At 65.6% G+C, this 110,978-nt stretch carries 116 protein-coding genes and 1 pseudogene (2 of these 117 only partly in view); 66 read left to right on the forward strand and 51 right to left on the reverse strand.

Annotation, left to right across the window (positions count from 1 at the left end; genetic code table 11):
* The 3 genes in view from ccmI to WA237_RS12155 are tightly spaced (each overlapping or abutting the next) and all read left to right on the forward strand, a layout consistent with a single transcriptional unit that may run on beyond the window.
* Window positions 1–307: the 3' end of a c-type cytochrome biogenesis protein CcmI gene (gene ccmI / locus WA237_RS12145; protein WP_336097948.1), read on the forward strand. The gene continues 932 nt to the left of window position 1, outside the view; 307 of the gene's 1,239 nt are visible here — the last part of the coding sequence; the start codon falls outside the window, past its left edge; its stop codon occupies window positions 305–307.
* The gene (gene ruvX / locus WA237_RS12150; protein ID WP_009813874.1) at window positions 304–780 is read left to right on the forward strand and encodes a Holliday junction resolvase RuvX; all 477 of its coding nucleotides are present in this window, start codon (window positions 304–306) and stop codon (window positions 778–780) included. The genes ccmI and ruvX overlap by 4 nt, the downstream gene beginning before the upstream one ends.
* Window positions 777–1,016 (forward strand): DUF1289 domain-containing protein, encoded by a 240-nt coding sequence (locus tag WA237_RS12155; RefSeq protein ID WP_009813873.1) that lies wholly within the window; start codon window positions 777–779, stop codon window positions 1,014–1,016. The genes ruvX and WA237_RS12155 overlap by 4 nt, the downstream gene beginning before the upstream one ends.
* A 33-nt stretch (window positions 1,017–1,049) precedes the next feature.
* On the opposite strand, the gene WA237_RS12160 is transcribed toward WA237_RS12155, so the two are convergent.
* The 3 genes from WA237_RS12160 to dusA form a co-directional block, all read right to left on the reverse strand.
* Window positions 1,050–1,844, reverse strand: a complete 795-nt coding sequence (locus WA237_RS12160) for a hypothetical protein (RefSeq protein WP_336097951.1) — start codon at window positions 1,842–1,844, stop codon at window positions 1,050–1,052.
* On the reverse strand, window positions 1,838–2,662 hold the full coding sequence (locus tag WA237_RS12165; protein WP_009813871.1) for a sulfite exporter TauE/SafE family protein: 825 nt from the start codon (window positions 2,660–2,662) through the stop codon (window positions 1,838–1,840). Before WA237_RS12165 ends, WA237_RS12160 begins: the two co-directional genes overlap by 7 nt.
* 102 nt (window positions 2,663–2,764) lie before the next feature.
* Window positions 2,765–3,835, reverse strand: coding sequence for a tRNA dihydrouridine(20/20a) synthase DusA (gene dusA / locus WA237_RS12170; protein WP_442970262.1), 1,071 nt, complete (start codon window positions 3,833–3,835; stop codon window positions 2,765–2,767).
* A 180-nt stretch (window positions 3,836–4,015) separates the two neighbouring features.
* Here dusA and WA237_RS12175 point away from each other — a divergent pair, with 180 nt between their 5' ends.
* The 4 genes from WA237_RS12175 (at window position 4,016) to WA237_RS12190 (ending at window position 10,842) form a co-directional block, all read left to right on the forward strand.
* Window positions 4,016–5,842, forward strand: a complete 1,827-nt coding sequence (locus tag WA237_RS12175) for a sensor histidine kinase (protein ID WP_336097954.1) — start codon at window positions 4,016–4,018, stop codon at window positions 5,840–5,842.
* A complete protein-coding gene (locus WA237_RS12180; RefSeq protein WP_009813868.1) occupies window positions 5,839–7,179 on the forward strand; it encodes a sigma-54-dependent transcriptional regulator in 1,341 nt (446 codons plus the stop codon). Before WA237_RS12175 ends, WA237_RS12180 begins: the two co-directional genes overlap by 4 nt.
* Before the next feature lie 287 nt (window positions 7,180–7,466).
* A complete protein-coding gene (locus WA237_RS12185; protein ID WP_009813867.1) occupies window positions 7,467–8,459 on the forward strand; it encodes a TAXI family TRAP transporter solute-binding subunit in 993 nt (330 codons plus the stop codon).
* Window positions 8,460–8,577: 118 nt separating this feature from the next.
* Window positions 8,578–10,842 (forward strand): TRAP transporter permease, encoded by a 2,265-nt coding sequence (locus tag WA237_RS12190; RefSeq protein WP_336097956.1) that lies wholly within the window; start codon window positions 8,578–8,580, stop codon window positions 10,840–10,842.
* Between the two features lie 61 nt (window positions 10,843–10,903).
* Here WA237_RS12190 and WA237_RS12195 read toward each other — a convergent pair whose 3' ends face one another.
* A complete protein-coding gene (locus tag WA237_RS12195) occupies window positions 10,904–11,554 on the reverse strand; it encodes a TetR family transcriptional regulator C-terminal domain-containing protein (RefSeq protein WP_336097958.1) in 651 nt (216 codons plus the stop codon).
* Between the two features lie 146 nt (window positions 11,555–11,700).
* Between WA237_RS12195 and WA237_RS12200 the strand changes: the two genes are divergently transcribed.
* Window positions 11,701–13,092: an aminotransferase gene (locus tag WA237_RS12200; protein ID WP_336097959.1), complete on the forward strand. Its 1,392-nt coding sequence runs from the start codon at window positions 11,701–11,703 to the stop codon at window positions 13,090–13,092.
* On the opposite strand, the gene WA237_RS12205 is transcribed toward WA237_RS12200, so the two are convergent.
* The 9 genes from WA237_RS12205 to WA237_RS12245 all read right to left on the reverse strand — a co-directional run bounded on the left by WA237_RS12205 (window position 13,093) and on the right by WA237_RS12245 (window position 21,053).
* Entirely contained in the window at window positions 13,093–13,602 is a 510-nt protein-coding gene (locus WA237_RS12205) for a DUF2478 domain-containing protein (RefSeq protein ID WP_336098107.1), read from the reverse strand.
* Window positions 13,603–13,624: 22 nt separating this feature from the next.
* Complete coding sequence (locus WA237_RS12210; RefSeq protein ID WP_336097960.1) at window positions 13,625–14,146, reverse strand: hypothetical protein; 522 nt, start codon at window positions 14,144–14,146, stop codon at window positions 13,625–13,627.
* A gap of 59 nt (window positions 14,147–14,205) precedes the next feature.
* Window positions 14,206–15,075 carry a sulfotransferase domain-containing protein gene (locus tag WA237_RS12215; protein WP_336097961.1) on the reverse strand — a complete coding sequence of 290 codons (870 nt, stop codon included), beginning with the start codon at window positions 15,073–15,075 and terminating at the stop codon, window positions 14,206–14,208.
* Window positions 15,075–15,908: a sulfotransferase domain-containing protein gene (locus tag WA237_RS12220; RefSeq protein WP_336097962.1), complete on the reverse strand. Its 834-nt coding sequence runs from the start codon at window positions 15,906–15,908 to the stop codon at window positions 15,075–15,077. Before WA237_RS12220 ends, WA237_RS12215 begins: the two co-directional genes overlap by 1 nt.
* An 89-nt stretch (window positions 15,909–15,997) precedes the next feature.
* Complete coding sequence (locus WA237_RS12225) at window positions 15,998–17,137, reverse strand: porin (RefSeq protein ID WP_009813866.1); 1,140 nt, start codon at window positions 17,135–17,137, stop codon at window positions 15,998–16,000.
* Window positions 17,138–17,434: 297 nt separating this feature from the next.
* Window positions 17,435–17,998, reverse strand: a complete 564-nt coding sequence (locus WA237_RS12230; RefSeq protein WP_336097964.1) for a hypothetical protein — start codon at window positions 17,996–17,998, stop codon at window positions 17,435–17,437.
* The gene (locus tag WA237_RS12235; RefSeq protein WP_336097966.1) at window positions 17,995–19,134 is read right to left on the reverse strand and encodes an exo-alpha-sialidase; all 1,140 of its coding nucleotides are present in this window, start codon (window positions 19,132–19,134) and stop codon (window positions 17,995–17,997) included. Before WA237_RS12235 ends, WA237_RS12230 begins: the two co-directional genes overlap by 4 nt.
* On the reverse strand, window positions 19,131–20,123 hold the full coding sequence (locus tag WA237_RS12240) for an NAD(P)H-quinone oxidoreductase (RefSeq protein WP_336097968.1): 993 nt from the start codon (window positions 20,121–20,123) through the stop codon (window positions 19,131–19,133). The genes WA237_RS12235 and WA237_RS12240 overlap by 4 nt, the downstream gene beginning before the upstream one ends.
* Before the next feature lie 63 nt (window positions 20,124–20,186).
* Entirely contained in the window at window positions 20,187–21,053 is an 867-nt protein-coding gene (locus tag WA237_RS12245; RefSeq protein WP_442970263.1) for a COQ9 family protein, read from the reverse strand.
* Window positions 21,054–21,128: 75 nt separating this feature from the next.
* Between WA237_RS12245 and rpsU the strand changes: the two genes are divergently transcribed.
* Both rpsU and WA237_RS12255 read left to right on the forward strand, forming a co-directional pair.
* A complete protein-coding gene (rpsU, locus tag WA237_RS12250) occupies window positions 21,129–21,335 on the forward strand; it encodes a 30S ribosomal protein S21 (RefSeq protein WP_005614280.1) in 207 nt (68 codons plus the stop codon).
* A 210-nt stretch (window positions 21,336–21,545) separates the two neighbouring features.
* Window positions 21,546–22,463 carry a DMT family transporter gene (locus tag WA237_RS12255; RefSeq protein WP_336097969.1) on the forward strand — a complete coding sequence of 306 codons (918 nt, stop codon included), beginning with the start codon at window positions 21,546–21,548 and terminating at the stop codon, window positions 22,461–22,463.
* Between the two features lie 133 nt (window positions 22,464–22,596).
* On the opposite strand, the gene WA237_RS12260 is transcribed toward WA237_RS12255, so the two are convergent.
* Entirely contained in the window at window positions 22,597–23,250 is a 654-nt protein-coding gene (locus WA237_RS12260) for a peroxiredoxin (protein WP_009813859.1), read from the reverse strand.
* 165 nt (window positions 23,251–23,415) lie between these two features.
* Here WA237_RS12260 and WA237_RS12265 point away from each other — a divergent pair, with 165 nt between their 5' ends.
* The 4 genes from WA237_RS12265 (at window position 23,416) to WA237_RS12280 (ending at window position 27,647) form a co-directional block, all read left to right on the forward strand.
* On the forward strand, window positions 23,416–24,858 hold the full coding sequence (locus tag WA237_RS12265; protein WP_336097971.1) for an aldehyde dehydrogenase family protein: 1,443 nt from the start codon (window positions 23,416–23,418) through the stop codon (window positions 24,856–24,858).
* A gap of 6 nt (window positions 24,859–24,864) precedes the next feature.
* On the forward strand, window positions 24,865–25,617 hold the full coding sequence (locus WA237_RS12270; protein WP_009813857.1) for a glycosyltransferase family 25 protein: 753 nt from the start codon (window positions 24,865–24,867) through the stop codon (window positions 25,615–25,617).
* Window positions 25,610–26,485 (forward strand): alpha-1,2-fucosyltransferase, encoded by an 876-nt coding sequence (locus WA237_RS12275; RefSeq protein WP_336097973.1) that lies wholly within the window; start codon window positions 25,610–25,612, stop codon window positions 26,483–26,485. Before WA237_RS12270 ends, WA237_RS12275 begins: the two co-directional genes overlap by 8 nt.
* A gap of 73 nt (window positions 26,486–26,558) precedes the next feature.
* Window positions 26,559–27,647, forward strand: a complete 1,089-nt coding sequence (locus WA237_RS12280; RefSeq protein ID WP_336098111.1) for a phosphotransferase — start codon at window positions 26,559–26,561, stop codon at window positions 27,645–27,647.
* Here WA237_RS12280 and WA237_RS12285 read toward each other — a convergent pair.
* Entirely contained in the window at window positions 27,644–28,312 is a 669-nt protein-coding gene (locus WA237_RS12285; RefSeq protein ID WP_336098113.1) for an RluA family pseudouridine synthase, read from the reverse strand. The two genes, WA237_RS12280 and WA237_RS12285, sit on opposite strands and share 4 nt — an antisense overlap.
* 106 nt (window positions 28,313–28,418) lie before the next feature.
* Between WA237_RS12285 and WA237_RS12290 the strand changes: the two genes are divergently transcribed.
* A complete protein-coding gene (locus tag WA237_RS12290) occupies window positions 28,419–28,772 on the forward strand; it encodes a zinc ribbon domain-containing protein YjdM (RefSeq protein ID WP_336097974.1) in 354 nt (117 codons plus the stop codon).
* A gap of 108 nt (window positions 28,773–28,880) precedes the next feature.
* Here WA237_RS12290 and WA237_RS12295 read toward each other — a convergent pair whose 3' ends face one another.
* Window positions 28,881–31,328, reverse strand: a complete 2,448-nt coding sequence (locus WA237_RS12295) for a GcvT family protein (RefSeq protein WP_336097975.1) — start codon at window positions 31,326–31,328, stop codon at window positions 28,881–28,883.
* A 132-nt stretch (window positions 31,329–31,460) separates the two neighbouring features.
* Complete coding sequence (locus WA237_RS12300; RefSeq protein ID WP_336097976.1) at window positions 31,461–32,345, reverse strand: DMT family transporter; 885 nt, start codon at window positions 32,343–32,345, stop codon at window positions 31,461–31,463.
* A gap of 215 nt (window positions 32,346–32,560) precedes the next feature.
* Here WA237_RS12300 and WA237_RS12305 point away from each other — a divergent pair, with 215 nt between their 5' ends.
* Window positions 32,561–33,043 (forward strand): transglycosylase SLT domain-containing protein, encoded by a 483-nt coding sequence (locus WA237_RS12305; RefSeq protein WP_040618419.1) that lies wholly within the window; start codon window positions 32,561–32,563, stop codon window positions 33,041–33,043.
* Between the two features lie 15 nt (window positions 33,044–33,058).
* Here WA237_RS12305 and WA237_RS12310 read toward each other — a convergent pair whose 3' ends face one another.
* The 3 genes from WA237_RS12310 to WA237_RS12320 form a co-directional block, all read right to left on the reverse strand.
* Window positions 33,059–34,036: a GlxA family transcriptional regulator gene (locus WA237_RS12310; protein WP_009813841.1), complete on the reverse strand. Its 978-nt coding sequence runs from the start codon at window positions 34,034–34,036 to the stop codon at window positions 33,059–33,061.
* Window positions 34,029–34,928, reverse strand: coding sequence for a homocysteine S-methyltransferase family protein (locus WA237_RS12315; RefSeq protein ID WP_336097978.1), 900 nt, complete (start codon window positions 34,926–34,928; stop codon window positions 34,029–34,031). The genes WA237_RS12310 and WA237_RS12315 overlap by 8 nt, the downstream gene beginning before the upstream one ends.
* 168 nt (window positions 34,929–35,096) lie before the next feature.
* A complete protein-coding gene (locus tag WA237_RS12320) occupies window positions 35,097–36,026 on the reverse strand; it encodes an ABC transporter ATP-binding protein (protein ID WP_336097979.1) in 930 nt (309 codons plus the stop codon).
* Window positions 36,027–36,098: 72 nt separating this feature from the next.
* Between WA237_RS12320 and WA237_RS12325 the strand changes: the two genes are divergently transcribed.
* Together WA237_RS12325 and polA are read left to right on the forward strand one after the other, a co-directional pair.
* On the forward strand, window positions 36,099–36,278 hold the full coding sequence (locus tag WA237_RS12325) for a zinc-finger domain-containing protein (protein WP_009813838.1): 180 nt from the start codon (window positions 36,099–36,101) through the stop codon (window positions 36,276–36,278).
* A 157-nt stretch (window positions 36,279–36,435) separates the two neighbouring features.
* Window positions 36,436–39,237 (forward strand): DNA polymerase I, encoded by a 2,802-nt coding sequence (polA, locus tag WA237_RS12330; RefSeq protein WP_336097980.1) that lies wholly within the window; start codon window positions 36,436–36,438, stop codon window positions 39,235–39,237.
* A 6-nt stretch (window positions 39,238–39,243) separates the two neighbouring features.
* Here polA and WA237_RS12335 read toward each other — a convergent pair whose 3' ends face one another.
* Window positions 39,244–40,020 (reverse strand): hydroxypyruvate isomerase family protein, encoded by a 777-nt coding sequence (locus WA237_RS12335; protein ID WP_336097981.1) that lies wholly within the window; start codon window positions 40,018–40,020, stop codon window positions 39,244–39,246.
* A 5-nt stretch (window positions 40,021–40,025) separates the two neighbouring features.
* Window positions 40,026–40,601, reverse strand: a complete 576-nt coding sequence (locus WA237_RS12340; protein WP_009813835.1) for a DUF1285 domain-containing protein — start codon at window positions 40,599–40,601, stop codon at window positions 40,026–40,028.
* A 68-nt stretch (window positions 40,602–40,669) separates the two neighbouring features.
* Between WA237_RS12340 and WA237_RS12345 the strand changes: the two genes are divergently transcribed.
* The 4 genes from WA237_RS12345 to WA237_RS12360 are packed head-to-tail and all read left to right on the forward strand — an operon-like array spanning window position 40,670 to window position 47,377.
* Entirely contained in the window at window positions 40,670–41,677 is a 1,008-nt protein-coding gene (locus tag WA237_RS12345) for an AAA family ATPase (RefSeq protein WP_009813834.1), read from the forward strand.
* The gene (locus tag WA237_RS12350; RefSeq protein ID WP_336097982.1) at window positions 41,674–42,579 is read left to right on the forward strand and encodes a DUF58 domain-containing protein; all 906 of its coding nucleotides are present in this window, start codon (window positions 41,674–41,676) and stop codon (window positions 42,577–42,579) included. The genes WA237_RS12345 and WA237_RS12350 overlap by 4 nt, the downstream gene beginning before the upstream one ends.
* A complete protein-coding gene (locus tag WA237_RS12355) occupies window positions 42,576–45,329 on the forward strand; it encodes a DUF4159 domain-containing protein (protein ID WP_336097983.1) in 2,754 nt (917 codons plus the stop codon). Before WA237_RS12350 ends, WA237_RS12355 begins: the two co-directional genes overlap by 4 nt.
* Window positions 45,326–47,377 (forward strand): hypothetical protein, encoded by a 2,052-nt coding sequence (locus tag WA237_RS12360; protein WP_336097984.1) that lies wholly within the window; start codon window positions 45,326–45,328, stop codon window positions 47,375–47,377. Before WA237_RS12355 ends, WA237_RS12360 begins: the two co-directional genes overlap by 4 nt.
* A gap of 16 nt (window positions 47,378–47,393) precedes the next feature.
* Here the strand turns inward: WA237_RS12360 and WA237_RS12365 are convergent, their stop codons facing one another.
* Both WA237_RS12365 and WA237_RS12370 read right to left on the reverse strand, forming a co-directional pair.
* Entirely contained in the window at window positions 47,394–47,756 is a 363-nt protein-coding gene (locus tag WA237_RS12365; protein WP_216016187.1) for a hypothetical protein, read from the reverse strand.
* Between the two features lie 35 nt (window positions 47,757–47,791).
* Window positions 47,792–48,523: a DUF599 domain-containing protein gene (locus tag WA237_RS12370; protein ID WP_009813829.1), complete on the reverse strand. Its 732-nt coding sequence runs from the start codon at window positions 48,521–48,523 to the stop codon at window positions 47,792–47,794.
* An 80-nt stretch (window positions 48,524–48,603) separates the two neighbouring features.
* Here WA237_RS12370 and WA237_RS12375 point away from each other — a divergent pair, with 80 nt between their 5' ends.
* The 3 genes from WA237_RS12375 to glcF are packed head-to-tail and all read left to right on the forward strand — an operon-like array spanning window position 48,604 to window position 52,464.
* The gene (locus tag WA237_RS12375; protein ID WP_009813828.1) at window positions 48,604–50,043 is read left to right on the forward strand and encodes an FAD-linked oxidase C-terminal domain-containing protein; all 1,440 of its coding nucleotides are present in this window, start codon (window positions 48,604–48,606) and stop codon (window positions 50,041–50,043) included.
* Complete coding sequence (gene glcE, locus WA237_RS12380; RefSeq protein ID WP_336097986.1) at window positions 50,040–51,161, forward strand: glycolate oxidase subunit GlcE; 1,122 nt, start codon at window positions 50,040–50,042, stop codon at window positions 51,159–51,161. The genes WA237_RS12375 and glcE overlap by 4 nt, the downstream gene beginning before the upstream one ends.
* 4 nt (window positions 51,162–51,165) lie before the next feature.
* Window positions 51,166–52,464, forward strand: a complete 1,299-nt coding sequence (gene glcF / locus WA237_RS12385) for a glycolate oxidase subunit GlcF (RefSeq protein ID WP_336097987.1) — start codon at window positions 51,166–51,168, stop codon at window positions 52,462–52,464.
* Here glcF and WA237_RS12390 read toward each other — a convergent pair whose 3' ends face one another.
* From WA237_RS12390 to WA237_RS12415, 6 genes are all read right to left on the reverse strand, one after another.
* Window positions 52,465–52,770 carry a 4a-hydroxytetrahydrobiopterin dehydratase gene (locus tag WA237_RS12390; protein ID WP_009813825.1) on the reverse strand — a complete coding sequence of 102 codons (306 nt, stop codon included), beginning with the start codon at window positions 52,768–52,770 and terminating at the stop codon, window positions 52,465–52,467.
* Window positions 52,767–53,960, reverse strand: a complete 1,194-nt coding sequence (locus tag WA237_RS12395) for a GNAT family N-acetyltransferase (RefSeq protein WP_336097988.1) — start codon at window positions 53,958–53,960, stop codon at window positions 52,767–52,769. Before WA237_RS12395 ends, WA237_RS12390 begins: the two co-directional genes overlap by 4 nt.
* Before the next feature lie 31 nt (window positions 53,961–53,991).
* The gene (locus WA237_RS12400; protein WP_336097989.1) at window positions 53,992–54,765 is read right to left on the reverse strand and encodes a glycerophosphodiester phosphodiesterase family protein; all 774 of its coding nucleotides are present in this window, start codon (window positions 54,763–54,765) and stop codon (window positions 53,992–53,994) included.
* Complete coding sequence (locus WA237_RS12405) at window positions 54,762–55,223, reverse strand: RidA family protein (RefSeq protein WP_009813822.1); 462 nt, start codon at window positions 55,221–55,223, stop codon at window positions 54,762–54,764. The genes WA237_RS12400 and WA237_RS12405 overlap by 4 nt, the downstream gene beginning before the upstream one ends.
* Before the next feature lie 702 nt (window positions 55,224–55,925).
* Window positions 55,926–57,272 (reverse strand): HlyD family type I secretion periplasmic adaptor subunit, encoded by a 1,347-nt coding sequence (locus WA237_RS12410; RefSeq protein WP_336097991.1) that lies wholly within the window; start codon window positions 57,270–57,272, stop codon window positions 55,926–55,928.
* Window positions 57,269–58,942 carry a type I secretion system permease/ATPase gene (locus WA237_RS12415; protein WP_336097993.1) on the reverse strand — a complete coding sequence of 558 codons (1,674 nt, stop codon included), beginning with the start codon at window positions 58,940–58,942 and terminating at the stop codon, window positions 57,269–57,271. Before WA237_RS12415 ends, WA237_RS12410 begins: the two co-directional genes overlap by 4 nt.
* A gap of 108 nt (window positions 58,943–59,050) precedes the next feature.
* On the opposite strand from WA237_RS12415, the gene WA237_RS12420 reads away from it, so the two are divergent.
* Both WA237_RS12420 and WA237_RS12425 read left to right on the forward strand, forming a co-directional pair.
* Window positions 59,051–59,923 carry an MlaA family lipoprotein gene (locus tag WA237_RS12420; RefSeq protein ID WP_009813819.1) on the forward strand — a complete coding sequence of 291 codons (873 nt, stop codon included), beginning with the start codon at window positions 59,051–59,053 and terminating at the stop codon, window positions 59,921–59,923.
* Window positions 59,916–60,521, forward strand: a complete 606-nt coding sequence (locus WA237_RS12425; protein ID WP_009813818.1) for an MlaC/ttg2D family ABC transporter substrate-binding protein — start codon at window positions 59,916–59,918, stop codon at window positions 60,519–60,521. Before WA237_RS12420 ends, WA237_RS12425 begins: the two co-directional genes overlap by 8 nt.
* 91 nt (window positions 60,522–60,612) lie before the next feature.
* On the opposite strand, the gene WA237_RS12430 is transcribed toward WA237_RS12425, so the two are convergent.
* Window positions 60,613–61,437 carry a zinc-dependent peptidase gene (locus tag WA237_RS12430; protein ID WP_336097995.1) on the reverse strand — a complete coding sequence of 275 codons (825 nt, stop codon included), beginning with the start codon at window positions 61,435–61,437 and terminating at the stop codon, window positions 60,613–60,615.
* On the reverse strand, window positions 61,434–63,596 hold the full coding sequence (locus WA237_RS12435; RefSeq protein WP_336097997.1) for a transglycosylase domain-containing protein: 2,163 nt from the start codon (window positions 63,594–63,596) through the stop codon (window positions 61,434–61,436). The genes WA237_RS12430 and WA237_RS12435 overlap by 4 nt, the downstream gene beginning before the upstream one ends.
* 269 nt (window positions 63,597–63,865) lie before the next feature.
* Between WA237_RS12435 and WA237_RS12440 the strand changes: the two genes are divergently transcribed.
* Complete coding sequence (locus tag WA237_RS12440) at window positions 63,866–64,204, forward strand: P-II family nitrogen regulator (protein WP_009813815.1); 339 nt, start codon at window positions 63,866–63,868, stop codon at window positions 64,202–64,204.
* Window positions 64,205–64,227: 23 nt separating this feature from the next.
* The gene (locus WA237_RS12445; protein ID WP_286907520.1) at window positions 64,228–65,553 is read left to right on the forward strand and encodes an ammonium transporter; all 1,326 of its coding nucleotides are present in this window, start codon (window positions 64,228–64,230) and stop codon (window positions 65,551–65,553) included.
* A gap of 1,084 nt (window positions 65,554–66,637) precedes the next feature.
* Here the strand turns inward: WA237_RS12445 and WA237_RS12450 are convergent.
* The gene (locus WA237_RS12450; protein WP_336097998.1) at window positions 66,638–67,018 is read right to left on the reverse strand and encodes a rhodanese-like domain-containing protein; all 381 of its coding nucleotides are present in this window, start codon (window positions 67,016–67,018) and stop codon (window positions 66,638–66,640) included.
* Window positions 67,019–67,129: 111 nt separating this feature from the next.
* Between WA237_RS12450 and mutL the strand changes: the two genes are divergently transcribed.
* Both mutL and WA237_RS12460 read left to right on the forward strand, forming a co-directional pair.
* A complete protein-coding gene (gene mutL / locus WA237_RS12455) occupies window positions 67,130–69,040 on the forward strand; it encodes a DNA mismatch repair endonuclease MutL (RefSeq protein ID WP_336097999.1) in 1,911 nt (636 codons plus the stop codon).
* Complete coding sequence (locus tag WA237_RS12460) at window positions 69,037–70,233, forward strand: DNA recombination protein RmuC (RefSeq protein WP_009813811.1); 1,197 nt, start codon at window positions 69,037–69,039, stop codon at window positions 70,231–70,233. The genes mutL and WA237_RS12460 overlap by 4 nt, the downstream gene beginning before the upstream one ends.
* 21 nt (window positions 70,234–70,254) lie before the next feature.
* Here WA237_RS12460 and WA237_RS12465 read toward each other — a convergent pair whose 3' ends face one another.
* The 9 genes from WA237_RS12465 to WA237_RS12505 all read right to left on the reverse strand — a co-directional run bounded on the left by WA237_RS12465 (window position 70,255) and on the right by WA237_RS12505 (window position 76,797).
* Window positions 70,255–70,635: a hypothetical protein gene (locus tag WA237_RS12465; RefSeq protein WP_009813810.1), complete on the reverse strand. Its 381-nt coding sequence runs from the start codon at window positions 70,633–70,635 to the stop codon at window positions 70,255–70,257.
* A gap of 10 nt (window positions 70,636–70,645) precedes the next feature.
* Entirely contained in the window at window positions 70,646–71,416 is a 771-nt protein-coding gene (locus WA237_RS12470; RefSeq protein ID WP_050754128.1) for a DUF6478 family protein, read from the reverse strand.
* A 63-nt stretch (window positions 71,417–71,479) separates the two neighbouring features.
* The gene (locus WA237_RS12475; RefSeq protein ID WP_198011659.1) at window positions 71,480–72,253 is read right to left on the reverse strand and encodes a hypothetical protein; all 774 of its coding nucleotides are present in this window, start codon (window positions 72,251–72,253) and stop codon (window positions 71,480–71,482) included.
* Window positions 72,234–73,961, reverse strand: a complete 1,728-nt coding sequence (ilvD, locus tag WA237_RS12480; protein ID WP_336098003.1) for a dihydroxy-acid dehydratase — start codon at window positions 73,959–73,961, stop codon at window positions 72,234–72,236. Before ilvD ends, WA237_RS12475 begins: the two co-directional genes overlap by 20 nt.
* A gap of 136 nt (window positions 73,962–74,097) precedes the next feature.
* Complete coding sequence (locus WA237_RS12485; protein WP_009813806.1) at window positions 74,098–74,655, reverse strand: F0F1 ATP synthase subunit B; 558 nt, start codon at window positions 74,653–74,655, stop codon at window positions 74,098–74,100.
* A 4-nt stretch (window positions 74,656–74,659) separates the two neighbouring features.
* Window positions 74,660–75,235 (reverse strand): F0F1 ATP synthase subunit B', encoded by a 576-nt coding sequence (locus tag WA237_RS12490; protein WP_216016171.1) that lies wholly within the window; start codon window positions 75,233–75,235, stop codon window positions 74,660–74,662.
* A 93-nt stretch (window positions 75,236–75,328) separates the two neighbouring features.
* A complete protein-coding gene (locus WA237_RS12495) occupies window positions 75,329–75,565 on the reverse strand; it encodes a F0F1 ATP synthase subunit C (protein ID WP_008227326.1) in 237 nt (78 codons plus the stop codon).
* 82 nt (window positions 75,566–75,647) lie between these two features.
* Window positions 75,648–76,445, reverse strand: coding sequence for a F0F1 ATP synthase subunit A (locus WA237_RS12500; protein ID WP_336098006.1), 798 nt, complete (start codon window positions 76,443–76,445; stop codon window positions 75,648–75,650).
* Between the two features lie 4 nt (window positions 76,446–76,449).
* Window positions 76,450–76,797 (reverse strand): AtpZ/AtpI family protein, encoded by a 348-nt coding sequence (locus WA237_RS12505; protein WP_009813803.1) that lies wholly within the window; start codon window positions 76,795–76,797, stop codon window positions 76,450–76,452.
* Between the two features lie 240 nt (window positions 76,798–77,037).
* Between WA237_RS12505 and WA237_RS12510 the strand changes: the two genes are divergently transcribed.
* Together WA237_RS12510 and WA237_RS12515 are read left to right on the forward strand one after the other, a co-directional pair.
* Window positions 77,038–77,367, forward strand: coding sequence for an ArsR/SmtB family transcription factor (locus WA237_RS12510; RefSeq protein ID WP_040618411.1), 330 nt, complete (start codon window positions 77,038–77,040; stop codon window positions 77,365–77,367).
* A complete protein-coding gene (locus WA237_RS12515; RefSeq protein WP_336098008.1) occupies window positions 77,357–78,358 on the forward strand; it encodes a glycosyltransferase family 61 protein in 1,002 nt (333 codons plus the stop codon). The genes WA237_RS12510 and WA237_RS12515 overlap by 11 nt, the downstream gene beginning before the upstream one ends.
* Window positions 78,359–78,390: 32 nt before the next feature.
* Here the strand turns inward: WA237_RS12515 and WA237_RS12520 are convergent, their stop codons facing one another.
* Window positions 78,391–79,272: a LysR family transcriptional regulator gene (locus tag WA237_RS12520; protein WP_009813800.1), complete on the reverse strand. Its 882-nt coding sequence runs from the start codon at window positions 79,270–79,272 to the stop codon at window positions 78,391–78,393.
* A gap of 577 nt (window positions 79,273–79,849) precedes the next feature.
* Between WA237_RS12520 and WA237_RS12525 the strand changes: the two genes are divergently transcribed.
* Window positions 79,850–80,593 (forward strand): hypothetical protein, encoded by a 744-nt coding sequence (locus WA237_RS12525; protein ID WP_336098010.1) that lies wholly within the window; start codon window positions 79,850–79,852, stop codon window positions 80,591–80,593.
* Between the two features lie 260 nt (window positions 80,594–80,853).
* Here the strand turns inward: WA237_RS12525 and WA237_RS12530 are convergent, their stop codons facing one another.
* On the reverse strand, window positions 80,854–81,396 hold the full coding sequence (locus tag WA237_RS12530; protein WP_336098011.1) for a prolyl-tRNA synthetase associated domain-containing protein: 543 nt from the start codon (window positions 81,394–81,396) through the stop codon (window positions 80,854–80,856).
* Between the two features lie 175 nt (window positions 81,397–81,571).
* Between WA237_RS12530 and WA237_RS12535 the strand changes: the two are divergent.
* The 12 genes and pseudogenes from WA237_RS12535 to trmD all read left to right on the forward strand — a co-directional run bounded on the left by WA237_RS12535 (window position 81,572) and on the right by trmD (window position 90,174).
* Window positions 81,572–82,366: pseudogene (locus WA237_RS12535) on the forward strand (carbon-nitrogen hydrolase family protein).
* A gap of 514 nt (window positions 82,367–82,880) precedes the next feature.
* A complete protein-coding gene (locus tag WA237_RS12540) occupies window positions 82,881–84,143 on the forward strand; it encodes an alpha/beta fold hydrolase (protein WP_336098013.1) in 1,263 nt (420 codons plus the stop codon).
* 161 nt (window positions 84,144–84,304) lie between these two features.
* Window positions 84,305–85,816, forward strand: coding sequence for a signal recognition particle protein (ffh, locus tag WA237_RS12545; RefSeq protein WP_216016166.1), 1,512 nt, complete (start codon window positions 84,305–84,307; stop codon window positions 85,814–85,816).
* Window positions 85,817–85,820: 4 nt separating this feature from the next.
* Window positions 85,821–86,351 (forward strand): GNAT family N-acetyltransferase, encoded by a 531-nt coding sequence (locus WA237_RS12550; RefSeq protein ID WP_009813792.1) that lies wholly within the window; start codon window positions 85,821–85,823, stop codon window positions 86,349–86,351.
* A 2-nt stretch (window positions 86,352–86,353) separates the two neighbouring features.
* Window positions 86,354–86,923 (forward strand): GNAT family N-acetyltransferase, encoded by a 570-nt coding sequence (locus WA237_RS12555; RefSeq protein ID WP_040618409.1) that lies wholly within the window; start codon window positions 86,354–86,356, stop codon window positions 86,921–86,923.
* Complete coding sequence (locus tag WA237_RS12560; protein ID WP_336098015.1) at window positions 86,916–87,212, forward strand: chorismate mutase; 297 nt, start codon at window positions 86,916–86,918, stop codon at window positions 87,210–87,212. The genes WA237_RS12555 and WA237_RS12560 overlap by 8 nt, the downstream gene beginning before the upstream one ends.
* A 48-nt stretch (window positions 87,213–87,260) precedes the next feature.
* The gene (rpsP, locus tag WA237_RS12565; RefSeq protein ID WP_009813789.1) at window positions 87,261–87,665 is read left to right on the forward strand and encodes a 30S ribosomal protein S16; all 405 of its coding nucleotides are present in this window, start codon (window positions 87,261–87,263) and stop codon (window positions 87,663–87,665) included.
* A 19-nt stretch (window positions 87,666–87,684) separates the two neighbouring features.
* Window positions 87,685–88,314: a 5,6-dimethylbenzimidazole synthase gene (gene bluB, locus WA237_RS12570; protein WP_040617975.1), complete on the forward strand. Its 630-nt coding sequence runs from the start codon at window positions 87,685–87,687 to the stop codon at window positions 88,312–88,314.
* A complete protein-coding gene (locus WA237_RS12575; protein ID WP_198011658.1) occupies window positions 88,314–88,451 on the forward strand; it encodes a hypothetical protein in 138 nt (45 codons plus the stop codon). The genes bluB and WA237_RS12575 overlap by 1 nt, the downstream gene beginning before the upstream one ends.
* A 3-nt stretch (window positions 88,452–88,454) precedes the next feature.
* Entirely contained in the window at window positions 88,455–88,958 is a 504-nt protein-coding gene (gene rimM, locus WA237_RS12580; RefSeq protein ID WP_336098016.1) for a ribosome maturation factor RimM, read from the forward strand.
* Window positions 88,959–89,115: 157 nt separating this feature from the next.
* Window positions 89,116–89,277: a DUF1328 family protein gene (locus WA237_RS12585; RefSeq protein ID WP_336098017.1), complete on the forward strand. Its 162-nt coding sequence runs from the start codon at window positions 89,116–89,118 to the stop codon at window positions 89,275–89,277.
* A gap of 42 nt (window positions 89,278–89,319) precedes the next feature.
* Window positions 89,320–90,174, forward strand: coding sequence for a tRNA (guanosine(37)-N1)-methyltransferase TrmD (gene trmD, locus WA237_RS12590; RefSeq protein WP_442970264.1), 855 nt, complete (start codon window positions 89,320–89,322; stop codon window positions 90,172–90,174).
* On the opposite strand, the gene WA237_RS12595 is transcribed toward trmD, so the two are convergent.
* On the reverse strand, window positions 90,171–90,752 hold the full coding sequence (locus WA237_RS12595) for an NAD(P)H-dependent oxidoreductase (RefSeq protein ID WP_336098018.1): 582 nt from the start codon (window positions 90,750–90,752) through the stop codon (window positions 90,171–90,173). The genes trmD and WA237_RS12595 overlap by 4 nt on opposite strands.
* A 102-nt stretch (window positions 90,753–90,854) precedes the next feature.
* Between WA237_RS12595 and WA237_RS12600 the strand changes: the two genes are divergently transcribed.
* Entirely contained in the window at window positions 90,855–91,445 is a 591-nt protein-coding gene (locus tag WA237_RS12600; RefSeq protein ID WP_336098020.1) for a TetR/AcrR family transcriptional regulator, read from the forward strand.
* Here the strand turns inward: WA237_RS12600 and WA237_RS12605 are convergent.
* Window positions 91,442–91,849, reverse strand: a complete 408-nt coding sequence (locus tag WA237_RS12605; protein ID WP_336098022.1) for a helix-turn-helix domain-containing protein — start codon at window positions 91,847–91,849, stop codon at window positions 91,442–91,444. The two genes, WA237_RS12600 and WA237_RS12605, sit on opposite strands and share 4 nt — an antisense overlap.
* A gap of 67 nt (window positions 91,850–91,916) precedes the next feature.
* On the opposite strand from WA237_RS12605, the gene WA237_RS12610 reads away from it, so the two are divergent.
* From WA237_RS12610 to WA237_RS12640, 7 genes are all read left to right on the forward strand, one after another.
* Window positions 91,917–93,119, forward strand: a complete 1,203-nt coding sequence (locus tag WA237_RS12610; protein ID WP_336098025.1) for an MFS transporter — start codon at window positions 91,917–91,919, stop codon at window positions 93,117–93,119.
* A 297-nt stretch (window positions 93,120–93,416) separates the two neighbouring features.
* Window positions 93,417–93,800 (forward strand): 50S ribosomal protein L19, encoded by a 384-nt coding sequence (rplS, locus tag WA237_RS12615; RefSeq protein WP_009813779.1) that lies wholly within the window; start codon window positions 93,417–93,419, stop codon window positions 93,798–93,800.
* Between the two features lie 11 nt (window positions 93,801–93,811).
* The gene (gene rpmE, locus WA237_RS12620) at window positions 93,812–94,033 is read left to right on the forward strand and encodes a 50S ribosomal protein L31 (protein WP_009813778.1); all 222 of its coding nucleotides are present in this window, start codon (window positions 93,812–93,814) and stop codon (window positions 94,031–94,033) included.
* A 142-nt stretch (window positions 94,034–94,175) separates the two neighbouring features.
* On the forward strand, window positions 94,176–94,652 hold the full coding sequence (smpB, locus tag WA237_RS12625) for an SsrA-binding protein SmpB (RefSeq protein WP_040618406.1): 477 nt from the start codon (window positions 94,176–94,178) through the stop codon (window positions 94,650–94,652).
* Between the two features lie 107 nt (window positions 94,653–94,759).
* On the forward strand, window positions 94,760–95,035 hold the full coding sequence (locus WA237_RS12630; protein ID WP_216016158.1) for a hypothetical protein: 276 nt from the start codon (window positions 94,760–94,762) through the stop codon (window positions 95,033–95,035).
* A gap of 100 nt (window positions 95,036–95,135) precedes the next feature.
* The gene (gene sseA / locus WA237_RS12635) at window positions 95,136–95,993 is read left to right on the forward strand and encodes a 3-mercaptopyruvate sulfurtransferase (RefSeq protein WP_009813775.1); all 858 of its coding nucleotides are present in this window, start codon (window positions 95,136–95,138) and stop codon (window positions 95,991–95,993) included.
* Window positions 95,994–97,172 (forward strand): amino acid aminotransferase, encoded by a 1,179-nt coding sequence (locus tag WA237_RS12640; RefSeq protein WP_336098027.1) that lies wholly within the window; start codon window positions 95,994–95,996, stop codon window positions 97,170–97,172.
* Window positions 97,173–97,184: 12 nt separating this feature from the next.
* On the opposite strand, the gene WA237_RS12645 is transcribed toward WA237_RS12640, so the two are convergent.
* Together WA237_RS12645 and WA237_RS12650 are read right to left on the reverse strand one after the other, a co-directional pair.
* Entirely contained in the window at window positions 97,185–97,808 is a 624-nt protein-coding gene (locus WA237_RS12645) for a TetR/AcrR family transcriptional regulator (RefSeq protein WP_336098029.1), read from the reverse strand.
* A 123-nt stretch (window positions 97,809–97,931) separates the two neighbouring features.
* Entirely contained in the window at window positions 97,932–98,096 is a 165-nt protein-coding gene (locus WA237_RS12650) for a hypothetical protein (RefSeq protein WP_198011697.1), read from the reverse strand.
* 199 nt (window positions 98,097–98,295) lie between these two features.
* Here WA237_RS12650 and mbfA point away from each other — a divergent pair, with 199 nt between their 5' ends.
* The 10 genes from mbfA to WA237_RS12700 all read left to right on the forward strand — a co-directional run bounded on the left by mbfA (window position 98,296) and on the right by WA237_RS12700 (window position 107,687).
* Window positions 98,296–99,273: an iron exporter MbfA gene (mbfA, locus tag WA237_RS12655; protein ID WP_336098030.1), complete on the forward strand. Its 978-nt coding sequence runs from the start codon at window positions 98,296–98,298 to the stop codon at window positions 99,271–99,273.
* Window positions 99,274–99,640: 367 nt separating this feature from the next.
* Window positions 99,641–100,573 carry an AEC family transporter gene (locus WA237_RS12660; protein ID WP_009813770.1) on the forward strand — a complete coding sequence of 311 codons (933 nt, stop codon included), beginning with the start codon at window positions 99,641–99,643 and terminating at the stop codon, window positions 100,571–100,573.
* Between the two features lie 12 nt (window positions 100,574–100,585).
* Entirely contained in the window at window positions 100,586–101,281 is a 696-nt protein-coding gene (locus tag WA237_RS12665) for a nitroreductase family protein (protein ID WP_336098031.1), read from the forward strand.
* A 4-nt stretch (window positions 101,282–101,285) separates the two neighbouring features.
* On the forward strand, window positions 101,286–102,116 hold the full coding sequence (fghA, locus tag WA237_RS12670) for an S-formylglutathione hydrolase (protein WP_336098032.1): 831 nt from the start codon (window positions 101,286–101,288) through the stop codon (window positions 102,114–102,116).
* A 130-nt stretch (window positions 102,117–102,246) separates the two neighbouring features.
* Window positions 102,247–103,680, forward strand: a complete 1,434-nt coding sequence (gene sthA / locus WA237_RS12675; RefSeq protein WP_216016154.1) for a Si-specific NAD(P)(+) transhydrogenase — start codon at window positions 102,247–102,249, stop codon at window positions 103,678–103,680.
* Between the two features lie 2 nt (window positions 103,681–103,682).
* A complete protein-coding gene (locus WA237_RS12680; protein ID WP_009813766.1) occupies window positions 103,683–104,135 on the forward strand; it encodes a YaiI/YqxD family protein in 453 nt (150 codons plus the stop codon).
* A 129-nt stretch (window positions 104,136–104,264) separates the two neighbouring features.
* Window positions 104,265–105,236: a DMT family transporter gene (locus tag WA237_RS12685; protein WP_336098033.1), complete on the forward strand. Its 972-nt coding sequence runs from the start codon at window positions 104,265–104,267 to the stop codon at window positions 105,234–105,236.
* Window positions 105,233–105,850, forward strand: coding sequence for an HAD family hydrolase (locus tag WA237_RS12690; RefSeq protein WP_336098034.1), 618 nt, complete (start codon window positions 105,233–105,235; stop codon window positions 105,848–105,850). Before WA237_RS12685 ends, WA237_RS12690 begins: the two co-directional genes overlap by 4 nt.
* A complete protein-coding gene (locus WA237_RS12695; RefSeq protein WP_336098035.1) occupies window positions 105,847–106,764 on the forward strand; it encodes an ornithine cyclodeaminase family protein in 918 nt (305 codons plus the stop codon). The genes WA237_RS12690 and WA237_RS12695 overlap by 4 nt, the downstream gene beginning before the upstream one ends.
* Window positions 106,761–107,687, forward strand: coding sequence for an alpha/beta fold hydrolase (locus WA237_RS12700; RefSeq protein WP_336098036.1), 927 nt, complete (start codon window positions 106,761–106,763; stop codon window positions 107,685–107,687). Before WA237_RS12695 ends, WA237_RS12700 begins: the two co-directional genes overlap by 4 nt.
* Window positions 107,688–107,697: 10 nt before the next feature.
* Here the strand turns inward: WA237_RS12700 and WA237_RS12705 are convergent, their stop codons facing one another.
* Window positions 107,698–109,014: an NAD(P)/FAD-dependent oxidoreductase gene (locus tag WA237_RS12705; RefSeq protein WP_336098039.1), complete on the reverse strand. Its 1,317-nt coding sequence runs from the start codon at window positions 109,012–109,014 to the stop codon at window positions 107,698–107,700.
* Window positions 109,011–109,364 carry a cupin domain-containing protein gene (locus WA237_RS12710; RefSeq protein WP_336098041.1) on the reverse strand — a complete coding sequence of 118 codons (354 nt, stop codon included), beginning with the start codon at window positions 109,362–109,364 and terminating at the stop codon, window positions 109,011–109,013. The genes WA237_RS12705 and WA237_RS12710 overlap by 4 nt, the downstream gene beginning before the upstream one ends.
* Window positions 109,365–109,714: 350 nt before the next feature.
* On the opposite strand from WA237_RS12710, the gene WA237_RS12715 reads away from it, so the two are divergent.
* Window positions 109,715–110,407: a fatty acid desaturase gene (locus WA237_RS12715; RefSeq protein WP_336098043.1), complete on the forward strand. Its 693-nt coding sequence runs from the start codon at window positions 109,715–109,717 to the stop codon at window positions 110,405–110,407.
* 3 nt (window positions 110,408–110,410) lie between these two features.
* Here WA237_RS12715 and WA237_RS12720 read toward each other — a convergent pair whose 3' ends face one another.
* The gene (locus WA237_RS12720; protein WP_009813758.1) at window positions 110,411–110,674 is read right to left on the reverse strand and encodes a hypothetical protein; all 264 of its coding nucleotides are present in this window, start codon (window positions 110,672–110,674) and stop codon (window positions 110,411–110,413) included.
* A 221-nt stretch (window positions 110,675–110,895) separates the two neighbouring features.
* Here WA237_RS12720 and pheS point away from each other — a divergent pair, with 221 nt between their 5' ends.
* Window positions 110,896–110,978 carry the 5' portion of a phenylalanine--tRNA ligase subunit alpha gene (gene pheS, locus WA237_RS12725; RefSeq protein ID WP_336098044.1) on the forward strand. Its footprint extends 988 nt past the window's final position, so only the first 83 of its 1,071 coding nucleotides appear in the window; it begins with the start codon at window positions 110,896–110,898; the stop codon falls past the right edge of the window.

Below are 110,978 nucleotides of genomic sequence, written 5' to 3' on the forward strand. Positions count from 1 at the left end.
CTATGACCTGCCCGAGAGCCCGGCGCTGCCGGGGCCAAATGCCGATGACATTGCCGCCGCAGAAGACATGAGCGCCGAGGATCGCGCCGCCTTTGTGCGCGGCATGGTCGGGCAATTGTCTGAACGGCTGGCCTCACGGGGCGGCACGCCGCAGGAATGGGCGCGGCTCATCACGGCGCTGGGCGTTCTGGGCGAGAGCGACCGCGCCCGCGCCATCGCGCAAGAGGCGCGCGAGGTCTTTGCCGGCAATGCGCAGGCGATTGACCTGATCGACGGGGCCGCGAGCCAAGCCGGGGTGGCAGAATGATCCATGATGCATTTGAGAGCTTTGCCGAGGGCCTGCCCGCGATGGGCGCGCTGATGGGGCTCGATCTCGGGACCAAGACCGTGGGGGTCGCCGTGTCCGACGGGATGCGCGGGGTGGCGACGCCTCTTGAGACCGTGAAGCGGCAGAAATTCACCCTCGATGCGGCGCGTCTGCAAGAGCTTATCGCGGCGCGCAGCGTGGTTGGCGTGGTGCTCGGTCTGCCGCGCAATATGGACGGCTCTGAAGGCCCACGCTGCCAGTCGACCCGCGCCTTTGCCCGGAATTTTGCGCAACTCACCGATCTGCCCATCGGGTTCTGGGATGAGCGTCTGTCGACCGTGGCGGCGGAAAGGGCGCTTTTGGAGGCGGATACGTCGCGAAAGCGTCGCGCAGAGGTGATCGACCATGTCGCCGCCTCCTATATCCTGCAAGGGGCGCTCGATCGGTTGCGCCATATCGGGAGGTCATTGTGAGTAAGGATCAGGTCTGGACCCGAGACGAGATCGAATCGCCCTGTGTGCGGGTCTGTGTCGTGCATCCCGAGGCGCGGATTTGCACCGGCTGTTTGCGGTCGATCGACGAGATCCGCGAATGGTCGCGGATGACGCCGGATCAGCGGCGCGAGATCATGGCGGAATTGCCCGACCGGGGCACGATGCTGCGCAAGCGGCGCGGCGGACGGGCGGCGCGGCTCAAGCGCGACGGCTGAGGCGGTTTTAGCGCAGAGGTTTAAGAGGTGGGCTCAGGGCGCGGTGAGCCAGCTGTCCTGGGTCACATCTTCGAATTCAGGACGGAAATAGGCGATCATGCGCCCGGTCTCTTCGGCCTCGGCGCACTCGGCCCAGGGCGCGACCCCGTGCAGCGCCAGCCGGTGCACCAAGGTCGCCATACCGGGGCTGGCGGGCAGTTCCACCCTTGTGCAGCGGTCGAACACCTCGCGGCGGGCGGCCTGATAGGCGTCGGTCAAATCGACGCTGGCCCAATCCTCAGGCGCGGTGCCCGAGAGCGCCTCGGTCAGGCTGCGGCGCAGGATGTGATGGCTGCCCTCCCAGACGACCAGCGGGCTTGCGCCGTGATCTGCGTGGCTCAGCGGCAGGCCAAGGATATAGGCGTGGCGTTCCAGCAGGTGGCGGCGGCGGTCAGGGCCTTGGGCGTGGAGCCCGTCGACATGGGCCGCGTCGCGGTCGCGGCGGTAGCGCAGGGCGGCGTCGCTCTCGCCCGCGCGGGGGCGGGGGTAGCCGGGATAGGTGATCGACACCTGCCCGGCATGGAGCGGCAGCGCGCCATAGGTCGCGCGAGCCGCCTCATAGGCTGCCCCAGCGAGCGGCGGGCCGTCGGGCAGCGCGCCATCCCTGTCATTCAGCAGCGTATCGACGCCCACGAACCAGGTGCCTTCGCAATCGAGCCAAGCCTCGCGATGGGCGGCGTCAGTGGCAATGCGGTCGAGGGCGGCGGCGCGGGCGTGTTCGGCCCAGCGGGCCACCGCGTCCTCGGCCGGGAAGAGCGCCCAGCCCGTCTCGGCCAGCGCCTCTACCATCCCATCGACTTGCGCAGCATGTTGAGCGCCACGAGGGTGAGAAAGACCGCAAAGACCCGTTTGAGCGGCTTCGGGTCCATGGCATGGGCGAGCTTGACCCCCCAGGGCGCGGTGATCAGCGTCATGGCGATGACCACGACAAAGGCCACGAGATTGACCGCGCCAAGGGTGAAGGGCGGGCGATGCGCCGGGTCGATCTCGAGCAGCAGAAAGCCCAGCACCGAGGGCACGGCGATCAGGATGCCAAAGCCTGCGGCGGTGGCCACGGCGCGGTGAATGGGGCGGCCATAGAGGCTCATCAGCGGGACGCCAAAGCTGCCACCGCCGATGCCCATGAGCACCGAGAGAAAGCCAAGGATGGGCGACAGGATCATGCGCGTCACGCCTTGCGGCATCTCCGGGGCGAGCCGCCAATGGGCGCGGCCCAGCCCCATGTAGAGGCCGACGGTGATGCCGAGAATGCCAAAGATGCCGGTGAGCGTGGCCGAGCGCAGCCCCGAGGCCACCCAGACCCCGATCAGTGCGCCGATGACGATGCCGGGCGCCCAGCCGCGCAGGATGTCCCAGTCGACCGCGCCCTTCTTGTTGTGGCTCAGGACTGAGCGCACCGAAGTCACGATGATCGTGGCGAGCGAGGTGGCGAGACACATCTGCATGAGCTGCGGGCCGTCATAGCCAAGGGTCTGAAACGCATAGTAGAAGGCCGGGACCAGAACGATGCCGCCGCCGACGCCCAAAAGCCCGGCCAGCACGCCGGCAAAGCCGCCGATGACCATCAGAAGAGCAAGCATCTGCAACAGGAGGGTGGTGTCGGGCATGGCGCGGTCTCCGGGGTTCGTGTCCCGTCCGGTGTACACGCGGCTCGGGCCGGGGAAAAGCGGTGATGCTCGGGTCAGCCCATCCTCTCAGGCGGCGAGATATCAGGCGGCGAGATCGGGGGCGATCTGGGTCAGCGCCTCTTCGACCAGCTCGGGGCCGGCCCCGGGGCGCGACGCGCCCTCGGAGAGCATCCGCCGCCAGGCCCGCGCGCCGGGGCGTCCGGCAAAGAGGCCGAGCATATGGCGGGTGATCTGGTTGAGCCGGCCGCCCGCGGCGAGATGCGCCTCGATATAGGGCAGCATGGACTGCACCGCGTCCTCGGCCGTGCTGTCAGGCCCGTCATGGCCGAAAATGCGACGGTCGGCGGCGCAGAGGATATCGGCGGGCTGATGATAGGCGGCCCGGCCGAGCATGACCCCGTCAAAGCCCTGATCGAGCAGTTCGACCGCGTGATCGAGCGTCGCGATCCCGCCGTTGATCGACAGATGCAGCGACGGAAAGAGCCCGATCATGCGCCGCGCCAGATCGTAATCGAGCGGCGGGATGTCGCGGTTTTCCTTGGGGCTCAGCCCCTTGAGCCAGGCCTTGCGGGCGTGGATGGTAAAGCGCCCTACCCCGGCGGCACCGACGCGCGCGAGAAACTCGGGCAGCACCTCTTCGGGGTCCTGATCGTCGACGCCGATGCGGCATTTCACCGTGACCTCGACATAGGTGGCCGCGATCATCGCAGCGCAGCAGTCGGCCACCCGGCCCGGATCGGTCATCAGCACCGCGCCAAAGGTGCCCGATTGCACCCGGTCCGAGGGGCAGCCGCAGTTGAGATTGATCTCGTCATAGCCCGCCTCGGCCCCGAGCCGCGCCGCCTCGGCCAGTTCCTCGGGGTCCGAGCCGCCAAGCTGCAGCGCCACGGGATGTTCCTCGGGCGCGTGATCGAGCAGATGCATCGCCCCGCCCCGCACCAGCGCCGGGGCCGTCACCATTTCGGTATAAAGCAGCGCCTCACGCGACAAGAGCCGGTGCAGGTAGCGGCAATGCCGGTCGGTCCAATCCATCATCGGGGCGACGGAGAAGCGGGCGTGCCGTTCTACTTTTTTCTGGCGCGGCTCGGTCACGGGGCTGCTTTCTTGGGTCGTCTTGGGGTCAGTGGGCGGGGGTATCGGGGTCCCTAGCATATAACAACCGGGAAAATGACCCTCAATAGGGGGGAGGCGCGGCAAAGCCCCGCCCCGGGCGGGGCCTGCGGCCCGTAAACGCTGGGGGCACGGAGGCTCTGGGCAATTGCCCCGCCGCGCCGCATAATCGGGGCTATGAAAGCCCCGTCGCCGCCCCGATCCGATCACATGCGCCGCGCCATGCGGAACCTGCTGTTGCTGGTTCTGGTGGCGATCGGGCTCAGCCTTGCGGCACTGCCCCGGATCGAGCGGTCGTTTCTGGCCAAGACCAGCGACCGCGAGAGCGCCACTTTGCGGATCGCCACGGAATCTCTGCGCGGGGCGCTGTCGCGGTCCGAAGCGCTGCCGGCGCTGCTGGCCGAACGGCCGATCCTGACGGACCTTTTGCATGATCCGACCAATGTCGGGCTCTTGCCTTTCGTGAATGAACAGCTGCGGCAGACGGCGCTGACGCTCGATCTGGCGGATATCTATGTGATGGACGCCAAGGGGCTTACCATCGCGGCGAGCAACTATCGGCGCGAGGATTCCTTTGTCGGGCGCAGCTTTGCCTTTCGGCCCTATTTCACCGATGCGATGCGCGAGGGGCGTGGGCGGTTTCACGCGCTTGGCCTGACCTCGGGGCAGCGGGGCTATTACTTTGCGGCGCCGATCATCGACGAGACCGAGATCCTCGGGGTGGTGGCGGTGAAGATCCTGTTGCACGGGTTCGAAGAGACCTGGCGCAATGGCGACAACACCATTCTCGTCACCGATCCGAACAATGTGATTTTCCTGTCGGACCGCGAGGATTGGCATTTCAACACGCTGGGGCCGGTGGCGGATGGGGTGCTCGCGGCGATCGATGCGACGCGGCAATATCCGCTCGAACGGATTCGCACGCTCGATGTGGCGCATGAGGCGGTGGCGCCTTCGGTTGATCTGTTGCGCATTCAGACCCGGGAGGGGCCGGAGGAATATCTGTCGAATGTCGGGCTGATTGCGGCGGCGGGCTGGCGGGTCTGGGTGCTTACCCCCACGGGGCCCGCGATTGCGCAGGCGCGGCAGGTTCTGGCGCTGCTCATCCTGCTGAGCCTCTTTGCCGGGCTGGTGGCGGCGCTGTTTCTGCAGCGGCGGGCGCGGGCGCTTGAACAGCAGGCGCAGCAGCGGATCTATCAGGAGACGCTCATCGACCGGGTGGCGGAGCGGACCGCCGATCTCAACGCCGCGAACCGGCAGCTCTTGCAGGAGGTGGACGAGCGGCGCGCCACCGAGGATCAGCTGCGCCGGACGCAGAGCGAGCTGGTGCAGGCCGGGAAGCTGGCAGCGCTCGGCCAGATGTCGGCGGGGCTCAGCCATGAGTTCAACCAGCCGCTGGCGGCGGTGAAGGCCTATGCCGAGAACGCGCTCACCCTGATGGAGAGGGGGCGGCAGGAAGAGGCGCGCAGCAATATGGGGCTGATCCTGCAGATGGCCGACCGGATGGCGGCGATCTCGCGGCATCTGCGCAATTTCGCCCGGCGGCCGCAGGAAAAGATCGGGCCGGTGCCGCTTATCCCGGTGCTCGAGGATGTGCTGTCGCTGATGGACAACCGGATCAAGGCGGCCGAGGCGCGGATCACCATCGACCGGCCCGAGGGCGATATTTTCGTGATGGGCGGGCAGGTGCGGCTGCAACAGGTGCTGGTCAATCTGCTGGCCAATGCGCTCGACGCGATGGAGACGCAGCCCGCCCCCGAGATCGGCATTCGGGTGGCCGGGCTGGACAGCGGGCGCTGGATCGTCGAGGTTCGCGACCATGGCGAGGGGCTTACCGACGACACGATGGCGCAATTGTTCGATCCGTTTTTCACCACCAAGAGCCCGGGCAAGGGGCTCGGGCTTGGGCTGTCGATTTCCTATAATATCGTGCGCGATTTCGGCGGCACGCTGAGCGCGCGCAACCATCCCGAGGGCGGCGCAATCTTTGCCGTCGAGCTCGATGATGCAGGGGATCGGGTGGCCGAGGACGAGGTGGCGGCGCAATGAGACCGGAAACCATCCTTTTCGTCGATGACGAGGATCATCTGCGGCTGGCGGCGGCGCAGAGCCTGCAGCTCGAAGATCTCGATGTGGCCTGTTTCGCGGATGCGAGCGAGGCGCTGTCGCATGTGGCGCGGGATTTTCCGGGCATTCTGGTGACGGATATCCGGATGCCGGGGATGGATGGGCTCGAGCTCATGGCGCGAGCGCTGGAGATCGATTCCGCCATTCCGGTGATCCTCGTCACCGGTCATGGCGATGTCGATCTGGCGGTGCAATCGATGCGCGACGGGGCCTATGATTTTCTCGAAAAGCCCTATTCGCCGACGCGGCTGGTGTCCTCGGTGCGGCGCGCGCTGGAACAGCGGCGGCTGACGCTGGAGAACCGGGCGCTGCGGCGGCAGGTGGGGCGGCGGGACGTGATCGAGGCGCGGCTTACGGGTCGGTCCGATGCGATGGTGCGGCTGCGCCAGCATATCCGCGCCATTGCCGGCACCGAGGCGGATGTTCTCATCGAAGGCGCGACCGGCACCGGCAAGGAGGTCGCGGCGCGGGCGCTGCACCGGGCCTCGGCGCGGTCGGAAAAGCCGTTCGTCCATATCAACTGTGCCGCCCTGCCCGCCGATCTCATCGAGCGCGAGCTGTTCGGCCACGAGGCGGGGGCCTTTCCCGGCGCGATGCGGGCGCGGGCGGGCCGGTTTGAGCATGCGCGCGGCGGGACCGTGTTTCTCGACGAGATCGAGAGCATGGCGCAGCCGATGCAGGCCAAGCTTTTGCATGCGATCCAGAACCGGACGATCACGCGGCTCGGCTCGAACGAGCCGGTGACGCTCGACGTGCGCTTTGTCGCGGCGAGCAAGCAGGACCTCAGGGCGGCGGCGGCGGAGGGGACGTTTCGGCCCGATCTTCTCTATCGGCTCAATGTGGTGACGCTGCGCATTCCCGATCTGACCGAGCGGCGCGAGGATGTGCCCAAGCTCTTTACCACGCTCGTGGCCGAGGCCGCCGCGCGGTATAAACTTGCGGTGCCGGATATTCCCGGCGCGGTGCTCAACGCGGTGGCGGCGCGGCCCTGGCCCGGCAATGTGCGCGAGCTGCGCAATGCGGCGGATCGGTTCGCGCTTGGGCTCGATCTCGACATCGGGCCGGCGGCGGATCAGCCGGAGGCGACGCTGGCCGAGCGGGTGGCGGCGCATGAAAAGGCGCTTATCGCGGCGAGCCTGACGGCGCATGGCGGCAGTCTCAAGGAGACCTATGAGGCGCTCGGCCTGTCGCGCAAGGCGCTCTATGAGAAGATGCAGAAATACGGGCTGTCGCGAGAGGCGTTTATCGCCGAAGGCTAGGCCCCGGCCTCCCGTTTGCGTCCCGTTTGCGGTCAGTTTTCGGGCAGTTTCAGGATCAATCCCGGGCCTACTCTGCGTGATTTCAGGCCCAAATCCAGCGCGATGTACCGTCAGGGGGACATGGCACAGAGGCGCATGTCCCCTTTCCCACCCATGCCGCCGATTAAATCAGCGCCCCGGCCAAAAAACGGGCGCGCCCACGTTGCATTGGCGCGGCGAGGCTTAACAATACGGCCCCACATGGGAGACCGGCACAATGCCGGTGAGACATTTGGAGGAGACCTATTATGAAACTCGGCAAAATTACTGCGTTTGCCCTGACCACGGCGCTGGGCACGACGAGCGTTTTCGCGGCAGGTGACGAGGATCGCACCGGCTGGCCCGAGAGCTTTACCGTTGGCACGGCAAGCCAGGGTGGCACCTATTTCGCCTATGGTTCGGGCTGGGCCAACCTTGTGGCGGATGAGCTCGGCATCACTGGCGGCGGCGAAGTCACCGGCGGCCCGATGCAGAACATGGCGCTGGTGCACACCGGCGAGGCACAGTTCGGCATGACCACCATGGGCCCGGCGGCGGAATCGCTGGCAGGGACCAACCCGATTGCCCCCGGTCTGCAGATGACCAATGCCTGTGCCATGTTCCCGATGTATCAGACGCCCTTTAGCGTGACCGCGCTAGCCTCGTCGGGCATCGAAAGCATCGCGGATATCCCGGATGGGGCGCGGATCGGCTTTGGTCCGGCGGGCTCGACCTCGGACACCTATTTCCCGCGCATGATGGAAGAGCTGGGCGTCAAGTTCGAGCGTCGCAATGGCGGCTGGTCCGACCTTGGCGGGCAGCTTCAGGACGGTCTTCTCGACGTGATCGCCTTTGCCGCCGGTGTGCCGGTGCCCGCGGTCAGCCAGCTCGAAGTGCAGACGGATGTGAACATCATCGAGTTCACCGAAGAGGAACAGGCCAAGATCATGGAGGCCTTCCCGGTGTCGGCCTTTGAAATCAAGGCGGATACCTACACCACGCTGGAAGCGCCGGCGCGGTCGGTGTCGATGTGGAACTTCACCATCGCCAATTGCGACCTGCCCGAGAGCTTTGTCTATGCGGTCGTGGACACGGTCATGTCGGACAACGAGCGGATGCAGGGCATCCACCGTGCCGCCGCATCGACCCTGCCCGAGAACTGGGACAAGAACAAAGTCATGATGTGGCACCCCGGTGCAGCAAAATGGTTCGTTGAGAATGCCGGTGCGGACATCCCCGCCGACAAGATCTTCAGCAAGTAAACCGTCACCGGCCTGAAGGCCTGACAGTAGTGCCGCGCCCCCTAAGACCCGGGCGCGGCATTTTTCCAAGTGGGCGCTGCACCCGTGCTATGATGCGGGACGCAGAGCGGAGGGGACAATGACACAAGCACAAGAAACCGCCGACCAGGTCGTCCTGGCAGAGGGCGTCGATGAGGAACCGGTCGAGCGCAATCGCCGCCTGTTCACCCGTAAATCCTATCTTTTCGTGGCCGCCATCGCCACGCTCTATGCGCTGACCCATATGATCGCGCTCAACGGCGTGTCGATCCGTGACTGGACCGGGATCAACATTCCCCTGCTGCCGACCTTTCCGATGGAGACGTGGAATTTCCGCATCGTCCACGTGTCGGGCGCGCTGGCGCTGGGCTTTCTTCTCTTTGCGGCGCGGCTCTTCCCCGATACCGAGCGGCCCGAGACGCGGATGTTGTCGCTGGCCGGGCTAGGCCTGATCCTGCCGGCGCTGGTGGCGGGCTATATGGCGCTCAGCTTTGCGGTCAAGATCAACTCGGGCACCTTGCCGCAGATGGGCGGGCTCAGCACCTGGGCCGCGTTTCCGGGCACCGAGATCTACAACCAGGAGGTCACCTGGTTCGGCATTCCGCTTTTGATCGCCACTTTCGGCGCGATTGTGCTCGGCTGGTTCGAGAACACCCATCGTCACCGGTTTGCGGCCTCGGATATCGTGCTGGCGATCTGTGCCGTGGTGGTCGCGCTCTACCTGCTGCCGGTCTATTCGACGGCGGCGCGCAATTCGGTCGGGACGAGCTTTGTGCCTATCGGCGTGGCCTTTGCCGCGACCGCAGGCTCGGCGATGATCCTCGAGCTGACCCGCCGGGTGGCGGGGCTGGCGCTGGTGATCATCACCGGCGTGTTCCTCGCCTATACGTTCACCGCGCATCTGCTGCCCGGTATTCTGGCGGTGCAGACGCCCTATGACTGGAAACGCTTTTTTGGCTTTGTCTATACCGATGCCGGTATTCTCGGGCCGACGACGGCGGTGTCCTCGACCTATATCATCCTCTTCATCATCTTCGCGGCCTTCCTGCAGGCGTCGAAAGTGGGCGATTACTTTGTGAACTTTGCCTTTGCCGCCGCAGGGCGGGCGCGCGGTGGTCCGGCCAAGGTGGCGATCTTTGCCTCCGGTCTCATGGGGATGATCAACGGCACCTCGGCGGGCAATGTGGTGGCGACCGGGTCGCTGACCATCCCGCTGATGAAGAAGGTGGGATATCACAAGAAAACCGCCGGCGCGATCGAGGCCGCGGCCTCGACCGGGGGCCAGATCATGCCGCCGATCATGGGGGCGGGTGCCTTCATCATGGCCGAGATCACCGGCATTCCCTATACCGACATCGCCCTTGCGGCGGTGATCCCGGCGATCCTCTACTTTGCGTCGATCTATTTCATGGTCGATCTCGAGGCGGCCAAGCTCGGGATGCGGGGGATGCGCGAGGACGAGCTGCCGAAGCTGCACAAGCTCATCCGGCAGGTCTATCTCTTTATCCCGATCATCATCCTGATCGTGGCGCTGTTCCTGGGCTATTCGGTGATCCGGGCCGGGACGCTGGCCACCGTGGCGGCCGCCGTGGTGTCCTGGCTCACCCCGAACCGGATGGGGATCAAGTCGATCCTCAAGGCGTTCGAGCTCGCCGGTGTGATGTCGATCCAGATCATCACGGTCTGTGCCTGTGCCGGTATCATCGTCGGTGTCATCAGCCTCACCGGGGTGGGCGCGCGGTTCTCGTCGCTGCTGCTCGGGTTGGCGGAGGCAAGCCAGCTTCTGGCGCTGTTCTTTGCCATGTGTATCGCCATCCTTCTCGGCATGGGGATGCCGACCACGGCGGCCTATGCGGTGGCGGCCTCGGTCGTGGCGCCGGGTCTGGTGCAGCTCGGCATTCCGCAGCTCACGGCGCATTTCTTTGTGTTCTACTTTGCCGTGGTCTCAGCGATCACACCGCCTGTGGCGCTCGCCAGTTATGCGGCGGCGGGGATATCCGGATCGAACCCGATGGAGACCTCGGTCGCCTCGTTCAAGATCGGGATTTCCGCCTTCGTGGTGCCGTTCATGTTCTTCTACAACTCGGCCATCTTGATGGATGGGTCGTGGATCGAGATCGGCCGCGCCGCGATCACCGCCACCTTTGGCGTGTTCCTGCTGTCCTCGGGCGTGCAGGGCTGGTTCATGGGAGGCCGCGTGGCGTGGTTCCTGCGGCTCGGGCTGATTGCTACGGCGCTCTTCATGATCGAGGGCGGGCTGATTTCCGACCTGATCGGCATTGCCGGGGCGGTGGGGATCTACCTGATCCAGAAGGTGCTGCGCCCTGCCCCCGATGCCGGGTTCGACGTGCGCGGCGCGGATTAACCGCCCCGCACCCTAAACCAAGCGAAGGCCGTCCCTCGGGGCGGCCTTTTGCATGGGCGGATCAGGCGTCAGTGATCTGTCCCGAGATGCGTTCGGGAAAGAACCGCGCCAAGAGGTCCCAGGCCAGTTGCGCCGAGGCGTCGCGGTCGAAATCCTGCGGGTAGAGGTGGAAATCGGCCCAGAACCCTTCGAGCGCGGCCATCAGCAGCGTCGCGGCGCGGCGGCCATCATCCGGCCCGCGCCCGGTGGCCTCGGCGAGGTCCACACAGAGCCCGGTGACGATGGAGGTGATCGGCTCTTCGCGGGTGGTGATGTAGGAGAGATATTCGTCGCGCGGCTTGGCCTCGGCCCGGAAGGCGAACCACAGCGTCACGTGACGCTCGTTGAGCACCTCGGGGCTGAAATCGGCCCGGATCAGCGCCCGCAGCCGCGACACCGGATCGTCGCCCGCCGCCGCGAGCGCGCGCTGCCAGCGGCCGGTATAGGCGGCGGACATATCGCGGATCGCGGCCTCGAGAAGGCGCTCCTTGCTGTCGAATCGGGCGTTGATCATGCCGCGCGACAGGCCGGAAAACTCTTGGATCCGGGCAATCGTCGCGCCGCGAACCCCATAGGCGCAGATCGCGTCCTGCGCCGCCTCGATCAGCTTGCGGGCGTGACGTTCGCGGGAAATTTCCCGTGCGGTCAACGTCTTGTCCGTCTCCTGATCCATGCGACCCGTGCCCCTTTGACTGATAAGCCTCTCAGATGTGCCACAGGGGGCGGAGCTGCTCAACTGTTGACTTTGAATGAACGTCCGTTCATTTTGTGATGAATATTACAACACCCAGCCTGAGACACACGCCAAAGGACGCCCCGATGACCCTGCATGACAACACCGCCGGCCCGGCCCGCGATTGGGACAATGCGCATTTCCTGCACCCTTGGGAGGGGATGGAGAGCATTGGCGACAACGCCCGCACCTTTGCCGAGACCGCGCGCGGCATCCATGTCACCAGCGAAAGCGGTGCCGAGCTTCTCGATGGGCCGGCGGGGATGTGGTGCATGCAGCTCGGCTATGGCAATCACGAGATCGCCGAGGCGATGGCCGATCAGGCGCGGCAGCTCGCCTATTTCTCGCCCTTCAACAACAGCAATTCCACCGCCGCGCGGCTGGCGCATGAGATTGCCCAGCGCACGCCCGGCGATCTCAACCGGGTGCTGTTTACCACCGGCGGATCGACGGCGGTGGACAGCGCGCTGCGCTTTGTCTGGTTTCGCAACAACATCCTCGGCCGGCCCGAGAAGAAGATCATTATCTCGCGGCAAAAGGCCTATCACGGCTCGACCCATCTCGCGGCCTCGGTGAGCGGCAAGGAGCGCGACAAGGGCTGGCTCGACCAAGCGCCGGGGGTGGCGCATTTCCTGCCCAATGTGAACCCGCTCCTGCGCGGCGCAGAGCAGAGCGTCGCGGCGTTTCTCGACGAAAAGATCGCCGATCTGGAGACCGCCATTCTGACCCTCGGGCCGGACAAGGTCGCGGCCTTCATCGCCGAGCCGATCCTCGCCTCGGGCGGGGTGATCGTGCCGCCGGAGGGCTATCACAAGCGCTGCATCGAGATCTGCCGCAAGCATGACGTGCTCTATATCTCGGATGAGGTGGTGACCGGGTTCGGGCGGCTTGGCCATTGGTTCGCCTCCGAAGAGGTGTTCGGCATCACGCCCGACATCATCACCTGCGCCAAGGGGATGACGGCGGGCTATGTGCCGATGGGGGCCTGCATCATTTCGGATGCGCTGATCGACAGCATTTCGGGCGAGGCCTCGAAGGGGGCCACCTTTTCCAACGGGTTCACCTATTCGGGCCATCCGGTCAGCGCCGCCGCCGCGCTCAAGACCATCGAGATCATCGAACGCGATGGTATCCTCGACCATGTCCGCCGGATGACGCCGCTCTTTCAAGAGAGGCTGCGGGCGCTGGGCGATCTCGATCTGGTGGTCGATGCGCGGGGCAAGGGCCTTGTCGGGGCGATCGAATGCAGCCTGCAAAAGGGCAGCGGGGCGGATCTTCTCGAACAGGATTACACCGTGGGGGCGCGGATCGACGCGCGCTGTCAGGAGCTCGGGCTCTTGGTGCGGCCGCTCATCAACATGTGCGTTTTCTCGCCGCCGCTGATCATTCGCGAGGACGAGATCAACGCGATGTTCGACATGCTCGAACAGGGTGTGCGCCGCGCCATGGATGATCTGGCGCGCGAGGGGCTGATGTGATCAGCCCCGCCCGCAGGCGGATTTGACCCAGGCCAGAAGCGTGTCGACATCGGGGGCGAGCTCGGTCGCTTCATGGCCGGAAAACTCGTGAAACGCCTCTGAATTCAGGCGGTTGAGCCCGACCAGAACCGGCACACCACGGGCCAGCGCCTCGGCGATCACCGGGCGAAAGCCGCGCCCGTCGGCCTCGTGCTTGCCAAATTTGTTGACGATGAGCAGGTCGGTGCCCGCTTCGAGATGCTGGCTCACCATGCCGACCGCGGTTTCGAGCGCGGCGGGGTCGAGACGGCAGCCGCGCGCATTGGGGCCAAGGCTCTGCGAGATGCGCACCACCGGTCCATCGGGCAAGAGCCGCACATCCATATCGCAGGGCTCTTCGCCGCCGCGTTCGGTGTTGATCTGCACGGTGCCGCAGGCGCGCAGCCCCTCCTCCGCCAGCCGCTCGGCCAGGCTGGCGAGGAGCAGATCGGTGTCGCCGCGTCCAGAGGCGGCGGTGCAGGCGATGTTCATGGCTGTTTCCCCGCGCATCGGATCAATCCCAGGGTTTCGGGTCATCGGCATGGGCCGAGGGACCGCCGGGGCGGAAGACCACCTGGAAGATCCCCTGTTCGTCGATGTCCTGATAGATGACCTGGCGGGGCATGTGGACGCGCACCGGCTTGGCCGCGTCGGCCGCGCTCCAAGCCCGGTCGGTGATCACGCAATCGGCCTCGATCCCGCCATAAGAGGCGGCGGGCCGTGCCGGCACCTTGCGCAGGAAGAAGAGGCCCGAGACCACCGCCTCTTGGCCGAGCATCACCGCCGAGGGGCCGAGCACATTGCGGCTGCGGCCCTTGACCAGCGCCGAGACGGTATCGCTCTCGGACCAGACGCCGCAGATGCCGGTGCGACCGTTGATCTCGCGCACATCGACCGCGACGCTCACCGCGCCGGGGGCGGAAAACGTGCCGCCTGCCATCGCCGGGCTCTCGCCCAGCCGCATCGAGGCCACGGGCGTGCGCGCGGTGCAGGCGGTGAGCAGCGCCAGCGCGGCAAGCAATGCAAAGCGTGTCATGTGAGGCTCCGTTCTGTCTGGGCCGACTCAGGGTTTGGGTCGCCGAATTTGATCACGGCTCAATGGGCTTTGGCAAATGCCGCCGTCTCGTCGAGCAGTTCGGGATAGTATTTTTCCAGCGTCGGCAGGAATTCCTTGCGGATCCGCCCCACCTGCGCCGGCGTCAGATCCTCGCGCCAGACACCGGATGTGCCCTTGGCGAAAAAGCTCTGCATGCCTTCGGGGCGCTCGGTAAAGCCCTTTTCCTCTTCCTGCTTTTTCATCTTGGAAAATTCGGTCGACTTGATCGCATGGGCGAGCTTGGGCGCATCCACATCCTGACCGAGATAATGGCCGATCAGCGCGCGCATCTCGGGGCCGGGCTTGGCGAGCATATCCTCATAGCGGATCACCCGTTTCTTGAGCCCCGGCGCATTTGTCCAGCGGTCGATATGATCGTCCCAACGGCCCAGCAGGTCGATGATGCCCGTCGGCGTGCCCATGATCGTATCGGGATTGGCCATGCGGTCGATGGCGGTGTCGATGTCACAGCTCTGATGCCGGGCGAAAGACGGCGCAAGGTCGAACGGGTTGCGCAGGATATAGATGGCCCCGGCGGTCACTTCGGGCGGGATCACCGGCAGATCGAAGAGCTTGACCGGCTGGCAATGGGTTTTGACGAAATGAAAGTTCGGCTTGGCCCCGGCGATGAGGCGCAGCGCCTTGGTGCGGACCTGCATCCATTCCTGCAGCCCCTGCCCCCGGAACGGGCCGCCGTTTGCCGCGTCAAAGAAATCCTGCCGCACATCGGCGGTGGTAAATTCGCGCAAATTGTTGATATCCGGCGCTTTTCCCTTGGGCATGAAGTAATGCGCCAGAAGGCTCCGCATCCAGGTGTTGCCGGATTTCGGATAGGAAGACAGCCAGATGATGCGGCGCAGATTGGACATTACCAATACCCGTATTGCTTCATGGTTTTCTTATGGGCCCGGCGCATTTTGGTCACCAGTTCGGGCGCGAGCTCGCTCTGCCACTGGCCCTTTTCACCGCGGGCAAAGAATTTCTCGGCATGGGCCGGTTTCTCGACAAAGCCGCCGGTTTCCTCCTGTTTGGCCAGTTCCTTGAAGCTGGCAAACTTGATGGCGCGGGCAAGGCGTTCGGCCTCTACCGGGATGCCGATATGGTTGAGAACCTTGGTGAATTCCGCCTCCGGATCGTCGAGAATATCCTCGTAGCGCAGCACCAATGTGGGGAATTTTGGCTTGTCGGCCCAGCTTTGGACATGGCCCGACCAAGAGCCGAGGAATTGTGCCACACCTTTGTCATCCGGCGCGTTGGCATTATCGGATCGGCAAACATGTTCTACCGTTTCTTCATGCGACATTCCGTAATGTCTGGCGTAGGAAAGCACCATATCCAACGGGTGTCTTAGAATATAGACGGCACTCCGGGTCAGTTCCGTTGGGATCAAATCTCCACCAGGCATATTCACGACACAGTTGATATTGTGTGTTTTAACGAAGTTGATATCGGCATTGTTTGCGACGATGCCGCGGAGCACCTTTGGTCGCAGGAGCATGCTCAGCTGTAAATTCTGAGTATCCACTTCCTGCCCAGCCACCCGATTATATAGGGTCGCGATCGAGTCCCCCATACAGAAGCGATGCGCCTCATTGATGGACAGCGGTGTGTCGCGATTGGCCAGGTAATTCGCCAGAAAGATGCGCGTCCAGGTGTTGCCGGATTTCGGATAGGAGGCGAGCCAAACGATGCTTTTTTTCATGGGGATATCAACCGCTTGCTTGGGTATGGCGCAAAAAGAAACGAGGGGAGCTTTCGCCCCCCTCGCCTATTAGCAAATCGAACCAGAGATTAGAAGCTCAGGTTGATCGCGGTGCCGATAACGGTACCTTTGAGATCGGTGCCAGCGGTGCCTTTGTCGTCAGCTTCCGCGTAGATGGCATAGATGTCCCAGTCAACGCCCGGGCCCATGTCGCGGCTCGCGCCGATTTTATAGGCCGTGTACTCTTCGTCTGCTGCGCCGGTACCGGTCATGTCGAACTCACCTTGGAAGGTGAGGGCTTCGAAGGCCCATGCGCCGGGGGCGTCATAGGTACCACCGAAGCTCCAGCCGGACTGGTCGCCAGCCGCGCCCGAAGCCGCGTTGTCGTTCTCAGCATAGTGTGCGCCAACGGTGAAGTCACCGAAGCCCACTTGTGCGCCGATACCCCAAGTTTCGGGATCGTAGCCAGCAGGAGCAATTGCTTCAGCCGAACCGTAGCGAGCGGCCAGCGAGACGCTGGTCGTGCCGAAGGTCTGGCTGTAGTTCACGCCGATGTCGAAGATGTCTTCGAGCGTGGCCGAACCAACAACGCTGTTGTTGTGCGAACCGACAGCGTTGCCGCCGTTGTTGCGGGCATAGGAGATACCAACGGTCAGGCCGTTGAAATCGGGGGTGTAGTAGCTGATACGGTCAACGTCGTTGTTGCCGCCAACTTCGGTCCAAGCCGAGATACCAGCCTGACGGAAGTTCCAGGGCAGAACGTTCGACAGCGGAATGAAGGCCGAGATCGAGGGCGAGTTGATCGCCATCGAAGTCACGGAAGGCGCGCCAACCATGGACTTGTAACCAGCCGAGTTTTCCGAACCGATTTCGATGCGGCCCAGGGTGTCACCCGAGATGATCATGTAGGTTTCGTCGATGTAGCTGTTGGTACCGGAAGTACCTGCAGCGTTAACCGAGGTGCTTTGGTTTTCAGCTTCGAGCTGAACGTTGATACCAAAGGTCAGGCCGTTGTCGAGCGTCACCGAGGGGGTGAAGAAGATTTCGGAGTTGCTGTGGAAGCCAACGCCGTCATAGTCGATGCCAGCTGCGGCAGTACCGGAAACGTCAGCGAATGCGACGTGCTGGTTCATGTAACCGCCCCAGTCCAGGTTCCACTCTTGAGCGGATGCCGGAGCTGCGACGAGACCGAGTGCGATGGCACTGGTGCTAAGCAGATGCTTTTTCAAAGGGTGTCCCTCCTCATAATAGCAGGAATGTGTTCAAGTTCCACCGACTCTGGAAGGAACCGGCTTGGGGGATTGATTGCTTGATTTGCCCATTCAGGTCAACGAAGCCCCGCCCGTTTGATTGCCAATGCCCTGCGTTGTGACGTTTTGATCACAGACTATCCATCCGGGCACTGTTTTTGGCGGGTTTCCGCTAGAGATCGCCCGTGGCTTTCGCGCCGTGCGCCGCCGGATTAAGGCGAAAATAAGGCGCAATCGCTTGGGTTTGGGAATCGGCGGCGGCCGATTCCCCTTGCCTCACCAGAGCCGCGCAAGCAGCGTGAAAAGCGCCACCGGCACCAGCAGAACATGCAGCATATGATCGAACCAATTGCTACTTCCGGCGCGCAGAACCCACTGCGCCTGGGCGGCCACGGCGAGCAGCGCGAGGAACGGGTTGGCCATGGCCAGCGCATAGAGGCAGAGCCCCAGGACCATGAGGGCGACAGGCACCGGATGATAGCCGAGCCGATAGGGCTCGGCCCGCCACACCCCCATCGAGGCCGCCAGAAAGACCGGATAGAGCAGCACCAGCGCCCCCAGCTCCCAAGCCTGCCACTGGCCGAGCCAGGGCGCGAGATCGGGACAGACGGCCAGCGCCATATGCCGCAAGGCCAGAAGCGGCAGCACCACGCCGATGGGCTCGAGCACCGCCATCACGCCACCAATGGCGATATTGCGCCGCAGCCCGAGGGTCAGGCCAAACCCGAGGATCAGCCCCGCAATCGCCGCCTGATCCGGCCGCGCCACGAGGCCAAAGCCGCAAAACAGCACCCAGCCCGACAGCACGCCCATATAAAGAGTAGACAAACGATCTGTCATGGCGCGCCCTCTTTCTTGCCCGCCCCGGCCTCAATCCAGTCGCGGCCCATGACCTGCACGCAGATCCCCGCCTTGGTCCCGTGCGAATAGCAAAGCGCAATCTCGCCCTCGGCGAGCAGGCGCAGCATCGGATAGCGCAGCCCGCCGCCCTTGCCCTCAAACCGCCTGCATCTTTGCCAAGTTCTGCCCTCATCGGCGCTGATCGACAGGCAGAGATCGGCGGGCGCGTCGGGATCGTCATTGCCGGCCATCAGGATACGCCCATCGCCCAAGGCCAGCGCCGCCACCGGCGCGCTCGGGTTGGCGATCTCGGTGGTCTCGACCGTGCTCCAGCTCTGGCCGCCATCTTCGGTCTCGCAGCGCAGAAGGCAGCCGCGTTTCACATCAAAGTCGCGCAGAAAAGCCACGGCCCGCCGTCCGTCCAAGGGCACGATCATCGGCTGAATGGGGTTGAGCCCCGCGCCATCCATCCGCCGCGTGTCGGCCACCCGGCCATCTGGATGAAACCTGACCAAGAGCCCATGCATCTGGCCCATCTCGAAATACGCGGGCAGCGCGTGACTGCCATCGGCATAGGCCAACATCGGCGATTTCACCAGGGCCGAGCGGTTGAGCATCGGCGACAGGCTGAGCTTTTCCGCGCGGTGCGGCCCGCCCGGCCCCAGGATCACCCGCGCCACCGAGGCCGCCGCCCAGCCGCCCACCGACACCACCGTCGAAAAGACCGCACCGCGCCGCGCCTCGTCCTCGATCGTATTGCCAAGCGTCACGACAAGTTGCCGGGGCCGCATCGCCCGGCCCAGGGCCTGCCGCCCGACGCGCAGCTCTGCGGCGCTCGCCTGCCAGCCCTGCGGCCCCTTGGCAAAGCTCACCTCATAGATGTCCACATCGGCCTGCGCCTCGGCCGAGCCTTCGAACCAGAGCACCGAAAACCCGTCCGGGCGGCACAGGATCGACGGCGAATGCGCCTGCCCCAGATGGCTGTGATAGGTCAAAAGCGTTTCGCACTGGGCGGGCCCCGCCGGAACGGGCGGGGGCGGCGCAAAGACCCAGCCGAGCCGTGGCGCCCGGCGCAGCGCCAGCGCCGAGAGGCCAAGGCTGACGCCCGCCAGCCCCAGAATCGCTGCCGTGATCACGCCTCGGGCCCGACCTTGAGGACGATCTTGCCGATATGGTCGCCCGCCTCCATATGCGCATGCGCCTGCGACGCCTCCGCCAGCGGATAATCCGAATCCATCACCGGCGCGATCCGCCCCGCCGCCAAGAGCGGCCAGACCTCACGGCGCAGCGCCTCGGCGATCCGCGCCTTGGCGAGATCGCTCTGCGGACGCAGGGTGCTGCCCGTGATGGTCAGCCGCCGCATCATCACCTGGGCAAAGTTCAGCTCGACCTTCGGCCCCTTGAGAAAGGCGATCTGCACAAGCCGCCCCTCATCGGCGAGCGCGCGCACATTGCGCGGCAGGTAATCGCCGCCCACCATGTCGAGGATGAGGTTCGCCCCGCCCTCGGCGCGCAAGACCTCCGAGAAATCCTCGTCGCGGTAATTGATCACCCGGTCCGCACCGAGATCGCGGCAGGCGGCGCATTTCGCCTCTGATCCGGCGGTGGCAAAGACCCGCGCGCCAAAGGCCTTGGCGAGCTGAATGGCCGTGGTGCCGATCCCGGACGAGCCGCCATGAACCAAGAACCGCTCGCCCGCCTGCAGGCCGCCGCGCATGAAGACATTGGACCATACGGTAAAGAATGTTTCCGGCAGGCAGGCCGCCTCGCGAAGCCCCATGCCCTCGGGCACCGGCAGGCAATGGGCGGCAGGCGTCGTCACATATTCGGCATAGCCGCCGCCGGGCAGAAGCGCGCAGACTTGGTCGCCCAGCGCCCAGTCGCCAACCCCTTCGCCCAGCGCCACGATCTCGCCCGAAGCCTCGAGCCCCGGCAGGTCGCTGGCCGAGGGCGGCGGCGCATAGAGCCCCGCCCGCTGCAAGGCATCCGGCCGGTTGACCCCGGCCCAGGCGACGCGGATCACCACCTCGCCCGGCCCCGCCTCGGGCATCGGCCGCTGGGTGATCTGCAACACCTCCGGCCCGCCCGGCTGGGTGATCTCAACCGCTGTCATTGCCTTGTCCATCTGCGCTCTGCCTTCTGTCTTGTCCGTTGTTTCGCGGGGGTCGCGATGCGTCTCGCCCGCGGCCTAATGCCCTTTCCAGCGCCCCGGCATGCCGGTGCGTGGCGTGGTCTCGGGCGCGCGCACCCGGTCGAGCAGCTTGAGCGGCCCGGCCATCATCCCGGACAAGAGCGCATTGTCGCGCAGCCCCGCCTTGAGCTTTTCGAACCGCATCACATCCTCGATCCGCCGGTCGAGAAAGGCGCGCGTGTCGGCATGATCCGCACTGTGATCGCCGAGCCAATAGAGCAACGTGCTGCTATAGACCCCCGAGAGCGTCGCGCGTTTCGTGTACCAATTCACATCGCGCGAGCTGTCGCCGAGCGTGGTCCAGATGCGATCCGCCGTGCCCCAGATGAGCGCCGCGCCCTCGGCCGCGTGATGCGGCAACGCGAAAAGCGTCATCCCCCGGCGCACCAGTTCGGGATCGTCCACCGCCTCGAGCCGCGCCATCACCGCCGCCGCGATCCGGTCGCGAAACCGCATCTCGTCCAGATCCATCGCGTCGAGCGCCGCGACCATCGCCGCATCGCCCGCCTCATGATAGGCCACGGCCAGATCGATGGCACCGCGCGGACAGGCGGCACGGGCCAGCTCGGGCGCGATTTCCGCCTCCTGCACCGCCGCCGCAAAGGCCTCGGGGCCCCAGCCATCAAAGGCCACATGCGGCTTGATCGCCGCCAAAAGCCGTGATTTCACATCTTGCGCCATCGCATCCTCCAACGCGCCGACCCTAGCGTGCAGCCCGGCCCGAGAAAACCCGTATTCCCACCGCGCCTCGGCAGGCCTAAGCTCTGACAAAACCCGCAACCGACAGATCGGCAAACCTGTCTCTAAACTTGTCCGAAAGCCGCCACGTTCAACCTGTGCGCCCGCCGCCAACAGGCTGGACAAGAACGATTCGCCTTGTTATACGGCTGTTTCCTGCAATCTCTTGCAACTCAAACTTAGAAAGGTGGTGAAAACCACATGCAGGTTAGTGTTCGTGACAACAATGTCGATCAGGCGCTCCGTGCCCTGAAAAAGAAGCTGCAGCGCGAAGGTGTGTTTCGGGAAATGAAGCTCAAGCAACATTTCGAGAAACCCTCCGAGAAAAAAGCGCGCGAGAAAGCTGAAGCGATCCGCCGTGCCCGGAAACTGGCGCGTAAGAAAGCCCAGCGCGAAGGTCTTCTCTAAGACCGGCTTCGAACACGTTTTTCGAAGAAACGACCCCCGCGGCCCGGCCTCGGGGGTTTGTTTTTGCCCGCTCCCTTCCTGCGCCACCTGCCTCACGCTGACAGGTTTGGTCAGTTGCCCGGCCCCGCGGGCGCTGAGACGCGGGAAATCTCTGGGCAGGATCGCCGCCCCGGCCTAGTCTCGGCGCATATCCCTGTGCCGAGTGATCCCATGCCCCCTGCCGCCCCCCGCTCTCCTGCTGCCCCTGCTGACCGCATCGGCCTTGCCGTGGCGGTAATCCTCGGCACGGTTCTGGCGCTGTCGCTGGGCGATGCGCTGGTCAAGGCGCTGGCGGGCGGCTTTGCGCTGGGCCAGATTTTCCTTCTGCGTTCCCTGCTCGCCCTGCCGCTTCTGCTGTGGCTGATGCGGGCGCGCCGGGTGCCGCTCTGGCCTGTCGCCCTGGGCTGGGTGGCGCTGCGCTCTGCCCTCTTGGTGAGCATGTGGATCGCCTATTACCTGGCGCTGCCGCATCTCGATCTCTCGGTGGCGGCGGCGGCCTATTACACGTTGCCGCTCTTCATCACGCTGTTTTCCGGGCTGCTGCCCGGCGGCCGCGTCGCGCCGCTCGGCTGGTTTGCGGTCGCTCTGGGCTTTGCCGGGGTTCTCTTGATCCTGCGCCCCGGCCCCGAGGCGTTCAATCTCTGGGCGCTCGCGCCTCTCTGCGCCGCGATGCTCTATGCCGCGGCGATGCTGCTCACCCGCGCCCGCTGCCGGGCCGAGCCGCCCCTGACCCTCGCGCTCTGGCTCAACCTCGGCTTCATCCTCGCCGGCATCGCCATCAGCGCGGCCTCTCTGGCGCTGCCCGGCCAGGGCGGATTTCTCTTCGCCCCCTGGGCCGCGCTCGACAGCCCCGCCTGGGCCGCCCTCGCGCTCATGGCCGTGGCGCTGGTGATCGGCGGCGTCGGTGCCGCCTTTGCCTATCAAAACGCACCCCCCGCCCTCATCGGCGCCTTCGACTTCGCCTATGTGGGCTTCGCGCTGCTCTGGGGGCTCCTGCTCTTTGCCGAAGCCCCCGATGCCATCGCCCTGTCAGGCATCGCCCTCATCGTGCTGTCGGGACTGCTGTCCCTCCGCGCAGGTCGCCCGTAGATCTGACGCCATCCCCCACCACCCCCCTCTAAACCACCAGCGCCCCCGCAGAAATCTGCGAGGGCGCTTGCGTCTTATTCTCTGTCAGCACCGCCCCTCAGACGGCGCGGAGCGGAACATCTGGCCCTCAGGCTCAGCCCGGCATCTTGGTCTTGCGCAGATAGGGCAGCACGGCGTCGAACGCGCCGAACTTGGCCTTGGCATCCGCATCGCTGACCGACGGAGGGATGATCACATCTTCGCCCATGGTCCAGTCCGCCGGTGTCGCCACGCCCTTGCCCGTCGAGGTCTGGAGCGCGTCGAGCGCCCGCACGATCTCGCCAAAGTTGCGGCCCACGGTCATCGGATAGGTCATCATCAGCTTGACCTGCTTGTCCGGCCCGATGATGAAGACGCTGCGCACGGTGGCGCTGTCGGCGGGCGTGCGGCCATCGGGCAGATAGGCCTCGGCGGGCAGCATGTCGAAGGCTTTCGACACTTCGAGCCCGTCATCGGCGATGATCGGGAACCCGGCCGCCGCGCCAGAGACTTTCTCGATATCGCCCTTCCATTTCTTGTGATCCTCAACGCCATCGACGCTCACGCCGATGACCTTGGTGCCGCGCTTCTCCCACTCATCCGCGAGTCGGGCGACCGCGCCGAACTCGGTGGTGCAGACCGGGGTAAAATCCTTGGGGTGCGAAAACAGGATGGCCCAGCTGTCGCCGACCCAATCATGCAGGTCAAAGCTGCCCTGGTCGGTGGTGACGTTCAGGTTGGGAATTTCATCGTTGATGCGAAGTGCCATGAATACTCTCCTTCGTTTGAAGATCGTGCAAGCCTTACGCCTCTAGATAGGTGAGGGCCACCCCGTTTGCACCCCCCAAGGGCGCTTGCAGCCCCGCGCCAGCGGTGACAAGGTGACGCGAATCCAGCGGGCCGGGCCCGCGTCTGACAGATGAGGAGCGAAGGCATGATCGAGAAGAAAGAATTCTATATCAACGGGGCCTGGACGGCACCGGCAGCAGCCCGCGATCATGAGGTGATCAACCCCTCCAACGAAGAGCCCTGCGCGGTGATCTCGCTCGGCGACCAGGCCGACACCGACGCCGCCGTCGCGGCGGCCAAACGCGCCTTTCCGGCCTGGGCCAGCACCCCGGTCGAAGACCGCATCGCCAAGGTCGAGAAACTGCGCGACATCTACAAGCGGCGCGGCGAGGAAATGGCCCAGGCGATCAGCCTCGAGATGGGCGCCCCCATCGACATGGCCAGCACCCAGCAGGTCGGCGCCGGCAGCTGGCACATGGATGCGCTGATCAAGGCGGGCCGCGAGTTTCACTGGGTCGCGCCACTCGGCGATCACGCCCCCAACGACCGTATCGTGCATGAACCGATCGGCGTCGCGGCGATGATCACGCCCTGGAACTGGCCGATGAACCAGATCTCGCTCAAGGTCGCCGCCGGTCTCATCGCGGGCTGCACCATGGTGCTCAAACCCTCCGAGGAATCGCCGCTCTCGGCCATGCTCTTTGCCGAAATGGTGGATGAGGCGGGCATTCCCGCCGGTGTCTTCAACCTCGTCAACGGCGATGGCGCGGGCGTCGGCAGCCAGCTCACCGCCCATCCGGATGTGGATATGGTGAGCTTCACCGGCTCGTCGCGCGCCGGCAAGCTGATCTCGAAATCCGCCGCCGACACGCTCAAACGCGTGAGCCTCGAGCTCGGCGGCAAGGGCGCCAACCTGATCTTTGCCGATGCCGATGACAAGGCCGTCAAACGCGGCGTGCTGCATTGCATGAACAACACCGGCCAATCCTGCAACGCGCCGACCCGGATGATGGTCGAACGTTCGATCTATGATCAGGCCGTCGAGACCGCCGCCGAGGTGGCCCAATCGGTCACCGTGGCCGCCGCCGATCAATCCGGCAACCATATGGGCCCGGTGGTCAACAAGACCCAGTTCGACAAGATCCAGGACCTGATCCAGACCGGCATCGACGAAGGCGCGCGGCTCGTGGCGGGTGGCACAGGCCGTCCCGAAGGCCTCAACCGTGGCTTCTTCATCAAGCCCACGGTCTTTGCCGATGTGACCCCGGACATGACCATCGCGCGCGAGGAAATCTTTGGCCCGGTGCTGTCGATCATGGCGTTCGACAATGAGGAACAGGCGCTCGAGATGGCCAATGACACGGTCTATGGCCTGACCAACTACGTCCAGACGCAAGATCCCGCGCGGCTCAAACGGGCGGCGCTGGCGCTGCGCTCGGGCATGGTCGAGATGAACGGCAAGGGCCGTGGTCTCGGCTCGCCCTTCGGCGGCATGAAACAGTCGGGCAACGGGCGCGAAGGCGGCAAATGGGGGCTCGAGGATTTCCTCGAGGTCAAGGCGGTTTCGGGCTGGCCCGACGAGGCCTGATCCCCCGTGACCGGCCACGCCTTCATCCTGCATCTCACCCGCGCCTCGGCGCGGCGTGAGAACGCCCACCGCCTCCGCGACAGCTGCGGCCTGCCGGCCGAGATCTGGCCGGCGGTGGATGGGGCCGCGATGGATGACCGAGAATTGAGGGCCCGCGTCGACGCGGGCCTTTTCGCCCCGCGCTACCCGTTCCCGCTGCGCATGGGCGAGATCGGCTGCTTTCTGTCGCACCGGCAGATCTGGGCCGAGATCCTGCGCCGCGATCTCGATCACGCGCTGATCCTCGAGGATGACGCCGGGCTCGACCCCGAACACTTCGCCCAGGCCCTGACGCTTGGCCGCGATCACCTCGACCGCTTTGGCTATATCCAGTTTCAGACCCGCCCGGCCCGGGGCCCGGCCCGGCTCATCGCGACGCAGGGCGCGTGCCAGCTTCTGCTGCCGCAAATGGCCGGCCTGCGCACCACGGCCCAGCTCGTCACCCGCGCCAGCGCCGAACAGCTGCTCGCCGCCTCCGACCGCTTTGACCGCCCTGTCGATACCTTTGTCCAGAGCCATTGGCAGACCGGGCTGCGCCCGGCGATGATCCTGCCTTCGGGCATTTCCGAGATCGCCGATCAGCTCGAAGGCTCGACCATCCAGAGCGCCCGCAAACCCGTCCTTGAAAAGCTGCGCCGCGAATGGCTTCGCGGGCGCTACCGCCGCGCCGTGCGCCACGCCTCGGCCAGCTCTGCCGCCCCGGATGCTTCACATGACTGACACACCGCCCCCCTCGCAGGTGATCACCTCCCGGCTCTTCGGCGGCGCGGGCAATCAGCTCTTTCAATATGCCGCAGGCCGGGCGCTCGCCGACCGGCTCGGCTGCGAACTGATGATCGACGCGCGCTATGTGGCCGGAAGCCGCGACCGGGGCGATTGTTTCACCCATTTCGCCAAGGCCCGGCTGCGCCGCGACGTGGCCCTGCCGCCGGCGAAATCCGACGGGCCCCTGCGCTATGCGCTCTGGCGCAAATTTGGCCGCAGCCCGCGCTTTCACCGCGAACGCGGGCTCGGGGTCGACCCGGAATTTTTCGACCTGCCGCGCGGCACCTATCTGCATGGCTATTGGCAATCCGAACAGTATTTCGGCCCCGACACCGACGCCCTGCGCCGTGATCTGACGCTGACGACGCCGCTCGACGCGCCCAATGCCGCCATGGCGGCGCAGATCGACGCCGCCCCCTGCCCGGTCTCCTTCCATGTCCGGCGCGGCGATTATATCGCGGCGGGCGCCTATGCCGCCTGCACCCCCGACTATTACCGCGCCGCCGCCGATCACCTCGCCACCACGCTCGGCAAGCCGCTCACCTGTTTCATCTTTTCCAATGATCCGGCCTGGGCGCGCGACAATCTCGATCTCGGTCAGGATCAGGTCATCGTCGATCTCAATGACGAGGCCACCGGCCATTTCGACATGGCGCTGATGGCGCGCTGCGCCCATCACGTCATCGCCAATTCGACCTTCTCCTGGTGGGGGGCCTGGCTCAACCCCGACCCCGACAAACAGGTGGTCGCGCCGCGCAACTGGTTCGCCACGCAGGCGCTGCACAATCCTGACCTGATCCCCGGACAGTGGCACAGGCTCTGAGCCCCCGGCCTCTTTCTGGGTTCAAATACCCAAATCCCCCCGAGGCCCCAAGCGATGCCGCCCGCCACGGCACATCTTCCCCAGCCCCCGCTTTGCGGCTAAGAGACGGGCCATGACCCGGATCACCCCCGACATGGCGCAGGCACCCTTCCTGCCCGACACCGTGCACAAGCGCGACATCTTTTCCGAAACCATCTCGGGAGAGCTCGAGGGCGTGCCCGATTTCCCGGTGGTGCTGCGCAAGCTCGACGGGGTGCCGGCCTATGCCCGCCCCATCGCCTGGGCGCTCGCCCGCAAGGAAATCCGCGCCCTCAAGGCGGTGCAGGGGATCGAAGGCTGCCCGGTGCTGGTGCGCGCCGATCGCACCGGGCTCTTGCGCAGCTGGACACGCGGCACGCCGCTGCAACTGGCCAAGCCCGCCGATGCCGCCTGGTATCGCGACGCCAAGCGCCTCCTGCGCGAAATGCGCCGCGCCGGTGTCACTCATAATGACATCGCCAAGCCGCAGAACTGGCTGCGCACCCCCGAGGGCCGCGCCGCCGTCATCGATTTTCAGCTCGCCTCGGTGCATCGCCGCCGCGGCCAGCTCTTCCGCGTCATGGCCCGCGAGGACCTGCGCCACCTGTTGAAACAAAAACGCGCCTATGCGCCCGATCTGCTGACCCCTTCGGAACACCGGATGCTGGCGCAAAAGGCGCTGCCCGCGCGGATCTGGATGGCCACCGGCAAGCGGGCCTATAATTTCATCACGCGGCGGCTGATGAATTGGTCCGATGGCGAAGGCACCGAAGACCGGATCGAGCGCGACGGCCCCACCCTGCGCCGCGCCCTTCTCGCCCATGACCAGATCCGCGATCTGGCGCTCGCCACCTATGCGCTGCCGGCCCATGGGGTCGGGCTCTATGCGTTCGTGGAAACCGATCTCGATGCCACAGCCCTCGCCGCGCTGACGCCCGAGCCGCGCCCCGAGCTGATCCAGCCCGTCGCCGCCCTGCCCCGCCACGGCGATGGCAGCCCGCGGATGGATGCGCTGTCGCTGATCGCCGCCAACCGGCTCGATGAGCTGGCCGAGCTGACCGCCGCCGATCCCGCCCTGGCCGAGACCATCGCGCCCATCGTCGCCCAGCGGCTCAACCTCACCGACCGGGTGCTGCGCCGCTAGAACGGCGCCTTGACGCGGAACTGCATGCCCTGCCCGCCATCGGGATGCCGGATGCGCAACTCCTCCGAATGCAGCATGAGCCGCGGATGCTCTGCCGCCGCCCCCGTGGCATAGAGAGGATCGCCAAGGATCACATGCCCCAGCGCCAGCATATGCACCCGTAGCTGATGCGACCGCCCGGTCTTGGGCGACAGCCGCACCCGGCTCTCGCCATCGCGCGCCTTGAGCACCCGGTATTCGGTCAGCGCCGCCCGCCCCGTTTCGTGACAGACCTTCTGCAGCGGCCGGTTCGGCCAATCCACGACAAGCGGCAGATCGACCACCCCGGTCTTGGGCTCGAGATGGCCCTCGACCCGCGCCACATAGGTCTTTTTCGGGATGCGTTTCTCGAACTGTTTCGACATATGCCGCTGGGCATGGGGCGTCAGCGCAAAGACCATGACCCCGGACGTATCCCGGTCGAGCCGATGCACCAGGAGCGCGGTAGGATAGGCCGCCTCGATCCGCGCCAAGAGACAATCGGCCAGATGCTCGCCCTTGCCCGGCACCGACAAGAGGCCAGAGGGCTTGTTCACCACCAGCATCTCGTGATCCTCATGGATCACCTCAAGCGGGTCTTGCGGGGGATCATATGCATCGAAAGTCTGGACCATGGCCCGCGCCATACAGGATTGCCCGCCGCGATGCCAGATGGATGGGACCGCCCCACCGCTCACCTGCCGCTCCCCCGCCCCTAGCCAGCCGCTACCGCGCCCGCTATAGGCTTGGGGCATGAGCGACACCTTGCCCCCCTGCCCCGAATGCGCCTCGGCCTATAGCTATCAGATGGATGCGCTGCTGATCTGTCCCGAATGCGGCCATGAATGGCCCGCCGAGACCCCCGGCACTGCCCCTGAGGACGTGGGCGACATCATCCGCGACAGCGTCGGCAATGCGCTCGCCGATGGCGACACGGTCACCGTGATCAAGGATCTCAAGCTCAAGGGAAGCTCCTCGGTGATCAAGGTCGGCACCAAGGTGCGCGGCATCCGGCTTGTCCCCGGCGATCATGACATCGACTGCAAGATCCCCGGCGTCGGCCAGATCGGGCTCAAGTCGCAATTCGTCAAGAAAACCGCCGACTGACGCACGGCCCGACCCGCGCCAAGTTGATCCAACGCCACAAGTTGCTCCAACACCAAAGGCCGCCCCGATCCGGGACGGCCTCCGCACACGTTCCAACCTGTCAGAGCCTCACGCCTTGGCGCGTTCGCCTTTTGGGTCATACATCGGCTTGAGCGAGGCTTCGGCGCGCACCCGCGTCCCTGCCACGTCGATCTCGTATGTCGAGGCGAGCACATCCGCCGCGCTCTCGCCCTTGCAGGGCACATAGCCCAGGCCCATCGCGCCGCCCAGCGCATGGCCATAGCTGCCCGAGCTGAGATAGCCCACGATCTCGCCATCGCGGATCACCGGCTCGTTGTGATAGAGCAGCGGCTCGGGATCGGTGAGCTTGAACTGCACCATCCGCGCGGCGAGCCCCTCGTCCTTCTTGCGCAGCACCGCGTCACGGCCGATGAACTCGGGCTTGGCGGTCTTCACCGCAAAGCCAAGCCCCGCCTCGAGCACATGATCCTCGGCCGTGATGTCATGGCCAAAGTGGCGGAAACCCTTCTCGATGCGGCAGCTGTCCATCATATGCATCCCGCAGAGCTTGAGCCCATGCGCCTGCCCCGCCTCATAGAGCGTTTCAAAGGCATGGCCCGCCATATCGGCGCTGACATAGATTTCCCAGCCAAGCTCGCCGACATAGGTCACCCGATGCACCCGGGCGAGACCCATGCCAAGCTCGATCTCCTGTGCCGTGCCGAACGGGTTCACCTCGTTGGAGAAATCATTCGGGCTCACCGCCTGCAGCACGTCGCGCGCCTTGGGGCCCATCACGGCCAGCACGCCTTCGCCCGGCGTCACATCGGTGATCACCACGTTGAAATTGCCCTTGTGGCGTTCCATCCAAGTCTGATCCGCCAGACGGGTCGCCGCCGGGGTCACCACGAGATACGCGGTCTCGCTCATCCGGGTCACGGTGACATCGGCCTCGATGCCGCCGCGCGAGTTGAGGAATTGGGTATAGACGATCTTGCCCACCGGCACCGAATAATCGCCGCCGCCGACATAGTTGAGGAAGGCTTCGGCATCCGGCCCCTCGACGCGGATCTTGCCAAAGCTCGACATGTCATACATGCCGACGCCCTCGCGGATCGCCATATGCTCGGCGCGGGCATTCTCGAACCAGTTCTGGCGCTTCCAGCTGTACTGGTATTCGCGCTCCTGGCCCTCATTGGCGAACCAGTTGGCCCGTTCCCAACCGGCAATCTCGCCCATCACCGCGCCCTTTTCGAGAAGGTGGTGATGGAAGGGCGTGCGGCGAATGCCTCGCGCCGTGCGCTTTTGCAGATAGGGGAAGTGATCGGCATAGAGCAGGCCGAGCGTTTCCTTGGACCGCTCAAAGAGGTAATGCTTGTTGCCCTGGAAGGGCTGCATCCGGCTGATGTCCACATCGCCGAGGTCAAAGGGCTTTTCGCCGCTGTCCATCCATTGCGACAGCGCATGACCCGCACCGCCCGCCGACTGGATCCCGATCGAGTTGAACCCGGCCGCGACCCAGACGTTGTCCATCTCGGGCGCGAGGCCGAGATGATAGGCGTCATCGGGGGTAAAGCTCTCGGGCCCGTTAAAGAAGGTGTGAATCCCCGCCTCGGCCAGAAGCGGCATCCGGTTGCAGGCGGCCTCAAGGATCGGCTCGAAATGGTCGAAATCCTCGGGCAGCTGGTCGAACTCGAAATTCTCGGGGATGCCGTTCATGCCCCAGGGCTTCGAATGCGGTTCGAACGCGCCGAGCAGGATCTTGCCCGCGTCTTCCTTGTAATAGGCGCATTCATCCGGCACCCGCAGCACCGGCATCTGGCTCAGCCCGCTGATGCCTTCGGTGACGATGTAGAAATGCTCGCAAGCATGCAGCGGCACGTTGACGCCCGCCATCCGGCCCACCTCATGCCCCCACATCCCGGCACAATTGACGATCATGTCACAGGCGATATGGCCCTGCTCGCTGCCATCATCGGCGGCCCAGTCCACACCGGTGACGCGGCGGTCCTTGCGCTTGATCCCGGTGACCTTGACCCGCTCCTTGACCAGCGCACCGTTCTGCCGCGCGCCCTTGGCCAGTGCCAGCGCGATATTGGCCGGATCGGCCTGCCCGTCGGTCGGCAGCCAGACGCCGCCGGTGACGCCATCGAGGTTGATATGCTCGTATTTCTCTTTGACTTCCTTGGGGCTTAGCTCTTCGACCGGCACGCCAAAGGCCCGCGCCATCGCCGCCTGACGATAGAGCTCTTCGAGACGCTCATCGGTCAGCGCCGCCGACACCGACCCGCCCTGACGCAGCCCGGTGGCCACGCCGGTTTCGGCCTCGAGCCCCTTGTAGAGCTCGGCGGAATAGCGGGCGAGCTTGGTCATGTTCTGGCTGGCGCGCAGCTGGCCGATCAGGCCCGCGGCATGCCATGTGGTGCCCGAGGTGAGCTGCTTGCGCTCCAAGAGCACCACATCTTTCCAGCCGAGCTTGGCCAGGTGATAGGCCACGGAACAGCCGACGACACCGCCGCCAATGATGACAACTCGCGCTTGGGTCGGAAGGGACATTTGCATCTCCTGCAACAGAAATCCGGGGGGCGGGCCTGACGCCCGTTCCCGATCACTCTGCCACGGTTCTCGCCCCGCAATCCGCATGCAATCGACAGCTAGGCCGCGAAAATCAGCAGCCCGCCCCGGCGCTCAGCCCCGTTTGCCGCTGCGCGACAGGATGAAAAGCCCCGATCCGACGATCACCGCACAGCCCAAGATCATCGCCCCGTCGAGCTGTTCACCAAAGACCAGCACCCCCAGCGCCACGCCAAAGAGAAGCCGCGTATAGCGAAAGGGCGTCACCGCCGACACATCTCCCGTCCGCATGGCCCGCATCAAGGCGCCATAGGCGAAAACCCCGACCCCCACCGCCGCCGCCATCGCCGCCAGCGCACCGGGGGCCCAGGCAAACGCCCGCCCCTCCCAGAGGCCAAACACCGCCCCCGCCAGCGCCACGATGGCAAAGCCGTAAACCCCGAGCACCGGCGTCGAGAGCGACAGGGGCGCCACCCGGCTCGCCAGATCGCGCCCGGCAAAGCCCAGCATGCCCGCCACCGCCAACAGCGACAAGAGGCTGAAACTCCCCGGCAAGGGCCGCAGCACGATGAGCACCCCCACCATGCCGATCCCGATGGCGAGCCAGCGCCGCCAGCCGACCTTCTCGCCCAGAAAAAGCGCCGCCGCCCCGACCACCACGATGGGCGTCGCCTGCAAGATCGCGGTGGTGGCCGACAGCGTGGTGAGCGCCAGCGCCAACGTATAGAACAGCCGCCCGGCGAACTCGAACACCGCCCGCAACCGCATCACCGGCCCCAGTGCCTCGCGCGTCAACACAAGCGCCCCGGTGAGCCGCGCCCAGAGCGCAAAGACCACGACACCGCCGAGGCCAAAGAGGATCATCACCTGCCCCACCGGCATGCTCTGCGCCGCCGCCTTGAGAAAGGTATCCTCGACGGCAAACCCGGCCATCGCCGTGACCATCCACGCCGCCCCGACCCGATTGTCGCGCGGCCCGTCCCGCTCTGCTGCTGCCATGCTCCCGGCCCCCCTCACGCGTGGCGACCTTGACGGGTTCCCGCGGCAAAAGGCAAGCCGCGGATTGTGCCCCACACAAATCCCGACCCGGTGCCCGCGACAGAGACCATCGGCAATTCCCCGCCCCTTGGACCGCCCACGCGCGCAACCCCCTTGCCAAGACGCCGCGCCCCGGCATCTTTGGCGCCAGTTGTCCCGGCCGCGAAGGAGACCCGATGCGCCGCCTTGCCCTGCTTGCCTGCCTTGCCCTCGGGGCCTGTGCCTCGGCTTCTGAGACCCCGCCCAGCCGGGCCGCCACGCCGGAACTCTTCCCGGGCGAAACCCCGGAAATCCGCCAGTTGGTGAACAAATACGCCGATCACTACGAGGTGCCCCGCCCGCTCGTCCATCGCGTCATCCAGCGCGAGAGCGATTACCGCCCCAAGGCGCGCAACGGGCCATACTATGGCATGATGCAGATCCTGCCCGCCACCGCCGGTCAGATGGGGTTTCAGGGCCAGCCCTCGGATCTTCTCGATGCGGAAACCAATCTCAAATACGCGGTCAAATACCTGCGCGGCGCCTGGATGGTGTCGGATGGCAGCATGGATCGCGCGGTGATGTGGTATGCGCGCGGCTATTACTATGAGGCGCGCGACCGCTGTCTGCTGGTGGAAACCGGGCTGCTCAATCGCGAAATCGCCCGCCACTGCCGCTGAGCTACCCCTGCTGAGCTACCCCTGCTGACGCCGCCGCCGCGCCGCCTGCGGGGTGACGCCGAAATGCGCCCGGTAATGCGGGGTAAAGCCGCTCGGAAAGCCACAGGCGAGGGCGATCTCGTTGATCGGCATCGAGGTGTTGAGCAACAGGTTGTTGGCCCGGTTGAGCCGCAGCGCCCGGTAATATTCCGCCGGCCGCGCATTGAGCGCCCGGCGAAACCGCCGCTCGAGCGACCGCGACGACACGCCCACCAGCCGCACGATATCGGCAATCGGCAGCGGCTCTTCGATATTGGCCTGCATGAGCTCGATCGACAGGTCGAGCTCGCGGTCGCCGGTGAGCGCGATGGTCTTGCCGCCAAAGGGCTGTAACGTGCCGAGATCGCGAATGCGGTCATGCAGCAGAATATCCGCCACGGTCGACACGGTCGCCGTCGGGATATGCCGCGCCATAAGGGTGAGCACCACATCGACGGTGCTGCCCATCCCGGCGCTGGTGGTGATCTGGCCGCGTTCTGTCGCCAACGCCTGACTGCCATCGCCAAGGCCGATCTGTTCTTGCAACAGGGCGCGGTTCTCCCAATGGGTCGTCATCCCGGTGTCGCCACGCTCTTCGATATAGCGGGCGGCGGCCTCGGCCAGCAGGATCACCTTGGTCTGCCGCGCCACATAGGCGTCGATCACCCGCCCCATCGACAGATCGGGATGCGCCGGGTTGGAATTGCCCAGAACAAAGACGTAATCCGCCTCGGGCCGCATATCAAAGGGCTCGGTCGCCACCGTGGCATCCGACAGGCAGGACACCGGCCCGCCCGATTTCGACAAGAGCCGCCAGGCAAAGGCCGGGCGCAACAGCACCCGATTGGCCAGCCGCAGCTGATCCACCACCCCGGCATATTCCGTCAGAACGAACCCCTCGGTGAGCAGCACGTCAAACCGGATGAGCGGCGCGGCGGCCTCGGCGGCCTCGGTCGGATCGGCAGGCTTAGACAATCTCATGCCCCTCCGCGCGAAGCCGTTTCGCCAGATGGGCGATATGTTCCGGCCCCACTTCGCAACAGCCGCCAAGGATCGTCGCGCCTTGGCCGACCCAACCCATGGCAAAGCCCGCATAGGCCGCCGGATCGAGATCGCGCCGCGCGGTGAGCACATCCACCGTCGGTTTGGCCTTGAGGAAATCCTCGCTGATCCGGGTGAACCCGTTGGCATAGGCCCCGAACGGCCTGCCAAACTCGCGGATCACCCGAAGCCCATCGGCCACCGCCTCGGGGCGCGAACAGTTGATCAAGATGGCCTCGGGCGCAAATCTCTCGATGAGCGGCGCGAGATCGGCCACCGCCTCGCCCGAGCCCAGCCGCGTGCCGTCCTCATCATCCACCGTGACCGCCAGCCACACCGGCTTGCCCGCGCTCGCCACCCCGCGCAGCGCGCCCTCGGCATGTTCGAGCGACGCCACCGTTTCAATGAGAAAGAGATCGACGCGATCCCGCATCAGCGCCACCAGCTCGGCGAATTTGCGGGCGGCGGTCTCGGGTGCGATGCGAATATCGGGGCGATAGCTCGCCTCGAGCGGGCCGAGCGACCCGGCAATGCGCCCGCCGCCATGGGCCGCGCGCGCCTCTTCCGCCTCGGCAAGCGCCGATTTGACCAGATCGGGCATCAGCTCGGGGTCGAGATCGACCTTCTCGAGCCGGTCACGATGGACGCAATAGGTGTTGGTGCTGGCAATGGTGGCCCCGGCGCGGAAATAGGCCTCATGCACCTCGCGCACCATGCCGGGATGATCCCGCATCACCTGGATCGACCAGATGGTCGTCGGCGCATCGCCCGAGCGTTTCATCAATTCCTGCCCGATCGAGCCGTCCAAAAGGGTGATCTCGGCCATCTGCGCCACTCCTCACGCTACCATCCTGAAGAGCTAGCATTTTCACTCCGGCCACGCCATCGCGTTTCACCGCCCGCGCCGGGCCTCTGTGGGCTGCTCTGACCCGGAAACTCCGCACTGTCGCTTTGCCGTCGTAATACCGACGTGTTACCGACGTCGCGTTTTTGCCTATCGGCTGCGGGTCAGGTTGAGGAAGACATCCTCGAGATCGGCCTCCACCGTGCGCACGTCCCGGATGCGAATTCCGGCGTTGCGCACCGCCTCGAGCACCGCCTCGGCGGGGGTTTCATTGAGATGATAGCTGATCGCCAGCGCCCCGTCGGGCCGCGATTCGACCACCAGCCCCGGCGCGTCTGGCAAGGTCTCGGCAGGGCTTTCCGGCGTCACGATCATCGTCTTTTTATCGAGCTGCCCCAACAGGTTGGCCGTGCTGTCGCGAGCCACCAGTGTGCCGTGATTGATGATGGCGATCTCGTCGCACATCTCTTCGGCCTCTTCGAGGTAATGCGTGGTGAGGATGATCGTCATCCCCTCGTCGTTAAGCTTGCGCACGTTCTCCCAGAGCATCTGGCGCAGCTCGATATCCACCCCCGCCGTCGGCTCGTCGAGGACGAGAATATGCGGATGATGGACCAGCGCCTTGGCCAGCAAGAGCCGCCGCCGCATCCCCCCCGACAAGGTCCGCGCATAGGCCCCGGCCTTGTCCTCGAGGCCGACAAGCCTCAGAATTTCATCGCTTTTTCGCTCGCGTGCGGGAACACCGTAGAGCCCCGCCTGCACTTCGAGCGCGGCGCGCGGGGTGAAAAACGGATCGAGGTTGAGCTCTTGGGGCATGACGCCAATGGCCGCCCGGCTCTGCCGTGGATTGCGGTCCTGATCAAAGCCCCAGATCGAGACCTGGCCAGCGGATTTGACCACCAGCCCCGCGAGAATGTTAATGAGCGTCGATTTTCCCGCGCCATTCGGCCCCAGAAGCCCAAAGACCGAGCCACGCGGAATGTCGAGATCGATGCCCTTGAGCGCCTCTTTCGCCGGGGATTTGCCACTGGCCGCATAGGTTTTCGCCAGCCCCCGCACCTCGATCGCCTTCCCCGTCATCACCTCTTGCTCCCACCGTCCTGATCGCTCATATTTGGGCCTAAAGGATAGCCCGCCGAAAGGAAATGCAAGATGGTCACTGCCGTCCCCGAAACCAAGATCGTCGACAGCTACCGCGTGGCCTGCGACGGGGGCGAAGGTGCGCTCGGCCATCCGCGCGTCTGGCTGCAAATCCCGCATGAGCACGGCTGGGTCGAATGCCCCTATTGCGATTGCAAGCTGGTGCACAAGGATTTCGAAGCCCGCGCCTGATCGCGCGCCGCTTCGGTGAATTTTGGGGGCTTTGCCCCCGGCCTTCGGCCTCCCCCAGGATATTTTTCGCCAGAAGAAGCCCGCGCCCGGGCTGGAATTCAGCCGGGTGCCATGTGATATGTTGGGCAACGCTTCGGGCCATAGAGGATGCAGCATCATGACCACGCAATTCGGCAAGGGCTGCCATCTGCATCTCATCGACGGCTCGGCCTTCATCTTTCGCGCCTATCACGCGCTGCCGCCGCTGACGCGCAAATCCGACGGGCTGCCGATCGGCGCGGTCTCGGGCTTTTGCAACATGTTGCAGCGCTATATCTCGGATGATCACGGCCCCGATGCGCCGACCCATGTGGCGGTGATTTTCGACAAGGGCAGCCACACGTTCCGCAACGATCTCTATGATCTCTACAAGGCCAATCGCGAGGCGATGCCCGAGGATCTGCGGCCGCAGATGCCGCTGACCCGCGAGGCGACCCGCGCCTTCAACATCGCCTGTCAGGAGATCGAAGGATTCGAGGCCGATGACATCATCGCGACGCTGGCCTGTCAGGCGCGCGATCTGGGCGGGCGGGTGACGATCATCAGCTCGGACAAGGATCTCATGCAGCTGGTGGGCGGCGGGGTCGAGATGCTCGACGCGATGAAGAACCGCCGCATCGATGTCGAAGGCGTCGAAGAGAAGTTCGGCGTCGGCCCCGACCGGGTGGTCGATGTGCAGGCGCTGGCCGGGGATTCGGTCGACAACGTGCCGGGCGCGCCGGGCATCGGGATCAAGACGGCAGCGCTTCTGATCAACGAATACGGTGATCTGGAAACGCTTCTGGATCGCGCCGAAGAGATCAAACAGCCCAAGCGCCGCCAGACCCTGATCGAGCATCGCGCCCAGATCGAGCTGTCGAAACGGCTGGTGCAGCTCGACTGCAACACGCCGCTCGATTTCGGGCTGGACGATCTCGAGGTGCGCGATCCGGACCCCGAGACGCTGTTGAATTTCCTGTCGGAAATGGAGTTCCGCACCCTGTCGACCCGGATTGCCAAGGCGCTCGCGGTCGAGGCGCCGGTGATCCCCGACGTGGCCCCCGCCGCCAGCGAGGACAGCGCGGCAGACTGGCCCGCCATCGCCCCCGAAGCCTATGAGCGGGTGTCGGACATGGCGGCGCTGCAGGTCTGGATCGACCGGATCCTGGAGCGCGGCTATGTCGCCATCGACACCGAGACCACCTCGCTCAACGAGATGCAGGCCGAGCTGGTCGGCATTTCGCTGGCGGTCGAGCCGGGGCAGGCCTGCTATATCCCGCTCGGCCATCGCGAGGGCGCGTCGGACGATCTCTTCGGCTCGGATGCGCTGGCCGAAGGGCAATTGCCGCGCGATGCGGTGCTGGCGGCGCTGCGCCCGGTGCTCGAAGATGCGGCGGTGCTCAAGATCGGGCAGAACATGAAATACGATGCCAAGATCTTTGCCGGTCTCGGCCTCACTATTGCGCCCATCGACGACACGATGCTCATGTCCTATGCGCTAAATTCCGGCATTCACAATCACGGGATGGACGCGCTCAGCGAACGCTATCTGGCGCATAACCCGATCCCGATCAAGACGCTGCTCGGCACCGGCAAATCCGCCGTGACCTTTGACAAGGTGCCGATTGACGAGGCGGTGAAATATGCCGCCGAGGACGCCGATATCACCTTGCGCCTGTGGCATATGTTCAAACCGCAGCTGCATCAGAAACAGGTCACCACGGTCTATGAGACGCTGGAACGGCCTTTGGTGCCGGTGCTGGCGCGGATGGAACGGCATGGCATTCTGGTTGACCGCGACGTGCTGAGCCGCATGTCCAACGCTTTTGCCCAGAAGATGGGCGGGCTCGAGGCGGAAATTCACGAATTGGCCGGGCGCAGTTTCAACGTCGGCAGCCCGAAACAGCTCGGCGAGATCCTCTTTGACGAGATGGCGCTCGAGGGTGGCAAGAAGGGCAAGACCGGCGCCTATGCCACCGGGGCGGATGTGCTCGAGGATCTGGCGACCGAGCATGAGCTGCCGGCGCGGGTGCTCGACTGGCGGCAGCTGAGCAAGCTCAAATCGACCTATACCGACGCGCTGCAGGATCATATCGACCCGAACACGGGCCGGGTGCATACCTCCTATGTGCAGACCGGGGCGAGCACCGGGCGGCTCGCCTCGACCGATCCCAACCTGCAGAACATCCCGGTGCGCAGCGAAGAGGGCCGCCGCATCCGCGAGGCCTTTGTCGCCGACGCGGGCAAGCGGCTGGTGTCGCTCGATTATAGCCAGATCGAGCTGCGCATTCTCGCCCATGTGGCGGGGATTGACGCGCTCAAACAGGCGTTTCGCGACGGGCTCGACATTCACGCGATGACCGCGTCGGAAATGTTCGGCGTGCCGCTGGACGAGATGACCTCCGACGTGCGCCGCCGCGCCAAGGCGATCAATTTCGGCGTGATCTACGGCATTTCGGGCTTTGGTCTGGCGCGCAATCTGCGCATTCCGCGGGCCGAGGCGCAGGGGTTCATCGACCGCTATTTCGAACGGTTCCCCGGCATCCGCGCCTATATGGACGAGACCGTGGAATTCGCCAAAGCCCATGGCTATGTGCAGACGCTTTTCGGGCGACGCATCCACACGCCCGAGATTGCCGCCAAAGGCCCACGCGCGGGCTTTGCCAAACGCGCCGCGATCAACGCGCCGATCCAAGGCACCGCCGCCGATATCATCCGCCGCGCCATGATCCGCATGCCCGAGGCCATCGCCGATCTGCCTTGCAAGATGCTGTTGCAGGTGCATGACGAATTGCTCTTCGAGGTGGAAGAGGATGCGGTCGACGCGGTGATCACTGCGGCGCGCGAGGTGATGGAGGGCGCGGCCGATCCCGCGGTGCATCTCGATGTGCCGCTCACCGTCGATGCGGGATCGGGGATGAACTGGGCCGAGGCGCATTAACGCCGCTTAGCCGCGCGACGCCTCGCGCAGCCAGCCCAGCCCCTCTGTGGTGCCGCGTTTCGGGTGGTATTCCCCGCTGACCCAACCGGCATAGCCGCCCGTGTCGAGCTGCGTGAAAAACGCCGGATAGTCGATCTCGCCGCTCTGTGGCTCATGCCGACCGGGCACGCCCGCCACCTGCACATGCAGCGGCATCTGCGCGAGGCCATCCCAAGCCGCGCGCGCATCCCCGGTGATCCGCTGCGCATGGTAGGCATCGAATTGCAGCCCCAGATTGGGCGCGGCAATCTCCGCCAAAATCGCTTGGGCCTCGGCGAAATCCTGCAGGAAATAGCCCGGCATGTCGTGGCCATTGATCGGCTCTATCGTGAGGCGCAGCGCGGGATTGGAAGCCGCCGCCCGCGCCGCGGCCCAGCGCAGATTGTCCACATAGGTGGCCCGCGCCGCCGCCCCCTCGGCCAGCCCAGCGAGGACATGCAGAAGCCCCGCGCCAAGCGCCCCGGCCATCGCAAGCGCCTGATCGAACTCGTCGCGAAACCGCGCCTCACAGCCCGGAATGGCGGCCACGCCCCGCTCGCCTCCGGCCCAGTTGCCCCCCGGCGTGTTGATCAACACCACCGGCAGGGCCGCAGCCTCTGCGGCCTGCGCCAGATCGGCGGCGGCATGATCATAGGGAAAAAGCAGCTCGCAGCCCTGAAACCCCGCCGCGCGCGCCGCTTTGAACCGGTCGAGCGGCGCGCATTCGGTGAAGAGCAGTGAAAGATTGGCGGCAAAGCGCGGCATTGGCGTCAGGGCAGTTCGTCCGAGGGAATCACCTTGAAGAACGCGCCATCGGACCAGACCCCGAACCAGCCCTCGTGATGCGCGCCCCGTTCCACCAGACGGTAGAAACTCTTGCGATCAATCAGCGCCTCGAGATTGGCGCGCACCAGCACATAGGGCGACGGCTCGCCCGTCTCGGCATCGCGCACCACGCGGATCGGATTGGCGGGACCGGCGAGAACCTTGTCGCCGACATTGGTCTCGAAGATGAGCGATTGCGCCTCGCCCGTGCCCTCGGGTTCGAAATCCACCGCCACGAAAGGCGCGTCATCGACCGTGATACCGACCTTTTCCACCGGGGTTACGAGGAAATAATCCTCGCCTTCGCGTTTGAGAATCGTCGAGAAGAGCTTGACCAGCTCATGCCGTCCGATCGGCGTGCCGAGGTAGAACCACGTCCCGTCCCGTGCGATCCGCATGTCGAGATCGCCGCAAAACTCGGGGTTCCATTTGTCCACCGGCGGCAGCCCCTTGCCCTGTGCCGCGCGGGCCGCTTCGGCCAGGCTTTCGGCTGACGGGCTCGTGATCGGTTCCTTGCTCATTGCTTTTGCCATTTCCGTGTAACGCTTTAAGGTTACCGTTAGGATATAGCGTGACGAGGATATTTGCCATGAGCGATGACACCGATTTGGTGAACGGGATCGAAACCCTGCAAGGCAAACTCGCCGCCGCCCGCGAGGCGATCACCCGCCGGTTCATCGGTCAGGAACAGGTGGTTGACCTGTCGCTGGCCGCACTGCTGAGCGGTGGGCACGGGCTGTTGATCGGCCTGCCGGGGCTGGGCAAGACGCGGCTGGTGGAAACGCTCGGCACGGTGATGGGGCTCAACACCAACCGGGTCCAGTTCACCCCCGACCTGATGCCCGCCGATATTCTCGGCTCGGAAGTGCTCGAAACCGGCGCCGATGGCAGCCGCGCCTTCAAATTCATCCAAGGCCCGATCTTCTGTCAGCTCCTGATGGCCGACGAGATCAACCGCGCCAGCCCCCGGACCCAATCGGCGCTGTTGCAGGCGATGCAGGAACGGCAGGTGACCGTGGCCGGCCAAACCCGCGCCCTCGCGCCGCCGTTTCACGTGCTGGCCACCCAGAACCCCATCGAGCAAGAGGGCACCTACCCCCTCCCCGAGGCCCAGCTCGACCGGTTCCTCGTCCAGATCACCGTGCCGCATCCCGACCGCGACACCGAACGCGCCATCCTTCTCGCCACCACCGGCGCCGAAGAGGCCGAGGCCCATGCGGTGTTTACCCCCGAGGATCTCATCGCCGCGCAATCGCTCCTGCGCCGGATGCCGGTGGGCGAGGCGGTGATGGAAGCCATTCTCGACCTGGTGCGCAGCTTCCGCCCCGATGATCCCAACGCCCCCGAGATCGTCCGCGAGGCCGTCGCCTGGGGCCCCGGCCCGCGGGCCGCTCAGGCGCTGATGCTCACCGTGCGGGCGCGCGCGCTCCTCTCGGGGCGCTATGCGCCGGATATCACCGATGTCGCCGCCATGGCGCTGCCGGTGCTGTCGCACCGGATGGCGCTCGGCTTTGCCGCCCGCGCCCAGGGCCAGAGCCTCGACGGGCTGATCTCCGACATCACCGCCCGCATCACCCGAACCGAGGCCGCCGCATGACCCAACCCGCCGCCTCTGGCGCGGCGGGGCTGCGCAGCCGGGCCGAAACCGAGGCCGCCCGCCTCCCCGCCCTGCTGGCGCGCGCCGATCAGCTTGCCGGGACGGTGATCCTGGGCGATCACGGGCGGCGGCGGTCCGGGCTCGGCGATGATTTCTGGCAATACCGACCGCTGCAACCGGGCGATTCGCGCCGCCATATCGACTGGCGGCGCTCGGCCCGCTCGGATGCCGAATTTGTCCGCCAGCGCGAATGGCAAATCGCCCAGAGCGTGATGCTCTGGGTCGATCAAAGCGCCGCCATGGGCTTTGCCTCGACGCCCGCGCTGCCGACCAAGGGCGACCGGGCGCGGCTCTTGGCGCTGGCGGTGGCGATCTTGCTCGACCGGGCCGGGGAACGGGTCGGGCTCGCGGGCCATCCGCTGCCGCCCCGCCGCGGCGCGGGACAGCTCGCACGGCTGGCGCAGGCGCTGCTCGAGGATCAGGGCGACGACTATGGCGCGCCCGATCTCGACGGGCTGCGGCCGCATGGCATGGCGCTCATCCTGTCGGATTTCCTCGGCGATCTTGGCGCCACGCAACGGGCCCTCGCCGCCGCCGCCGATCGCGGCGTGCGCGGCGTGCTCTTGCAGATCCTCGACCCCGAAGAAGAAAGCTTTCCCTATCGCGGCCGCACCATATTCCAGAGCATGACCGGACGGCTCAACCATGAAACCCTCAAGGCCAGCGCCCTGCGCCCGCGCTATCTCGAACGGCTGGCAGAGCGCAAAGCCGAGCTCGCCGCGCTCTGCGCCGCAACCGGCTGGCACTTTCATTGCCATCACACCGGCGACAGCGCCCAAAAGGCGCTGCTCTGGCTGCATCGCGCCATGGGTGATGGCTTAGGTGAAGGGGGCGCACGATGACGCTCGGCCCCATAGGATTTGCCGCGCCCTGGCTGCTCTGGGCGCTCGCCGCGCTGCCGATTCTGTGGCTGATCCTACGCGCCGTGCCGCCTGCGCCGATCCGGCGGCGTTTCCCCGGCGTGGCGCTGCTTTTGGGGCTCACCGACGACGACACGGTGAGCGACCGCACGCCGTGGTGGCTTTTGCTGCTGCGGATGCTGGCCGTCGCGGCGGTGATCATTGGCCTTGCCGGGCCGGTGCTCAACCCCGAGACGCGCAGCGACACCGACAGCGACGCGCCGCTCCTCATCCTCACCGATGCGAGCTGGGCCAGCGCCCGCGACTGGCCCGCCACGCTCAAGCTGCTCGACCGGGTGCTCGCTGAGGCGGGCCGCGACGGACGCCCCACCGCCATCGCAAGGCTCACCGATCCCGGCGCGCCGGTGTTCCAAGCCGCCGAGACATGGCGCAGCCGCCTCTCCGGCATCGCCCCGCAGCCGTGGGAGCCGACCGACGCGATGACCGAGGCGGCCCGCGCCGCCCTGCCCGACAGCGATTTTGAGACCCTGTGGATCTCCGACGGTCTCGCCCGCGACAGCCGCGCGGCGCTCTTGGACAGGCTCAAATCGCGCGGGCCGGTGACGGTGGTCGAGGGCGGCCGCCCGCTCGTGGTGCTCGGCCCGCCCGAAATCGAGGCCGGGCAGATCACGCTTCACGCCACCCGCCAGCGCCCCGGCACCGAAACCCGACTGCCGGTCATCGCCCATGGCAGCGACCCGGCGGGCAACCCGGCCGAACTGGCGCGGCTCACCCTCGTCTTTCCCGAAGGCGGGCTCGAGACCAGCGGCACGCTCAACCTGCCCAACGAGCTGCGCGCCCGGCTCACCCGGTTCGAGATCGCCGGTCAGGGCCACGCCGGGGCCGTCACCCTCGCCGATGATCGCCTGTCGCGCCGCGAAGTCGCGCTGATCGAGGGGCGCTCGGGGCGTGAAGGGCTCGAACTCTTGTCGCCGCTCCACTACCTGCGCAAGGCGCTCGCGCCCAATGCGACCCTGCTCGAAGGCACGCTCGCCACCAGCCTGCCCGCCAATCCCGGTGTCATTGTGCTCGCCGATGTGGCGACGCTCTCGCCGGGCGAGACGGCGGATCTGCTCGGCTGGGCCGAGGCGGGCGGCACGCTCCTGCGCTTTGCCGGGCCACAGCTCGCCGCCTCTGATGTCTCGCGCGATGGCGAAGACCCGCTCTTGCCGGTGCGGCTGCGCTCGGGCGGGCGCAGCGTCGGCGGCGCGATGAGCTGGGGCGAGCCGAAAACCCTCGCCCCCTTCCCCGAGGACAGCCCGTTCTACGGTCTCGACATCCCCGAGGATGTCACCGTCAATTCGCAGGTCATGGCCCAGCCCGACCCGACGCTTGCCGACCGGGTGATCGCCGCGCTGAGCGATGGCACGCCCTTGGTCACCCGCAAACGGATCGGCGCGGGGCAGGTGATCCTCTTCCATGTCACCGCCAATGCCGAATGGTCGAGCCTGCCGCTCTCGGGCCTCTTCGTGCAGATGCTCGAACGGCTGTCGATCACCGCCGCCGCCGACACCACCCTACCCGCCGATCTCGCCGCCGCCACATGGCAGCCCGACCGCGTGCTGACCGCCAGCGGCACGCTCGAGCCGGGCGACACGCTGCCCGGCGTCTCGGGCGCGGCGCTGCTGTCGGAGCCGCTCGGCCCCGAGCTGCGCCCCGGTCTCTATGACGGCCCCGACCGCCGCCTCGCCCGCAACGCCCATGATCCTGAGCGCGCCCTCGCGCCGATGGTCTGGCCCGCTGGCACGCGGATCGAAGGCATGGTGCGCGCCTCGGAAACGCCGCTCGGCGGCTGGCTTCTGGCGCTGGCGATGCTATTGCTGCTGGGCGATATCCTCGCTTCTCTGGCGCTCTCCGGACGGCTCGGCCCGGTGCGGCGCGCGGCGCTTTTGGGCACCGTCGCAATACTGACGTCTTACAGCCCGGATACCGCATGGGCGCAATCGCCCCCTGAGATCGCCGAAGAGCTGGCCCTCGCCCATGTCATCACCGGCGACCGCGCGCTTGACGAGATCGCCCATGCCGCCCTGCGCGGCCTTGGTCAGACCCTGTTTTTCCGCACTTCGGTCGAGCCCGATCCGCCCGTCGCCGTCGATCTCGAACGCGACGAGCTGGCGTTTTATCCGCTGCTCTACTGGCCGATCACCCCGGATCAGCCGCTGCCCTCATCCGAGGCCTACGCCCGGCTCAACACCTATCTGCGCACCGGCGGGATGATCCTTTTTGACACGCGCGACGCCGATATCGCGGGCTTTGGCACCGGCTCGCCCAATGGCGCGATGCTGCGTAAACTGGCCGCCCCGCTCGATATTCCGCCGCTCGAACCGGTGCCCGAGGACCATGTGCTCACCCGGAGCTTTTACCTGCTGCAGGATTTCCCCGGCCGCCACATGGGCCGCACCGTCTGGGTCGAAGCCGCGCCGCCCGATGCCGAACAGGTCGAAGGCATGCCCTTCCGCAACCTCAACGACGGAGTGACCCCGGTGGTTATCGGCGGCAATGATTGGGCCTCCGCCTGGGCCGTGACCGAGAACGGCAGCCCCCTACTCCCCGTCGGCCGCGGCTTTGCCGGCGAACGCCAGCGCGAGCTGGCCCTGCGCTTTGGCGTCAATCTGGTGATGCATGTGCTGACCGGCAATTACAAATCCGATCAGGTCCATGTCCCCGCCCTTCTCGACAGGCTAGGCCAATGACCGGAACCCTCGTCTTTGACCCGCTTTTGCCGATCTGGCTCATCGCGACGCTGGGTGTGCTGCTCGGCGCCGGGCTCATGCTGGCGCTCTGGCGCGGGCTGTCGGGCTGGGGCTTGCGGGCGCTCGCCGGGGCGGTGGTGCTCGCCGCGCTGATGGGCCCGGTCTATCAGCAAGAGGACCGCCAGCCGCTCTCCGACATCGTGCTCATGCTCGAAGACGGCAGCGCCAGCCAAAGCCTCGGCAGCCGTCAGGACCAGACCGCCCGCACCGCCGATGCGCTCGCCGCGCGTCTGGCCGAGCGCCCCAACACCGAGCTGCGCCGCATTCCCATCCCCGATGGCGAGGACAACAGCGGCACCCGCGCCATGACCGCCCTCTCCGAGGCGCTGGCCAGCGAACCGCAGGGCCGCGTCGCGGGCATCTTCCTGCTGAGCGACGGGCGCGTGCATGATCTCAACCGCGCCCCCGCCCTGCCCGCGCCGCTGCACCTGTTGCAAAGCGGCGAGGACAGCGATTGGGACCGACGGCTCATCCTGAAAAACGCCCCCGCCTTCGCCATCCTCGACGAAGAAATCACCATGACCCTGCGGATCGAGGATATGGGTGCCAGCCCCGTGCCCCCCGGCAGCAGCGCCGATCTCGCCATCGCGGTCGACGGGGCCGCACCGCAGAATTTCACCATCCCCATCGGCGAAGACATCGACCTGCCCATCACGCTGAGCCATGGCGGCCGCAACGTGCTCGAATTTTCCACCCCCGGGCTCGACGGCGAACTCACCGACCGCAACAATCGGGCGCTGGTGCAGATCAACGGCGTGCGCGACCGGCTGAGCGTGCTCCTGGTCTCCGGCGCGCCGCATCCCGGCGGGCGGACCTGGCGCAACCTGTTGAAATCCGACAGCTCTGTCGATCTGGTGCATTTCACCATCCTGCGCCCGCCCGAGAAACAAGACGGCATCCCGGTGCGAGAGCTGTCGCTCATCGCCTTCCCGACCCGCGAGCTGTTCCTTGAGAAAATCGACGATTTCGACCTGATCATCTTTGACCGCTACAAGCGGCGCGGCATCCTGCCCGCGATCTATCTCGAAAACGTGCGCAATTATATCGAGGGCGGCGGCGCAGTGCTGATCGCGGCGGGGCCGGATTTCGCCTCGGCCGACAGCCTCTTTCGCTCGCCGCTCGAGGCGATCGTGCCGGCCCGTCCCACCGCCCGCGTCGTAGGTCAGCCCTTCCGCCCCAAGGTCACCGATCTCGGCACGCGCCATCCGGTCACCGCCGGGCTCGACCGCGAACATGACGGGCCCTGGGGCCATTGGCTGCGGCAGGTCGAGATCACCGGCGAGACCGGCGATGTGGTGATGACCGGGGCCGACGATCGCGCGCTTCTGGTGCTTGACCGGGTCGGCGAGGGCCGGGTGGCGCTCTTGGCCTCTGATCACGCCTGGCTGTGGAATCGCGGCTATGAGGGCGGCGGGCCACAGCTCGAATTGCTGCGCCGTCTCGCCCATTGGATGATGAAGGAGCCCGAGCTCGAGGAAGAGGCGCTCTGGGCCGAGGCCAATGGCCAGACCATGCGCATCATCCGCCGCAGTCTCGAGGCCGAGGTGCCACCGCTGACCCTCACCACCCCCTCCGGCGACGTGCATGAGCTGACGCTCAAAGAGGTCTCGCCGGGCCGGTTCGAGACGCTGTTCGACGGGCCGGACATCGGGCTCTACCGGCTCGCCAATGGCGATCTGGACGCGGTGATCGGGCTCGGCCCCGCCGCCCCGGTCGAGTTCGAGCGCACCATCGCCAGCAATGCCGAACTCGCGCCGCTGATCGACAGCATGCAGGGCGGCACCGCTGCCATGGCTGACGGTCTGCCGCGCCTGCGCGATGTGCGCGAGGGACGGCCCGCCGCCGGGCGCGGCTGGCTCGGCCTGACCCCGCGCGACGCCTATCAGACGCTTTCGGTGACGCAGACGCCGCTCTTGCCGCATTGGCTGGTGCTGGCGCTGTTTGCGAGCTTCATGCTGCTGGGCTGGCTGCGCGAGGGGCGTCGCTGACCCCCTCCGCTGCGGCTTAGAAGGGCACCGCCACGGCGACCGGTTCGGCGGTCCATGACCCGTCGGAACAATGCGCCCGCACATAGATTTCGCGCATCCCGTCTGGCACCATCACGTTGCGCAGGCTGCGGGTAAAGGGCTGTTCATCGACATGCGGATGCATCAATTCGCGATAACCGAGGCGCTTGCCCTTGGCATCGATCACCTCCCAACCATCGGCATAATGATCCCAGCCGCTATCGGGATGGCGGATCGTCACGCTGACCTGCCAATCCATGCCCTGCTTTTCGATCGCAACATCGAGAATTTCCGGCGCGTCAGCCAGAACCGGCGCCGCGGACCAAAGCGCCAGCGCGAGAAGTGGAAAATTGAGTTTCATGGGCCTACCATACCGCTTTCACAAAAGGCACAAAGTCACGTTCCCGTGCGTCGCGCATCTTCGCTCAGCTCGGGCATGTTCGACAAGAGGATGCGCCGCGATTGCGAGGCAAATTCGCGCCGCCCGACGATCACCGTGACGATCACCGACCCCACGATCAACGCCTCCGCCCCGATGAGCCAGGCCGCCGCCGCCAGCGCGAAATAAATCGCCCGCAGACCCCGGTTGAAACTGCGCGCGGCGGTGATGTTCAGCTCGCCTGCCTGCGCCGCCCGCCGCGCCCCGCCGGGCGCGTCGCGGTCATTGGGCACCGTGCCCATCACCACCGCGCAATAGGCAAAGAGCCGGTTCGACCAGACAAATTTGAAAAACGCGCTCGCCAGAAAGCCCAGGAGCAGGATGATCTTGATCTCCCAGACGATTTCCGGCGTGCGGTCAAAGGTCAGATCATCCGCCAGCGTGATGAGCTTGTCGGTATTGCCCAAGAGCGCCATGCAACCGCCCATGGCAATCATCGTGGCCGAGGCAAAGAACGTCGTGCCCTGCCGCAGCATCGCGAGGATTTGCGAATCGAAGATGCGCGGGTCCCGGTCGAGCATGGTCTGCATCCAGGCCCGCCGGTAATCGGCCATGAGCCAGGACACCGAGGGATGCCGCCCGCCCGAGTTCTCGATCCAGAACCCCATGCCCTGCCAGCCGAGCAAAAGCAGTGCGACAGCGACCTGATCAAGGGTCGAGAAAAGGCTGAGACGGTCCATCAAATCCATGGCCGCACCCTAGCCGGGCGGCCCCGCGCTTGCCAGAGGGATAAATTGGTTATAAAACTTGACCAATAGGAGACGCCGCCATGGAAATGCCCGCCCCCGACAGCACCATCCTGTCGCGCAAGCCCGAAATCGTCGCCCGTCTGCGCGACCTGCTGCCCGATGACGCCGTCATCTGGGACGAGGCAGAGACCCGCGCCTATGAATGCGACGCGCTCACCGCCTATCGCTGCCCGCCGCTCGCGGTGGTGCTGCCCGCGAGCACGGAGGAGGTCTCCGCCGTGCTCGCCGCCTGTCATGACATGGGCGTACCGGTGGTGCCGCGCGGCTCGGGCACCTCGCTCGCAGGTGGCGCGCTGCCCACCGCCGATTGCGTGATCCTTGGCGTCGCCCGGATGAGCGCGGTGCTCGACACCGATTATGCCAACCGGGTGATCCGGGTGCAGACCGGCCGCACCAATCTCTCGGTCACCGGCGCGGTCGAGGAACACGGGTTCTTCTACGCCCCCGATCCGAGCAGTCAGCTCGCCTGCGCCATCGCAGGCAATATCGCGATGAATTCGGGCGGCGCGCATTGCCTCAAATACGGGGTCACCACCAACAATCTGATGGGGGTGACGCTGGTCCTGATGGACGGCACCGTGACCGAGCTTGGCGGCGCGCATCTCGATGCCGGGCGGCTCGATCTTCTCGGGCTCATCTGCGGCTCTGAAGGCCAGCTCGGCGTGGTGACAGAGGCGGTGCTGCGCATCCTGCCGTCGCCCGAAGGCGCGCGCCCCGTGCTCATCGGCTTTGACAGCAACGAGGTCGCCGGGGCCTGTGTCTCGGACATCATCCGCGCCGGCGTCCTGCCCGTCGCCATCGAATTCATGGACCGCCCCTGCATCCGCGCCACCGAGGCCTTTGCCGGCGCGGGCTACCCCGATTGCGAGGCGCTTCTGATCATCGAGGTCGAAGGCTCCGAGGCCGAGATCGACGAACAGCTCGCCCGGATCACCGAAATCGCCCAGACCCACAACCCGGTCGAGCTGCGCGAAGCCCGCGACGCCGATCAGGCCGCCCGCATCTGGCTTGGCCGCAAATCCGCCTTTGGCGCGATGGGTCAGATCAACGATTACATGTGTCTTGACGGCACCATCCCGGTGAGCGCCCTGCCGCAGGTGCTCAAACGCATCGGCGAACTGAGCCGCGACTACGGGCTCGGCGTCGGCAATGTGTTTCACGCGGGCGATGGCAACATGCACCCGCTCATCCTCTTTGACGCGAACAAGCCCGGTGATCTCGAGAAATGCGAAGCCATGGGCGCCGACATCCTGCGGCTCTGTGTCGAGGTCGGCGGCTGCCTGACCGGCGAACATGGCGTCGGCATCGAGAAACGCGACCTGATGGATCACCAATACCGCCCCGATGATCTCGAGGCGCAGATGGCGGTCAAGGATGTGTTCGACCCGCACTGGCTCTTGAACCCGGCCAAGGTGTTTCCGCTGGCGGCCTCCGCCCCGCGCCGCGAGGCCCGCGCATGACCCATCGCCCGACGACCGAGGCCGAGCTCTCCGAGATCATCGCCAGCGCGGAAACGCCCCTGCACATCACCGGCGGCGGCACGCGGCCCATCGGCGCGACCTCTGCCACCACAACGCTCAGCACCTCGGCCCTCAGCGGTGTCACGCTCTACGAGCCCGGCGCACTGACCCTCGTGGCCCGCGCCGGCACGCCGCTGGCCGAGATCGAAACCCTGCTCGCGGGCGAAGGCCAGCGCCTCGCGTTCGAGCCGATGGACCATCGCCCGCTTCTGGGCACCACCGGCACGCCGACCTTGGGCGGCATGGTTGCCGCCAATGTCTCGGGGCCGCGCCGCATCTCGGCGGTGGGCGCCTGCCGCGACGCGCTGCTCGGGGTGCGTTTCGTCGATGGCGCGGGCCGCATCATCGCCAATGGCGGACGGGTGATGAAAAACGTCACCGGCTATGATCTGGTCAAGCTCATGGCGGGCAGTTTCGGCACGCTCGGCGTGCTGACCGAGCTTTCGCTCAAAGTGCTGCCCGCACCGGAGACCTCCGTCACCCTCACCGCCCGCGATCTCGACGATGCCACCGCAATCACGGCGCTGTCGCGCGCGCTGGGCGCCCCGTGGGAAGTCACCGGCGCGGCGCATCTTCCGGGCACGGGGGACACCCATATCCGCCTCGAAGGCAGCGCCGCCTCGATGCGCTACCGCGCCGAAAGGCTCGCCACGCATCTGGCTGATCTCGGCGCGTTCACCGCCAATTTCGACGCCGAGGACACCGCCGCCCTCTGGGCCGCGATTCGCGATGTCCGCGCCTTTGCCGACACCAAAGGCGCGCTCTGGTGTCTCTCGGTCAAACCGGGCGATGGGCCTGGGCTGGTGGCCAGCCTGCCGGACACCCAGGCGCTCTATGATTGGGGCGGCGGGCGCATCTGGCTGCATGACCCGAGCGGCACAAAAGGCGCGGTGATCCGCGATGCCGTGGCCCGCATCGGCGGCCATGCCACCCGGCTGCGCGGCGCGGATGACCTGCCCGCCTTCCCCCCCGCCAACCCGGTGGTGGCCCGGCTCGAACAGGGGCTCAAAGCCCGGTTCGACCCGCGCGGCCTCCTCAACCCCGGCCTGATGGACTGATCCCATGCAAACGCATTTCACCGAGACCCAGCTCGCCGATCCCGGCACCAAACGCGCCAATGACATCCTGCGCGCCTGCGTGCATTGCGGCTTTTGCACCGCGACCTGCCCGACCTATCAGGTGCTGGGCGACGAGCTCGACAGCCCGCGCGGCCGCATCTACCTTATCAAGGACATGCTCGAGAACGAGCGCGTGCCAGACGCCAAGACGGTCAAACATATCGACCGCTGCCTGAGCTGCCTCGCCTGTATGACCACCTGCCCGTCGGGAGTGCATTACATGCATCTCGTCGATCACGCGCGCGCTTATATCGAAGAACGCTACAAACGCCCCCTTGGCGACCGGGCGCTGCGCTGGATGCTGGCCAAGATCCTGCCCTATCCGATGCGCTTTCGCCTCGCCCTTCTGGCGGCCAAGCTGGGCCGGCCCTTCGCACCGCTCATCCCCGATGCACGGCTCCGCGCCATGCTGCGCATGGCCCCGAAACGCATCCCCCCGGTGAGCCGCAACGACGACCCCCAGAGCTTTGCCCCGACGCCAGACACCGCCCCGAAACTGCGCGTCGCGCTGATGACCGGCTGTGCGCAAAAGGCGCTCAACACCGATATCAACGACGCCACGATCCGCCTCTTGACGCGGCTCGGCTGCGAAGTGGTGGTGGCACGCGGCGCGGGCTGCTGCGGGGCGCTCACCCATCACATGGGCCGCGAGGACGACAGCCACGCCGCCGCCGCCCGCAACATCCACGCCTGGATGGCCGAGGCCAATGGCGCCGGGCTCGACGCCATCGTGATCAACACCTCCGGCTGCGGCACCACGGTCAAGGATTACGGCCATATGTTCCGCAATGATCCGCTGGCCGATGCGGCGGCGCATATCTCGGGGCTGGCCTGCGACATCTCGGAATTGCTGACCCGGCTCGACCTGCCCGAGGCTGCGCCCAAGGATCTCACCGTCGCCTATCACGCCGCCTGCTCGCTGCAGCACGGGCAAAAGGTCAAATCCGCGCCCAAGGATCTCTTGAAACGGGCCGGGTTCACCGTGGTCGAACCCGCCGACAGCCATCTCTGCTGCGGCTCCGCCGGCACCTATAACCTGATGCAACCCGAGATTTCCGCCGAGCTGCGCAAGCGCAAGGTGGCGACGCTCATGGCGCGCCGTCCCGATGTGATCGCGGCGGGCAATATCGGCTGCATGATGCAGATCGGCCAAGGCACCGAGACGCCCATCGTGCACACGGTCGAGCTGCTCGATTGGGCGACCGGCGGGCCTGTGCCGCCCGCCCTGTCCCATCTTGGGTGATCAGCCCGGCTGACCCGCCAGCTTGTCCATCTTGCGCGCCAGCTTGACGTCAAGCTGGCTCAGCCCGTCCACGTCATGGGTCGTCAGACACACCGACACCCGGCTGTAGACATTCGACCATTCGGGATGATGGTTCCATTTCTCGGCCCAGATCGCCGCGCGCATCATAAACCCCATGGCTTCGGTGAAATCGTCGAATTTGAACGTCTTCTCGATCGCGTCGCGCCCCTCGGTCAGCGCCCAGCCGGTCTCGAGCAGCGGCTCCACCATGGTACTTCGTGCGGTATCGCTCAGCTTTTCGGTCATTCTCTCTCATCCCCTGTTGATCTGCGAAACGGGCCATAGCCCGTCAGAATTTCGATATCTTCCTCGACCGCCGCGCCCTCGGCCTCGAGATATTGCGCGATGGCCTGGGCAAAGCCGGGATCGCCGACCCAATGCAGCGAATGGGTGACCTGCGGCAGGTATCCACGCGCCAGCTTATGCTCGCCCTGCGCGCCCGCCTCGACCCGGGCCAGCCCCTCGGCAATGGCAAATTCCATCGCCTGATAATAGCACAGCTCGAAATGCAGGTTGGCATGGGCCTCGCCACAGCCCCAATACCGGCCAAAAAGCGCCTCGCGCCCGATGAGGTTGAGCGCCCCGGCCACCGGCACGCCGTCGCGCTCGGCCACGATCATCAGGACATCCTCGCCGAGCCGCTCTGCCGCGAGGTCGAAAAACGCCCGCGTGAGATAGGGCGTGCCCCATTTCCGCGCGCCGGTGTCTTGATAAAACGCCCACATCGCGTCCCAATGCGCGGGGGTGATCTCTGCCCCGCGCAGCCGCCGGATTTCGCCGCCAAAGCCCTGCGCCGCCGCCCGTTCCTTGCGGATATTCTTGCGCTTGCGCGAACTCAGATCGGCGAGGAAATCGTCAAACCTGCCATAGCCGCGATTGTGCCAGTGATATTGCTGGTTGCGCCGCGCCATGAGGCCCAGCGCCTCGGCCCCCGCCGCCTCGTCGGGCGTGCAAAAGGTCACATGCAGCGACGACAGCCCATGGCGCTGGGCCAGCTCCACCGCACCCTGTACCAGCGCCGCCCGCCCCGTCGCCTCATGCCCCGGCCTTGCCAAGAGCCGCCGCCCGGTCACCGGCGTGAACGGCACCGCGATCTGCAGCTTCGGATAGTAACGCCCGCCCGCCCGCTCATAGGCATGGGCCCAGTTGTGATCGAAAATATATTCGCCCTGGCTGTGCCCCTTGGCATAGAGCGGCGCCACCGCGATGACCTCGCCCGCCTGCCGCGCCACCACGTGATGCGGCTCCCAGCCACTGCCCGGCCCGACCGACCCGCTTTCTTCCAAGGCCTGCAAAAACCGATAGGTGGTAAAGGGATCGACCGGCCGCCCGCCGCCCGCCGCTTCGGAACAGGCGCAAATATCCCAATCCGCCGCCCCGATCTCGGCGATGCTGTCATGAAAACTGACGGTGATCTGATGGTCGCTGTCGGGCATCTCGTTCAATCTGGGGGCTTTTCCCCGGCGATCAAGCGGGATGTGCCGCGAGATAGCCCTCGAAGGTGATATTCTCCGCGATCCGGCGGGCCTTTGCCTCCTGCGCCGCCGAGCGCACGGTCCAGCAGAGCACATGCCCGCCCGCCGCCTTGATCTCTGCCACCCGGGGCCGGTCGAGATCACCGACCTCATGGCTGACGAAACTGGACCCAGAGACCGCATATTCCGGAATATCGCGCAGCCTGTCGCGCACCTCGGCCCGCAACAGCGGCCAATCCTCCGCCCTATAGGCAGAGGTCACGATGCCGCGCGGCAGATCGGGGCAGAGCTCGGCCAGCTGGATCACCGATTGCGGATTAAAAGACATGAGCGCCACATCGCCGCGATAGCCCGCAAGCGCCGCCGCGACGGCCCGCTCGAGCCCGCCATCGGTGGCACCCATCTGGCCATGCTGATCCTTGAGCTCGATGAGCAATGGCACCTGCCCCGCCACGAGATCGAGCACCTCGTCGAGCCCCGGCACGCCCTCATCACCGCCCAAAAGCGGCGTCTTGGCCAGCTCCGCCGCGCTTTGCAGCCGGATCGGTCCCGCCCGCCCGGTGAGCCGCCCCATGTCGTAATCGTGAAACACCATCGCCGCGCCATCGCGGCTCGGCTGCAGATCGATTTCGATCCCATAGCCCCGCGCGATGGCCGCGCGGATCGCCGCCCGCGAATTTTCAGGCCGCCCCTGGGCCACATCATGCAGCGCACGATGGGCCAGCGGCGTGGTCAGAAAAGACGCGGGCAGCGGCACCTGGCTCATTTGATCTCGAAGACCCCATCGATCTCCACCGCCACGCCAAAGGGCAGCGAGGCCGCCGATACGGCCGAGCGCGCATGCTTGCCCGCCTCCCCCAGCGCCGCGCCGAGGAAATCCGACGCGCCATTGATCACCTGCGGCTGCTCGGTGAACTCCGGCGTCGAATTGACGAACCCGCCGAGCTTGACCACCCGCACCAGCCGGTCGAGATCACCGCCACAGGCCGCCTTGACCTGCGCCAAAAGCGCGATGGCGCACACTTTCGCCGCAGCCGCGCCCGCCGCCACATCGAGATCCGCACCAAGCTTGCCAGTGATGAGCGTATCGCCATCCTTGCTGATCTGGCCCGACACATGCAGCAGAGTGCCGCTCTGCACATAGGGCACGTAATTGGCCGCCGGCAGCGGCGCCTCGGGCAGGGTCACCCCCAGCTCAGCCAGTTTGGTTTCAAATTGTCCCATGTCATGCTCCTCGCACAGCCTCTGATTTGCGGCAGACGCTAATCCGGCACGACGGAAAATGAAATGGCAAATCCGCCCCTTGCCCCTCCCCCAACCAAACCCCGCGCCACTCCGCAATCCCGCAAGAGGACAACCCGCCCACGCTTCTTTTTTGGTGGAAAACCCCAAAGTCCCCCAGCCCGCCGCTTGGCCCACCCCGTCGCTCCACAACGCCATCCAAGCGCCGCGCGTCCTCGCAACGAAACGCCCGCTTGGCGCGAGCCCTCAACGCGCACCCCACCATTGGGAAGCGCACGACACGCCCACGCCGCAAACCAGCAAGGAACAAACCGGCCCCTCCCTCTTTCTGGAGATAAATACCCAAATCCCCCCGCCTGCCCCACGCAATGCCCCCTCGGCCCATAACGCCGCCCCAGCCCCAAGCGCCCGACCCGCGCTCGCCGATTTGCCCCTGATCAGCGACGAACACCGTTGCACGGGGATGGAGCACAAAGTTATCCCCGCCCCCTCATTCTGGTCACAAATACCCATAACGTAGCACGCCTGCCCTTTGGCTCCTGCCTCAAGTCACAGCCACACCGCCCCCCTGTCCGCGAAACCAGCCTCAGCCCCGCCTCTTTCTGGTTAAAAATACCCAAAGCACCCCGGCCCGCCCCTTGGCCTGCCCCCTCGACCTACAGCGCCGCCCCAGCACCACACCCCCTACCCCCGAAAGGCCCGGTTGAAATAGGCCGTCAACGGGCGCAGCAGAAACTGCGCGGGGCTCTGCTCGCCGGTCTGAAGATAGACCTCGACCGGCATTCCCGGCACCAGCCCCGCCGTCTCCTGCAAGGGCCGCAGCGCCTCTGCTTCGGCCCAGATTTCGGCCCGGTAGTACCGCCGACCGTCCGCGTCATCCTGCACCACATCCGGCGAGATTGACCCAACCCGCGCCGCCACACCGCGCCCCTCGCCCTGTTCAAGCGCCGGAAAACGCAGCAGCGCCGCCTGCCCGCTGTAAATCTGGTCGACCTCCAGCGGGCTGATCTCGGCGCTCACATGGATCGGCCTGTCGCCCGCCACCAAGGTCAGGATCGGCGCGGCGGGGCGGATCACCGCCCCCGGCCCATGCACATCGACCTGCTGGATGGTGCCCGCCACCGGTGCCCGCAACTCCAGCCGCGCGAGCCGCGCCCGCAACACCCGCCGGGTCTCGGCAAGCTCAATCTCGCGATGACGCAGGTCGCGCAGCTGATCGATCACCCGCTCGCGCATCCGGCTTTCGCGGCCCAGCTGCTCGAGCTCGATCTCGGCGATCCGCCCCTCGGCCCCGGCCCGATGCGCCGCGACCTCGCCCAGCTCCCCGTCGAGCCGCGCCGCCTCCCGCTCGAGCGCCAGAACCCGCGCCGCCGGGGTCAGCCCCTGCGCCCGCAACTGCCGCAAATCCGTCAACTCCTGCGCAATGAGCCCCGCCTGCCGGCGCAGCGCCCGCGCCTGCGCCCCGAGCCCGTCGATCTCCGCCCGTGACTGCGCCACCCGCCGCCGGGCCTGCCCCGCCTCACGGTCCTGCGCCGCGCGCCGCGTGGCAAAGAGACGGCCTTGCCCCTGCAAGGTCTCGGCCAGCCCCTCGTCGCCTGCCGCCCGGTTGCGCAATTCGGGATCGAAGCCGATCGCCGCCGCCCCGTCGCGTTCGGCTTCGAGCCGCGCCCGCCGCGCCATCACCTCGAAGAGCCGCGCCTCGACAAGGGTCAGCTCCTCGGCGATCTCGCCGCCCTCAAACCGGGCCAAGAGCGCACCCTTCGCCACCTGCATCCCCGGCCGCACGGCAAGCTCTGCCAACGTGCCGCCATCGGGATGCTGCACCACATGCGCCGCCATGTCCCGCACGACCCAGCCCGGCGCCACCACCGCCTGCGACAGCCGCGCCGCAAAGGCCCAGCCGCCAAAGCCAAGGCACAGGATCAAGAGCGCCAGCCAACCAAGGCGCATCAGCCACCCCAGATCCTCACTGGCCTCCGCTCCCGGCTCCTCCGCCAACGCGGTCGCGTCCCAAGATCGCTCCTGTTTCATGGCGCGGCCTCGGCCCGAACCGGCCTCCCTGCCCCCCTAGCCACATCGCCCGCCCCAGAGGCAGAAACCCCCGGCAAAAAGCTCTGCGCCAGCCCCGCCTCAAGGGTCAGCACCAGATCGCAATGACCCAAAACCTCCGCGTTATGCGAGGCCAGCACCACCGCCCGCCCCGCGGCGCGCAGGTCGCGCAGCATCTCGCCAAGACGCTGCCGCCCCGCCGCATCGAGATGCGCCTCCGGCTCGTCCAGCAGGATCAGCCCCGGCGCCCCAAAGAGCGCCCGCGCCAGCGCCACCTGCTGTGCCTGCCCGCCCGAAAGCGGCGCACCGCCCGCCGTCATCACCGTGTCATAGCCCGCCGCGCAATCGAGGATCGTCTCATGCGCCCCCGCCAGCCGCGCCGCCGCGATCACCGCCGCCATATCCGGCGACCGCTGCAGCCGCGCGATATTCTCGGCAATCGTACCGTCAAAAAACACCGCCCGCTGTGGAAGGTACCCGCACCACCGGCCCAAATCCCGCGCACCATATTGCGCCAGAGGCACCCCGCCGAGCCGGATCTTGCCCCAGACCGGCGGCCAAACCCCAGCCAGCGCCTCGATGAGCGTCGTCTTGCCCGCCCCCGATGGCCCGCGCAGGCCCAGAATCTCGCCCGGCCGCACCTCAAAGCTCAGCCCGCGCAGCACCGGCGGCGACGCGGCATCGGGCCGGATCGTCGCCTGTTGCACCTGCAGATGCGGCTCGGGGCGCGGCAGTGGCGAGGGATTCGCGCCCGCCAGAGGCCTCGCCTGCCGCAGCGCCTCCCAGCCCTTTCGCGCCTCGCCGATCATCGGCCATTGCCCGACCACCTGCTCCACCGGGGCCAGCGCCCGCCCCATGAGCACCGAAGCCGCGATCATCGCCCCGGGCGACAGCTCGGCCTGCAGCACGAGATAGGCCCCAAGCCCCAAAAGCGCCGATTGCAGCCCGAGCCGCGCCACCCGGGCCATCGCCGCCGCGCCGCCGCCAATATCCGCCGCCGCGATCTGATGCCGCCGCGCCTGCCCGCGCAGCCCTTGCCAGCGCGCCCCGAGCCCCTCAACCATGCCGAGCGCCCGCGCCGTCACCGCCGCCGCGCCCGCCGTCTCGGCCAGCCGCTGCGCCCGCTGTTGATCAAGCGCCGCCCGCGCCCCCCTGCGCCGGGTCCGGACATGGCCAAGGATCGACAGCCCGGTGAGCGCCAGCGCGCCAATAAAGGCCAGCCAGCCCAACCAGGGATGAAACAGCCAAAGCGCCCCCAGAAACAGCGGCACCCAGGGCAGGTCAAACAGCGCCAGACAGACCGGCGCGGCAAGAAACCGGGGCACCGTATCGAGCCCGCGCAGCGCCTCTGCCGCTTGACCCACACCATGACCACGCCCCCGATCCACCCGCATCAGCCCGGCGAACACAGGCCCCGACATCTCACGGTCGAGCCGCGCGCCAAGCCGGGTCATGATCCGCCCGCGCAGCACATCGAACACGCCCATCATCGCAAAGAGAAACCCCGCCAGGAGGGTCAACGCCACAAGCGTCTCTTCCGACCGGCTGCCGAGCACCCGATCATAGACCTGCAGCATATAGATCGGCCCGGTCAGCATCAGCAGATTGACCGCCGTGCCCAAGAGCGCCACAAAGCCCAAGATCCGCCCCATCGGCCACGGACCACCGCCCGCCGCCGCACCACCTGGGCGGGCGTTACCATTCTGCCACGTCTCTTTCGGTTTCAACCGCAAAGCTGTAGTCTCGCTCGGGATTGGTTTATGCAACGCATTCAATATGACGATTCGGGTTTAGATCTGGTGAAGCTGCTGACACTCCCCTTGGCCCCGCGCCGCCTCTTTGCCGCGCTCGCGCTTGCGGGCGTCACGGCTCTTTCCGCCTGCGGCCAGTCCGATCCGGCCCTGACCCGCGACGCCCCCTACGACCCGTGGGAGGCCGAGAACCGCAAGGTCCATAATTTCAACAAATCGCTCGACCGCAACATCGTGCGGCCCACCGGCAAGGGCTATACCGCCGCGGTGCCCGACGATATCGAAACCGTGGTCTCGCGCTTTGCCGAGAACCTGACGCTGCCGCGCTCGATCCTCAACAATATCCTGCAGGGCAACGGGCTTGGCGCCACGACCGACACCTACCGGCTGCTGGTCAACACGACGCTTGGCCTCGGCGGCTTCTTCGACCCCGCGACCGAGCTCAACATGCCGGCCCGCACCAATGCCGATTTCGGCCAGACGCTCTATGTCTGGGGTGTCAACCAGGGCCCCTATATCGAGCTGCCGCTGCTCGGCCCCTCGACGACGCGCGAAACCGTCGGCATGACGGTCGATCTGATCATCAACCCGCTGAACTACGTGCTGCCCTCGCCCGAGAGCTTCTACGGCACCGCCGCCTCGGTCTCGTCGAGCCTGAGCGCGCGTGGCCAGTATTCGGACACGATCGATTCCGTCCTGCATGAAAGCGCCGACAGCTACCGCGCCTCGCAATCGCTTTATCTGCAAAATCGACGGTTCAAGCTGGGCAAGGGCCGGAGCGACACCTATCTAGATCCTTATGACGCCGTTTCGGGCGATCCCTACGGCGAAACATCTGCTGCCGCTTCGGGCGATCCATATGAGGACCCTTACAATGAATGATTACACGCGCCGCCGTTTCCTGGCCACTTCCGCCGCCGCCGCCACGGCCCCGCTGCTCGCCGCCAGCCCGGCGCTGGCCCTGACCGATGCCTCGGCCCGCTCGCTGGTCGACAAGGTCGTGGCCGAGATCAACCGCGTCATCGCCTCGGGCAAGCCGCTCGGCTCGATGATCAGCGATTTCGAGCGGATCTTCCGCACCTATGCGGATGTGAACATCATCGCGCAATCGACGCTCGGGGCCGACGCCCGCCGCGCCAGCCCGGCCCAGATGCGCGCCTATACCGACGCCTTCCGCGGCTATGTGGCCCGCAAGTACGGCAAGCGGTTCAAGGAATTCCAAGGCGGCGAAATCACCGTGCGCGACGTGCGCCGGGTGAAATCCTGGCACGAAGTGAACTCGACCGTGAAACTCCGCGGCCAGAGCCCGTTTGAGGTGAAATTCCTCGTCTCCGACAAATCCGGGCGCGATCTCTTCTTCGACATGGTGATCGAAGGCATTTCCCTGCGGCTCAGCGAACGCACCGAGATCGGCTCGATGCTCGACCGCCGTCAGGGCAATATCGACGCGCTCATCGCCGATCTGCGCAACGCGGGCTAAGCCCCGCCGCGCCCTCTCGGGCACACGACCCATCCGGCCCTCGCGGACCATCTGCGGGGGCCTTTCCCTTGCCCCCACCTGCGCCCGCCGCCTAGCGCCAGCTTACGGGGTCGAGATTGAGCAGCTCTGAGAGCTGCGCATAGAGCTCCGGCTCGTCCTCGCGCAGATCGCCGGGCCGCTCGAAAAACGCCTCGATCGCCACCGCAAAGAATTCCTCATGGCTCTGCGCGCCATAGGTGTCGAGAACGCTCGCCCGCCCGGTCTCGGCGCGGCGGCGCAGCCGCATATAGGCGCGCAGGAACACCCGTTCCCATTCGTCGAAACTCTGCCCCTCGGCGAGCACCGGCACGCCATTGGTATCGCCCGAAAGATCGTCGAACTGATGGGCGAACTCATGCAGCACCACGTTGCGCCCATCCTCCGGATCGGCCGCCCCCGCCGCGACATCGGCCCAGGACAGCACCACCTGCCCCCGCGACCAGCTCTCGCCGAGCCGCACCACCTCTTCCTCGCGCACCACATAGCCGTCCCGGCTCACCATGCGCGACCGAAAGGCCCCGGGATAGACCAGAACCGTGGTGAGCTCTTCATACCAAAGGTCACTCGCCAGCGGGATGAGACAGGCCTGCGCCGCAATCGAGAGCCGCATCTCCTCGCTGACCTCCAACCCGTCACAGCCGACAAACGCCACCTGTTCGAGAAAGAGCGCCACCCGCCCTTCGAGCATCGGACGCAGATCCTCTGGCAGCCGCGCGATCAGCGGCACCGCCGCGAGGATCGCTTGCCGCTGATCGGGGCGCAGCCCGGCCTCGATCAAATCCTGCCGATGCCGCGCCCGGCGCTGTCCCGACCGCCAGAGCGACAGCCCCACCAAGACCGGCAGGGACAGCAGGATCAGAACAATCAGCGTGCTCAATCGATCCCCAAAAGCTGACGCAGGATGTTTTCAATGGGCCGGTCACGCTGCCGCTGCGGCTGCCGCCGGGGCTGTTGCTGCGGCTGCGGTTGCGGCTGGGCTTGACGCGGCGGCTCGACCTTGGCCATGGGCAGCGGCGTCGGCGGCACGCCCTCATGCACGCGGATCATGGTCTCGCGCCAGATTTCCGCCGGAAGCCCGCCGCCCGTCACCCCGGTCAGCGGCGTGTTGTCGTCATAGCCCATCCAGACGCCCGCGACATAATCGGCGGTAAAGCCGAGGAACCACGCATCGCGCGCCGCCTGGGTGGTGCCGGTCTTGCCCGCCGCCTCGCGATCCGGCAGCGCCGCGCGCTGGCCGGTCCCCGAGGTCACCACCTTGTTCATCATATAGATGAGCTCTCGCGCCGCCTTCTCGTTGATCACCCGCTCGCCAATGCCGCCCGTGGTGCCCATCAGCGGCTCATTCTCGCCCAGCAGGCGCAGATCGATGAGCCCATAGGGCGTCACCGACGAGCCGCCGTTGAGAATACCGGCATAGGCCCCGGTCATCTCCAGAAGCGAGCTCTCCGACGCGCCCAGCGCCAGCGCCGGCCCGGCGGCAAGATCGCTCTCGATGCCGAAATCGCTGGCCACCTTGCGGACAAGGTCGCGGCCGACGCTCTCGGAGACTTTCACCGCCGGGATATTGTAGGATTCCTGCAGCGCCTCGGTGAGCGTCACCCGGCCATGGAACCGCCGGTCATAGTTCGACGGGCACCATTCGCCCGATCCGGGAATGTTGAGGCAATAGGCATCATCGACCACCGTGTCATTGGGCGAATGCCCCAGCTCGAGCGCGGTGGCATAGACGAAGGGCTTGAAACTCGACCCGGTCTGCCGCTTGGCCTGGGTGGCCCGGTTGAACGCGCCGGACACTTTGGTCTCGCGACCGCCGACCATGGCCCGCACCGCGCCATCGGCACTCATCACCACGATGGCGGCCTGCGCCTTGGACCCGTCGCGCACCTTGTTCTCGAAAATGAAATCCATCGCCTCTTCGGCCGCGCGCTGAATGCGCTGGTCGAGCGTGGTGCGCAGGATCACATCCTCGGTGGTGTCGCGGGTGAAGAAATCCGGCCCCGAATCCATCACCCAATCGGCGAAATAGCCGCCCGCCTGCCGCTGCGCCGCCTCCGACAGGGTCGCCGGGTTGGCCTGTGCCGCGCGCAGCTCGTCCGAGGTGAGATAGCCCTGATCATACATCAGCCGCAAAATCGTCGCCGCCCGGTCCTGGCTGCGCTTGAGATCATTGGTCGGGGCCAGCCGCGTCGGCGCGGTCAGCACCCCGGCCAGCATCGCGCCCTCCGAGGCATCCACCGCCGTCGCCGATTTGCCAAAGAACCGCTCTGCCGCCGCCTCGGCCCCATAGGCACCGCCGCCGAAATAGGCCCGGTTGAGATAGATCGACAGGATCTGATCCTTGGAATATTTCGCCTCCATGGCCAACGCGAAAATCGCCTCCTTGGCCTTGCGCAGGATCGTGGTGCGGCGGCAATCCTGCACATAGTCGCGCTCGCTCTTCCACTGGTCCTTGTCATATTCGACGCCGAGACAGAGAAGCTTGGCCGTCTGCTGGGTGATGGTCGAGCCACCATGCCCCTGCAGCGGCCCCCGCCCCTCGCGCAGGTTGATGCGGATGGCGCTCGCCACGCCGCGCGGGCTGATGCCGAAATGGCGATAGAACCGCTTGTCCTCGGTGGCGACCACCGCATTGCGCAGATGCCGCGACACGGTGTCGGCGGTCACCGCGCCGCCGAATTGATCGCCGCGCCAGGCAAACACATCGCCCTCGCGGTCCATCAAGGTCACCGATCCCTTGGACCGCCCATCGAGAAGCGCGGTCGCCTCGGGCAGGGTGCTATAGACATAGGCGGTGGCCAGACCGATGATCATCGCCACGATAAAGCCGACGCGCCAGCCGATCCCCCAGATCACCCGCCATATCCAGCGCAGAATCGCGAGGAAGAATCCGCTGATGCCGCCGCGACGGGGCGGACGCGGCTTGCGCGGGCGGCGGCGCGAGGGGGCCTTGGCGCGTTTCGGCGCGGCTGTTTTCTTGGCCGGGCGCGTGCGCTTGTCGGCCACCAGTCTCGTCTTCTTGCCACCTGAATTGCTCATCTCAGCCCTGCCCCGGCTCTTGAATTTTTCCGCCTTATAGCCCGGCACGGGGTCAAAGTCGCGCCTCCAATCCCCGCGCCTGCCGTTTTTCCGCCGCCCAATTTCTAGTCAATGCGACCCGGCTGCACAAAAAATAGTCGCCGAGCGCCCTAACAGCCAGATTTTTGCGGCTTCAGACTTCACGACAGCCCTTCTGCCCATTTTTCTGCCTCTGCACAACATTTGCCAAGAATGCCTGCCCCGCAGGCGGCTCATAAAGGGGAAGAGTTTTGAAACTCATCATAGCCACTATCAAACCGTTCAAACTGGACGAAGTGCGCGAGGCGCTGACCGGGGTCGGCGTGACGGGCATGTCCGTGACCGAGATCAAGGGCTTCGGCAACCAGTCGGGCCATACCGAAATCTATCGCGGCGCGGAATATTCAGTGAACTACGTGCCGAAAATCCGGCTGGAAATCGCCGTCTCGGACGCGCTCGCCGACGAGGTCATCCAAACCATCGCCAAGACCGCCCGCACCGGCAAGATCGGGGATGGCAAGATTTTCGCCCTCGACCTGCAACAGGCCATGCGCGTGCGCACCGGCGATCTGAACGACGACGCGCTGTAACGCGCGCAATAGGGAACGGACCCATGACACATCTGACCAAATTCGCACTCCCGGCGGCCCTCGTGCTGCTGCCGACGCTGGCCTCGGCCCAGGAGGCCGACACCACGCCGCTCAATGAAGATATCGGTTTCATCTTCACCACCTTCATGTTCCTCGTTTCGGGCTTTCTCGTCTTCTTCATGGCCGCCGGTTTCGCCATGCTCGAAGCAGGGCTCGTGCGCGGCAAGAACGTGACCATGCAGCTGACCAAGAACATGGCGCTCTTCTCGCTGGCGTCGATCTTCTACTATGTGATCGGCTATAACCTGATGTACCCGGGCGACGGCTGGTCCATCGACGGGCTGCTCGGCGCGTTCTCGATCACCAGCCTCGAGCCGGTGGGTCTGGAAGGCGCAGAGCCCGATCTGACCTATGCCTCGGTCGGGTCGGACTTCTTCTTTCAGCTGATGTTCTGTGCCGCCACCGCCTCGATCGTGTCGGGCGCGCTGGCCGAACGGATCAAGCTGTGGCCCTTCCTCGCCTTCACCATCGTGCTCACCGCCGTGATCTACCCGATCCAGGCGAGCTGGAAATGGGGCGGCGGCTTCCTCGATGCGGCTGGTTTCCAGGATTTCGCAGGCTCGACCGTGGTGCATTCGGTCGGTGGCTGGGCAGCGCTCGTCGGGGCCATCATCCTCGGCCCGCGCATCGGCAAATACGCCAAAGACGGCCGCGTGACCCCCTTCCCGGGCTCCAACCTCGCCCTGGCCACGCTCGGCACGTTCATCCTGTGGCTCGGCTGGTTCGGCTTCAATGGCGGCTCGCAGCTCTACATGGACACCGCTGGCAACGTGGCTGACATCAGCCGGATCTTCTCGAACACCAACACCGCAGCCGCTGCGGGGGCCGTGGCCGCGCTGATCCTGACCCAGCTGATGTACAACAAGCCCGACCTGACGATGATCCTCAACGGCGCCCTCGCAGGCCTCGTGTCGATCACCGCCGAACCGCTGGCGCCCTCGCTCATCGAGGCCACGCTGATCGGTGCCGTCGGGGGTGTGATCGTGGTCTTCACCGTGCCGCTGCTCGACAAGCTCAAGATCGACGACGTGGTCGGCGCCATCCCGGTGCACCTCTTCGCCGGCATCTGGGGCACCATCGCCGTCGCCTTCACCAACTCGGACGCCAATATCCTGACGCAGCTCTATGCCATCGTCGTGGTCGGTGTCTTCGTGAGCGCCGCCTCCGCCGTGGTCTGGCTGCTGCTGAAGGCGATCATGGGTCTGCGGGTCGATGAAGAGGCCGAGATCAACGGTCTCGACACCACCGAGCTCGGCATGGAAGCCTATCCCGAGTTCACCCGCAGCTAAGCCTGCCCTCTCCCAAACCCAAACCGTCCCGGCATCCCCGGGGCGGTTTTTTTGTGGAAGGTGAGCGTCTCGCGCTGGCTTTGTCTTGCGACGATCCTTGCGAGCCAAAACAGACCAACGGCTCTCGGTCAGTCGTCCAGCAGCCCCGAAGCTCAGCCGCAGGTCCAGCAGCCCCAAAGCTCAGCCGCAGGTCCACAGGCCAACAGCACCCGGCCTCGCAGCCGAAGGCCAAAAGCACCCGAGCACCCGCAGGCCAATACCACCTGACCTCACACCCGAAGGCCAACAGCACGCAGCATCGCACCCGCGGGCCAACAGCCCCCGGCCTCGAACCCGCAGGCCAATAGCACCCGAGCATCCGGCCTCACGCTCGAAGGCCAACAACCTCTTTTCGTTCGACCTCGCGCCGCTCAGCCTCATGTCGTTCGGCCTCACATCCCAACTGCCTCGCTGCCATTTACCGCACACCTAGGCAGTTGCAGACGCATGTCGCGCGGAAGAGAAAAGGAGATCAGGAGGGCCAGTGCTAACTCTAGGGTCAGCCCCAGACCTTCAAGCAAACCAGACCTTCCCAAAAACCAGAGCTTCCAAAAAACAAGAGCTTCCAGCACAGCCGCCAGTTCACCAGCGCGGTCGCCTCGCACATAAAGCGCTCAGCCCGGCACTCAGCCCAGGACGCAATCCATCACTCAGCCCAGCACGCAATCCATCAGGCGACCCAATACGCGACCCAATACGCGATCCGGGCCCCTGTCACCTGCCGACCGATTGACCTGCCAACCAATTGGCCCGCTAACCAGCTCTGCGCCCAAATCGCCCATCCAATCCGCTCAGCACGCTGTCATCCGATCCAATCAAACTCTCCTCTGCAACATCCCTTTAGCCCACAGGCTACGCGATTCGGCCCTTCGCGCCGGCCCGTACGACCAACCTAGCGATAAGATGTTGAAAAACGGTAAAATGCCCGCGCGCGCCGGTCACACACCCGCGCTTACCCGGGAGAAGCCGCAAAACCGCCCTCACCGACACTGCCGCTTTGCCGACGCGTTACCGACGTCTTACCGACATCGCGAAAATCCGCCGCTTAATCCTGGTTAACACGGCTCTGGCCGCCGCTCGGAAAATCCGCCGCGACATGGGGCAGTTTCGCCTCTTTCCATGCGCCGAACCCGCCCTCGAGATGGGCGATACGCTCGGCCCCGGCAGAGAGCACCTTATGCGCCATCTTCTCCGACCGCATGGCGCTGCCACACATCAGGACGAGGCGCTTTTTCCCTTCTTCCGGCAAGGCCTTAGCGTCGAAATCCGCCATCGGCATGAGCAGCGATCCCGCCACATGACCGAGCATATATTCGGCCGGGCTGCGCACATCTATGAGCACCGCTTCACGCGCCTCGAGCGCCTCATGCAGCTCCTGCGCGGTCCAAGTTTCCAGCGTTTTACCATCGACAGATTCACGTTTCATTCCGCTCTCCTTTGTGACACATTCGGGCGCTCAACCCCCGGCCTGCACCGCCTGTTCCGCCCCGGCGAATGCATTGGCCGAATCGACGCAACTCATGCTAGGTCTTGTGGCATGGCCGACCCAATCCACCATATCAGCGATACGCGCCCTGTCATCCGACAGCTCGACGACGCCGCGATCAACCGGATCGCCGCCGGTGAAGTGGTCGAACGCCCCGCCTCTGCGGTCAAGGAACTCGTTGAAAACGCGTTAGATTCCGGCGCGACCCGGATCGAGATCAGCCAGGCGCAGGGGGGCAAATCGCTCATCCGTGTGACTGACAATGGCTGCGGCATGACACCACAAGATCTGCCCCTCGCCCTGTCTCGCCACGCCACCTCCAAGATCGACGGCAGCGACCTTCTGAACATCCACAGCTTCGGCTTTCGCGGCGAGGCCCTGCCCTCGCTCGGCGCCGTCGGACGGCTGACGATCCAGTCCCGCGCCGCAGGCCATGACGCGGCTGAAATCACCGTCGCGGGCGGCGATATGAGCGCCCCGCGCCCCACCGCGCTGAGCGCCGGCACCGTGGTCACGCTGCGCGACCTGTTCTACGCCACCCCGGCGCGGCTCAAGTTCATGCGCTCGGACCGGGCCGAGACCCAGGCCATCGCCGATGTGGTCAAACGCCTCGCCATGGCCGAGCCCTCGGTGGGTTTTACCCTGCGCGACGTGACCGGCGGCGGCGAGGGGCGGGTCACCTTCCGCGCCGATCCCGAACAGGGTGATCTCTTCGATGCGCTGCACCGCCGTTTGGCCCGGGTGCTGGGCGCGGAATTTGCCGAAAACGCGATCAAGATCGACGCCAGCCGCGAGGCGCTTCGGATGACGGGCTATGCCGCCCTGCCGACCTATTCGCGCGGTGCGGCGGTGGCGCAATATCTCTTTGTGAATGGGCGTCCGGTGCGGGACAAGATGCTCACCGGGGCCTTGCGCGCCGCTTATCACGACCTTCTGTCGCGCGACCGGCACCCTGCCGCCGTGCTCTTCTTGACCTGCGATCCGACCCTCGTCGATGTCAACGTCCACCCGGCCAAATCCGAGGTCCGGTTTCGCGATCCGGCGCTGGCGCGCGGGCTCATCGTTTCGGGCCTGCGTCATGCGCTCGCCGAGGAAGGCCACCGCGCCTCGAGCACCGTCGCCGGGGCGACGCTCGGCGCCTTCCGGCCCGAGGCCACCGCCCCCGGCCAAGCGCCCCGCGTCTATCAGATGGACCGCCCCGGCCCCGCCAGTCGCGCCATGGCCTATCAGGCGCAGGCGCCGCTCACTGGCGCGCCGCTGTCGCAGAGCCCCGGCTTTGCCGATCTGCAGGCGGGCTATTCGGCGCGGGTCGAGCCCGATGATTTCATCGCGCCCATGGCGGCTCACCCCGGCCACGAGCCGCAAGCTGACACGCCGCTGTCCGCCCCGCTCGGCGCCGCGCGCGCGCAGATCCACGAGAACTACATCATCGCTCAGACCGAGGACGGGCTGGTGATCGTTGATCAGCACGCCGCCCATGAGCGGCTCGTTTACGAGAAATTAAAGACCCAGCAGGCAGAACGGGGTGTCGCGGCGCAGGCGTTGCTGATCCCCGAGATTGTCGAACTGTCCGACGGCGACCGGGGCGCATTGCTCGACGCGGCCGAGGATCTTGCCGCGCTCGGCCTCGTGATCGAAGAGTTCGGCGGCTCGGCCGTGGCGGTGCGCGAAGTGCCCGCCATCCTCGGCGCGGTCGATGCGCGGGCCCTGCTGCTCGACGTGCTGGACGAGCTGTCGGACCAGGGCAGCAGCATGACCATACGGGGGCGTATTGACGCGATCCTGTCGCGGGTCGCCTGCCATGGCTCGATCCGCTCTGGCCGCCGGATGCGCGCCGAAGAGATGAACGCCCTCCTGCGCGAGATGGAGGCAACGCCGCATTCCGGTCAGTGCAACCATGGCCGCCCCACCTATGTCAAACTACAACTGGCCGATATTGAACGGCTGTTCGGACGCACATGATCACCCTTGGCGATACCACCTACCCGCTCGACCATCCGCTTGTGCTGGGGCTTCTCGGCTTTGGCGCGGTGCTGCTTTTCATGGTCATCTTGCTCATCATCACGGTGCGCGCCGCTGGGCGCTCGGCCCGGATGGCCGAGCCGATGGTGCACCATATGAACAGCCTTTCCCAACGGGTCCAAGGGCTTAGCGACGGGCAGCATCAGCTCGCCGGCGGGCTCAACCATGTCTCCGAGGCGCAGGCGGCGGCCCAGGCCAACATGCTGCAGCTGATGGAACAGCGGCTGGCGCAGGTCTCGGAACGGATGAATGAGAACCTGCAAGGCTCGGCCCGGCGCACCGCCCAATCGCTCGGCGATCTGCAGCAACGGCTCGCGGTGATCGACAAGGCGCAGGACAATATCACCAAGCTCTCGGGCGATGTTCTGTCGCTCCAGGACATCCTGTCGAACAAGCAGACGCGCGGCGCGTTTGGCGAAATCCAGCTCCACGACATCGTCTCCAAGGCATTGCCCAAGGACAGCTACACCCTGCAACATACGCTATCGAATGGTCGGCGTGCGGATTGCCTCATCCATCTGCCGAACCCGCCGGGCCCGATCTGCATCGACAGCAAATTCCCGCTCGAAGCCTATGAGAAACTGCGCCGCGCCAACACCGATTGGGAGCTCAACGAGGCCGCCAAATTTCTCCGCATCACCCTGCGCAAACATATCAAGGACATCTCCGAGAAATACATTCTCGAGGGCGAGACCGCCGATGGCGCGCTGATGTTCCTGCCTTCCGAGGCGGTCTATGCCGAGCTGCACGCCAACTTCCCCGAACTGGTGCGCGAGGGCTTTGCGGCGCGGGTCTGGATCGTCTCGCCGACGACCTGCATGGCGACGCTGAACACGATGCGCGCCATTCTCAAGGACGCGCGGATGCGCGAACAGGCGGGCGCGATCCGGCGCGAGCTGTCGCTGCTCTTTGCCGATGTCGACCGGCTCTCGACCCGGGTGGAAAATCTCGACCGGCATTTCAGCCAGGCCGCCAAGGATGTCTCGGATATCAAGATTTCCGCCGACAAGGCGGGCCGCCGGGCCAAGCGGCTCGACAATTTCGATTTCGAAGAACTGGCGCCCGATCCGGTTGCGGGCGCGGTGCCCGACCCCGCCGCGCGGGTGGTCAAGCTGCCGGGCGACAAGGGCTAAACGGCCCGCCCGGCCCAGAATTTACCCAGTGGTTTCGAGGCAATGCCGCCGGAACGCGCGTTTCAGCAGGTCCAACTCTTCGCGCAGAAGCATGACTTCGGCCCGAATGTCATAGCTGAGCGCATCGCCGGAAATCAGGTTGAAACTGTCGAGCGTATCGCCGGTCTTGGCATCATGGATGAGAAAGGTCTGCACCCCGTCCGAGATAAGCTCGGCCGGGATCGGCACCCGCACCACCCAATGCCCCGCCTCGCGGTTCTCGACCACCTCCACATTGGGGATCTCTTCCTGCAGATGGGTCACCTTGACCTGCGGCTGGCTGTTGCCCTCCTGGGCCGAGGTGAGAACGCCTTCCCAGACCCCTTCAAAGAGCCGCGTCTTGGTCAGTGTCAGTTCGCTCATCTCTCGCCTCTCAGAATTCGGCCCGCATACGGCGGCTAAAGGTCAGATCGCGCAGAATGACCTGGCTCATCTGCGGGTTCTCAAAGATCAGATCGACCCAGGCCCGCTCGATCCGCTTCTCGTTCAGGTTGGAATAGGCGAGATCAAACTCGACCATGATCTCATCATCATGCAGCGGCAGTTCACGCACGATCTGCTCGGTGTTGGGACCGTGTTTGATGTTGAGCCGGGCAAAGATTTCAAGCGGCCGCTCCATCTCGACGATAGTGCTCATCCGGATGAGATGGGTCTTGCGCAGCCCATCCACCGCCGCATGCGGCATGTCGAGCACCAGCGACAGGAACGACCCGTCAAAGGCAAACACGTCCATCCGCAGCCCAAAGGGCGCGAGATCCGCCTCGCGGTGATTGCGCAGCTGCCGCAGGCCCAGCTCGGACCGTTCGCAATCATGAAACAATGTGAGTTCCGATCCGAGCTTGGACCGGCTCTGCACCGACGACATGCCGGCACTTGGCAGCGGGCTGCGCCACAGGTTCGGACGCCAGGCCCAATCGGTGCCATGCGGTTTCGGAAAAGCGTTCGACCCGATGCTCGGAAGCGCCAGCCGCGTTTCCGAGATCGAGTTCACTTCATTGAGGTAATACAAGTACTTCCGGGCCGCGTTCCGTAAGGATCGCAATTCATTGAGCGGCATCTCCGGGGCGCGGCGGGCGGCCTTGGCCCAGCGCTTTAGCCCTCGTTGCTGCAACAGGTTTTGCCCTAAGGGGCTGCGCAATCGCATCTGCTATGGCCTCGGTACTGCGTTTCCTACTTCTACCCTGTCATAGGCATTGCTGCCAGATGATTAACCCGAATTTGAAAACAATCTATTGAGACCGCCCAAAATACCCTCGGTGCGCGGCGCCGTGGGGTGGGTTTTCGGCCCGTTTGACAGCGGCTGCGCGATGGGCGCGGCATCGGGTCGGATGATCCGTGTTGGGCTCTTGTCGCGCAGGATTTCCGCCAGATCGACAATGAGACGCTGGCCCTTCGGCCCCGCTGCCTTGCCGCCCCGCGCCGCATAGACGGCGAGGCCGATCACATGGCCGTTGATCTCCATCGCGGCCCGCCAGTGGCGCGGGTCGCCGCCATCGATGCCCTGCGCGCCCCCGGCCCCCAGATGCACCAGCGACACGCCATCGCCGTCGATCCGGTCGAGCACCTTGGCGGGCTGCATCTGCTTGGCGAGCGCACGCGCATCGGGCGGTGTCGCGTCCTTGCGATAGGGCAGCACCGAAACGGTCATCAGCACCGGCTCGACCGAATGGCCCGGCGTCCCGGTGAGCGCCTCACAGCTCGCCATCAGCACCACATGCCCGCCGCCCCGCTTGCGCAGGCTGGTGGGATCGATGCAATAGCCCTGCGGCCCCGCGACCACGACCTCGCCATCGAAAAGCGCCGCCTGACGCCGCGCCGCCGGGGCTTTGCGCCCCGCGCCGTCGTCGCCCGAGGCTGCGAAACTGTTGCGCCCTGTCCCCGCCTCGCCCGTCGCCAGACAGCCCGCCAGAGGCAGGGCCATCGCGGCCACGAGGGCAAGGCGGCGGATCCCGCCCATCGGGTTAGAGATCCATATAGACATGCTTCTCCGCTTCGGCACCGGGATGGGTCACAGCGCCCTTGTAGGTCTCGCCCACGAGCTGGGCGTATTTCCACAGCGCGCCGCTGGAATAGATCGTCTCGCGCGGGCCTTTCCAGGCCTCCTTGCGGGCCGCCAGATCCTCGTCGCTCAGCGCCACGCTGAGCTCGCCGGTGATCGCGTTGATGGTGATCACATCGCCATCCTGAACCAGGGCAATCGGGCCGCCATGGGCCGATTCCGGTCCGACATGGCCAACGCAGAAACCACGCGTCGCGCCCGAGAACCGGCCATCGGTGATGAGCGCGACCTTCTTGCCCATGCCCTGCCCCGACAGCGCCGCCGTGGTGGCGAGCATCTCGCGCATGCCCGGACCGCCTGCGGGGCCCTCGTTGCGGATGACGAGAACCTCGCCCTCCTTGTAGCTGCGCGCCTTGACCGCCTCAAAGGCGTCCTCTTCGCACTCAAAAACCCGCGCGGGGCCCGAGAAGACTTGCTCCTCTTCGCTCATGCCTGCGACCTTCACGATGGCGCCTTGCGGGGCAAGATTGCCCTTGAGACCGACGACACCGCCGGTCTTGGTGATCGGTTTCTCGACGGGATAGATCACCCGGCCATCGGCCTCGCGCTCGACGATGTCGATCTCTTCGCCAATGGTGCGACCGGTGACGGTCATGCACTCTTCGTGGATGAGCCCCGCCTTGCGCAGCTCCTTCATCACCACCGGCACGCCGCCCGCCTCATAGAGGTCCTTGGCGACATATTGCCCGCCCGGTTTGAGATCGACGAAATAGGGCGTGTCCTTGAAGATCTGGCACACGTCATCGAGGAAAAACTCGAGCCCCGCCTCATGGGCAATCGCCGGCAGGTGCAGACCGGCATTGGTCGAGCCACCGGTACAGGCCACGACCCGCGCGGCATTCTCGAGGCTCTTGAGCGTGACAATGTCGCGCGCCCGGATGTTCTTTTCCAAAAGCGTCATCACGGCCGCGCCCGAGGCGGTGCCATATTGGTCGCGGCTTTCATAGGGCGCGGGCGCCCCGGCCGAGTTGGGCAGCGCCAGACCGATCGCTTCAGAGACGCAAGCCATGGTGTTGGCGGTGAACTGGCCGCCACAGGCCCCGGCCGACGGGCAGGCCACTTTTTCCAGCGCCCGCAGCTCTTCGTCCGAATTGGCCCCCGCCTGATGGCGGCCGACGGCCTCGAACACGTCCTGCACGGTCACGTCACGGCCCTGGAACCGGCCCGGCATGATCGAGCCGCCATAGATGAAGACCGACGGCGTGTTGAGCCGCACCATCGCCATCATCATCCCCGGCAGCGACTTGTCACAGCCCGCCAGACCCACGAGCGCATCATAGCAATGGCCGCGCATGGTGAGCTCGACAGTGTCGGCAATCGCCTCGCGCGACGCGAGCGAGCTGCGCATGCCCTCATGGCCCATGGCGATGCCGTCGGTCACGGTGATGGTGGTGAACTCGCGCGGCGTGCCGCCCGCTTCCTTGACGCCCATCTTGACCGATTGCGCCTGCCGGTTGAGCGAAATGTTGCACGGCGCCGCTTCGTTCCAACAGGTCGCCACGCCGACCAGAGGCTGATGGATTTCTTCTTCCTGAAGCCCCATCGCATACATGTAGGACCGGTGCGGCGCACGCGCCGGGCCTTCGGTCACATGGCGGCTGGGCAATTTTGCTTTGTCGAATTTGGTCATGGCTGGGCTCCCGGAAAACTCTCGTATCCGCAATATTCGCTTGCGCGCGGCGACACAAGCCACCCGGCCCCCGCCATGCGAAAAAGCCCGCGCTGTCGCACGGGCTTTGTCAGGCTGTTCCGGGCAGTTGCGCGGGTTAGTGGAGCTTGTCGCCCACTTCCGCGATGGCCTCATCGATGAGCTTGTTGCCATCTGCCGCGGTCATCTGCTTGGCGATCACGTCGCGGGCGGCGGCAATTGCCACGGCCACGGCGCGGTCGCGCACTTCCTTGACAGCACCGGCTTCGGCCGAGGCGATCTGTTCTTCGGCGGCCTGCAGACGGCGCGCGATGGTCCCTTTCAGGTCCTCCTTGGCCTTGTCCGCGGCGGCGGCCGCTTCGGCCTTGGCGTGCTCGACGATGCGAGCGGCCTGGTCCTGAACCTCTTTCTGCTTGCGCTCATAAGAGGCGAGCAGCGTCTGCGCCTCTTCCCGCAGGGCCCGGGCCTCGTCGAGATCCGACTTGATGCCTGCGGCGCGCTTGTCCAGCATTTCGCCGATCTTGCCGGGCACTTTGAGCGCCACGATCAGACCCACGAAAAGCAGGAAGGAAATCAGAACGACGAAATTCGTGTTCTTGAGGGACAGAAAAGGCCCGGAGGCAGCCAGCGCAGGGCTGGCGGCAAACAGGGCAAAGAGCGTTGCTGTGATCCGCATGGTCTTACCCTTTCATCCGCGCATTGATGGCTGCCGTCACGGTCCGTGCATCGGCCTTGCCGCCCATCGCCGCAACGATTTCCTTGGCAGTGTCCTTGGCAACGGCCTTGACGTTGTCGAGAGCGGTCTCGCGGATTTCCGCGATCGCCTTTTCGCCCTCGGCGGCCTTGGCTGCAATCTGGGCATCGGCCTTGGCCGTCGCCGCATCGAGATCGGCTTGGATCTCGGCCTTGGCTTCGGCCACGATGGCCTGGGCTTCTGCCCGGGCATCCGCCAGCGCCTTCTGATAGGCCTGTTCAGCCTCTTCCGCCTTGACCTTCAGGTCTTCGGCGGCTGCCAGATCATTGGTGATCGTGCCCTGACGTTCGGCCAGAATGGCCTCGATACGCGGCAGAGCCACGCGCGAGAGAACGAAATAGAGCACGACGAGCGTCAGCAGCAGCCAGAAGATCTGGTTGCCCATCCACTCACCACAGAGCTGGGGCATACCAATGGCACCGCCATGGCTGTCAACGCAGACGCCTGCCTCTTCGAGAGAGACCGGGCTCACGTGACCCGTTTGTGTGGCTTCGGTTGCCATGTCGTCGTCCTCCCCGTGGGAAACTTTCCGGTTACAAAGGGTGAAAGGCGCTCAGGCCTTCCACCCCGTCGTAAGGATCAGGTTCCGCTGGGTTTAGACGGCGAACATCAGCAGCAGAGCGACCAGGAACGAGAAGATGCCCAGTGCTTCTGCAAATGCGATGCCGATGAAGAGAGTGGCGGTTTGGCCAGCAGCGGCCGACGGGTTGCGCAGAGCGCCCGCCAGGTAGTTGCCTGCAACATTGCCCACACCAACAGCCGCGCCGCCCATGCCCATGCATGCCAGACCCGCGCCGATGTATGCGCCCATTTGTACGATATCGCCTTCCATTTCGATTCTCCTTACGTTGGAATTGCGTAGTTAGGTTGTCTCGATGCGGCAGGCAGATGCCCGCCCCACCGGTCTTTCGGGCTCAGTGATGCGGGTGAAGCGCATCCTTGAGATAAACACATGTCAGGATGGTGAAGACATAGGCCTGGATGAAGGCCACCAGCACTTCGAGAGCATAGACAGCGGTGATCGCGAGGATCGACAGCGGCGTCACCAGAAGGCCGAGACCGGTCGACAGCAGGATCATCGGGGCAAAGGCCGCGAAGACTTTGATCACCGCGTGGCCCGCCATCATGTTGCCAGCGAGACGAATGGAGTGGCTCACCGGGCGGACGAAGTAGGAAATCACTTCGATCAGCGCCAGAACCGGACGCAACGCCAGCGGGGCCGAGCTCACCCAGAACAGGCCGAGGAAGCCGGCACCGTTTTTGACAAAGCCCATCACCGTCACCGTCAGGAACACTGCCATCGCGAGGATCGCGGTCACGGCAATATGCGAGGTGGGCGTAAAGGCGCCCGGCAGCAGGCCGAGGAAGTTCGCGAAGATGATGAACACGAACAGCGTCATGATATAGGGGAAATAGGGCAGCGCGTCCTTGCCAGCCACATCCTCGACCATCTTGCGGATAAAGCCATAGCAGAGCTCGGCGATCGACTGGATGCGCGACGGGATGACCGAACGACCCGAGGTGCCCAGCACCAGCAGCGCGGTCGCGGCGAGAACCGTCATGACCATCCAGAAGCTGGAGTTGGTAAAGGTGAACGTGCCAACCGCACCTTCACCGAAGAAGGGCTTTACGATGAACTGGTCCATCGGGTGAAAGACCAAGCCGTCGCTCTTCTCGGCACCAGCTTCCATTCCCAGCGATTCAGACGCCATGCTTTTACCTCTCGTTTGCGTCGGTCTCCGACGCGGTCCCTTCGGCCGTCTCGGCCATTTTCTTGGCCTGGATCTCGCTGGCGCTGCGCATCATCGTTTTGACACCGGCCGCCAGACCCAGAAATGTAAACAGCACCAGGAAGATCGGGATCGTCCCGAACAGGCTGTCCAGCCCGTACCCGATGCCAAAGCCGATCAAGAGACCGGCCACAAGCTCTATCACCATCCGCCACGCGAGATGCGCCTGGCTATAGTGCTCCTCGGTATGGGCCTTCTCCTTGACCGGCGTTTTCAGCGCCTTGATCTTGGCATCAAGCTCGGCAAGTCGCTGATGATCGTCGCCGTTCGACACGGTTTGGCCCCCACGTCAGGTTTGCGCCATTGCTATGCGCGGGGGGCGACTGAGTCAAGCGCGGGGAAATCCACCTAACTGATTGAAATAACTCGCTTTTCATTTTCGCGCCCCCGGCCAAACCCGGCCTTGGCGCCCCAAACCCTCCCGCCCGCTATATTCAACCCGATGGTTGAGCTTTGCCGCGCCGCCCCCATGCACCCCGTTGACCTTCGCCCCCGCTCGGGGCTTATGGGGGACATGTCCAACCCGCTCGACACCGTCTTTGCCGCCCTGGCCGATCCGACCCGCCGACAGATCCTGTCGATGCTGCTCGAGGATGACATGGCCGTGACCGACGTGGCCGAACCTTTCGAGATGAGCCTCGCCGCCATCTCCAAACATCTGGCGATCCTCGGCCGCGCCGGGCTCATCACCCAGGAACGCCGGGGCCGGGTGAAATGGTGCAAGCTCGAACCCGACGCGCTGCGCGACGCAAGCATCTGGATGCAGAGCTTTGGCCAGTTCGAGGCGGTCAATCTTGACGCTTTTGAACGCTTCCTCGCGACGGAGCTCGACGATGCCGACTGAACCGGGGGCGTTCAATCTCTCCCCCGAGGCGCTGCCCCCGGCGCAGATCGACCGGATCACGGACGCCCGCATCGTGCCCATGGAAGGCGGGCGCGGCATGGCACATGGGGTGTTCCGCCCCGACGGCAGCTTTTGCCCCGGCTCCGCGACGCTCCTGTCCCGCAATCGGCTCAGCATCGCGCCCAGCCCGCCAGACGAGAGCCAGTTCAAACATCTGCAAGGCCGCCATCTCTATGCCGGGGTCGGGCGGCACCATTTCGGCCATTTCCTCGTCGAGGGGCTGGGCCGGCTCTGGGCGCTCGACCGCCACGCCGACGAGATCGACGGCATCCTCATCGTGCCCAAGCACAACAAGGACATCGAGGCGGTGATCCACCGCCGCTTCCTGCCCTTCTACAGCCTTTTGTGTGAGGAAAAGCCGCTCTGGCTCATCGACAGCCCCGCCCGCGTCGACGAACTGCTCCTGCCCAGCCCCGGCTTTGGCCATGGCAACTGGACCATCGGCACGCCCGAGTTCCGCGCCTTCATCCGCCGCCGCATCGCCGAGAGGATCACCCCCGACGGCCCCGAACGGGTCTATGTCTCGCGCACCCGCTTCAAGACCCCGGCGCATCGCATGGATCAGGAAGAGGCGCTCGAGCGCAAGATGATCAAGGCCGGCTATGTGAGCTTTCACCCCGAGCATTACACGCTCGAAGAGCAATGCCAGGTCTATATGTCGGCCCGCGAAATCGTCGGCGCCGATGGCTCGGCCTTCCACCTCGCGCCCTTCGCCCTGAAACCCGGGACGCGGGTCGGCCTCATCCAGCGCCGTGCGCGTCAGCCCGCCTTTGACGCGCTGGTGGCCCAGATCCGCGCCTTCGTCGATGTCGAGCTGCACACGTTCCACCCGCTCTGCGCGGAGGCAGAGGCTGCGACGGATCGGGACGCCGCCGCCCCGATCGACCTCGCGGCCCTGCTGGCGGCGCTCAAATCCCGCAACTTCCTCTGAGGGGGCTGCGCGGGATCACTGCGCCGCGTGGCTCAGATATTTTCCCACTCTTTCGCCGCCTCTTTGAGCACGGTGAGAAAGGCCTGCACCTTGGTGGTGCGGTGCAGATCCATATGGGTCACCAGCCAGAGCGGCGAGGTCCAGTCATCCTGCGGCGGCAGGATCTCGACCATATCGTCGAGCTCGCGCGCCTGCAGCTGAAACATGAACCCGATGCCCGCGCCCTCAATGATCGCCCGGCGCAGCGCATGGAAATCGCCACTGCGGAACACGATGTTTTCCGCCGGGATATGCTCGCGCATCCAGCGCATGAAGGGCGCGCGCGAATTGGGGTCATCGGCCCCGACAAAGAAATGATTGGCCATATCGGCCAGATCCTTGGGCGCGCCATGGCGTTCGACATAGGACCGGCTGGCATAGAGCGCGACGCGCTGCTTCACAAAGGGCTGAACGACATTGTCCGGCTGATCGGGCACCGAACCGGCGCGGATCGCCACATGCGCCTCGCCATATTCGAGCCGAAACAGCCGGTCGCCGGTGAGAAACCGCACCACCACCTCGGGATAGTCTTCGCGGAAGCGTGTCAGCACCGGCACCAGAAGATGGCTCAACCCGCCGAGCGAGGTCACCACGAGATCGCCGGAAACACCATCGCCCCGGCCCCGGATACGGCCGACAAGCTGGCTGAACTGATCGTCGGTCGCCTGCGCCACGCGCAGCAGATCATCGCCCGCCTCGGTGGCCGTATAGCCCCGCGCATGACGTTGAAAGAGCTTGACGCCCAGCCGCTCTTCGAGCGCGTCGATATGGCGAATGACCGTGGCGTGATGGACGCCCAACCGTTCCGCCGCGCCACTGACCGTCCCGACCCGCGCCACATGATAGGCGGTGCGAATTTCATCCCAATTATCCATAACTCATCCTCTGTGCACTAACCAACAGTTCGTGCAGAATGGTTATCGCGCACCACGTTTCGGCACAAGTCACCGGAGGGTTTTTCTGGTTTTCCCGCCCCGGATCGGCCGCCAAGCGCCCCCGCCAGAGCCCGATTGCCCAACGAGCAGGCCCTTTCGCAACGCAGGCCCTTCCCGCCCAGATCCGCCGCGCCAACGGCCCAAGCAAAGCCCGACCGCCCCCCGAGCCGGCTCTTTCGCAACACAGGTCCTCCCCCGCCCGGACCAGCCGCGCCAGCGGCCCGGGCAGAGCCCGACCGCCCCCCGGGCGGGCTCTTTGGCGGCCACAACCCTACCTTCACACCAAAAGAATTCAGGCCCGATAAACTGCCCCGCACAGCCGGCACAACGCCCCCCCGCGGTCGGGCCCAGCCCTGCCTCAGCCCCGCTCGCCCTGAGAGACCTCGCCACCCCGGCCCACCCTATCGACCTGGACCCAGCGCTCCACTCTTTCCCATTCGCGGCCAAACTCCGGCCATAATGACAGGGTCCCAATGTCACCTGTTGTCGTACCGTTAACCAGTTCAGGAGTTTTCCCATGAAGTTGAACGATCATCTGTCCTGCGGTCTAGCTATCGCTGCATTCTGGGGGGTGTATTTCTTCTATCCAACACCTATTCCCCTCATCGCCCCGATCCTCTTTACGATTGGCCTGACCGCTTACGACTTGGCGGACAGCCGGTCTCGGCAATCGTCTCCCCTTCCCCCCGAATACAACCCGCTCACCGGGGCAGACCATTTTCCGGTCGAGCGAAAGGCCGGAATGGTCTCGGGCGCCCTCTATCTCTGCTGTGGCGTCATCCTACTGTCGTCAGTTCTGTGGTCAGCCTTCTTCTTGGGCAAGCCCCCGTTCAAGAGCCTGAGTCTTCCCATAGGGGCGATCGTAATGTTCATCGGGGTGACCTTCCTCCTCGCACAGCGCAACGTCCGCGAGATCCTGATTGGTGAACAGCAAATCACATTTCTGCCAAGAGGCGACACAATCGACCTGAAGGATATCACCCTGCTCAGTCTCCCTCCCCAGGGCGAAGAGATCTCGCTTGTTCAACTGACACTGCGCTCCAGCCGGTACAGGTTCATTCCGGGCGTGCTGAGCCAATGGCGCCACACCTGCTGGATCAGCATCTCGGGTAGCGATAAGAGTGCTCTCACCGAAACATTGCGCAATCGCCTTCTCGAGGCTCACGGTCGCGTGCCCGCCTCAAAGCCGGTCAATCGCATCCTACGGACCCTCTCAGCGCCCACGATGGACACCGCGTCTACGCCAACAACGGAGAGGTAACGCCCCCCGCCCGGATCCGCCGCGCAGCGGCCTGGGCAAAGCCCGACCGCCCCCCCGGGCCGGCTCTTTCGCAACACAGGTCCTCCCCGCCCGGAACAGCCGCGCCAGCGGCCCGGGCAGAGCCCGACCGCCCCCCCGGGCGGGCTCTTTGGCGGCCGCAGCCCTGCCTTCACACCAAAAGAATTCAGGCCCGATAAACTGCCCCGCATAGCCGGCACAACGCCCCCCCGCGGTCGGGCCCAGCCCTCCGCGACCGACCCTCAGCCCAGCTCGAGCCAGCGGATCTCAGCGCCCCAGCCGCGCAGCACCCGCTCGAGATCATCGGGCGTCATCGCCACCGTCCGGTCATTGACCAGCGGGTGCAGATGCACCACCTCCGCCCGCCGCAGCGCCGCGTCCATGATCAGCGTCACGCCCGTCTCGGCCCCGGTCACCATCGCCAGCGGGCTCACCGCGCCGGGGCGCACGCCGAGATGCTCCATCAGCCGTTCGGGCGAGCCAAAGCTCGGCCCCGGCGCGCCGATCTGCGCCCCCAGCGCCTTGAGATCGACCTCGCGGTCCTGTTCGAGCACCACGAGGTAATTCCGCTTCTTCCGGTCGCGCAGGTAGAAGTTCTTGATGTTGATCACCCCCTCCCCCGAGGGCAGCACATCGCCCTGCACCGTCTTGGCATCCTCGACCGTGCGCAGCGGGATATGGCTATAGGCGGTGATCTCGCAGCCCGCGGCGCGCAAGAGATCGAGCATCTTGTCCGAGCTCACCGGCAGGCTGTCTTGATGGGCGGATGAGGCGTCGACGGTCATGGCAGGCTCCTTTGGCGGGTCGCGCCCTCTTCGCCAAACCGGCCCGCAAAATCAAGCGCTCGCAGCCCCAATTTGCGCACAGTCGCTTTGCTGTCGCGATACCGACGCAATACCGACATGGGAAATTTCGCCAAAACCCATTGCACCCCGGCCCCCGCCGCGCCAATCATGCGCCATGAAACTCGCCCTCTATCAGATGTCCGCTACCGCCAATCCCACCCCCCGCGCCCGGCGGATCAGCGAAGCGCTGACCCGTGCCAGCGCCGCCGGTGCCGATCTCATGGTCGCCCCGGAACTGGCGCTCTCGGGCTATGGCGCGGGCGACGCGCTGCGCGATCTGGCCCAGCCCGCCGAGGGCCAATGGTGCTAAGATTTGCAAGAGGTTGTGGAGGCCTCCGGCTGTGCCCTGGTGACCGGCTTTCCCGAACGTCTGGGCGAGGCGCTGCACATCTCTGCCATGGCGCTCCGCCCCGGTCAGCCGCCGGTGATCTACCGCAAGGGGTTTCTCTATGGCGACTATGAAAAGGCCATCTTCACCCCCGCCGGCCCCAATGTGGTGACCTTCGACTATGCCGGGTTGAAAATCGGGCTACTCATTTGTTTTGACGTGGAATTTCCCGAATGCACCCGGTCTCTTTCCCTCGCCGGAGCCGAGCTTATTCTCGTCCCCACGGCGCTCCCGGCTCAGCCCGGAAGCCCCTTTGTCGCCAATGCGATGATCCCGGTCCGCGCCTATGAAAATCAGGTCTTCGTGGCCTATTGCGACCATGCCGACGCCGACGATGCCTTTGCCTATCAAGGGCTGAGCAGCATCGCCGCCCCCGATGGCACGCTGTTGGCCCAGGCCCCCGAGAGCGGCGAGGCGATGATCCATGCCGAGATCACCCCCGCCGCCTATGCCGAGGGCCGCCGCCTCAACCCTTATCTCGCAGAATGGCGCGCCAGCCAGCGGGCCCAGACCAGAGACTAACCCCCGAAAACCGCAGAAAAGCCAGACGGCCAAATCGGGCAATTTTCGGCTTTCGGGGGTTGCCCTGCGCCCTGTCAGGCACAAGACCTCTCTGGGATTAGTGCGGCCGACCCAATGCGGCCGGCCAGACCGCCCCGCTCCGCAACAGCCCGGCCAACCCCGCCAACCAGCCCTTGCCAGACGCGGCCCCATCACGGGCGAGCTTGTGGCACTGGCAGGAGCGCATATGACGGCCTCTCGCCATGTAAAACGCGGTATCTATTGACCCATCGGCGCGATATCGGATCGCGGGCTCCATCGCCGTCGAACTCTCTGTGTCCTGCGGTGTTTCCTGATCTCTTTCCCGTGTCATCGCATATTCCCTTTCTGCTTTTCCCCATCTCAGCAGAAGACCGATGCGCGCGCTTGAAGAGAGGCTTGTGAATGTCTTGTCTTTTCGTTGCCGCGCGGTCGATCCTGATAGACCTGACAGAAATGGCTTGCCGGGTGGCGGGGCCGCGATATTCAATGTGCTATGGTCTATCGCTTTGCCAATTGCCGCCTCGACCCCGCGCGCCACCTGCTCCTGCGCGATGGCGAGCCGGTTCATGTCGAACCACAGGTCTTTGCCCTCCTGCAGGTGCTGGCCGAACGGGCCGGGCAGCTGATCACCAAGGATGAACTGGTGGAAACGGTCTGGCGCGGGCTCGCGATATCCGACGCGACGATCAGCGCCCGCATCTCGGCGGCGCGCAAGGCAATCGGCGATACAGGCCGGGCACAGGCGATCCTGAAAACGGTACATGGTTGCGGGTTTCGGCTCGTCGCCCCCGTTTCGACCGATCAGGCCGGGGGGCCGGACGAGGCGCAATCGCGCCCCGCGAGCGCCAAGGCACCGCGCCACGTGCTGCGTTTCGCCCAGAGCGCGGATGGGAGCCGCATCGCCCATGCCCAAAGCGGCGAGGGGCCGCCGCTCCTCAGGCTCGGGCATTGGCTGTCGAATGTCGAACTCGACTGGCACTGCCCGGTCTGGCAGCCGTTGCTCACGGCCCTTGGCGCGCGGCACAGGCTCGTGCGCTATGACCAACGTGGCACGGGCCTCTCGAGCCGCGAGCTGCACGCGGCGACCGGGGCCGGCATCACCCCATTCGTAGAGGATCTCCTCAGTGTTGCCGATGCCAATGGCCTGACCCGGTTTCCGATATTTGCCGCTTCGCAGGCGGTGCCGGTGGCGATCGGCTTTGCCGCGCAGTTTCCCGAACGAGTGAGCGGGCTGATCCTCTATGGGGGCTATTCCAAAGGGCGCGCCCTGCGTCCGCCCGCCCCCGGTCAGATGGACGAAGCCACCGTGCTGTCGCTCATCCGGGCCGGCTGGGGCCAACCGCGCAGCGCCTTCATGACGGCCTTTTCCAGCCTGTTCATGCCGGACGCCACGCCAGAACAGCTGGCCAGTTTCATCACCATGCAGGTTGAAACCATTGCCCCCGACAAGGCCGCAGAGCTGCGCCAGATCGTCGACCGGTTCGACGTGGCCGATCTGCTTGGCACGATCCGGGCGCCGACACTTGTCTTTCATGCGCTCGACGATGCGATCCATCCGGTCTCCGAAGGGCGGCAGCTGGCCTGCGGCATACCGGGTGCGCGATTTGTCCCGCTGCGCAGCCGCAATCACGTCCCCCTGCCCCAGGAACCCGCATGGCATCTCATGCTCGATGAGATCGATGGCTTTCTGTCAGAGCTGGAGGCGGGCGGGCCAAAACCTGCGCCAGAGCTTGACTCACCAGCGTCTGAGGGCTAAACGCGCCAGCATATCCGGGAGTCTGTCACTGCTTCCGGTCCCTTGGGCCCTGCCCGGGATCGCCCCCCACCAGCGCGTTGCGCCCGTGGGGGCAATTGTGATTTGCAGCGTCGCCCATATCTTGGGAGGCAATAGAGAAACCGGCAAAGGAGGCCGCGGCCATGTTTGAAAATCTGTCCGAACGCCTGTCCGGTGTCTTTGACCGGCTGACCAAACAGGGCGCGCTGTCTGACGAGGACGTCAAAACCGCCCTGCGCGAAGTGCGCGTGGCGCTGCTCGAGGCGGACGTATCGCTGCCCGTGGCGCGGGATTTCATTGCCCGCGTGCAGGATCAGGCCACCGGCCAGTCGGTCACCAAATCGGTCACCCCCGGTCAGCAGGTCGTCAAGATCGTGCATGACGCTCTGGTCGAGACGCTGCGTGGCGAAGGCGACCCCGGCGCGCTCAAGATCGACAACCCGCCCGCGCCGATCCTGATGGTCGGCCTGCAGGGCTCGGGCAAAACCACGACCACCGCGAAACTCGCCAAGCGGCTCAAGGAGCGCGATGGCAAGCGGGTGCTGATGGCCTCGCTCGACGTCAACCGCCCCGCCGCCATGGAACAGCTGCAGATCCTCGGCCAGCAGATCGGCGTCGACACGCTGCCCATCGTCAAGGGCGAGGATCCCGTCGCCATCGCCAAACGCGCCAAGACCCAGGCGAGCCTCGGCGGCTATGACGTCTATATGCTCGACACCGCCGGTCGGCTCCATATCGACGCCGAGCTGATCCAGCAGGCCGCCGATGTCCGCGACGTGGCCAACCCGCGTGAAACGCTTCTGGTGGTCGACGGTCTCACCGGTCAGGACGCGGTCAACGTCGCCACCGAATTCGACGACAAGATCGGCGTCACCGGCGTCGTGCTGACCCGGATGGACGGCGACGGGCGCGGCGGTGCGGCGTTGTCGATGCGCGCGGTCACCGGCAAGCCGATCCGCTTTGTCGGCCTCGGCGAAAAGATGGACGCGCTCGAAACCTTCGAGCCGGACCGGATCGCCGGCCGTATCCTCGGCATGGGCGACATCGTCAGCCTTGTGGAAAAGGCGCAGGAAACCATCGAGGCCGAACAGGCCGAAAAGATGATGCGCCGCTTCCAGAAGGGTCAGTTCAACATGAACGACCTCAAGATGCAGCTCGAGCAGATGCAGAAGATGGGCGGCATGGAAGGCGTGATGGGCATGATGCCCGGCATGGGCAAGATGGCCAAACAGGTGCAGGAGGCCGGGTTCGACGACAAGATCATCGCCCGCCAGATCGCCCTCATTCAGTCGATGACCAAGAAAGAACGCGCCAACCCGAAACTGCTTCAGGCGAGCCGCAAGAAACGGATTGCCAAGGGCGCAGGTCTCGAAGTGGCCGAGCTCAACAAGCTTCTCAAAATGCAGCGCCAGATGGGCGACATGATGAAGAAGATGGGCAAGATGGGCAAAGGCGGCATGCTCAAACAGGCGATGAAAGGCATGTTTGGCAAGGGCGGCCCGAGCCCCGAGGAGATGGCGCAGGGCATGGACCCCAAGGCGCTCGAACAGGCGGCCAAGCAGATGGGCGGCAAGCTGCCCGGCGGCATGGGCGGCCTGCCCGGTCTCGGTGGCGGTCTGCCCCCCGGCCTGTCGGGCTTTGGCAAGAAGAAGTGACGCCATGAGCCTGACCCTGAACATCCCCCGGCTTGAGACCGACCGCCTGATCCTGCGCGGCCCCGAGGCCAGCGATTTCGAGGCCTATTGCGCCTTTCTCACCGATCCGGTGCGTGCCGAAGGCTTTGGCGTCGAAAAGAACCGGCCCAAGGCGTGGCGCTGGTTCGCGCTCAACATCGGGCATTGGGCGCTGCACGGCTACGGCTATTTCACCATCGAGGACAAGGAGAGCGGCGCGCCCTGTGGGCTCACCGGTATCTGGAACCCCGAAGGCTGGCCCGAGCCGGAAATCGGCTGGGTGGTGTTCGAAGGGTTTGAAGGCCGCGGCATCGCCCGCGAGGCCGCGACCCGCGCCCGGCAATGGGCCTATGATGATCTCGGGATGACGACGCTCACCTCGAATATCGTGCCCGGCAATGACCGTTCGATCGCGCTGGCCGAACGGCTCGGCGCGCGGTTTGAACGCAGCTACACCAATGTCGAAATGGGCGAAGACATGCTCTATCGGCATCCCGGACCGGAGGCGCTTGCGTGAACATGCCCGACGCCACCCCGGCCCAGCTGCCCGCCAATGTGCCCGTGGTCGAGACGCCCGATCTGATCCTGCGCGGCTATCGCGAGACGGATTTCGAGGCGCTGGCCGCCTTTGGCGCGTCCGAACGGTCGCGCTTTGTCGGCGGCCCTATGGACCGCTGGGCCAGCTGGCGCGCGCTTCTGGCCGGGATGGGCCATTGGGTGCTGCGCGGCTATGGCATGTGGATGGTCGAACATCGCGAAACCGGCGCCGTGGCCGGACGTGTCGGCGTCATCTTCAACGAGAGCTGGGACGAGCCCGAGCTCGGCTGGCATATTTTCGACGGGTTCGAGGGCCAGGGCTACGCCTATCAGGCCTGCCTCGCCGCCCGTGACCATGCGGCGCGCCACATGGGGCTTGATGGGGTGATCAGCTATATCGCCGCCGAAAACGCCCGCTCGCGCCGTCTGGCCGAACGGCTCGGCTGTGTGCATGAGCGCGACGGCACCCTTCTCGACCAGCCCTGCCAGGTCTGGCGTCACCCGAAACTGGCGGAGACCGCCGCCGAGACGAAAGGCCAAGCCGATGACTGATGCCGCCACCCGCGCCGCCGAGCTTCTCAAGGGTCACCGCGAGAGCATCGACCGCCTTGATGCCGTGCTGGTCTTTACCCTCGCCGAGCGGTTCAAGCACACGCAATCCGTCGGTCAGCTCAAGGCCGAGCATGACCTGCCCCCCTCCGATCCGCTGCGCGAAAGCCAGCAGATCGAGCGGCTGCAACGCCTCGCGCGCGAAGCCGATCTCGACCCCGAATTCGCCAAGAACTTCCTGAACTTCATCATCGGCGAAGTGATCCAACACCATAAGAAACACCAATCCTAGGACCGGTCACAGGCCCGTCCCACCCAGCCATTCAAAGGAGATACAACAATGGCCATGAAAATCCGTCTCGCCCGTGGCGGCAGCAAAAAACGCCCCTTCTACCGTATCGTGGCGGCCGATAGCCGTATGCCCCGTGACGGCCGCTTCATTGAGAAGCTCGGCACCTACAACCCGCTCCTGCCGAAAGACAGCGAAGAGCGCGTGAAAATGGACATGGAGCGCGTTCAGTACTGGCTCGGCCAAGGCGCCCAGCCCACCGACCGCGTGTCGCGCTTCCTCGAAGCGGCTGGCGTTGTCGAAAAGAAAGAGCGCGCCAACCTGAAGAAAGCCGAGCCGGGCAAGAAAGCCCAGGAACGCGCTGCAGAGAAAGCCGAGAAAGCAGCAGCCGCTGCCGAGGCCGCCAATGCTCCGGCCGAAGACGCGCCCGCCGAAGAGGCAGCCGCTGAAGAGTAAGCCGAAAGGCGGGTCTGGAATGTCCACGTTTTCCAAAGACTTCCAGCAAGACCTTTGGGATCTGATGCGGTGGCGGCGTGATGTGCGCCGCTTCCGCGCAGACCCGGTGGACGAGGCAGTGCTGATGCGCTGCCTCGATGCCTTTGCGCTGGCCCCCTCCGTGGGGCTGTCCGAGCCATGGCGGGTGATCCGCGTGACCTCGGACAGGGCCCGGGCCGCCGCGCTCGATAATTTCCGCGATGCCAATGCCCGCGCTCTGGCGGGCTATGATGGCGACCGCGCGGCGCTCTATGCCGGGCTCAAGCTCTCGGGCATGCAGGAGGCGCCGGTTCAGCTCGCAATTTTCTGTGACGAGGCCACGGCCAAGGGGTCGGGGCTTGGTGCTGGCACCATGCCCGAGATGCGCCGCTATTCCGTCGTCGCCGCGATCACCCAGTTCTGGCTCGCGGCCCGGGCGCTCGACCTCGGCGTCGGCTGGGTGTCGATCCTCGACCCCGCCCGGCTTGGCCGCGATCTCGATGTGGCCGAGGACTGGCGGCTGGTGGCCTATCTCTGTGTCGGCCACCCGGAAGAGGCGAGCCTCACCCCCGAGCTCGAAGAGGCAGGCTGGGAAACCCGCCGCCGCGCCGTGCCGGTCGAGGAGCGCTGATGTTTCGGCCCATTCGCAGCCTGTTGTTGATGCTGGTGCTTTTGTTTGCAGGCATGATGGCCGAACGCTATCAGCAGAGCGAGCGTTGCGCCGCCGCCGGGGGCGAGATGCGCGACGGGCTCTGCCGGGGAGTATGAGAGATGACCGATAAGATCTGTGTGGGCGCGATTGCCGGGGCCTTTGGCGTGCGGGGCGAGCTGCGGCTCAAGAGCTTTACCGCCACGCCCGAGGATATTGCCACTTATGGCCCGCTCGAGACCGAAGACGGCGCCCGCAACTTTGCCGTGACCCTCACCGGCCAGACCACCAATGCGCTCACCGCCCGGCTCTCTGGCGTGCAGAGCAAGGAAGAAGCCGACGCGCTGCGCGGCACGCAGCTCTATGTCGCGCGCGACCGGCTGCCGAGCCTGCCGGATGACGAATATTACCACGCCGATCTCATCGGGCTCGAGGTGTTCGACAGCGGTGGCGCGCTCTTGGGGCGGGTCAAGGCGGTGCTCAATCACGGGGCGTCGGATCTCTTGGAGATCCATGGCCCCGGGCTCAAATCCACGGTGCTCTTGCCCTTTACCCGGGCCGCCGTGCCGACCGTTGATCTGGCCACCGGCCGGATCGTCGCCGATCCCCCCGAAGGGCTCTTCTAGCAGCAAGGGTTGCGGGGGCTCTGCCCCCGGCCTCCGGCCTCCCCCGGGATTTTTCACGCCAGAAGAAGCCACGCCTCGTGGAACCAGTTTGCCTGCGCCGGTGTTGTCACGGCAAGCGGGGCGTTCAGGCCCTGCCCCACAGGGAAAGGTTTGGATTATGCTTGAATGGATTCTCATATTGCTCGCCATCGCGGCCATCGCCGCCATGTTCGGTTTCGGTCGCCTGTCTGGGGTGGCGCTTTCGGGGGCCAAGCTCTTGGTTATTCTCGCGCTGGTGATCTTCCTGCTCATGGCGCTTGGGATCTTTACGCTCGCCTAGTGGCGGGGCTTTGGCCGCCGGGTCCACGCGATTTGAGTTTGCATGCCCGCCCGCATCGCCTATGAGGCGGGCATGTCGAACGCTGATGATACCCCAAAGACACCGCCCGCCCGCTCGCTCGGGCGCAAGTCCATTTCGGCCTCCTTGCAGCCGCGCGCGTTGATCACGCCGACGCCGCGGCTCAAAGGTGCGTTCACCGCGCGGGTGATAACGCTCTTTCCGCAGGCCTTTCCCGGCGTGCTCGGTGAGAGCCTCACCGGCAAGGCCTTGCAACACGGGCTCTGGGCGCTCGAGCCGATTGACCTGCGGCCCTTTGGCGAGGGCAAGCATCGGAATGTGGACGACACGCCTGCCGGGGGCGGCGCCGGCATGGTGCTGCGCCCCGATGTGATGGGGCGGGCCATCGATTCTGCCATGGCCGGCACGCCGGGTGACTGGCCGCTTCTCTATCTCAGCCCGCGCGGCAAGCGGTTCGATCAGGCCATGGCGCGGGATCTCGCGACGAAACCTGGGCTCACCATGATCTGTGGCCGGTTCGAGGGGATGGACCAGCGGGTCATCGACCATTACGGCATCCAAGAGGTGAGCCTCGGCGATTTCGTCCTGACCGGGGGCGAGATTGCGGCGCAGGCGATGCTCGATGCGGTGGTGCGGCTCATTCCCGGGGTGCTCGGCAACGAGGCCTCGACCGAGGAAGAGAGCTTTTCCGAGGGGCTCTTGGAGCATCCTCAATACACCCGCCCGGCGCGTTGGCGCGATCTCGACATTCCCGAGGTGCTGATGTCCGGACATCATGGCCGCATCGCCGAATGGCGGCGCGCGCAGGCCGAAGAGATCACCCGCACCCGCCGCCCGGATCTGTGGCACGCCCTGACCAAGGGCGCTGACGACAGCTAAGCCGCCCGCGCCGCGATCCGCCCGACCCGGTCGAGCCATTTGTCGACCTGACCCGGCGCCGGGTGGCTCGCCTGTGTAAAATGGGTAAAGCGGACCGGTTTGAACCCGACAAAGCCGAAGATCTGCCGTTTGACCTGCCACATCAGCGGGCGGTGCAGCAGCCGGAAATACCACCAGGGGCTATCGGAGGTGAGCAGCACCTGCGCGCTGCGCCCAGTGAGCAAGGGTTTCGGCAGGCCGCTGCCACGGGTATCAAAGCTGCGCCCCGGCAGCAGGCAACGGTCGAAAAGTCCCTTGAGCTTGGCCGGCATGCCGCCCCACCACATCGGACAGGCGAGCACGAAATGCTCGGACCATTCCAGCGTTGCGAGAAAGTCCTCGAGCTGCGGCTCGAGCGGTTTTTGGTTCTTGTAGCCGCCAAACCCGTAATCGGGATCGAACGCCATATCATGCAGATGCCAGATCCGAACGTCATGGCCCGCCGCCCGGGCGCGGGCGGCATAGGTTTCCGTCATCTGCCGAGAAATTGATGTCTGGGCCGGGTGCCCGTCGAGAATGCAAATCCGTTTCCGTGTCATGTCCGACTCCATAATTGACCATGGTCATTTTCTTAGTCCAAAAAACTGACCGCGGTCAATATTTATTTTTGACCACGGTCAGAAGGCATGGCACAAGGGGGCATGACCCAACCCGTTCAGACCCGCACGCTCAAGACCCGGGCGCGGCTTCTCGAGGCCGCGCGCGAGGTGATTTCCGAGACCAGCCATGGCGCGCTGCGCGTCGAGGAGGTGGTGCGCCGCGCCGGGGTCGCCAAGGGCACGTTTTTCGCGCATTTCAAGGATAAGGATGCGCTGATGGACCGGCTGATCGGTGAGCGAATGGATCTGCTCCTGAGCGATCTCGAGGCCTGTCCGCCGCCGCAGAGCACCGCCGATCTGGTCCGCGATCTCGGGCCTTTCGTGGCCTTCATGCGGTCCGAGCGCTATGTGTTCGACGTGATCTTGCGCCATTCCGGGGCCGCCGCGCGCGAAGAGATCGGGCCCATCGCCGCCACGTTCGAGCGGTTCATTCTCCTGCTCGCGCCGAAACTGGACGCCGCCCCGTTTCGCAAGGATGCCGATCCCGCCATGCTGGCCGAGGGGGTACAGGCCTTTATTTTCAACGCGCTGGGCCTGAGTTTCTGCGCGCTGCACAGCGACGATCCGCTCGACGGGCGGCTCGAGGCCTATTTCGATCTTTGGCTTCTGCCGCCCGGCGGTGCCACGGCTTAGGTCGCGCGTCTCTGGGCGCGGGTCGCCAGTTTGAGCAACTGTTGAAACTTGGGACAATCGAGGTGGTTGGCCTCGGGGCAGTCCGCCACATGGCCGAGCATCTGCGCCAGCGCCTCGAGCTGTCGCGCCTGATCGCGCATCTCGGCGGCCCGCGTCTTGAGCTCCGCGCGCGGCAGGGCGGGGGCGCCGCCTGCGCCAAACATCCCACCTATCTCATCGAGCGAAAACCCCGCCTGCCGCCCGAGCGCGACGAGCGCCAGCTGTTGCAGCACCTCAGGCCCGTATTGCCGCCGAAGCCCCTTGCGGCCGAGCGCCTCGATAAGCCCCTTTTCCTCGTAATAGCGCAGCGCCGAGACCCGCAGGCCGGTGGCCTCGGCGACCTCTCCGATATCGAGCAGTTTCATGATTGACCTCAAGTTGGCTTGATTTCGTAGCGTGATCTCCGACTCAGCAAATGACAAGGAAAACCGCATGCCCTCCCTCTCATCGCCCCCCATCCATCACGATCCCCGCGCCATCGCGCTGTTGCTCGCCGCGACCCTCACGACCATGGCCAATGCCGCGATCAGCCCGGCGCTGCCGGGGCTTGAGGCGCGTTTTGCTGATCATCCGCAGGCGGCGTTGCTGACCCGGTTTCTCGTCTCCGCCCCCTCCGTCGCCGTGGTGCTCGTCGCCGGCTGGAGCGGCAGCCTCGCCGACCGGTTTGGCAAGCGGCGGATGCTGCTGGGCGGCGTTGGTCTCTTTGCGGCGGCGGGCACGGCGGGGTTTGCCCTCGCCATGCTCGAGGCGCTGTTGATCAGCCGTCTGATCCTCGGCATCGCGGTGGCCCTGATCATGACCTCGCAAACCGCGCTCATCGCGGATTATTTCGACGGGGCGGCACGGAGCCGCCTGCTCGGCCTGCAGGTCTCGGCTCGCAATATCGGCGGGCTGGTGGCGATCGGGTTGGCCGGGTTTCTGGCGCTGATCTCGCCAATGCATGCCTTTGCCGTGCACGCGCTCGCCCTGCTGATCCTGCCGGTGCTCTGGCACTCGCTGCCCGAACCGGCCCGCGCCGCTCCCCCGACGCCCGCGCCGGATATGGCCGAGCCCGTCGCCCGCCGCTTTGACATGGCACTCTGGTCAATGGCCGGGTTGCAGATGCTGACGGTCATTTGTTTCTTCACCATGCCGACGCAGCTGCCGTTCTTCATCGCGCATCACGGCATCGACAATGCCGCCGTGATGGGCGGCGCGATGGTGGCGCTGACCCTGGCCGGGGCGCTGGCGGCGAGCCGCTATTCTGCGCTCAAGCCGCGATTGGGGCACGCCCGTTTGCTCGCCCTGGGCTATGCGCTGATGGGTGGCGGCATGCTGACCCTGGCGCTGGCCCAAGGGATCAAGATGATCGTCGCGGGCGCGATCCTTGTCGGTCTGGGCTTTGCCACGGTGGTCCCCAATTTCAACGAAATCGCCCTCGCCGCGACGCCGCCGCACCGGCGCGGACGCACGGCAGGCGTGCTCACCACGGCGGTGTTTCTGGGGCAGATCCTGTCGCCGCTGCTGACCTTGCCGCTCTTGCAGGCGGTCGGGTTCGCGGGCATGTTCGCCACGCTAGCCGCAGTGCTCATCCTGGCCGCGTTGGCGGGGCTCGCCCTCCACCTAAGCCGCGCGCGCCGCATCCTGCCGGGCTGAGACCGCAGCGACCGCGACCGCCCCACCTCTGGGGCCTTGCGCGACAAGGCCAGAGCGCCTATACACCGCGCGTCTGCGGCTCTTATGAGTCGGTCGGACCTGTTGTATATTCGCTTGGCCCCAGGATCGCTTCGACCGGGGCGCACGGATCGCAGCAGCCCAAACAAGCAATGACGACCTGACCTCTGGCGGGCGCCCCGTTGATCGGACCAAGGCGGACCCGGACGAAGACCAAGAGCTCTTAGGACGCGAGACATCTTTGCGGACAAAACCGCAAGCAGTTTAGGAGATGATCAGATGGACCTGATCGCACAGCTCGAAGCGGAGCAAATCGCTTCGCTGGGGAAAGAGATCCCCGATTTCAAAGCCGGTGACACCGTGCGCGTCGGTTACAAAGTGACCGAAGGCACCCGCACCCGTGTGCAGAACTTCGAAGGCGTTTGCATCAGCCGCAAGAACGGCGTGGGCATTGCCGGTTCGTTCACCGTGCGCAAGATTTCCTTTGGTGAAGGCGTGGAACGTGTGTTCCCCCTCTTCTCGACCAACATCGACAGCATCGAGGTCGTGCGCCGTGGTCGCGTGCGCCGCGCCAAGCTGTACTACCTGCGCGCCCGTCGCGGCAAATCGGCCCGTATCGCCGAGGACAGCAACTACAAGCCCAAAACCGGCGCTTCGGCATAAGGATCGCTCAGATGAAAAAAGACATCCATCCCGATTACCACCTGATCGACGTCAAAATGACCGACGGCACCATCGTTCAGATGCGCTCGACCTATGGCAAGGAAGGCGACACGCTGTCGCTCGACATCGACCCGACCGTGCACCCGGCCTGGACCGGCGGCACCTCGCGCCTGATGGACGCCGGTGGTCGCGTCTCGAAGTTCAAGAAGAAATACGAAGGCCTCGGCTTCTAAGCCACGCGCCCTTTGCATCTTTTCGGAAAACGCCGTCCCTCGGGGCGGCGTTTTTCTATGCGTCGCACCCGCCCCCTGTTTTGACCCGACCCCGCCCATCTGGCCACTGGACATGGGCCGCCTGACACACTACCTCAGCGAAATGGCAAAACCGAAGGACAACCCGAATTACAAGGTGATCGCCGAGAACCGGCGGGCGCGGTATGATTACGCGATCGAGGAAGATGTCGAATGCGGCATCATTCTCGAAGGGTCCGAGGTCAAATCCCTGCGCGAGAACTCGGCCAATATCGCCGAAAGCTATGCGGCGGTGGATGATGGCGAGCTGTGGCTGATCAACTCCTATATCGCCCCCTATGAACAGGCCAAGACCTTTGGCCATGAGGAAAAGCGGCGACGCAAACTGCTGGTCTCGAAGCGCGAATTGGCGCGCCTGTGGAATGACACGCAACGCAAGGGCATGACCCTCGTGCCCCTCGTGCTCTATTTCAACCATCGCGGACTGGCCAAGCTCAAGATCGGCATCGCCAAGGGTAAGAAGAACGTCGACAAGCGGGCCACCGAGGCCAAGCGCGACTGGAACCGTCAGAAGCAACGCCTGCTCAAGGATCACAGCTAGGCCCGTTGACGCGGGGCCGGTTCTTTTCCCCTGACATGCTCTCCCCCCACCGCCCTAGGTTGAACTCAGGGTCGCCCGGGCCTATTCCGGGACAGAGGGAGAGGGACATGGAATTGATCATAGGCCTCATCGCGGGCGCTGTGGGCGGCAATGTCGCCGGCGGGATCTTTCGCAAACTCAACATGGGCATGCTGGTGAACTCGGTGGCCGGGATCATTGGCGGCGGGCTCGGCACACAGGCGCTGGACATGCTCGGCGCGGGCAGCATGACCCAAGGCGGCGTCGATCTGGCAGGCGTGCTCGGTCAGGTGGCCACCGGCGGTGTCGGCGGCGGCGCGCTCTTGGCGCTTGTCGGCCTGATCCGCAACGCCACGTCCCGCTAGGGCGGAAAATCCCGGCGCATCGCGCCTCAAACCCGCCCGCGGCCTTGATCCCCCCGGCGCATGGGTGTAGCGATCCCCTCGTCTAACCACGAGGTGCGCCATGGCCACTGATGACATCACCACCCTCGTTTCGACCGGCTGGCTGGCCGACCATCTCAAGGACCCCGACGTGCGGGTGCTGGATGGCACCTGGTTCATGCCCGCCACGGGCCGCGACGCGCGGGCCGAGTTCGAAACCCGCCACATTCCCAACGCCCGGTTCTTCGACATCGACGATATCTCCGACCACCGTTCGGACCTGCCCCATATGGTCCCGCCGGTCGAGAAATTCATGTCGCGCGTGCGCGCCCTCGGCGTCGGCGACGGGCACAAGATCGTCGTCTACGACGCCCATGGGCTGTTTTCTGCGGCCCGCGTCTGGTGGCTCTTCCGGCTGATGGGGCATGATCAGATCGCGGTGCTCGACGGCGGCCTGCCGAAATGGCTCGACGAGGGCCGCCCGACCGAGGACACCCCGCCGGTGATCCGCGACCGCCACATGACCGTGCGCCGCCGCCCCGAAATGGTCCGCGATGTGACCCAGGTGGCCCAGGCCTCCAAGCTCGGCGATCACACGATCCTCGATGCGCGCTCGGCCGAACGGTTCCGTGGCGACGCGCCCGAGCCGCGCGAAGGGCTGCGCGCCGGTCACATCCCCGGCGCCCGCAGCACGCCCTACACCGATCTGCTCAATGCCGATGGCACGATGAAATCGCCCGAGGATCTGCGCGCCGTCTTTGACGCCGCTGGCGCCGATCTCGACAAGCCGGTGATCACCACCTGCGGCTCGGGTGTGACGGCGGCGGTGATCAACCTCGCCCTCGCCCGCATCGGCAAAACCGACCACGCGCTCTATGACGGGTCCTGGACCGAATGGGGCGCTTTTCCCACCGTTAACGTTGCCACCGGAGACGCTTGAATGCTCAGCAACCTATCGCAGCAGCCCGAGGACAAGATCCTCGCCCTCATGGCCCAGTATCGCGCCGATCCGCGCGACACCAAGGTCGATCTCGGCGTCGGCGTCTACAAGGACGCAAGCGGGCACACCCCGATCATGCGCGCCGTCAAGGCGGCCGAGAAACGGCTCTGGGAAGAGGAACAGACCAAATCCTATGTGGCGCTCGCGGGCGATCCGGGCTTTTCCGACGCGATGGTTTCGCTGGTGCTCGGCGATGCCGTGACCCGCGATGCGGTGGCGGCGGCGGCGACCCCGGGCGGCACCGGTGCCGTGCGTCAGGCGTTCGAGCTGATCCGCATGGCCAATCCCAAGGCGCGGATTTTCGTGCCGAACCCAACCTGGCCCAACCACCTGAGCATCCTCAAATATCTCGGCATGGAAACGGTCACCTACCGCTATTTCGATAGCGCCACCGGTGCTGTCGATTTCGCCGGGATGCAGGAAGATCTCGCCGGGCTGACCGCAGGCGATGTGGTGCTGCTGCATGGCTGCTGCCACAACCCGACCGGCGCCAACCTGACCCTGCCGGAATGGCAGGCGGTGATTGCCGTGCTGAATGACAAGGGCGCGATGCCGATGATCGACATTGCCTATCAGGGCTTTGGCGACGGGCTCGACGCCGATGCCGCCGCCACCCGTCTGGTGGCCAAATCCTGCCCCGAGACGCTGGTCGCTGCGTCCTGCTCGAAGAACTTCGGCATCTACCGCGAACGCACCGGCATCCTGATGGCGGTGAGCCAAGACCAGACCGCCGTGGCGCAGGACAATCTCAACTTCCTGAACCGGCAGAACTTTTCCTTCCCGCCCGACCATGGCGCGCGGCTGGTGACGATGATCCTCTATGATGACGCGCTCCGCGCCGATTGGCAGGCCGAGCTCGAAGAGGTCCGCAACGGCATGCTGGGCCTGCGCGAAAGCCTCGCGGATGAGCTGCGCAAACTCTCTGGCTCGGACCGGTTCGGCTTTGTCGCACAGCATCGCGGCATGTTCTCGCGCCTCGGCGCAACACCCGAACAGGTCGCCCATATGCGCGAGCATCACGGCATCTACATGGTGGGCGACAGCCGCATCAACATCGCCGGGCTCAACGCCAAATCGGTGCCGATCCTCGCCAAGGCGATGATCGACGCAGGCGTCTGATCTGCAAGTATTTTAGTTTCTGGCCCCGTAGCGGGCCAGAAACATATCTGCCGCCCCCTGCACCACCCGGTCGATATCGGCCTGATCATGGTCGCAATCGATGCCGCAGAGACAGCGCACGAACATATCCGCCTTGCAGAGCTCGGCAAATTGGCTGGTGGCGAGATCCATATCCTCGATCACCAGATCGCCCCGCGCCACATAGGCCTCGAGCACCGCGCCCAACCGCTGTTTGAGCATCATCGGACCCGACGCATAGAACCGCCGCCCCAATTCGGGAAAGCGATGCGATTCGGCGACGCAGGCCCGGTACATCTGCTGCCCGAACTCCGACAGGAAGAAACAGACAAGCCGCTCGCTCGCCGCACAGAGCGTCTCACGCACCGGCGCGGTGATATCCATATGGCCAAGCGCCGCCTCGGCCTGACGGTTGCACTCGATCCGGGCCACCTCGGAAAAGAGCAGCCGCTTGTCAGGAAAATAGGCATAGAGCGTCGCTTTGGAGACGCCGGCCACGCGGGCAATATCGTCGACGCTCGCGCCTTCGAACCCGTCCCGCATGAACACGACCCGGGCGCCTTCCAGCACCTGATCGAATTTTCTGCCCTTCTTGATTTCGGCCTGTGTGCTCGCCATCAAATTCCCCGTGGTCCGAAGTCATCCGACCTTACAGGTGCGAGCGGGGGGCGAGCAAGGCAAACCCCCAGAAATATGGCGACAGCGGACCTCGGAGGAGCCTCAGCCCGCTGTCGTGCCCGGTCAATGGGCCGGGCGTCCTGCATCGCGGGTGACAGTGTCAGCCGCGGGTGCCGGAAAACTGATGGTCGGGGTGACATTGCCCGCGTCCAGGCTGAGCGCATGAACAGGCAGGGCGGCCGAGATCAGGGTGAGGCCAATGGCGAGGGCGGGAATGAGGCGTTTCATGGTCATATGCTCCGTCAGGAATGCTATCTAAACCGTTCTGTTCACTTTATGTAGGAGACGCGCTGCCCGACGCAAGTAGTTTTTGAACTAATTGGTTTACTTTTTTGCATCCCAGCTCTGCGCCCTGCGAAATCCCCTTGCAAAACGGCCCCGAGCGGCTAGTTTAGAATCATTCTAATTGATCGAAATGCGAGCTCTCATGATCCCCGGCCTCTCCAACCGCCGCCGTTTCGCCGACCTCTCGGAACAAGAGGTGCTGGCGCTGGCCATTTCCTCCGAAGAGGACGACGCCCGCATCTACCGGCTCTATGCCGAACGGCTGCGCCCCGATTTCCCCGACAGCGCGCGGCTCTTCGATGGCATGGCCGCCGAGGAAGACGCGCATCGTCGCGCCCTCATCGACCTGCACCGAAGCCGCTTTGGCGAGGTGATCCCGCTTATCCGCCGCGAACATGTGGCAGGCTTTCACGCCCGCCGCCCGGTCTGGCTCACCCAGAGCCTCGGGCTCGACCGCATCCGCGACGAGGCCGCCGCGATGGAACGCGACGCCGAAGCCTTCTATCGCAAGGCCGCCGCCCGCACGAAGGACGCCGCCACCCGCAAGCTGCTCGGCGATCTCGCCGCCGCCGAGGCCGGCCACCAGAACAGCGCCGAGACCCTGGCCGAAACCCATCTCGACCCCGAGAGCCGCCAAGGCGAAGACCGCAAGGCCCATCGGCAGTTCATCCTGACCTGGGTGCAACCCGGCCTCGCCGGGCTGATGGATGGCTCGGTCTCGACCCTCGCGCCAATCTTTGCCACCGCCTTTGCCACGCAGGACACCTGGACCACCTTCCTCGTCGGTCTTGCCGCCTCTGTCGGCGCAGGCATTTCCATGGGCTTTACCGAAGCCGCCAGCGATGATGGCGAATTGTCGGGCCGCGGCAGCCCGGTGAAACGGGGCTTTGCCTCGGGCCTGATGACGACGCTCGGCGGGCTTGGCCACGCGCTCCCCTATCTCATCACAGATTTCTGGACCGCCACCGTGATCGCCATGATCGTCGTGGTCATCGAACTCTGGGCCATCGCCTGGATTCAGAACCGCTTTATGGAGACGCCCTTCTTTCGCGCGGCCTTTCAAGTGGTGCTCGGCGGGGCGCTGGTCTTTGCGGCCGGGGTGTTGATCGGCTCGGGCTGAGCAAAATCCTCTCGCAGCTGCAGAATCTGGGCAAGAAGCGTTTAATCTTATGACAGGTCACGGTATTTTGGTTAAGTTTTAAGCACTCCACCGCTTTTTTCTCGCAGATGCAGCGTGAAGAATTCCGAATCGCGCCGCGATGCGGCAATGATCAACTCAACCGGACGGCTTCTGCCTCCTCCTCCCATTTAGCAGGGGTCGCCGGATCGGTTTCGATGGCGTGCATACCTCCTCCCTTGCCCGTCATAAGCGACCGAAATCAACGAACTGCGGCCGGGCGGGCAACCGTCCGGTCGTTTCTTTTGGCGGCTCTCTCGGCGCGGCGAATAGCATTTGCCCCCGCCGCGCAACATGCTACCAAACGGCCATGCTGGCCGTATTTCTTCAGACCATCCCGTTCTTCCTGATCATCGGCCTTGGCTATGGCGCTGGGCGCTCCGGCTTCTTTCCCGAAGCCGCCACCGCATGGCTCACCAAATTCGTCTTCTACTTCGCCCTCTCGGCGATGCTCTTGCGATTCTCCGCCAATCTCAGCCTCGCCGAAGCCTTCGATCTCGATTTCGTCCTGGCCTATGCGCTGGCCTCGCTCGCCATTTATCTGCTCGCCACGCTCATCGCGATCCTGCGCCGCCTGTCCGTCGCCGAAGCCGCGGTCGAGGCGCAATGCGCGGTGATCGGCAATGTGGGCTTTCTCGGCCTGCCGATGCTCGCCATGCTGATGGGCGAGGCCGCCATCGCACCGGTGATGATGGTGCTCGCGGTCGATCTCATGGTCTTTGGCTCGCTCATCGTGATCCTGATCACCGGCTCGCGCGACGGGCGCATGTCTCTGGCGGTGCTCGGCACGGTGGGCATCGGCCTGCTCAAGAACCCGATGATCGTGTCGATCGTGCTCGGCCTCTCGTGGTCCGCCTCGGGCTGGCCGCTGCCCTCGGTCGCCAATGATTTCCTCGTGCTGCTGGGCGGCGCCGCCACCCCCGGTGCGCTCTTTGCCATTGGCGCGTCGCTGGCCTCAAAATCCGCCGAACGGCCGGTGATCGCGGGCTATCTCTCGTTTTGCAAACTGGTGTTGCACCCGGCCGCCGTCGCCGTGGCGGCGCTCGTTCTCTTTCCCATCGCGCCCTATCCGGCCGCAGTAATGATCGCCGCCGCCGCCCTGCCGGTGGCGGGCAATGTCTATATCCTTGCCCAGCATTACGGCGTCGCGCCCCAGCGCGTCTCGGCCTCGATCCTGATCTCCACCGCCCTCGCCGTGGTGACCCTGTCGCTGGTCATCGGCTGGGCCAACACGCTCTACTGAAACAGCCCGCCCATGTCCTATAGCCCTCAGCCCCTGCCGCCGCGCGCACCGCTCAGCGACGAGGACGCCCTGCGCGAGGCGCGCGATTTCCTCGCCTCGCTGGAAACCCGCGCCTCGGTGCGCGAATTTTCCGACCGGCCCGTGCCTTACGAGATCATCGAGACCTGCATTCGCGCCGCCGGCACCGCGCCCTCGGGCGCCAATCAGCAGCCTTGGCATTTCGCCGCCATCTCCGATCCGGCGCTCAAATCCCGCATCCGCGAGGCCGCCGAGGAAGAGGAGCGCGCCTTCTACGCGGGCGGCGCCGGCGATGCCTGGCTCGCCGCGCTCGAACCCATCGGCACCGACGCGTCCAAACCGCATCTGACCACCGCGCCCTGGCTCATCGTGATCTTTGCCCAGCGCTACGGCACCGCCCCTGATGGCAGCCGCGCCAAACATTACTACGTGCCCGAAAGCGTCGGCATCGCCACCGGCATGCTGATCACCGCGCTGCACCGCGCCGGGCTCTATTGCCTGACCCATACGCCCAATCCGATGAAATTCCTCAACGGGCTGCTCGACCGCCCCGAGAGCGAAAAACCGGTGATGATCCTCACCGTCGGCCATGCTAGTGCTGAGGCAACCACCCCGGCGGCGGCGCGCAAACGCAAACCGCTCGCCGCGCTCATGACAGCCCATCAGGGCGCCACGAACCAAAAGGACTGACATCATGCAGACCCAATCCGAAAACGCCTGTTTTGGCGGCACCCAGGGCGTCTACACCCACGCCTCCTCTGCCTGCGCCTGCGACATGACCTTTGGTCTCTTCCTGCCCGAAGAGGCCCGCGACGGGCCGGTGCCGGTGCTGTGGTATCTGTCGGGGCTGACCTGCACCCATGAAAACGCCATGACCAAGGCCGGGGCCCAGACCTGGGCTGCCGAACAGGGCATCGCGCTGGTCTTTCCCGACACCTCGCCGCGCGGCGAGACCGTGGCCGATGACGAGGCCTATGATCTCGGCAAAGGCGCGGGGTTCTACGTCAACGCGACCCAGGACCCCTGGGCCCCGCATTTCCGCATGTGGGACTATGTGGCCGAAGAGCTACCCGCGCTTCTGGGCGAAAACTTCGCCATCGACCTCGACCGTCAGGCGATCACCGGCCATTCGATGGGCGGTCATGGCGCGCTGACGCTGGCCATGGGCCTGCCGGGCCGGTTCCGCTCGGTCTCGGCCTTCGCCCCCATCGCCCATCCGAGCGCCTCGGACTGGGGCCGCAAACAGCTCGGCGCCTATCTCGGCGAGGACGAGGCGACCTGGGCCGCCCATGATGCCACGCTCCTGATGCGCGAGGCCGGTTTCGACGGGCCGGTGCTCACCGACACCGGCACCAAGGATCAATTCCTCGACCTGCTGAAACCCGAAGCCCTCTTCGAGGCCGCCGCCGCCCGCCGCCAGCAGGGCACGATGCGGATGCAGCCGGGCTATGACCACAGCTATTTCTTCGTCTCCACCTTCATGCAGGATCACGTCGCCTTCCATGCCGAGGCGCTCTACGGCTGATCGCCCGCCCAAAATTCGAGCAAACCCAGCCCCCGCGTCGCAAACATCCCGGCGCGGGGCGCACCCTGCCCTTGCGGGGCTGAGGCCTGCCTCTTAGGGTCGCCCCGACCTGACCCAGACGAGGCTGCCCATGTCGAGTGCCACCCATTACGATCTCATCATCATCGGCTCCGGTCCCGCCGGGCGCTCTGCCGCCATTCAGGCCGGCAAGCTCAAACGCCGCGTGCTGGTCATCGACCGCAAGGACCGGCTCGGCGGCGTCTCGGTCCATACCGGCACGATCCCGTCGAAAACCCTGCGCGAAACAGTGCTCAACCTCTCCGGCTGGCGCGAACGCAGCTTCTATGGCCGCTCCTACCGGGTGAAGGACGACATCGAGGCGCAGGATCTCAAATCGCGCCTGCATATGACGCTCGATTACGAGGTCGACGTGCTCGAACATCAGTTCAATCGCAACCATGTCGACACGCTCAACGGGCTGGCGCGGTTCACTGGCCCCAAGACCGTCGAAGTGGCCACCGAGGCGGGCGAGACCACCAGCCTCACCGCCGACCGCTTCCTGATCTCCACCGGCACCCGCACCTACCGGCCCGATTACGTGCCCTTCAACGGCACCACCATCGTCGACAGCGACGAGTTCCTCGAACTGGCCCGCATCCCGCGCAGCCTCACCGTGGTCGGCGCCGGCGTCATCGGCGTCGAATATGCCACGATGTTCGCCGCCCTCGACGTGCGCGTCACCCTGATCGAGCCGCGCGACAGCTTTCTCGACTTCATCGACCGCACGCTCATTCAGGAATTCACCCATCAGATCCGCGAAAACGGCGTCGATCTCCGCCTCGGCTCACCCATCGAGAAAATCGAGGACGCGGGCGACCATGTCGAGATCACCATGGGCAACGGCCGCCATGTGCGCTCGGAAATGCTGCTCTTTGCCGCCGGCCGGATGGGCGCCACGCAAAAGCTCAACCTTTCCGCCGTCGGGCTCGAAACCGATCATCGCGGCCGCATCGAAGTCGACCGCAAGACCTATCAGACCAAGCTCGGCCATATCTATGCCGCGGGCGATGTCATCGGCCACCCGAGCCTCGCCTCCACCTCGCTGCAACAGGGCCGCGTCGCCGCCTGCCACGCGCTCGGCGTGCCCACCCTGAGCGAGAGCCCCTGGTATCCCTATGGCATCTATTCCGTGCCCGAGATTTCCACCTGCGGCATGTCCGAAGAAGAAATGCAGGAGCGCGGCATCCCCTATGAGGTCGGCATCGCGCGCTTCCGCGAAACCTCGCGCGGCCATATCATGGGGCTCGAACATGGCATGCTGAAAATGCTCTTCTCGCTGAAGACCCGCCGGGTGCTCGGGGTGCAGATCGTCGGCGAGGGCGCGACCGAGCTCATCCATATCGCCCAGGCGGTGCTCAACCTCAAAGGCACGGTGGATTACTTCGTCCAGAACACGTTCAACTACCCGACCCTGGCCGAAGCCTATAAGATCGCCGGCCTCGACGCCTTCAACCGGATGCCGATCCCCGAGGAATTCAAACCGCCAAAACCAGAGGCGGGCTGAGCATGGCAATCTATGTCGATGCCGACGCCTGCCCGGTCAAAGCCGAGGCCGAACGCGTCGGCACCCGCCACAAGACGCGGATCTTCATCGTCTCCAACGGCGGGCTGCGCCCCTCGCCCAACCCGCTGGTGGAAAATGTCATCGTCCCCGAAGGCCCCGATGTGGCCGATATGTGGATCGCCGACCGCGCCGGTCCGGGCGATGTGGTGGTGACCGGCGACATCCCCCTCGCCGCCAAATGCGTCGAGGCCGGGGCCGAGGTGCTCAAACATAATGGCGAGCCGCTGACCGCCGCCAATATCGGCAATGTGCTCGCCACCCGCGATCTGATGGCCGATCTGCGCGCCGCCGACCCGTTCCGCCAAGGCGGCGGCAAGGGGTTTTCCAAAGCCGACCGCTCGCGCTTTCTCGACGCGCTCGAACAGGCGCTGCGCCGCGCCGCCCGCGCGGGCTAAGCCCCGGCTCTTTCTGGTTGGAAATACCCAAATCCCCGGCGGCGGGCAAAACCCACCGGCCCGACCCTTTACAATCCCGCCCGCCTCGCGTTTCCTCGCGCCAGCCGCTCCGGCGGCGGGAGGATTTCCATGACCAGCGCCAGTATTTCAAACAGCAATCTCAAAGGTGCCATCTGCGCCACCGTCGCCGCCATGTGCTTTTCGCTCAATGACGTGGGCATCAAGTTCCTCTCCGACACCTATGCGCTGCATCAGATCGTCTTCTACCGCTCGCTCATCGGCATCCTGACCTTCGCGCTGATCATCATGCCGATCTCGGGCGGGCTCAAGACCATGCGCACCCGTCTGTTGCATTGGCATCTGGCGCGCGGCCTCTGCGTGGTGGCGGCCAACAGCTTTCTCTTCCTCGGCCTCGCGTCGCTGCCGATCGCCGATGCGGTCGCGATCTTTTTCGTCTCACCACTGGTCATCGCCGTCTTCTCGGTGATCTTTCTTGGCGAACATGTGGGGCCGCGCCGCTGGGCGGCCATCGCCATCGGCCTGCTCGGCGTGCTGATCATGGTCAAACCCGGCACGTCGGCCTTTCAGATCGCCGCCATCCTGCCCGCCATCTCGGCCGCGCTCTATGCGCTCATGCATATCATCGCGCGGCGCATCGGCGGCACCGAGAGCGCCGGCACCATGACCTTCTGGATTCTCGTCTCCTTCATGACGGTGAGCGCCACGGTCGGGCTGGCCATCGGCGACGGGCGCTATGCCTCGGACGCGCCCGAGGTGCTGACCTTCCTGCTGCGCGCCTGGGCGCCGCTCGATCCCGCCGACATCCCGATCTTCGTGATGCTCGGCACCTCGGGCATCATCGGCGGCTTTCTCATCTCGCAGGCCTATCGCATCGCCGAGGCCGCCTTTGCCGCGCCCTTTGAATATGTGTCGATGCCGATGGCGGTGATCTGGGGCGTGGTGGTCTTTGGCACCTTCCCCGGCGTCTCGACCTGGGTCGGGATCGCCTTGATCCTCGGCTCTGGCCTCGCCATGATCTATCTCGAAACCCGGCGCCGCCCGGCGCCCCGCCCCGATACGAAAGTCTATTCCAACACATGATTTCCGCCGTTCTTTTCGACATTGGCAATGTGCTGATCCGCTGGGCCCCCGAGGTGCATTACGACCGGCGCATCGGCCCCGACCGCCGCCGCGCCTTCTTTGCCGCCTTCGATGTCTACGACCTGATGAACCGCATCGACGCGGGCGCGCATTTCCACGACACGATCTCCGAGGCCGCCGAGGCCACGCCCGACTGGGCGGACGAACTGGCGATCCTGCGCGATGAATGGGCCGAGCTGGCGACGCCGTCGATCGACCATTCCGTGCGGCTTCTGAAAGCGCTCAAATCGCGCGGCACCCCGGTCTTTGCCCTGTCGAATTTCGGCGCAGAGAACTTCCCGCTCTCGGTCGCGGTCTACCCTTTTCTCGACCTCTTCGACCGGCGCTACATCTCGGGCGAGATGAAACTCGCCAAGCCGGACCCGGCGATCTATGCGGCGGTCGAGGCCGATTGCGGCCTCGCGCCCCAGAGCCTCCTCTTCGCCGATGACCGGGACGACAATATCGCCACCGCCGCCGCGCGCGGCTGGCAGACCCATCTTTTCACCACCCCGCAGGGCTGGGCCGATTGCCTCGTCCGCCACGGGCTACTGACCAAGGAGCAGGCGCAATGAGCTTTACCCACATCCCCTTTGCCGAAGGTGAGGCCAAGCTGAGCTGGCAGGGGCTCTGCGCCGCGTTCGAGGCCGGGCATAAACTCCCCAAGGCCGAGATCGGCGACACGTTCCTCTACCGCGATCCCGATACGCTGCTGTCGCGCTCGGCCTGGATCGACGGCATGGGGATCGCGGTCAAATCCGCCACGATCTTTCCCGGCAACCCGGCCAAGGGCGACCCGATGATCAATGGCGCGGTCTGCCTCTATGGCGATGGCGATGGCACGCTCGAGGCGCTGATTGATTTTCACCTCGTGACGAAATGGAAAACCGCCGGTGACAGCCTCTTTGCCGCGACCAAACTGGCCCGTCCCGACAGCCGCGAGATCCTGATCGTCGGCGCCGGCACCGTCGGGCGCAATCTCTTTGCCGCCTATTCCTCGGCCTTCCCCGAGGCGCGGTTCACTGTCTGGAACCGCACCACCAAGAACGCCGAGGCGATGGTTGCCGACTGCCCCGGCCTGCGCGTGGCCGAGGATCTGGAAGCCGCCGTGCGCGGCGCCGACATCATCACCTCCGCCACCATGTCGACCGAGCCGGTGCTGCGCGGCGAATGGTTCCAACCGGGCCAGCATATCGACCTCATCGGCGCCTACCGCCCCGACATGCGCGAAGTGGACGACGCTGGCCTGCAACGCGCCCGGGTCTTTGTCGACAGCTATGACACCACGGTCGACCACATTGGCGAGATCAAGATCCCGCTGGCCTCCGGCGCGATCAGCCGCGATCACCTGCTCGCCGATTACTACACGCTCGACGCCTTCACCCGGCAGAGCGACGATGACATCACCCTCTTCAAGAACGGCGGCGGCGCGCATCTCGACCTGATGACCTCGCGCTATATTCTCGACGCCTGGCAGGCCGCCGCGTGATCTGGGGGCTGGCCTCCGTCGCGGCGCTGATCGCGCTGGCGCCGTTCGCCCGCGACCGGCTGCGCCCCGCCATGGGGGCCGAGGCCCGGCAATCCGCCCCCGGCGAATTTGCCGATCTGCCGCGCGGGCGCACCCATTACCGGCTGGCCGGTCCCGAGGATGGCCCGCTGGTGATCCTCATCCACGGGCTCACCACGCCGAGCTTTGTCTGGACCCCCATCGCCGATCACCTCAACGGGCAGGGCTTTCGCACGCTGAGCTATGACCATTACGGGCGCGGCTATTCCGACCGGCCCGGCGGCGCACAGGACGAGGAATTCTTCCTGTCGCATCTGTCAGAGCTGCTCGATCATCTCGGGCTGCGCGGTCCGGCCACGGTGATGGGCTATTCCATGGGCGGCGCCATCGCGACCGCCTGGACCGCCCGCCACCCGGATCTGGTGCGCGACCTGATCCTGCTCGCCCCGGCCGGGCTTGGCCATGATCTCGGCCCGGTGGCGCGGCTGGTAGCCAATCACAATTGGGTCGGGCGCTGGCTCATGCATCTGACCTATGCCCGCTCTTTCCGCGCCTCGGTCGAGGCAGAGCGTGACATCGAAACCTCCCAGATCCCCAATGTCGTGCCCCTGCAGCTCAACGAGCTGCGCTATCGCGGTTTCATCCCCGCCGTGACCTCCTCGCTGCATCACATGCTCGATCACGACGTGACCGAGGCCCATCGCAAGATCGCCGAGGCCCGCACGCCCCTGCTCGCCATCTGGGCCGCCGAGGATGAGGTGATCCCGGTCGCCGGCGCCGAAAGGCTCGCCGCGCTCAACCCGGGCGCGCGCAACGTGATTATCCCCGAGGCGGGCCATGCGCTCGCTTATACCCATAGCCCGGCGGTCACCGCCGCGCTCGACGCCGCCGAGCTGCGCCGCTAGCTCTCCTGCTTCAGGCCTCGTGCCGGTTGCGCCAGAGCTCCCATTGGAACCGGGTCCGCACGCCGAGATCGAGAAACGGGCGCGGCGGCAGGGGCGTGGGCGCGCCAAGGCTCTGCATATCGGCGATCAACGCATTGTCCTCGCCCAGCGCCATCTCCGCCGCCAGCGTGCCGCCAAAGGTGCCCTTGGTGACCCCCACCGCGTTCTGACAGACCGCGCCCCAGACATTCGCGGCCAATTGCCCAAACCCCGGCGCGGCATTGCGCGACAGGCAGACAAAGCCCGACCAGGTATGCGCCATCTCGACCTCTTCCAGCCCCGGAAACCGCGCATCGAAAAGCCGTTTGTGCTGCGCCGCCACCGCCTTGCGCCGCGCCTCGTCAAAACGCTGCGACGGGCAATAGGCGAGCCCCTGCCGGATCAACAGCCGATGGTCGTTGGTGTAGCGCATGGTGATGCCCGCAAAGGCATTGGCCGGGGTCAGCCCCCAAGGCCGCGCCACGCCATAGCGCGCCCGCTCGCCCGCCGTCAGGGGCCGCGACAGGCTGGCATGGGCCACCAGATGCAGGAACCGCTTCTGGTAATACCCGAACTGCTCGGCAAAGCCGTTCGCCGCCATGATCATCCGCGGCGCGCTGATACTGCCGCCCTTGGTCTCGAGACGGATCACCGCCCCCGGTTCGATCGCCAGCACCGGGCAATTCTCATAGAGCGTCACGTTGTCCGGCAGGCTGTCCGCCAAGCCCCGGCAGAGCGCGGCGGGATTCATCAACCGCCCGCCCGGCGTGTACACGGCGGCGGTAAAATGCGGGCTGCCAAGGGCTGACTGCAACGCCTTGCCGCGCACCCATTCAAACGGCTCGCCCAGCGCCTCAAGCTCGCGGGCAAAGGGCTCGAGCACCTCGTTCACCCCGCGCTCCGACACCGCCGTGTGATATTTGCCATCGGGCGACCAGTCGCAGGCGATGCCATGGCGCTCGACCAGCCGGTCGAGCTGCGCAATCGCGAATCGCGCCAACCCCATGAAGCGATGCGATCCCTCCAGCTCGTCCAGCGACGAGCCGACATTATGCGGCAGGTCGATGGCAAAGCCGGAATTGCGCCCCGAAGCGTTTTCGCCCACTTCCCCCGCCTCGATGAGCACCACATGCGCCTCTGGCCGCAGCTCGGCCAGCCGCCGCGCCGCCGCCAAGCCGGCATAGCCCGCGCCGACCACGACCCAATCCGCCGTCACATCGCCCATCAGCGGCGAGGCCGCCACCCGCTCGGGCAAAATCGCGCTCCAGCCGTTGCTGCGGTCGTCGCGCGGCAGCCGGGCGATCTTCATGACTGGCCCTCGCGCGCCGCCCAATCCGCCGGGGTGATCGCGTAGAACACCAGTGCCTCGTCGCTGCGATAGCGCAGCTCGGTCCCCTTGGGCAGCCAGATGCAATCGCGCGGCCCGGCGTGCAGCACCTCACCGTCACAGACCACGTCGATCTCGCCCTCAAGCACGAGGATCACCTCGTCATATTTGATCTGCCACGGAATATCGGCGCGGCTCAGCCGGACGAACCCGGCGCCAAGATCGGTGTCATCGGCGCTCCCCGCCACCTCGGCGGCTTGCGCCATCTCGCCATAGGCAAAGCGCGGCACAAAGCTCAACGCATCGAACGGAACACTGCGCGGCTGGCTCATATCTCTTTCCTCCTTGGCAAACCGCGCCTAGCATAGGCGTTAACCTCAATCTGGACAAGAGTGTACAGAGACGCGGGAAAGAGACCCAGACATCAGCACGGAGGAAGGCCCCATGTCCGAGACATCGCAGCACAGCCCCGCCCCGGATCACCGCAGCGTCGCCGCCCGGCTCGGAGGCGAGATGCTGGCCCGGCTCAACCGCACGGCGGACGCGCCCGGGCTCTGGCATCTGGCGGGCCATGGCGGGCTCATCCTTGGGCTGGGGATCTGGATCGCGCAGGGCTGGGTGCTCTGGTGGGCGCTCTTGCCCGTGCAGGGGATCGCACTCTGTTTTCTCTTCACGCTGGAACATGAGGCCACGCACAAGACGCCCCTTCGCGACGCCCTGGCTCAACGAGGCGGCGGGCCATCTGTCAGGGCTGCTGATCTTCCTGCCCTTCACCTGGTTTCGCTATTTCCACCTCGCCCATCACCGCCACACCAACGACCCGGAACGCGACCCCGAACTGCTCTCCGGCGCCAAGCCCGAGACCTGGCGCGCCTATCTGATCCATGTCTCCGGCCTGCCCTATTGGTGGGGCATGCTGGGGCAGATCCTGCACAATGCGCGCGACCGCGACCCGGCCCCCTATATCCCGGCCCGCGCCCGGCCCCGCATCCGGCGCGAGGCGCGGGTGATGCTGGCGCTCTACGCGTTGGCCGGGGCGAGCCTCCTGATCTCGCCGCTGCTCTTTTGGGTCTGGCTCCTGCCGCTGCTGCTGGGCCAGCCCGCCCTGCGGCTCTACCTGCTGGCCGAACATGGGCGCTGTGCTTTCGTGGCGAATATGCTCGAAAACACCCGCACCACCTATACCAACCGGGCGGTGCGGTTTCTGGCGTGGAACATGCCCTATCACATCGAACATCATTCCCTGCCCAATGTGCCCTTTCACCGGCTCCCCGAGCTCAACCGCCTGATGGCCGAGGATCTGCGCGTCACCTCCGAGGGCTACGCGCGCTTCACCCGCGACTATACCGGCACGCTAGGGGATCCGAACCGCTAAGGATCAGAGCCGATAGGGGCAGTATTTGGGCGCGGGCCCCTGACCCAGATGATGCGGGTTGAGGATCAACACCCAATGCACCGGATAGCCCGGCGCCTGCGCCCGGCTATAGGAACAGCCGCCCGAAATATACCATTGCCCGAGATAATCGGGCGGCGGCGCGGTAACCTGTTTCGCCCCCGATCCGCCAAAGGCCAAGGCGCCGCCCGCCAGACCGATCCCAAGCCCCGCACTCAGCACCGCCGCCATCACATCCAACCGTTTCATCGCATCCACTCCACCAAGATTACGCCCCCGGGCCAGAGCCTCGCCGCGACGGCGGCCCGCGCCACGGCGCAATCATGGCAAAGCTGCGGAGATCGTCGCGGATTTGAGACGCTTTGCGCCTTTCCCGGCCCCGCCGCCCCCTGCCGCACAGGGCAATCTTGCAATCGCGCCGCCATGGCATTAGCAGGTCAGCGACGGAAGACATCGAAAGCACCTGACCCATGGATGAGCTGCGCAGCAAATACCTTACCCTGATTGCCGAGGCCGGTGACGAAGCCGCGCTCGAAACGCTCCGCGTGCAGGC

Source organism: Roseovarius sp. CH_XMU1461, assembly GCF_037027165.1.
In the GTDB taxonomy this organism is placed as follows: domain Bacteria; phylum Pseudomonadota; class Alphaproteobacteria; order Rhodobacterales; family Rhodobacteraceae; genus Roseovarius; species Roseovarius nubinhibens.

Bases quoted from the DNA above. Each gene is read 5' to 3' on its own strand.
- ruvX (WP_009813874.1), top strand. From the start codon at position 304: ATGATCCATGATGCATTTGAGAGCTTTGCCGAGGGCCTGCCCGCGATG.
- WA237_RS12160 (WP_336097951.1), bottom strand. From the start codon at position 1,844: ATGGTAGAGGCGCTGGCCGAGACGGGCTGGGCGCTCTTCCCGGCCGAG.
- WA237_RS12165 (WP_009813871.1), bottom strand. From the start codon at position 2,662: ATGCCCGACACCACCCTCCTGTTGCAGATGCTTGCTCTTCTGATGGTC.
- dusA (WP_442970262.1), bottom strand. From the start codon at position 3,835: ATGCTAGGGACCCCGATACCCCCGCCCACTGACCCCAAGACGACCCAA.
- WA237_RS12175 (WP_336097954.1), top strand. From the start codon at position 4,016: ATGCGGAACCTGCTGTTGCTGGTTCTGGTGGCGATCGGGCTCAGCCTT.
- WA237_RS12180 (WP_009813868.1), top strand. From the start codon at position 5,839: ATGAGACCGGAAACCATCCTTTTCGTCGATGACGAGGATCATCTGCGG.
- WA237_RS12185 (WP_009813867.1), top strand. From the start codon at position 7,467: ATGAAACTCGGCAAAATTACTGCGTTTGCCCTGACCACGGCGCTGGGC.
- WA237_RS12190 (WP_336097956.1), top strand. From the start codon at position 8,578: ATGACACAAGCACAAGAAACCGCCGACCAGGTCGTCCTGGCAGAGGGC.
- WA237_RS12195 (WP_336097958.1), bottom strand. From the start codon at position 11,554: ATGGATCAGGAGACGGACAAGACGTTGACCGCACGGGAAATTTCCCGC.
- WA237_RS12200 (WP_336097959.1), top strand. From the start codon at position 11,701: ATGACCCTGCATGACAACACCGCCGGCCCGGCCCGCGATTGGGACAAT.
- WA237_RS12205 (WP_336098107.1), bottom strand. From the start codon at position 13,602: ATGAACATCGCCTGCACCGCCGCCTCTGGACGCGGCGACACCGATCTG.
- WA237_RS12210 (WP_336097960.1), bottom strand. From the start codon at position 14,146: ATGACACGCTTTGCATTGCTTGCCGCGCTGGCGCTGCTCACCGCCTGC.
- WA237_RS12215 (WP_336097961.1), bottom strand. From the start codon at position 15,075: ATGTCCAATCTGCGCCGCATCATCTGGCTGTCTTCCTATCCGAAATCC.
- WA237_RS12220 (WP_336097962.1), bottom strand. From the start codon at position 15,908: ATGAAAAAAAGCATCGTTTGGCTCGCCTCCTATCCGAAATCCGGCAAC.
- WA237_RS12230 (WP_336097964.1), bottom strand. From the start codon at position 17,998: ATGACAGATCGTTTGTCTACTCTTTATATGGGCGTGCTGTCGGGCTGG.
- WA237_RS12240 (WP_336097968.1), bottom strand. From the start codon at position 20,123: ATGGACAAGGCAATGACAGCGGTTGAGATCACCCAGCCGGGCGGGCCG.
- rpsU (WP_005614280.1), top strand. From the start codon at position 21,129: ATGCAGGTTAGTGTTCGTGACAACAATGTCGATCAGGCGCTCCGTGCC.
- WA237_RS12255 (WP_336097969.1), top strand. From the start codon at position 21,546: ATGCCCCCTGCCGCCCCCCGCTCTCCTGCTGCCCCTGCTGACCGCATC.
- WA237_RS12260 (WP_009813859.1), bottom strand. From the start codon at position 23,250: ATGGCACTTCGCATCAACGATGAAATTCCCAACCTGAACGTCACCACC.
- WA237_RS12265 (WP_336097971.1), top strand. From the start codon at position 23,416: ATGATCGAGAAGAAAGAATTCTATATCAACGGGGCCTGGACGGCACCG.
- WA237_RS12275 (WP_336097973.1), top strand. From the start codon at position 25,610: ATGACTGACACACCGCCCCCCTCGCAGGTGATCACCTCCCGGCTCTTC.
- WA237_RS12285 (WP_336098113.1), bottom strand. From the start codon at position 28,312: ATGGCGCGGGCCATGGTCCAGACTTTCGATGCATATGATCCCCCGCAA.
- WA237_RS12290 (WP_336097974.1), top strand. From the start codon at position 28,419: ATGAGCGACACCTTGCCCCCCTGCCCCGAATGCGCCTCGGCCTATAGC.
- WA237_RS12295 (WP_336097975.1), bottom strand. From the start codon at position 31,328: ATGTCCCTTCCGACCCAAGCGCGAGTTGTCATCATTGGCGGCGGTGTC.
- WA237_RS12300 (WP_336097976.1), bottom strand. From the start codon at position 32,345: ATGGCAGCAGCAGAGCGGGACGGGCCGCGCGACAATCGGGTCGGGGCG.
- WA237_RS12305 (WP_040618419.1), top strand. From the start codon at position 32,561: ATGCGCCGCCTTGCCCTGCTTGCCTGCCTTGCCCTCGGGGCCTGTGCC.
- WA237_RS12315 (WP_336097978.1), bottom strand. From the start codon at position 34,928: ATGGCCGAGATCACCCTTTTGGACGGCTCGATCGGGCAGGAATTGATG.
- WA237_RS12320 (WP_336097979.1), bottom strand. From the start codon at position 36,026: ATGACGGGGAAGGCGATCGAGGTGCGGGGGCTGGCGAAAACCTATGCG.
- WA237_RS12325 (WP_009813838.1), top strand. From the start codon at position 36,099: ATGGTCACTGCCGTCCCCGAAACCAAGATCGTCGACAGCTACCGCGTG.
- polA (WP_336097980.1), top strand. From the start codon at position 36,436: ATGACCACGCAATTCGGCAAGGGCTGCCATCTGCATCTCATCGACGGC.
- WA237_RS12335 (WP_336097981.1), bottom strand. From the start codon at position 40,020: ATGCCGCGCTTTGCCGCCAATCTTTCACTGCTCTTCACCGAATGCGCG.
- WA237_RS12340 (WP_009813835.1), bottom strand. From the start codon at position 40,601: ATGAGCAAGGAACCGATCACGAGCCCGTCAGCCGAAAGCCTGGCCGAA.
- WA237_RS12345 (WP_009813834.1), top strand. From the start codon at position 40,670: ATGAGCGATGACACCGATTTGGTGAACGGGATCGAAACCCTGCAAGGC.
- WA237_RS12350 (WP_336097982.1), top strand. From the start codon at position 41,674: ATGACCCAACCCGCCGCCTCTGGCGCGGCGGGGCTGCGCAGCCGGGCC.
- WA237_RS12355 (WP_336097983.1), top strand. From the start codon at position 42,576: ATGACGCTCGGCCCCATAGGATTTGCCGCGCCCTGGCTGCTCTGGGCG.
- WA237_RS12360 (WP_336097984.1), top strand. From the start codon at position 45,326: ATGACCGGAACCCTCGTCTTTGACCCGCTTTTGCCGATCTGGCTCATC.
- WA237_RS12365 (WP_216016187.1), bottom strand. From the start codon at position 47,756: ATGAAACTCAATTTTCCACTTCTCGCGCTGGCGCTTTGGTCCGCGGCG.
- WA237_RS12370 (WP_009813829.1), bottom strand. From the start codon at position 48,523: ATGGATTTGATGGACCGTCTCAGCCTTTTCTCGACCCTTGATCAGGTC.
- WA237_RS12375 (WP_009813828.1), top strand. From the start codon at position 48,604: ATGGAAATGCCCGCCCCCGACAGCACCATCCTGTCGCGCAAGCCCGAA.
- glcE (WP_336097986.1), top strand. From the start codon at position 50,040: ATGACCCATCGCCCGACGACCGAGGCCGAGCTCTCCGAGATCATCGCC.
- glcF (WP_336097987.1), top strand. From the start codon at position 51,166: ATGCAAACGCATTTCACCGAGACCCAGCTCGCCGATCCCGGCACCAAA.
- WA237_RS12390 (WP_009813825.1), bottom strand. From the start codon at position 52,770: ATGACCGAAAAGCTGAGCGATACCGCACGAAGTACCATGGTGGAGCCG.
- WA237_RS12395 (WP_336097988.1), bottom strand. From the start codon at position 53,960: ATGCCCGACAGCGACCATCAGATCACCGTCAGTTTTCATGACAGCATC.
- WA237_RS12400 (WP_336097989.1), bottom strand. From the start codon at position 54,765: ATGAGCCAGGTGCCGCTGCCCGCGTCTTTTCTGACCACGCCGCTGGCC.
- WA237_RS12405 (WP_009813822.1), bottom strand. From the start codon at position 55,223: ATGGGACAATTTGAAACCAAACTGGCTGAGCTGGGGGTGACCCTGCCC.
- WA237_RS12410 (WP_336097991.1), bottom strand. From the start codon at position 57,272: ATGAAACAGGAGCGATCTTGGGACGCGACCGCGTTGGCGGAGGAGCCG.
- WA237_RS12415 (WP_336097993.1), bottom strand. From the start codon at position 58,942: ATGGGGCGGATCTTGGGCTTTGTGGCGCTCTTGGGCACGGCGGTCAAT.
- WA237_RS12420 (WP_009813819.1), top strand. From the start codon at position 59,051: ATGCAACGCATTCAATATGACGATTCGGGTTTAGATCTGGTGAAGCTG.
- WA237_RS12425 (WP_009813818.1), top strand. From the start codon at position 59,916: ATGAATGATTACACGCGCCGCCGTTTCCTGGCCACTTCCGCCGCCGCC.
- WA237_RS12435 (WP_336097997.1), bottom strand. From the start codon at position 63,596: ATGAGCAATTCAGGTGGCAAGAAGACGAGACTGGTGGCCGACAAGCGC.
- WA237_RS12445 (WP_286907520.1), top strand. From the start codon at position 64,228: ATGACACATCTGACCAAATTCGCACTCCCGGCGGCCCTCGTGCTGCTG.
- WA237_RS12450 (WP_336097998.1), bottom strand. From the start codon at position 67,018: ATGAAACGTGAATCTGTCGATGGTAAAACGCTGGAAACTTGGACCGCG.
- mutL (WP_336097999.1), top strand. From the start codon at position 67,130: ATGGCCGACCCAATCCACCATATCAGCGATACGCGCCCTGTCATCCGA.
- WA237_RS12460 (WP_009813811.1), top strand. From the start codon at position 69,037: ATGATCACCCTTGGCGATACCACCTACCCGCTCGACCATCCGCTTGTG.
- WA237_RS12465 (WP_009813810.1), bottom strand. From the start codon at position 70,635: ATGAGCGAACTGACACTGACCAAGACGCGGCTCTTTGAAGGGGTCTGG.
- WA237_RS12470 (WP_050754128.1), bottom strand. From the start codon at position 71,416: ATGCGATTGCGCAGCCCCTTAGGGCAAAACCTGTTGCAGCAACGAGGG.
- WA237_RS12475 (WP_198011659.1), bottom strand. From the start codon at position 72,253: ATGTCTATATGGATCTCTAACCCGATGGGCGGGATCCGCCGCCTTGCC.
- ilvD (WP_336098003.1), bottom strand. From the start codon at position 73,961: ATGACCAAATTCGACAAAGCAAAATTGCCCAGCCGCCATGTGACCGAA.
- WA237_RS12485 (WP_009813806.1), bottom strand. From the start codon at position 74,655: ATGCGGATCACAGCAACGCTCTTTGCCCTGTTTGCCGCCAGCCCTGCG.
- WA237_RS12490 (WP_216016171.1), bottom strand. From the start codon at position 75,235: ATGGCAACCGAAGCCACACAAACGGGTCACGTGAGCCCGGTCTCTCTC.
- WA237_RS12495 (WP_008227326.1), bottom strand. From the start codon at position 75,565: ATGGAAGGCGATATCGTACAAATGGGCGCATACATCGGCGCGGGTCTG.
- WA237_RS12500 (WP_336098006.1), bottom strand. From the start codon at position 76,445: ATGGCGTCTGAATCGCTGGGAATGGAAGCTGGTGCCGAGAAGAGCGAC.
- WA237_RS12510 (WP_040618411.1), top strand. From the start codon at position 77,038: ATGTCCAACCCGCTCGACACCGTCTTTGCCGCCCTGGCCGATCCGACC.
- WA237_RS12515 (WP_336098008.1), top strand. From the start codon at position 77,357: ATGCCGACTGAACCGGGGGCGTTCAATCTCTCCCCCGAGGCGCTGCCC.
- WA237_RS12520 (WP_009813800.1), bottom strand. From the start codon at position 79,272: ATGGATAATTGGGATGAAATTCGCACCGCCTATCATGTGGCGCGGGTC.
- WA237_RS12525 (WP_336098010.1), top strand. From the start codon at position 79,850: ATGAAGTTGAACGATCATCTGTCCTGCGGTCTAGCTATCGCTGCATTC.
- WA237_RS12530 (WP_336098011.1), bottom strand. From the start codon at position 81,396: ATGACCGTCGACGCCTCATCCGCCCATCAAGACAGCCTGCCGGTGAGC.
- WA237_RS12540 (WP_336098013.1), top strand. From the start codon at position 82,881: ATGGTCTATCGCTTTGCCAATTGCCGCCTCGACCCCGCGCGCCACCTG.
- ffh (WP_216016166.1), top strand. From the start codon at position 84,305: ATGTTTGAAAATCTGTCCGAACGCCTGTCCGGTGTCTTTGACCGGCTG.
- WA237_RS12550 (WP_009813792.1), top strand. From the start codon at position 85,821: ATGAGCCTGACCCTGAACATCCCCCGGCTTGAGACCGACCGCCTGATC.
- WA237_RS12555 (WP_040618409.1), top strand. From the start codon at position 86,354: ATGCCCGACGCCACCCCGGCCCAGCTGCCCGCCAATGTGCCCGTGGTC.
- WA237_RS12560 (WP_336098015.1), top strand. From the start codon at position 86,916: ATGACTGATGCCGCCACCCGCGCCGCCGAGCTTCTCAAGGGTCACCGC.
- rpsP (WP_009813789.1), top strand. From the start codon at position 87,261: ATGGCCATGAAAATCCGTCTCGCCCGTGGCGGCAGCAAAAAACGCCCC.
- bluB (WP_040617975.1), top strand. From the start codon at position 87,685: ATGTCCACGTTTTCCAAAGACTTCCAGCAAGACCTTTGGGATCTGATG.
- WA237_RS12575 (WP_198011658.1), top strand. From the start codon at position 88,314: ATGTTTCGGCCCATTCGCAGCCTGTTGTTGATGCTGGTGCTTTTGTTT.
- rimM (WP_336098016.1), top strand. From the start codon at position 88,455: ATGACCGATAAGATCTGTGTGGGCGCGATTGCCGGGGCCTTTGGCGTG.
- WA237_RS12585 (WP_336098017.1), top strand. From the start codon at position 89,116: ATGCTTGAATGGATTCTCATATTGCTCGCCATCGCGGCCATCGCCGCC.
- trmD (WP_442970264.1), top strand. From the start codon at position 89,320: ATGCCCGCCCGCATCGCCTATGAGGCGGGCATGTCGAACGCTGATGAT.
- WA237_RS12595 (WP_336098018.1), bottom strand. From the start codon at position 90,752: ATGACACGGAAACGGATTTGCATTCTCGACGGGCACCCGGCCCAGACA.
- WA237_RS12600 (WP_336098020.1), top strand. From the start codon at position 90,855: ATGACCCAACCCGTTCAGACCCGCACGCTCAAGACCCGGGCGCGGCTT.
- WA237_RS12605 (WP_336098022.1), bottom strand. From the start codon at position 91,849: ATGAAACTGCTCGATATCGGAGAGGTCGCCGAGGCCACCGGCCTGCGG.
- WA237_RS12610 (WP_336098025.1), top strand. From the start codon at position 91,917: ATGCCCTCCCTCTCATCGCCCCCCATCCATCACGATCCCCGCGCCATC.
- rplS (WP_009813779.1), top strand. From the start codon at position 93,417: ATGGACCTGATCGCACAGCTCGAAGCGGAGCAAATCGCTTCGCTGGGG.
- rpmE (WP_009813778.1), top strand. From the start codon at position 93,812: ATGAAAAAAGACATCCATCCCGATTACCACCTGATCGACGTCAAAATG.
- smpB (WP_040618406.1), top strand. From the start codon at position 94,176: ATGGCAAAACCGAAGGACAACCCGAATTACAAGGTGATCGCCGAGAAC.
- WA237_RS12630 (WP_216016158.1), top strand. From the start codon at position 94,760: ATGGAATTGATCATAGGCCTCATCGCGGGCGCTGTGGGCGGCAATGTC.
- sseA (WP_009813775.1), top strand. From the start codon at position 95,136: ATGGCCACTGATGACATCACCACCCTCGTTTCGACCGGCTGGCTGGCC.
- WA237_RS12640 (WP_336098027.1), top strand. From the start codon at position 95,994: ATGCTCAGCAACCTATCGCAGCAGCCCGAGGACAAGATCCTCGCCCTC.
- WA237_RS12645 (WP_336098029.1), bottom strand. From the start codon at position 97,808: ATGGCGAGCACACAGGCCGAAATCAAGAAGGGCAGAAAATTCGATCAG.
- WA237_RS12650 (WP_198011697.1), bottom strand. From the start codon at position 98,096: ATGAAACGCCTCATTCCCGCCCTCGCCATTGGCCTCACCCTGATCTCG.
- mbfA (WP_336098030.1), top strand. From the start codon at position 98,296: ATGATCCCCGGCCTCTCCAACCGCCGCCGTTTCGCCGACCTCTCGGAA.
- WA237_RS12660 (WP_009813770.1), top strand. From the start codon at position 99,641: ATGCTGGCCGTATTTCTTCAGACCATCCCGTTCTTCCTGATCATCGGC.
- WA237_RS12665 (WP_336098031.1), top strand. From the start codon at position 100,586: ATGTCCTATAGCCCTCAGCCCCTGCCGCCGCGCGCACCGCTCAGCGAC.
- fghA (WP_336098032.1), top strand. From the start codon at position 101,286: ATGCAGACCCAATCCGAAAACGCCTGTTTTGGCGGCACCCAGGGCGTC.
- sthA (WP_216016154.1), top strand. From the start codon at position 102,247: ATGTCGAGTGCCACCCATTACGATCTCATCATCATCGGCTCCGGTCCC.
- WA237_RS12680 (WP_009813766.1), top strand. From the start codon at position 103,683: ATGGCAATCTATGTCGATGCCGACGCCTGCCCGGTCAAAGCCGAGGCC.
- WA237_RS12685 (WP_336098033.1), top strand. From the start codon at position 104,265: ATGACCAGCGCCAGTATTTCAAACAGCAATCTCAAAGGTGCCATCTGC.
- WA237_RS12690 (WP_336098034.1), top strand. From the start codon at position 105,233: ATGATTTCCGCCGTTCTTTTCGACATTGGCAATGTGCTGATCCGCTGG.
- WA237_RS12695 (WP_336098035.1), top strand. From the start codon at position 105,847: ATGAGCTTTACCCACATCCCCTTTGCCGAAGGTGAGGCCAAGCTGAGC.
- WA237_RS12705 (WP_336098039.1), bottom strand. From the start codon at position 109,014: ATGAAGATCGCCCGGCTGCCGCGCGACGACCGCAGCAACGGCTGGAGC.
- WA237_RS12710 (WP_336098041.1), bottom strand. From the start codon at position 109,364: ATGAGCCAGCCGCGCAGTGTTCCGTTCGATGCGTTGAGCTTTGTGCCG.
- WA237_RS12715 (WP_336098043.1), top strand. From the start codon at position 109,715: ATGAGGCCACGCACAAGACGCCCCTTCGCGACGCCCTGGCTCAACGAG.
- WA237_RS12720 (WP_009813758.1), bottom strand. From the start codon at position 110,674: ATGAAACGGTTGGATGTGATGGCGGCGGTGCTGAGTGCGGGGCTTGGG.